This is a genomic window from Bacillus sp. GW821-FHT11D08, from assembly GCF_058808515.1.
Window position 1 is genome coordinate 115,344 of record NZ_JBXARS010000007.1, and the last position, 115,343, is coordinate 230,686.

The 115,343-nt window shown below is 45.3% G+C and carries 98 protein-coding genes, 1 pseudogene and 4 riboswitches (1 of these 103 only partly in view); of the genes and pseudogenes, 61 read left to right on the forward strand and 38 right to left on the reverse strand.

All coding sequences use genetic code 11. The annotated features are described in order from the left end of the window. Positions 1-15: 15 nt before the first annotated feature. A riboswitch (glycine riboswitch) is annotated at positions 16-96 on the forward strand. Positions 97-241: 145 nt separating this feature from the next. Both AC1RRX_RS14845 and AC1RRX_RS14850 read left to right on the forward strand, forming a co-directional pair. After that, positions 242-1,588: an amino acid permease gene (locus tag AC1RRX_RS14845; protein ID WP_007614904.1), complete on the forward strand. Its 1,347-nt coding sequence runs from the start codon at positions 242-244 to the stop codon at positions 1,586-1,588. Positions 1,589-1,728: 140 nt separating this feature from the next. Beyond that, entirely contained in the window at positions 1,729-2,961 is a 1,233-nt protein-coding gene (locus tag AC1RRX_RS14850) for a Fic family protein (RefSeq protein ID WP_038464495.1), read from the forward strand. A 44-nt stretch (positions 2,962-3,005) separates the two neighbouring features. On the opposite strand, the gene ahpF is transcribed toward AC1RRX_RS14850, so the two are convergent. Together ahpF and ahpC are read right to left on the reverse strand one after the other, a co-directional pair. Beyond that, entirely contained in the window at positions 3,006-4,535 is a 1,530-nt protein-coding gene (gene ahpF, locus AC1RRX_RS14855; protein ID WP_007614902.1) for an alkyl hydroperoxide reductase subunit F, read from the reverse strand. A gap of 13 nt (positions 4,536-4,548) precedes the next feature. Then, complete coding sequence (ahpC, locus tag AC1RRX_RS14860) at positions 4,549-5,112, reverse strand: alkyl hydroperoxide reductase subunit C (protein ID WP_004393188.1); 564 nt, start codon at positions 5,110-5,112, stop codon at positions 4,549-4,551. A 298-nt stretch (positions 5,113-5,410) separates the two neighbouring features. Here ahpC and AC1RRX_RS14865 point away from each other — a divergent pair, with 298 nt between their 5' ends. Beyond that, positions 5,411-6,097 (forward strand): VOC family protein, encoded by a 687-nt coding sequence (locus tag AC1RRX_RS14865; RefSeq protein WP_144464722.1) that lies wholly within the window; start codon positions 5,411-5,413, stop codon positions 6,095-6,097. A gap of 36 nt (positions 6,098-6,133) precedes the next feature. Here the strand turns inward: AC1RRX_RS14865 and AC1RRX_RS14870 are convergent, their stop codons facing one another. From AC1RRX_RS14870 to AC1RRX_RS14880, 3 genes are all read right to left on the reverse strand, one after another. Further along, positions 6,134-6,589: an RDD family protein gene (locus tag AC1RRX_RS14870; RefSeq protein ID WP_014419310.1), complete on the reverse strand. Its 456-nt coding sequence runs from the start codon at positions 6,587-6,589 to the stop codon at positions 6,134-6,136. 69 nt (positions 6,590-6,658) lie between these two features. Further along, positions 6,659-7,825: an MFS transporter gene (locus AC1RRX_RS14875; RefSeq protein WP_076424816.1), complete on the reverse strand. Its 1,167-nt coding sequence runs from the start codon at positions 7,823-7,825 to the stop codon at positions 6,659-6,661. 78 nt (positions 7,826-7,903) lie between these two features. Beyond that, positions 7,904-8,215, reverse strand: coding sequence for an ArsR/SmtB family transcription factor (locus AC1RRX_RS14880; RefSeq protein WP_007407855.1), 312 nt, complete (start codon positions 8,213-8,215; stop codon positions 7,904-7,906). A gap of 142 nt (positions 8,216-8,357) precedes the next feature. On the opposite strand from AC1RRX_RS14880, the gene AC1RRX_RS14885 reads away from it, so the two are divergent. Next, complete coding sequence (locus AC1RRX_RS14885; protein WP_038464489.1) at positions 8,358-8,777, forward strand: DUF5391 family protein; 420 nt, start codon at positions 8,358-8,360, stop codon at positions 8,775-8,777. A gap of 130 nt (positions 8,778-8,907) precedes the next feature. Further along, positions 8,908-10,128: a beta-alanine-activating enzyme beta-propeller domain-containing protein gene (locus AC1RRX_RS14890; protein WP_144464793.1), complete on the forward strand. Its 1,221-nt coding sequence runs from the start codon at positions 8,908-8,910 to the stop codon at positions 10,126-10,128. 37 nt (positions 10,129-10,165) lie between these two features. On the opposite strand, the gene AC1RRX_RS14895 is transcribed toward AC1RRX_RS14890, so the two are convergent. Further along, positions 10,166-11,503, reverse strand: coding sequence for an aldehyde dehydrogenase family protein (locus AC1RRX_RS14895; RefSeq protein WP_144464724.1), 1,338 nt, complete (start codon positions 11,501-11,503; stop codon positions 10,166-10,168). 141 nt (positions 11,504-11,644) lie between these two features. On the opposite strand from AC1RRX_RS14895, the gene AC1RRX_RS14900 reads away from it, so the two are divergent. The 4 genes from AC1RRX_RS14900 (at position 11,645) to AC1RRX_RS14915 (ending at position 15,947) form a co-directional block, all read left to right on the forward strand. Next, complete coding sequence (locus AC1RRX_RS14900) at positions 11,645-12,802, forward strand: TetR/AcrR family transcriptional regulator (RefSeq protein ID WP_144464726.1); 1,158 nt, start codon at positions 11,645-11,647, stop codon at positions 12,800-12,802. 244 nt (positions 12,803-13,046) lie between these two features. Then, the gene (gene desA, locus AC1RRX_RS14905; protein ID WP_077392054.1) at positions 13,047-14,096 is read left to right on the forward strand and encodes a Delta(5) desaturase DesA; all 1,050 of its coding nucleotides are present in this window, start codon (positions 13,047-13,049) and stop codon (positions 14,094-14,096) included. 118 nt (positions 14,097-14,214) lie between these two features. Then, positions 14,215-15,351: a sensor histidine kinase gene (locus tag AC1RRX_RS14910; protein WP_025285539.1), complete on the forward strand. Its 1,137-nt coding sequence runs from the start codon at positions 14,215-14,217 to the stop codon at positions 15,349-15,351. Then, the gene (locus AC1RRX_RS14915; protein ID WP_007407848.1) at positions 15,348-15,947 is read left to right on the forward strand and encodes a response regulator transcription factor; all 600 of its coding nucleotides are present in this window, start codon (positions 15,348-15,350) and stop codon (positions 15,945-15,947) included. Before AC1RRX_RS14910 ends, AC1RRX_RS14915 begins: the two co-directional genes overlap by 4 nt. 56 nt (positions 15,948-16,003) lie before the next feature. Here the strand turns inward: AC1RRX_RS14915 and AC1RRX_RS14920 are convergent, their stop codons facing one another. Further along, a complete protein-coding gene (locus AC1RRX_RS14920) occupies positions 16,004-16,825 on the reverse strand; it encodes an SDR family oxidoreductase (RefSeq protein WP_007407847.1) in 822 nt (273 codons plus the stop codon). Positions 16,826-16,952: 127 nt separating this feature from the next. Here AC1RRX_RS14920 and AC1RRX_RS14925 point away from each other — a divergent pair, with 127 nt between their 5' ends. Both AC1RRX_RS14925 and htpG read left to right on the forward strand, forming a co-directional pair. After that, positions 16,953-17,201, forward strand: coding sequence for a hypothetical protein (locus tag AC1RRX_RS14925; protein WP_007614882.1), 249 nt, complete (start codon positions 16,953-16,955; stop codon positions 17,199-17,201). A gap of 171 nt (positions 17,202-17,372) precedes the next feature. Continuing rightward, positions 17,373-19,253, forward strand: a complete 1,881-nt coding sequence (gene htpG / locus AC1RRX_RS14930) for a molecular chaperone HtpG (protein WP_144464728.1) — start codon at positions 17,373-17,375, stop codon at positions 19,251-19,253. A 42-nt stretch (positions 19,254-19,295) separates the two neighbouring features. On the opposite strand, the gene AC1RRX_RS14935 is transcribed toward htpG, so the two are convergent. The 3 genes from AC1RRX_RS14935 to AC1RRX_RS14945 all read right to left on the reverse strand — a co-directional run bounded on the left by AC1RRX_RS14935 (position 19,296) and on the right by AC1RRX_RS14945 (position 22,571). Continuing rightward, on the reverse strand, positions 19,296-20,684 hold the full coding sequence (locus AC1RRX_RS14935; protein ID WP_007407844.1) for a sugar porter family MFS transporter: 1,389 nt from the start codon (positions 20,682-20,684) through the stop codon (positions 19,296-19,298). Between the two features lie 121 nt (positions 20,685-20,805). Next, entirely contained in the window at positions 20,806-21,738 is a 933-nt protein-coding gene (locus tag AC1RRX_RS14940) for an aldo/keto reductase (RefSeq protein ID WP_039253254.1), read from the reverse strand. A gap of 77 nt (positions 21,739-21,815) precedes the next feature. Beyond that, positions 21,816-22,571, reverse strand: a complete 756-nt coding sequence (locus tag AC1RRX_RS14945; RefSeq protein WP_007614879.1) for a DeoR/GlpR family DNA-binding transcription regulator — start codon at positions 22,569-22,571, stop codon at positions 21,816-21,818. A gap of 444 nt (positions 22,572-23,015) precedes the next feature. On the opposite strand from AC1RRX_RS14945, the gene iolA reads away from it, so the two are divergent. From iolA to iolJ, 10 genes are all read left to right on the forward strand, one after another. Then, complete coding sequence (iolA, locus tag AC1RRX_RS14950) at positions 23,016-24,479, forward strand: methylmalonate-semialdehyde dehydrogenase (protein WP_012118848.1); 1,464 nt, start codon at positions 23,016-23,018, stop codon at positions 24,477-24,479. Between the two features lie 73 nt (positions 24,480-24,552). Beyond that, positions 24,553-25,368, forward strand: coding sequence for a 5-deoxy-glucuronate isomerase (gene iolB, locus AC1RRX_RS14955; protein ID WP_144464730.1), 816 nt, complete (start codon positions 24,553-24,555; stop codon positions 25,366-25,368). A 23-nt stretch (positions 25,369-25,391) separates the two neighbouring features. After that, a complete protein-coding gene (iolC, locus tag AC1RRX_RS14960) occupies positions 25,392-26,384 on the forward strand; it encodes a 5-dehydro-2-deoxygluconokinase (RefSeq protein WP_017418539.1) in 993 nt (330 codons plus the stop codon). A 24-nt stretch (positions 26,385-26,408) separates the two neighbouring features. Then, a complete protein-coding gene (gene iolD / locus AC1RRX_RS14965; protein ID WP_144464732.1) occupies positions 26,409-28,322 on the forward strand; it encodes a 3D-(3,5/4)-trihydroxycyclohexane-1,2-dione acylhydrolase (decyclizing) in 1,914 nt (637 codons plus the stop codon). A 15-nt stretch (positions 28,323-28,337) separates the two neighbouring features. Further along, on the forward strand, positions 28,338-29,234 hold the full coding sequence (iolE, locus tag AC1RRX_RS14970; protein ID WP_144464734.1) for a myo-inosose-2 dehydratase: 897 nt from the start codon (positions 28,338-28,340) through the stop codon (positions 29,232-29,234). A gap of 12 nt (positions 29,235-29,246) precedes the next feature. After that, positions 29,247-30,542 carry an MFS transporter gene (locus AC1RRX_RS14975; RefSeq protein ID WP_144464736.1) on the forward strand — a complete coding sequence of 432 codons (1,296 nt, stop codon included), beginning with the start codon at positions 29,247-29,249 and terminating at the stop codon, positions 30,540-30,542. Positions 30,543-30,564: 22 nt separating this feature from the next. Then, a complete protein-coding gene (gene iolG / locus AC1RRX_RS14980; protein ID WP_108725224.1) occupies positions 30,565-31,599 on the forward strand; it encodes a bifunctional inositol 2-dehydrogenase/D-chiro-inositol 1-dehydrogenase in 1,035 nt (344 codons plus the stop codon). Positions 31,600-31,618: 19 nt separating this feature from the next. Then, positions 31,619-32,488: a sugar phosphate isomerase/epimerase family protein gene (locus tag AC1RRX_RS14985; protein ID WP_007407833.1), complete on the forward strand. Its 870-nt coding sequence runs from the start codon at positions 31,619-31,621 to the stop codon at positions 32,486-32,488. Between the two features lie 87 nt (positions 32,489-32,575). Next, positions 32,576-33,418: a 2-keto-myo-inositol isomerase gene (gene iolI / locus AC1RRX_RS14990; RefSeq protein WP_007407832.1), complete on the forward strand. Its 843-nt coding sequence runs from the start codon at positions 32,576-32,578 to the stop codon at positions 33,416-33,418. A 2-nt stretch (positions 33,419-33,420) separates the two neighbouring features. Further along, positions 33,421-34,293, forward strand: a complete 873-nt coding sequence (gene iolJ, locus AC1RRX_RS14995; RefSeq protein WP_039063847.1) for a 6-phospho-5-dehydro-2-deoxy-D-gluconate aldolase — start codon at positions 33,421-33,423, stop codon at positions 34,291-34,293. Positions 34,294-34,584: 291 nt separating this feature from the next. On the opposite strand, the gene AC1RRX_RS15000 is transcribed toward iolJ, so the two are convergent. Together AC1RRX_RS15000 and AC1RRX_RS15005 are read right to left on the reverse strand one after the other, a co-directional pair. Further along, positions 34,585-36,777: a peptidase domain-containing ABC transporter gene (locus AC1RRX_RS15000; RefSeq protein WP_144464738.1), complete on the reverse strand. Its 2,193-nt coding sequence runs from the start codon at positions 36,775-36,777 to the stop codon at positions 34,585-34,587. 51 nt (positions 36,778-36,828) lie between these two features. Next, on the reverse strand, positions 36,829-40,011 hold the full coding sequence (locus AC1RRX_RS15005; protein WP_144464740.1) for a type 2 lanthipeptide synthetase LanM family protein: 3,183 nt from the start codon (positions 40,009-40,011) through the stop codon (positions 36,829-36,831). A gap of 211 nt (positions 40,012-40,222) precedes the next feature. Here AC1RRX_RS15005 and AC1RRX_RS15010 point away from each other — a divergent pair, with 211 nt between their 5' ends. Continuing rightward, positions 40,223-40,807 (forward strand): flavoprotein, encoded by a 585-nt coding sequence (locus AC1RRX_RS15010; RefSeq protein WP_042635634.1) that lies wholly within the window; start codon positions 40,223-40,225, stop codon positions 40,805-40,807. A gap of 48 nt (positions 40,808-40,855) precedes the next feature. Here AC1RRX_RS15010 and AC1RRX_RS15015 read toward each other — a convergent pair whose 3' ends face one another. From AC1RRX_RS15015 to AC1RRX_RS15035, 5 genes are all read right to left on the reverse strand, one after another. Further along, complete coding sequence (locus AC1RRX_RS15015) at positions 40,856-41,497, reverse strand: response regulator transcription factor (RefSeq protein ID WP_007614849.1); 642 nt, start codon at positions 41,495-41,497, stop codon at positions 40,856-40,858. A gap of 99 nt (positions 41,498-41,596) precedes the next feature. Then, a complete protein-coding gene (locus tag AC1RRX_RS15020; RefSeq protein ID WP_029325769.1) occupies positions 41,597-41,803 on the reverse strand; it encodes a plantaricin C family lantibiotic in 207 nt (68 codons plus the stop codon). A gap of 280 nt (positions 41,804-42,083) precedes the next feature. After that, the gene (locus AC1RRX_RS15025) at positions 42,084-42,818 is read right to left on the reverse strand and encodes an ABC transporter permease (RefSeq protein ID WP_012118839.1); all 735 of its coding nucleotides are present in this window, start codon (positions 42,816-42,818) and stop codon (positions 42,084-42,086) included. 17 nt (positions 42,819-42,835) lie between these two features. After that, positions 42,836-43,594 carry an ABC transporter permease gene (locus tag AC1RRX_RS15030; protein ID WP_012118838.1) on the reverse strand — a complete coding sequence of 253 codons (759 nt, stop codon included), beginning with the start codon at positions 43,592-43,594 and terminating at the stop codon, positions 42,836-42,838. After that, positions 43,591-44,502 (reverse strand): ABC transporter ATP-binding protein, encoded by a 912-nt coding sequence (locus AC1RRX_RS15035; protein WP_042635632.1) that lies wholly within the window; start codon positions 44,500-44,502, stop codon positions 43,591-43,593. The genes AC1RRX_RS15030 and AC1RRX_RS15035 overlap by 4 nt, the downstream gene beginning before the upstream one ends. Before the next feature lie 242 nt (positions 44,503-44,744). Between AC1RRX_RS15035 and AC1RRX_RS15040 the strand changes: the two genes are divergently transcribed. From AC1RRX_RS15040 to AC1RRX_RS15070, 7 genes are all read left to right on the forward strand, one after another. Beyond that, entirely contained in the window at positions 44,745-45,467 is a 723-nt protein-coding gene (locus tag AC1RRX_RS15040; RefSeq protein ID WP_031379171.1) for a response regulator transcription factor, read from the forward strand. Then, the gene (locus tag AC1RRX_RS15045; protein WP_012118835.1) at positions 45,464-46,903 is read left to right on the forward strand and encodes a sensor histidine kinase; all 1,440 of its coding nucleotides are present in this window, start codon (positions 45,464-45,466) and stop codon (positions 46,901-46,903) included. The genes AC1RRX_RS15040 and AC1RRX_RS15045 overlap by 4 nt, the downstream gene beginning before the upstream one ends. Before the next feature lie 149 nt (positions 46,904-47,052). Continuing rightward, entirely contained in the window at positions 47,053-47,742 is a 690-nt protein-coding gene (gene yxdJ / locus AC1RRX_RS15050) for a two-component system response regulator YxdJ (RefSeq protein WP_144464742.1), read from the forward strand. Next, positions 47,739-48,716: a two-component system sensor histidine kinase YxdK gene (gene yxdK / locus AC1RRX_RS15055; RefSeq protein ID WP_144464744.1), complete on the forward strand. Its 978-nt coding sequence runs from the start codon at positions 47,739-47,741 to the stop codon at positions 48,714-48,716. Before yxdJ ends, yxdK begins: the two co-directional genes overlap by 4 nt. A gap of 144 nt (positions 48,717-48,860) precedes the next feature. Beyond that, entirely contained in the window at positions 48,861-49,634 is a 774-nt protein-coding gene (gene yxdL, locus AC1RRX_RS15060) for an ABC transporter ATP-binding protein YxdL (RefSeq protein WP_007614823.1), read from the forward strand. Continuing rightward, positions 49,609-51,477: an ABC transporter permease YxdM gene (gene yxdM / locus AC1RRX_RS15065; RefSeq protein ID WP_144464746.1), complete on the forward strand. Its 1,869-nt coding sequence runs from the start codon at positions 49,609-49,611 to the stop codon at positions 51,475-51,477. The genes yxdL and yxdM overlap by 26 nt, the downstream gene beginning before the upstream one ends. A 13-nt stretch (positions 51,478-51,490) precedes the next feature. Then, the gene (locus AC1RRX_RS15070; RefSeq protein ID WP_094032042.1) at positions 51,491-51,838 is read left to right on the forward strand and encodes a YxeA family protein; all 348 of its coding nucleotides are present in this window, start codon (positions 51,491-51,493) and stop codon (positions 51,836-51,838) included. 40 nt (positions 51,839-51,878) lie between these two features. Here AC1RRX_RS15070 and AC1RRX_RS15075 read toward each other — a convergent pair whose 3' ends face one another. After that, positions 51,879-52,841, reverse strand: coding sequence for an iron-hydroxamate ABC transporter substrate-binding protein (locus tag AC1RRX_RS15075; RefSeq protein ID WP_144464748.1), 963 nt, complete (start codon positions 52,839-52,841; stop codon positions 51,879-51,881). A gap of 129 nt (positions 52,842-52,970) precedes the next feature. On the opposite strand from AC1RRX_RS15075, the gene AC1RRX_RS15080 reads away from it, so the two are divergent. After that, positions 52,971-53,363, forward strand: coding sequence for a hypothetical protein (locus AC1RRX_RS15080; RefSeq protein ID WP_007407824.1), 393 nt, complete (start codon positions 52,971-52,973; stop codon positions 53,361-53,363). Between the two features lie 50 nt (positions 53,364-53,413). On the opposite strand, the gene AC1RRX_RS15085 is transcribed toward AC1RRX_RS15080, so the two are convergent. Together AC1RRX_RS15085 and AC1RRX_RS15090 are read right to left on the reverse strand one after the other, a co-directional pair. Then, positions 53,414-53,776, reverse strand: a complete 363-nt coding sequence (locus AC1RRX_RS15085; RefSeq protein WP_237436955.1) for a hypothetical protein — start codon at positions 53,774-53,776, stop codon at positions 53,414-53,416. 160 nt (positions 53,777-53,936) lie between these two features. After that, positions 53,937-54,323: a hypothetical protein gene (locus tag AC1RRX_RS15090; protein ID WP_007407822.1), complete on the reverse strand. Its 387-nt coding sequence runs from the start codon at positions 54,321-54,323 to the stop codon at positions 53,937-53,939. A gap of 110 nt (positions 54,324-54,433) precedes the next feature. Here AC1RRX_RS15090 and AC1RRX_RS15095 point away from each other — a divergent pair, with 110 nt between their 5' ends. The 7 genes from AC1RRX_RS15095 (at position 54,434) to AC1RRX_RS15125 (ending at position 60,622) form a co-directional block, all read left to right on the forward strand. After that, positions 54,434-54,853: a lipocalin family protein gene (locus AC1RRX_RS15095; protein WP_007407821.1), complete on the forward strand. Its 420-nt coding sequence runs from the start codon at positions 54,434-54,436 to the stop codon at positions 54,851-54,853. Further along, positions 54,843-55,367, forward strand: coding sequence for a hypothetical protein (locus AC1RRX_RS15100; RefSeq protein WP_144464752.1), 525 nt, complete (start codon positions 54,843-54,845; stop codon positions 55,365-55,367). Before AC1RRX_RS15095 ends, AC1RRX_RS15100 begins: the two co-directional genes overlap by 11 nt. Before the next feature lie 68 nt (positions 55,368-55,435). Further along, positions 55,436-56,248: a sugar-phosphatase gene (gene yidA / locus AC1RRX_RS15105; protein WP_094032036.1), complete on the forward strand. Its 813-nt coding sequence runs from the start codon at positions 55,436-55,438 to the stop codon at positions 56,246-56,248. Positions 56,249-56,318: 70 nt separating this feature from the next. After that, positions 56,319-57,260 carry a DNA-binding transcriptional repressor DeoR gene (deoR, locus tag AC1RRX_RS15110; RefSeq protein WP_007407818.1) on the forward strand — a complete coding sequence of 314 codons (942 nt, stop codon included), beginning with the start codon at positions 56,319-56,321 and terminating at the stop codon, positions 57,258-57,260. A 90-nt stretch (positions 57,261-57,350) separates the two neighbouring features. Beyond that, positions 57,351-58,019 carry a deoxyribose-phosphate aldolase gene (gene deoC, locus AC1RRX_RS15115; RefSeq protein ID WP_004393277.1) on the forward strand — a complete coding sequence of 223 codons (669 nt, stop codon included), beginning with the start codon at positions 57,351-57,353 and terminating at the stop codon, positions 58,017-58,019. A gap of 92 nt (positions 58,020-58,111) precedes the next feature. Next, positions 58,112-59,293, forward strand: coding sequence for a NupC/NupG family nucleoside CNT transporter (locus AC1RRX_RS15120; RefSeq protein WP_004393280.1), 1,182 nt, complete (start codon positions 58,112-58,114; stop codon positions 59,291-59,293). Between the two features lie 27 nt (positions 59,294-59,320). Next, the gene (locus AC1RRX_RS15125; RefSeq protein ID WP_007407816.1) at positions 59,321-60,622 is read left to right on the forward strand and encodes a pyrimidine-nucleoside phosphorylase; all 1,302 of its coding nucleotides are present in this window, start codon (positions 59,321-59,323) and stop codon (positions 60,620-60,622) included. 39 nt (positions 60,623-60,661) lie between these two features. On the opposite strand, the gene AC1RRX_RS15130 is transcribed toward AC1RRX_RS15125, so the two are convergent. The 6 genes from AC1RRX_RS15130 to hutP form a co-directional block, all read right to left on the reverse strand. Then, complete coding sequence (locus AC1RRX_RS15130) at positions 60,662-62,080, reverse strand: amino acid permease (RefSeq protein ID WP_029972976.1); 1,419 nt, start codon at positions 62,078-62,080, stop codon at positions 60,662-60,664. Between the two features lie 70 nt (positions 62,081-62,150). After that, positions 62,151-63,101, reverse strand: a complete 951-nt coding sequence (hutG, locus tag AC1RRX_RS15135; RefSeq protein ID WP_017418560.1) for a formimidoylglutamase — start codon at positions 63,099-63,101, stop codon at positions 62,151-62,153. Beyond that, positions 63,094-64,359, reverse strand: a complete 1,266-nt coding sequence (hutI, locus tag AC1RRX_RS15140) for an imidazolonepropionase (RefSeq protein ID WP_108725230.1) — start codon at positions 64,357-64,359, stop codon at positions 63,094-63,096. Before hutI ends, hutG begins: the two co-directional genes overlap by 8 nt. 1 nt (position 64,360) lies before the next feature. Beyond that, a complete protein-coding gene (hutU, locus tag AC1RRX_RS15145; protein WP_012118819.1) occupies positions 64,361-66,025 on the reverse strand; it encodes a urocanate hydratase in 1,665 nt (554 codons plus the stop codon). After that, positions 66,022-67,560 (reverse strand): histidine ammonia-lyase, encoded by a 1,539-nt coding sequence (hutH, locus tag AC1RRX_RS15150; protein WP_007407811.1) that lies wholly within the window; start codon positions 67,558-67,560, stop codon positions 66,022-66,024. The genes hutU and hutH overlap by 4 nt, the downstream gene beginning before the upstream one ends. Before the next feature lie 112 nt (positions 67,561-67,672). Beyond that, positions 67,673-68,119 carry a histidine utilization transcription antiterminator HutP gene (gene hutP / locus AC1RRX_RS15155; RefSeq protein WP_007407810.1) on the reverse strand — a complete coding sequence of 149 codons (447 nt, stop codon included), beginning with the start codon at positions 68,117-68,119 and terminating at the stop codon, positions 67,673-67,675. 241 nt (positions 68,120-68,360) lie between these two features. Between hutP and abnB the strand changes: the two genes are divergently transcribed. Beyond that, positions 68,361-69,767 (forward strand): arabinan endo-1,5-alpha-L-arabinosidase AbnB, encoded by a 1,407-nt coding sequence (gene abnB, locus AC1RRX_RS15160; protein WP_144464754.1) that lies wholly within the window; start codon positions 68,361-68,363, stop codon positions 69,765-69,767. A gap of 179 nt (positions 69,768-69,946) precedes the next feature. Beyond that, positions 69,947-70,336, forward strand: coding sequence for a (deoxy)nucleoside triphosphate pyrophosphohydrolase (locus AC1RRX_RS15165; RefSeq protein WP_032869321.1), 390 nt, complete (start codon positions 69,947-69,949; stop codon positions 70,334-70,336). Here AC1RRX_RS15165 and AC1RRX_RS15170 read toward each other — a convergent pair. Then, positions 70,325-73,456, reverse strand: coding sequence for a DUF3427 domain-containing protein (locus AC1RRX_RS15170; RefSeq protein WP_144464756.1), 3,132 nt, complete (start codon positions 73,454-73,456; stop codon positions 70,325-70,327). The two genes, AC1RRX_RS15165 and AC1RRX_RS15170, sit on opposite strands and share 12 nt — an antisense overlap. 649 nt (positions 73,457-74,105) lie before the next feature. Here AC1RRX_RS15170 and AC1RRX_RS15175 point away from each other — a divergent pair. The 10 genes and pseudogenes from AC1RRX_RS15175 to AC1RRX_RS15220 all read left to right on the forward strand — a co-directional run bounded on the left by AC1RRX_RS15175 (position 74,106) and on the right by AC1RRX_RS15220 (position 89,519). Further along, a complete protein-coding gene (locus AC1RRX_RS15175; RefSeq protein ID WP_144464758.1) occupies positions 74,106-75,941 on the forward strand; it encodes a beta-glucoside-specific PTS transporter subunit IIABC in 1,836 nt (611 codons plus the stop codon). An 18-nt stretch (positions 75,942-75,959) separates the two neighbouring features. Beyond that, positions 75,960-77,357 carry an aryl-phospho-beta-d-glucosidase gene (bglH, locus tag AC1RRX_RS15180; protein WP_144464760.1) on the forward strand — a complete coding sequence of 466 codons (1,398 nt, stop codon included), beginning with the start codon at positions 75,960-75,962 and terminating at the stop codon, positions 77,355-77,357. Positions 77,358-77,438: 81 nt separating this feature from the next. Further along, on the forward strand, positions 77,439-77,885 hold the full coding sequence (locus AC1RRX_RS15185) for a universal stress protein (RefSeq protein WP_007407802.1): 447 nt from the start codon (positions 77,439-77,441) through the stop codon (positions 77,883-77,885). Positions 77,886-78,032: 147 nt separating this feature from the next. Beyond that, complete coding sequence (locus tag AC1RRX_RS15190) at positions 78,033-78,944, forward strand: DMT family transporter (RefSeq protein ID WP_144464762.1); 912 nt, start codon at positions 78,033-78,035, stop codon at positions 78,942-78,944. 141 nt (positions 78,945-79,085) lie between these two features. Next, positions 79,086-80,150 carry a polysaccharide lyase family 1 protein gene (locus AC1RRX_RS15195; protein WP_032867891.1) on the forward strand — a complete coding sequence of 355 codons (1,065 nt, stop codon included), beginning with the start codon at positions 79,086-79,088 and terminating at the stop codon, positions 80,148-80,150. 161 nt (positions 80,151-80,311) lie between these two features. Beyond that, on the forward strand, positions 80,312-87,376 hold the full coding sequence (locus AC1RRX_RS15200) for a DNRLRE domain-containing protein (protein WP_237436956.1): 7,065 nt from the start codon (positions 80,312-80,314) through the stop codon (positions 87,374-87,376). Positions 87,377-87,380: 4 nt separating this feature from the next. Beyond that, on the forward strand, positions 87,381-87,758 hold the full coding sequence (locus AC1RRX_RS15205; protein ID WP_136803209.1) for a hypothetical protein: 378 nt from the start codon (positions 87,381-87,383) through the stop codon (positions 87,756-87,758). 366 nt (positions 87,759-88,124) lie between these two features. Continuing rightward, a pseudogene (locus tag AC1RRX_RS15210) lies at positions 88,125-88,452 on the forward strand (DNA-binding protein); the annotation flags it as partial. Positions 88,453-88,524: 72 nt separating this feature from the next. Further along, complete coding sequence (locus tag AC1RRX_RS15215; protein WP_488592135.1) at positions 88,525-88,968, forward strand: YxiH-YxzG fusion protein; 444 nt, start codon at positions 88,525-88,527, stop codon at positions 88,966-88,968. Then, positions 88,965-89,519, forward strand: a complete 555-nt coding sequence (locus AC1RRX_RS15220; RefSeq protein ID WP_065982695.1) for a DUF4240 domain-containing protein — start codon at positions 88,965-88,967, stop codon at positions 89,517-89,519. Before AC1RRX_RS15215 ends, AC1RRX_RS15220 begins: the two co-directional genes overlap by 4 nt. A gap of 551 nt (positions 89,520-90,070) precedes the next feature. Here AC1RRX_RS15220 and AC1RRX_RS15225 read toward each other — a convergent pair. From AC1RRX_RS15225 to AC1RRX_RS15235, 3 genes are read right to left on the reverse strand one after another with little or no spacing between them, the layout of a single operon-like run. After that, positions 90,071-91,675, reverse strand: coding sequence for a DUF2326 domain-containing protein (locus tag AC1RRX_RS15225; protein WP_136803210.1), 1,605 nt, complete (start codon positions 91,673-91,675; stop codon positions 90,071-90,073). Then, complete coding sequence (locus AC1RRX_RS15230) at positions 91,659-91,892, reverse strand: ABC-three component system middle component 7 (RefSeq protein WP_136803211.1); 234 nt, start codon at positions 91,890-91,892, stop codon at positions 91,659-91,661. The genes AC1RRX_RS15225 and AC1RRX_RS15230 overlap by 17 nt, the downstream gene beginning before the upstream one ends. After that, positions 91,889-92,647, reverse strand: coding sequence for an ABC-three component system protein (locus tag AC1RRX_RS15235; protein ID WP_136803212.1), 759 nt, complete (start codon positions 92,645-92,647; stop codon positions 91,889-91,891). The genes AC1RRX_RS15230 and AC1RRX_RS15235 overlap by 4 nt, the downstream gene beginning before the upstream one ends. Before the next feature lie 223 nt (positions 92,648-92,870). On the opposite strand from AC1RRX_RS15235, the gene AC1RRX_RS15240 reads away from it, so the two are divergent. Then, positions 92,871-94,310, forward strand: coding sequence for a DEAD/DEAH box helicase (locus tag AC1RRX_RS15240; protein ID WP_136803213.1), 1,440 nt, complete (start codon positions 92,871-92,873; stop codon positions 94,308-94,310). Positions 94,311-94,341: 31 nt separating this feature from the next. Here the strand turns inward: AC1RRX_RS15240 and AC1RRX_RS15245 are convergent, their stop codons facing one another. Then, entirely contained in the window at positions 94,342-95,592 is a 1,251-nt protein-coding gene (locus AC1RRX_RS15245; RefSeq protein WP_109680561.1) for an MFS transporter, read from the reverse strand. Between the two features lie 155 nt (positions 95,593-95,747). On the opposite strand from AC1RRX_RS15245, the gene licT reads away from it, so the two are divergent. After that, entirely contained in the window at positions 95,748-96,575 is an 828-nt protein-coding gene (gene licT, locus AC1RRX_RS15250) for a BglG family transcription antiterminator LicT (RefSeq protein WP_144464764.1), read from the forward strand. A gap of 235 nt (positions 96,576-96,810) precedes the next feature. Continuing rightward, positions 96,811-97,542: a beta-glucanase gene (gene bglS, locus AC1RRX_RS15255; protein ID WP_007407782.1), complete on the forward strand. Its 732-nt coding sequence runs from the start codon at positions 96,811-96,813 to the stop codon at positions 97,540-97,542. Positions 97,543-97,583: 41 nt separating this feature from the next. Here bglS and citH read toward each other — a convergent pair whose 3' ends face one another. After that, complete coding sequence (gene citH / locus AC1RRX_RS15260) at positions 97,584-98,864, reverse strand: citrate transporter CitH (RefSeq protein ID WP_144464766.1); 1,281 nt, start codon at positions 98,862-98,864, stop codon at positions 97,584-97,586. Positions 98,865-99,064: 200 nt separating this feature from the next. Here citH and AC1RRX_RS15265 point away from each other — a divergent pair, with 200 nt between their 5' ends. The 3 genes from AC1RRX_RS15265 (at position 99,065) to AC1RRX_RS15275 (ending at position 102,500) form a co-directional block, all read left to right on the forward strand. Continuing rightward, a complete protein-coding gene (locus AC1RRX_RS15265; protein ID WP_053104109.1) occupies positions 99,065-101,116 on the forward strand; it encodes a catalase in 2,052 nt (683 codons plus the stop codon). Between the two features lie 260 nt (positions 101,117-101,376). Further along, on the forward strand, positions 101,377-101,685 hold the full coding sequence (yxiS, locus tag AC1RRX_RS15270) for a protein YxiS (protein ID WP_015418528.1): 309 nt from the start codon (positions 101,377-101,379) through the stop codon (positions 101,683-101,685). 140 nt (positions 101,686-101,825) lie between these two features. Continuing rightward, positions 101,826-102,500, forward strand: a complete 675-nt coding sequence (locus AC1RRX_RS15275; protein WP_007407777.1) for a DUF3298 and DUF4163 domain-containing protein — start codon at positions 101,826-101,828, stop codon at positions 102,498-102,500. Positions 102,501-102,545: 45 nt separating this feature from the next. On the opposite strand, the gene AC1RRX_RS15280 is transcribed toward AC1RRX_RS15275, so the two are convergent. Next, positions 102,546-103,739 (reverse strand): NupC/NupG family nucleoside CNT transporter, encoded by a 1,194-nt coding sequence (locus tag AC1RRX_RS15280; RefSeq protein ID WP_007407776.1) that lies wholly within the window; start codon positions 103,737-103,739, stop codon positions 102,546-102,548. 135 nt (positions 103,740-103,874) lie between these two features. Continuing rightward, positions 103,875-103,975, reverse strand: a riboswitch (purine riboswitch). Between the two features lie 362 nt (positions 103,976-104,337). Here AC1RRX_RS15280 and AC1RRX_RS15285 point away from each other — a divergent pair. Beyond that, the gene (locus AC1RRX_RS15285; protein WP_144464768.1) at positions 104,338-105,219 is read left to right on the forward strand and encodes a methyltransferase domain-containing protein; all 882 of its coding nucleotides are present in this window, start codon (positions 104,338-104,340) and stop codon (positions 105,217-105,219) included. A 33-nt stretch (positions 105,220-105,252) separates the two neighbouring features. Here the strand turns inward: AC1RRX_RS15285 and AC1RRX_RS15290 are convergent, their stop codons facing one another. From AC1RRX_RS15290 to pepT, 4 genes are all read right to left on the reverse strand, one after another. Further along, complete coding sequence (locus AC1RRX_RS15290) at positions 105,253-106,389, reverse strand: 5-methyltetrahydropteroyltriglutamate--homocysteine S-methyltransferase (protein ID WP_095352530.1); 1,137 nt, start codon at positions 106,387-106,389, stop codon at positions 105,253-105,255. Positions 106,390-106,467: 78 nt separating this feature from the next. Beyond that, positions 106,468-106,554: riboswitch (SAM riboswitch) on the reverse strand. 84 nt (positions 106,555-106,638) lie between these two features. Continuing rightward, positions 106,639-107,115 (reverse strand): LURP-one-related/scramblase family protein, encoded by a 477-nt coding sequence (locus AC1RRX_RS15295; protein ID WP_042635611.1) that lies wholly within the window; start codon positions 107,113-107,115, stop codon positions 106,639-106,641. Positions 107,116-107,217: 102 nt separating this feature from the next. After that, positions 107,218-107,385 carry a hypothetical protein gene (locus AC1RRX_RS15300; RefSeq protein WP_003150808.1) on the reverse strand — a complete coding sequence of 56 codons (168 nt, stop codon included), beginning with the start codon at positions 107,383-107,385 and terminating at the stop codon, positions 107,218-107,220. Positions 107,386-107,961: 576 nt separating this feature from the next. Next, positions 107,962-109,194, reverse strand: a complete 1,233-nt coding sequence (gene pepT, locus AC1RRX_RS15305; protein ID WP_014419238.1) for a peptidase T — start codon at positions 109,192-109,194, stop codon at positions 107,962-107,964. A gap of 210 nt (positions 109,195-109,404) precedes the next feature. Between pepT and galE the strand changes: the two genes are divergently transcribed. Next, the gene (gene galE, locus AC1RRX_RS15310) at positions 109,405-110,421 is read left to right on the forward strand and encodes a UDP-glucose 4-epimerase GalE (protein WP_144464770.1); all 1,017 of its coding nucleotides are present in this window, start codon (positions 109,405-109,407) and stop codon (positions 110,419-110,421) included. A 46-nt stretch (positions 110,422-110,467) separates the two neighbouring features. Here galE and AC1RRX_RS15315 read toward each other — a convergent pair whose 3' ends face one another. Further along, entirely contained in the window at positions 110,468-111,007 is a 540-nt protein-coding gene (locus AC1RRX_RS15315; protein WP_119834765.1) for a DUF4352 domain-containing protein, read from the reverse strand. A 346-nt stretch (positions 111,008-111,353) separates the two neighbouring features. Continuing rightward, positions 111,354-111,455, forward strand: a riboswitch (guanidine-I (ykkC/yxkD leader). A 65-nt stretch (positions 111,456-111,520) separates the two neighbouring features. Here AC1RRX_RS15315 and AC1RRX_RS15320 point away from each other — a divergent pair. The 4 genes from AC1RRX_RS15320 to AC1RRX_RS15335 all read left to right on the forward strand — a co-directional run. Continuing rightward, positions 111,521-112,357: a YitT family protein gene (locus tag AC1RRX_RS15320; protein WP_003150818.1), complete on the forward strand. Its 837-nt coding sequence runs from the start codon at positions 111,521-111,523 to the stop codon at positions 112,355-112,357. Between the two features lie 166 nt (positions 112,358-112,523). After that, positions 112,524-113,417, forward strand: a complete 894-nt coding sequence (locus AC1RRX_RS15325) for a PucR family transcriptional regulator (RefSeq protein ID WP_144464772.1) — start codon at positions 112,524-112,526, stop codon at positions 113,415-113,417. A gap of 116 nt (positions 113,418-113,533) precedes the next feature. Continuing rightward, entirely contained in the window at positions 113,534-114,634 is a 1,101-nt protein-coding gene (locus AC1RRX_RS15330; protein WP_017418599.1) for an ABC transporter ATP-binding protein, read from the forward strand. A gap of 99 nt (positions 114,635-114,733) precedes the next feature. Next, on the forward strand, positions 114,734-115,343 hold the 5' portion of the coding sequence (locus tag AC1RRX_RS15335; protein ID WP_007407765.1) for a polysaccharide deacetylase family protein. Its footprint extends 233 nt past the window's final position; only the first 610 of its 843 coding nucleotides appear in the window; its start codon is at positions 114,734-114,736; the stop codon falls past the right edge of the window.

Below are 115,343 nucleotides of genomic sequence, written 5' to 3' on the forward strand. Positions count from 1 at the left end.
GGTCGAACTACAGCAGGAGCGGCTTCTGGAGAGACCGCGGGTTTTCCGCGGCGCCGAAGGGTTCACAATCTCAGGCAAAAGGACAGAAGAGTACCGAATATGTATTTGTCATGCTGTTGATTGTCAGCGGCGCAGATATAATTTGATATTCTTATGACCATGAGATTGGAGGGCATCCAATCTCTTTTTTTATTGGCTTTTTTTGCTCGTCGTTCACTAGAGAGGTAAGGAGGAGTCAGATGTGGAGCAGCGAGAGCTAAAGAGGGACTTATCGAATCGGCACGTGCAGCTGATCGCCATTGGCGGCACGATCGGCACCGGATTGTTTTTAGGGTCCGGTAAGGCAATTCAGCTGGCGGGTCCTTCTATCATCTTTGCGTATTTTATTGTAGGTATTGCGCTTTTTTTCGTCATGCGGGCGCTGGGAGAACTGCTGTTATCTAAAGCGGGCTACCAATCATTAACGGATATTGCCGAGGCGTATTTAGGACCGCGTGCAGCGTTTGTCACCGGCTGGACCTACTGGTTTTGCTGGATTATGACGGCTATGGCTGATGTGATCGCCGTCGGTGTGTATGTGAAATATTGGTTTGATATTCCGCAGTGGATTCCGGCACTTATCTGTTTGCTCATTTTATTAGGGCTTAATCTGTTAACGGTTAAGATTTTTGGAGAATTGGAGTTTTGGTTCGCCTTAATTAAGGTAGTCACGATTCTCGCGTTAATTGTCATCGGTGTGGTTCTGCTGGTGATTGGGTTCAAAACGCATACCGGAACGGTTTCAGCGGCGAATCTGTGGGAGCACGGCGGCTTGTTTCCGAACGGATTTTCAGGCTTTTTGCTTTCGTTCCAGATGGTGATCTTCGCCTATGTCGGTGTGGAATTAGTGGGTGTGTCGGCGGCGGAAACGTCAAATCCGAAAAAAAATATTCCGTCCGCTATCAATAAAATTCCATTGCGGATTTTATTTTTCTACGTCGGGGCATTGCTCATTCTTTTATGTATTAATCCGTGGATGCAGCTGAATGCGGCGGAAAGTCCTTTTGTAAAGACCTTCAGCCTGGTCGGCATTCCGTTAGCCGCGGGAATCATTAATTTTGTCGTATTAACCTCTGCCGCTTCTGCTTGTAACAGCGGGATGTTTTCAACAAGCCGGATTTTGTATAACTTAAGCAAAACGAAACAAGCGCCTGCAAGTTTTGCGAAGCTGAATAAAAATCATGTGCCGAGCCGCGCATTATGGATATCGGTTATTGTGCTGTCAGCTGGCGCTCTTTTAAGCAAATTGATACCGGAAGCGGCTTTTGGCATCGTGACCACCATCAGCGCGATTTGTTTCATTTGGGTGTGGGGCGTGATTCTTGTCTGTCATATCAGATACAGGAAAACCCGTCCGGACTTACACGCAAGCTCGTCTTTCAAGGCGCCGTTTGCGCCGTTTATCAATTACGCCGTGCTGGCGCTGTTTGCCGTCATTCTGGTGATTATGCTGTTTGCGGATGCAACGCGCCCGGCTTTGCTGCTGACGCCGCTGTGGTTTATTGGATTATTTCTTATCTATCGGGCGAGAGGGAGAAAGACAGATTGAATTGCTTCAGACGGTGTACTGCCATGCAGTATGCCGTTTTTTGTTTTGATTGGAAAGCGAGAATATTTGTTAGAAATCAGGCTATAATGATTGTATAATTTAAAAAAAGTGTGTAATTTTAAATTAAGCGAGGTGATAATATGAAGTATGAGAAGTTATCTAAGCTTTTTTATAAAATGGATGCTGATTCATATGAGAAAGAATTTAAAAAGAGAACAAGCAGCTATGGCAGTTATTCAACATCATTAAACATACGGGGGTTCCGAAAAGGCCGACCCACGGAAGATTCATTTGAGCTATTTTATGTGAATACACATAAACTCATGAAGCTGAATAATGAAGTGTTGTTAAACAGTTCCAAAATTTCATCCCTTATCAGTCAGCTCCCTGAATTTGCTGTCAAACCTTATTTTGATAAATTAATTATTAATGAAGCACAAAGTAATAATGAAATTGAAGGAATCCGCAGTACAAAAAAAGAATTGAAAGAGGCTCTTAAAGCGTTAGAACAATCCGAGCCCTCACATAAGCGGTTTGTCGGATTGATGAAAACATATCAATTTATAGACCGAATTCCGTCGTTTACAAGCATTCATGACTTTAGGGAATTATACGACGAGCTGGTTGCAGATGAAATCGGAGCGGAAGATGCGCCGGATGGTGAGCTATTCAGAAAAGGCTATGTTGAAGTGAACGATGGGAACATGACCACCCATATCGGCGTCAATTCTGAACAGAAGATAACAGAAGCGCTTGAGGCTTTAATTGCTTATCTTCATGATGAAACACATCCCCAGCTGTATCGTTACATGACAGCTCATTACTACTATGAATACATTCATCCTTTTTATGACGGCAATGGAAGAACAGGACGCCTTATCGTTGGGAGTTATTTGTCCCGATACTTAGAAAAATATTCAGCCATCACTTTTTCTTACGCAGTTAATAAGAATAAAGATAAGTATTATAAGGCATTAGAGGAAATTCCCGCACCTTTAAACCGGGGAGAGCTGACTTTTTATTTAATGGATATGCTGGAATTGCTTCTGTCAGGACAAAAAGGAATTATTGAGGATCTTGAATTTAATTTAATGAAACTGAAACGAATTAGGAACTATATTGATAGCGATCAATGGGCTGATTATAAAGATGAACGTGATATTTTTAATATCATTATCACGATTAATGTATTTGTAAATGATCAGGTTACGCTGTCGGTGCAAGATTTAATGGAGCTCTCAAATAAATCGAGACATAAAATTAACAGAGTAATGGATTATTTAGAACAGCAAGGATTTGTTGAGCTGGTAAGCAGAAGGCCAAAATCTTATAAAATCAGCGAGGATTGTTTAGAGGAAATACTGCCTTCTTAATTAGTATATTTAAAAAAGCCGCCATTCATATGGCGGCTTTCACATTAATTCCGGATCAAATAATCAAATGCGCCTAAAGCGGCAGTTGCACCTGATCCCATGGAGATAATGATTTGGTTGTACGGGCCGTCTGTGCAGTCCCCTGCGGCAAATAGGCCGGGAACGCTTGTCGCGCCGCTCTTATCAACGATGATTTCGCCGATGCGGTTGCGTTCGACCGTTTCGTCTAACCATTCTGTATTAGGCACGAGGCCGATTTGGACGAATACACCTTGGAGTTCAACGTGTTTTTCTTCGCCTGTTTCACGGTCAACGAACGTAATGCCGTTTACGTTTTGGTCGCCTGTGATTTCTTTCGTTTGTGCATTTTTGTGCACAGTGACGTTTGGCAGGCTGTAAAGACGTTTTTGCAGGACTTCGTCTGCTTTCAGTTCAGGCGCGAATTCCAGCACAGTCACGTGATTGACGATACCTGCAAGGTCAATCGCCGCTTCGATTCCGGAGTTTCCGCCGCCGATAACGGCTACGTCTTTGCCTTCAAACAATGGTCCGTCACAGTGCGGGCAGTAAGCGACACCTTTGTTTTTGAACTCTTGCTCACCAGGTACGTTGACATTGCGCCAGCGGGCACCTGTTGAAAGGATCACTGTTTTACTTTTCAGTACAGCGCCGTTTTCAAGTTCAAGTTCGAAGAGGTCTTTTTTCTCAAGGCGTTTCGCGCGCTGAAGGTTCATGACGTCAATATCATAATCTTTCACGTGCTCTTCAAGGCTTGCAGCGAGCTTCGGTCCTTCAGTCGCTTTGACGCTGATGAAGTTTTCGATGCTCATGGTGTCGAGTACCTGGCCGCCGAAGCGTTCAGCGACGACACCGGTGCGGATGCCTTTACGCGCCGTGTAGATCGCCGCGCTTGCGCCGGCAGGTCCGCCGCCGACAACAAGAACGTCAAACGGCTCTTTGTCGGCAAACTCAGACGCATCTGCGCCGCTGCCCATTTTTGCGAGAATCTCTTCGATGGTCATACGGCCGCTTCCGAAAGATTCACCGTTTAAGAATACAGTCGGAACAGCCATAATGTTTTTGCTTTCCACTTCTTCTTTGAATGCCGCGCCGTCAATCATTGTATGAGTGATATTCGGGTTGAGCACGCTCATCATGTTTAATGCTTGGACGACATCAGGGCAGTTGTGGCACGTCAGGCTGATATAAGACTCGAAGCGGTATTCTCCGCTGATGTTCTTAATCTGGTCAATGACCTTTTGATCAGCCTTAGGCGCTCTGCCGCTGACTTGAAGCAATGCCAGCACTAATGATGTAAATTCGTGGCCGAGAGGAACACCGGCGAATGTAACGCCTGTGTCTTCTCCGGTACGATTAACGCTGAAGCTCGGTGTTCTGTTTAATTCAGTTTTTTCAACTGAAATTTTAGATGACATGGAAGCCAGCTCGTCAACGAGAGCCAGCATGTCCTTAGAAGTGTCATCGTCACCGGCGCTTACTTTGAGAACAATGTCGTTCTCAATTAGCTGCATGTATTGATTTAATTGTGCTTTGATATTTGCATCAAGTACCAATGGAATGCACTCCTTAGATTTTACCTACCAAATCAAGGCTAGGTGTAAGTGTTTCGCCGCCTTCTTCCCATTTAGCCGGGCAGACTTCACCTGGGTTTTGACGAACGTATTGAGCTGCTTTTACTTTGTTTACAAGGTTGCTTGCGTCACGGCCGATACCGCCTGCATTGATTTCAACTGTTTGGATAACGCCATCAGGATCGATGATGAATGTTCCGCGGTCAGCAAGACCAGTTTCTTCGTCAAGAACGTCGAAGTTGCGGGAGATCGTTTGAGATGGGTCACCGATCATTGCGTAAGTGATTTTGCCGATTTTTTCAGAGCTGTCATGCCAGCCTTTGTGTACGAAGTGAGTATCTGTAGAAACAGAGTATACTTCAACACCTAATTCTTTCAGTGCAGCGTATTGTCCTTGAAGATCTTCAAGTTCAGTCGGGCAAACGAAAGAGAAATCCGCTGGATAGAAGCAGAAAACGCTCCATTGACCTTTCAAATCTTCGTTTGTTACATCGATGAATTCACCGTTTTTGAAAGCTTTTGCTTCGAATGGCAGTACTTCTTTTCCGATTAAAGACATAATATCTTCCTCCTGAAATGTGATTTGAAATATATTAAAAAGACAAAGCATTCACTTTATCTTTCAATAATAATTCTAATTATATATAGATTATTAAATAACATTTATTTTTTGTCAAGCTATATGGGGTATTAATTTCTGCTTTTTTTGCTTTAGACGTTTAAAAACGCCTGGTATAAGCGGTTTGGCGCTGTTTGTCATGTTTAGCGCCGGGCGAAAGGGGGATTCTCAATTGGTGAATCGAAACAGTAGGAATCAACCCTTCTATATGGCAGTATAAACCAAAGGGGGTATGATCATGCAAATAAATAACATTACTTTGTACAGTTGTGCGTTGGAGGAGACGAAACACTTCTATGAACGGGTGTTAGGTTTTCCTTTAATTGATGAGTCCGGTGATTCGTTTACCATCAAGGCGGGAGAAAGTGAGTTGGAATTCAGGCGCGCCGATTCTCACTCTCATCCTACGTATCATTTCGCGTTTAACATTCCGAATAATCGTTTTGATGAGGCGAAGGCGTGGATAAAGGATAAAGTCGTTTTTCAAACGGAAGATGGCGAGGATGAGGTGTATTTCTCTCATATTCAGGCGCGTTCCTTTTATTTCAAAGATCCGTCCAACAATCTGGCGGAATTCATCGCGAGAGAAACATCGCCGCCAAGCGCGGAACATTTTTCGATTGAGTCCGTTCTGAATATCGGCGAGGTGAATCTGACGGCTGCCGAAGTCGTATCAACCGGGAGGAAGCTGCAGCGTTTCGGCATTCCGGTGAGAAAGCATGCGCCTCTTAGGGAAAATGGGTTTCATTTTATGGGTGATTACAATGATGGGGCGTTTTTGCTTTTAGGGCCGAGCGGCCGCCGCTGGATTTTTTCTGATCAGCATGCGGAGTTCCATCCGCTGTCTGTCATTGTGAACGGGACGATCCGCATTGAGGCTGACGGAAAGGGCGGCATTGACATCAGGCGGGCACAGCCGTCATAAAAAAGCCCGGGCTCAAAAGGCCCGGACTTGAGGTCATTATTTATAGACAACACGGGTGCTGCACATGATGTCGTGCAGCGTTTTTTTCTCTCCGAAGGCGCCCATGATGAATCCGATATAAAGAATGAGCTTAGATATGATATATGCGAAAGCGCGTCCGAAGGCCTGGCCGATGGATATCCGTCCGCCATCCTCATTGACGACCTTAAGGCCGAGCAATGCTTTTCCCAGTGTCCCCTGCATCTTTGAGGCCGTGAGCAGGCTGAAATATAAGATACTGATCACAAAAGAGCTCGCAAGAATCGGGATGACGCCGAACACCAGAAAAGAGATGTTAAACTGATTTTCGGTCATGAAGGGGTCAGCCGCCGCAACGCCTGCCGCAAATAAAAAAGAGACCATAAATTGAATGATAAAAATCGGAATTCCTATGATGATTTGATCAATGACGTAAGCCAGAAACCGAATCCAAAATCCTGCCGGTCTTTCCATGTATCTTTTTCTCTCCCTTGCTTTAATCTGGAATATTATACGTAATCATTCCGGATTTTGCAACGGAGCTTAAGCTTTTGCGAGCAGCCTCTTTCCCCATGCCAAGCGTCCCATGATCAGCCCGAAAGCCAGAAGGGCAAACATGATGCCGCACCACATCAGCTGATGGATTCCCAAATGTGAAATAAACCAGCCGCCCGCCGCCGTTCCGATGGTGATGCCGAGGTTGGAAAAAGAGACAAACAGGCTGTTGCCGAATTCGGGCGCCTCCTTTGCTTCCGCAGTAAGCCATGTCTGGCTGACAATGAGACCGCCGGAATGAACGGCGCCCCATACGAAGACGAGAACGGCCATCGGCGCGAAAGACGTCCCAAACCCGTATATGAGCAAGTAGGCGGCTGTATAAAGAAGCGGAAACAGGATGACGGTCTTTTTCATATTTTTATATAACAAAGCGCCGAAGACGAAATTCCCGGCTATCATAATCACCCCGAAGCTCATCAGCATGAAGCTGACCCATGTGCCGTTCATATGGGACACCCGTCCGAGGTACTCCGCAAAATAGCTGTAGACAGAAAACATGGCCGCAAAGAGACAGGTGACGGCAGCGATATTGAGCCACAAAGCCAGTTTGCGAAGGATGCCGAGCTGACTTCTGAAAGACATTTTTTCTGTGACCGGCATGGATGGCAAAAAGAGAAGAATGCCCGTGAATGCGATGAGACTGATGATAGCGCCGAATAAGAAGGCGGCTTCAAGGGAGAGACGCTCCGCCAGATAAGACGTGAAAGGCACGCCGAACGCAAAGCCGGCGGTGATGCCTGAAAAGACTTTCGTTACGGCTTTTCCGGATTGGCCGGCGGGGACAAGCCGGGCCGCGGCCGCAAGCGCTACAGAAAAGAACACCGGGTGGCATAAAGCCGGAATGATCCGAAACGCCAGCATGACACTGAAATGCGCCGTATACGCGTAGACCGCATTTGAAACGGCGAACATCAGCACCGCCAAAAGCAGAATGACTTTCCGGTTTATGCCTGAAGCAAGCAAGGTCAAAAACGGTCCCGACACAGCGACGATGAACGCGAAAATACTGACAAGCCACCCCGCTTTTGAAGCAGAAATATGAAATCTGTCCGCCACTTGCGGAAGAACGCCGATAATGCCCATTTCGGTCGTGATAATTCCGAAAACCCCTAATGCCAAAAACAGAATGAAGATGGAGCTGCTTTTTTTCATTGTTATGTATGCCTCCTTTTATAACTACATATACAGAAAAATAGATATGTTAGAACAAAAAAAGCCCTCCTTTCATGGTTATAGCTGGTGCTGAACATAGTCAGCAAAGGCTTTAATTTGTTTTTCATTCCTTCTGTAATAGGTCCACTTCCCGATTCGTTCAGATTCCAGCAGGCCGGCTTTTTGCATGGTCAGCAGGTAGCTGGAGATGACGGACTGCGCAAGCCCCGACTTTGCCTGAATATCACCGACGCAAATTCCGGTGCGGAAACTGAGTCCCTGATCAAGATAAGGTCTTTCATCAAAATGGTCTTCCGGGTGTTTAAGCCACGTCATAATATCACTTCGTGTTTTGTTAGATAGCGCTTTATGAATCAATATCGGTTCCATAACGTTTATTATATCTATTTTTCTGGATTTGTAAATTCGTTTTTAACAAAACATTCTCAAAGTAACTAAATATCGTGCTAAAATATAACATATTATCAGATTACCGGTAAAAAAGCCGGGTTATTGTCAGGAGGATATTCACATGAATCAAAAGAAAAAAGGTGCGGTTGCGATGACCTTGCTTTCCGCTCTGCTGTTTTGTTTATTGCCGGTCATCGGCTCGCTTTCTCCGTTTGCAGAAACGGGGCCGAACGCGAATCGTTTTAATTCCGCGGGCATGTGGGCCGCCGTCGGTCAGATCCTTTTTATATATGCGGTCCCGCTCATTATGTATATTCTCGGTGTTCGTGTCATGAAAATCATCATGGCCGTTTTTTGCGGAATCGGGCTTCTCATTTGCGCGGCTGTCTTTTTGGTAACGTTATTGGTCGTAACTTCTTCGGAACAGGAGCTGTCTCTTTATTACGGCCTTCTCGTTTGGTCAGGCGCGGCTTTTATCGTCAATGTGGTGTGGTATATTGCCGCGTTTCGATCATCCCCGAAGCATCAGCAGGCTATGTGACATTTGTTCTATAAATCTGCCGAAAATACAAATATTTCATAGGTTAATTATGGTATGATCGAAGTGATATAGCAGCTTTTAATAGAAACGGGAGGAACTAACATTGAAAAAAAAGACAGCTTCATTGCGAATGAAAACATTGGCGGCCGGCGCTGCGGTTGCTGCGGCTTTATCTGTGGGAGCGGTTTCTGATCTGCCGGGGGCAAAATGGCTGCATCCGGCGGCTGCTCAAGCTGCGGAAACGGTATTTAAACAAAATCATGCGGCATCCGGTTTCTTGGCGGGACGGTATGACGCGCAGGCGATGTCTCCGACGATGTTCAACTGGTCAAGAGAAAGCCGGTTTACAAGCACTGCCGATGGCGCGTTAAAATGGGAAAAGAATGTTCCGGCCAATCCTCAAAACGGTGCGGGAGCCGCGGTTGACAGGGACGGCACCGTATTTATTCAATCAAAAGACGGGAAGCTGACGGCGTATCATCCGGACGGTACTGTGAAATGGGTGACGGAAAACCTCGGGACGACCTATATGCTGACTCCGGTGCTCGGAACAAACGGTGTCATTTATCTTCCTTCTCACGATAAAAAACTATATTTCATCGACAAAGAAACCGGAAACATTTTAACATCGGTTCCGCTGAGCGGAGCGCCTAGTTCCGATGCGGCTATCGGCTCTGACGGCACGCTGTATGTGTCGACGCTGGATAACTATATCTATGCGATTAAACCGACGTCGCCTTCGACATGGACGCAAAAGTGGAAGTTTAAAACAAACGGCGTGGTCGGTTCCGCTCCCGTGTTAGCATCAAACGGAACGCTGTATACGGCAACGTACAATAATATCTTTTACGCGATCAATTCCGGAACGGGCCAAGTGAAATGGTCAAAAACGACGTCCAACGGGTTTAAAGGCTATCCGGTTATTGATAGAGACGGCACCGTTTACGCCGGAAACCAGGACGGCAACTTATACGCCTATACATCAACGGGTGCTGTAAAGTGGACGTTCCCGTTAAACAGTTTCTCCAGCTCTTCATTAGCGATCGACCATAACGGCAATGTGTATATCGGTTCCGGAAGCGGCGAGCTGTTTTCCATCAGCAAAACCGGTAATATGAACTGGTCTTTCTATACGGACGGGCCTGTGAGAACGGCGCCGCTGATTGATGCGGACGGCAATGTGTACTTCGGTTCTGACGATAAAAATGTCTATGCGGTTGACGCTGACGGTAATGAAAAATGGCGCTATCAAACAGACAGCAATGTCATTTCCTCCCCGGTTCTGGCTGAAGACGGCACGCTCTATGTCGGTACTTATACGAAACTGCTCGCATTCGGGGCAAAAAAATAATTAAAAAGAATCCGCGTCATCTGCGCGGATTCTTTTTTTATTTAGAGGCTTGAATAAATACGCCTTTTTCATGAGAAAATTCTTTAAAGCCGTACACACCGTGATATGAACCGATCCCGCTCGTATTGACACCGCCGAACGGAAGGTTGACGTCAGTGAAATGAACGACGACATCATTGACAGAAGCATTGCCGGATGTCGTATGCTGCAGCACATAATCGATCAGCTCCTGATTATGGCTGAATACATACAAGGCAAGCGGCTTGTCCCGTTCAGTGATGTAATCAACGGCTTCACTGATATCTTCGTAATTCATAATCGGCAGAATCGGTGCGAAGATTTCTTCCTGCATGATCTTCATATCAGGCGTGACGTTTGTCAGCACGGTCGGAGAAATCGTGCGGTCATGCGCATCGAATACGCCGCCGAAGGCCATTTTTGCCCCTTTTTCAATAGCATCATCATATAGGGCTTTGACACGGTTAAAGTTGCGGTCATTGACAATCTGCGTGAATTTGTTGCGGTCAACCGTATGATCATCCTCCATAAAACCTGCATTGACAATGGTTTGCAGGAGATCTGTAAAGGTGCTCTGCACTTCTTTCTTCATAAGGAGATAGTCAGGTGCGATACATGTTTGCCCCGCATTGACAAATTTGCCGACGGCGATTTTTTTCGCCGCGTCCATCAAATCATAGTCGCTGTCGATGATCGTCGGACTCTTTCCGCCAAGCTCAAGCGTGACGGACGACAAGTGCTTCGCCGCTGCCGTCATGACGATTTTACCGACATTCGTGCTTCCGGTGAAGAAAATGTGGTCAAACGGCTGGTCGAGCAGTTCTGTGGCGACATCGACCTCACCTTCAAAAATGGCGACTTCTTCTTCGTGAAATGCCTCGCGAATAACTGTCGCGGCGATATGGCTCGTCTCCATTGTAAAATCGGACAGCTTCACAATCGCGCTGTTGCCGGCCGCAATGGCAGCTGCAAGCGGAGCCATCGTCAGCATAAACGGATAATTCCACGGGCCGAGAATTAAGGTAAGGCCTTTTGGCTCGTACATTAATACGCCGTCAGCGTCGGGACTGACGGATGAGCCGACGCGTTTCGGCGCCATCCAGGTGTCGAGATTGTTCATATTATCTTTAATCGCCTTAATCGTTCCCTGCGTTTCCGCTCTTTTTACCTCATGATAAGGCTTGCGGACGTCCCGTCTGATCGCCTCGATGATTTCTTCTTCATGTGCGGTGACGGCATCTAAAAAGCGCTGAAGCTTTTCTCTGCGCTGCCCGGCTGTTGAAGCACGCAGCGTTTTTTGATTTTTTTTCTGAAGCTCAAAGACGCGTTTGATGTCTGCTTTTATATGCTGATCCATCGGTCTTCCTCCTCTGGTTGCTTTTTTGTTTCTTCAGGGCCTATTATAATGTGGTGTGTTTTTGCGGCAAAGACAGCGTAAACACATCTATACGTTACCGTACAAATTGCGGTGATCTGTCTAATGAAAGGAGTGTCTCTTATGCCGGATTCTGTGACAACTGACATCAAACAAGCGCTTTTGGCCATGCTTGGAGAGCGGGATATCCGCCGTGTGACCATGAAGGACATCGCCGAACGGGCGCGTGTGAGCCGGGGGACACTGTACCTTTATTACGAAGATAAATATGCGATTTTAGAGGATATAGAGGAAGAAATGAAAGACGGGCTGAGCGAAGCGCTGTATGATTCACTGAAGAATAAAGATGTGCTTCATTTACATGGCGGATGGCAAAAAGTGCATCCGACCCTGTCTTTTGTTGACCGGCATCGGGAGTTTTTTCAAACGATGATGGACCGTCATAAAATGCCGTATTTTCACTTTCATGCTTTTTTAAAAGATGTGTTCCGGCATGATGTGCTGCTGTCACCGGTCAATGCGGATTTCTCACCGACTGAACAGGATATGTACATTCATTACCGCGCTTTATACACGTATGCCATTGTGTTGTACTGGCTGAATGAGGAGCCCGGGGCATCCCCGGAAGCGATCAGCGGACAGGTGTGGGATTTGATTTCTCAAAAACGGTTTTACTGGCTGTTCGGCCGCCGGGTGCCGGAACAAGAAGAAAAAAAGCCCGCCGACCGCCGGGTGACAAGGACGAGGCAGGCCTTGCAAGAAGCCATGATCGGCTTAATGGCGGAAAAAAAAGAATACGCGGCGATTACGATTTCCGATATTGCCCGTCAAAGCAACCTCCGCCGTGCCACTTTTTATGACCATTACGCCAACAAAGAAGCGTTGCTGAAAACGACCATCCATCAATCATGCCGGGATCTGATCGGATTATTGACGGTAAAAGGGGAGCCTGCCGATTGCTCCATGGAAGAAGCGGAAGCCGCGCTCGTCCGTCTCTTTTCGGCACTGTCGGAAGGCCTGCCGCTCGTTCATTTTCTGAGAGAGGGTTCGGGAGTGCCTGACGTCATCCCGGAAATGTTCAGAGCGCTGCAATCGTTTTATCTTCATCAGCCCCTGCACATTCAGGCGGGCAAAAAACTCTATGCATATTATGTCGCGTCCATGCTCGCCGGTCTGATTCAATATCGTCTTCATGAAGGAAAAGACCACGCGCCGGACATGCTGGCCCGGGAGTTTCTGCAGTTTTTGGATGTAAAGAAGTATCGGGTGATTTTGCTGTGAGGATGATGAAAAAGAACTCAGCCGAAAACAGGCCGGGTTCTTTTTTGCTGTTTTTTTTGAGAAGTGCCGATATGAAGTGTCCGGCTTTATCCCTTATAAAAAAACCTTCTATATGCCGCCTGATCAGCATTCTGCCGCCAAACATGACAAATGTCATATTCGGGGCATGATGGCTGCTACTACAACCGCCGCGAGCGCCTCGGTATACTTGGAATCATAATAAAAAAAAGGGGATATGACATTCATGACCAATCACGCCGCAACTCAAAAACAAGCATCTTTAAAAAAGCAGGTTGCTGCATTTTCCGGTGCCGATACAAAGCATAGTGTCAATCAGCTTTTCAACACATTTGTGCCGTTTTTTGCCCTTTGGTTTCTTGCTTACTTCAGCCTCAATGTCTCCTATCTTCTGACCCTCGCCTTTACTGTTATAGCAGCGGGATTTTTGACAAGAATCTTTATTATTTTCCACGACTGCTGCCATCAATCCTTTTTCAAACAAAAGAAGCTGAACCGGCTGTTCGGGTTTATTTCAGGTGTGCTGACACTGTTTCCGTTCCTTCAATGGCAACGCAGCCACTCCATCCATCATGCGACGAGCAGCAACTTAGATAAACGGGGTACCGGCGATATTTGGATGATGACCGTCAAGGAATACAACGAAGCCTCAGCCTGGACAAAAGTACGCTACAGACTTTATCGCAATCCGTTTATTATGTTTATTCTCGGCCCGATTTACGTATTTCTGATTAAAAACCGTTTCAATGTAAAAGGCGCCCGCCGCAAGGAGCGCTGGAACACCTATTTCACGAACGCGGCGATTGTCTTATTGGCTGCTGCGACGTGCCTGCTTTTCGGCTGGGAAAACTTTTTGCTTGTTCAGGGTCCGATTTTCCTTATTTCGGGGTCAATCGGCGTCTGGCTCTTTTATGTTCAGCACACGTTTGAGGATTCTTATTTTGAAGCCGATGAGCATTGGGACTATGTGCAGGCCGCGGTAGAAGGAAGCTCCTTTTACAAGCTTCCGAAGCTTTTGCAATGGCTGACAGGCAATATCGGCTACCATCATGTCCACCACTTAAGCCCGAAAGTGCCGAACTACAAGCTGGAAGCCGCTCATGAGGGGCACGAGCCTTTAAAAAACGTACCGACCATTACGCTTAAAACAAGTCTTGAATCCATGAAATTCCGTCTGTGGGATGAGGACGAAAAGCAATTTGTCACCTTTCGGGAGGCGCGGAAAAAACCGGCGCCCCATCCGGTGCCGAAAGAACCTTTGAAGAAAAATGCCTGATATGGCGCGCGGCTCTTTCTCTTATCAGAAAGAGCCTTCTCTTCATGCGTGAGGATGCAATGAAGGCGGTGTTTTGATAAAGTGATGGTAGACACAAGCAGCAGAAGGTGGAACGAAGATGAAGAAGTATTTTAAATTTCAAAAACTGAATGGGATTTCTCCTTATATATGGATGATTTTTTTCATCTTGCCTTTTTATTTTATTTTTAAAAGCTCTTCTACCTTTGTCATCGTTGCCGGCATCATTTTCACACTTGTTTTCTTTGGCGCATACCGCTTCGCATTTGTTGCAAAAGGCTGGCCGCTTTACTTATGGGCGCTTCTTCTGATCGGCATTTCGACCGGCTCTGTCATGCTGTTCAGCTATATTTATTTCGCCTTTTTTATCGCCTACTTCATCGGCCATATCCGAGACAAAGTTCCTTTTTACATCTTATATTACATTCATATCATCAGTGCGGCGGTTGCCGTCAACTTCAGCCTTGTTCTGAAAAAAGGGTGGTTTTTGACACAAATTCCGTTTATCGTCATCACTCTGATCAGTGCCATCCTGCTCCCGCTCAGCATTCGAAGCAGAAAGGCACGGGAGCGCCTTGAGGAGAAATTAGAATATGCAAATGAGCGAATCGCCGATCTTGTGAAGCTGGAAGAAAGGCAGCGCATTGCCCGGGACCTTCACGATACACTTGGACAAAAGCTCTCCTTAATCGGACTGAAAAGCGACCTTGCCCGAAAGCTGATTTACAAGGACCCTGAACAGGCCCGCACTGAGCTGAAAAGCGTGCAGCAGACGGCCCGCACCTCCTTAAATGAGGTCAGAAAAATCGTCTCATCGATGAAAGGCATCCGATTGAAGGATGAGCTCGGCAATGTTCGGCAAATTCTTGAAGCGGCAGGAATTGAATTTGTGTATGAAGAAAAAGAAGCGCCAAAACATATCTCTCTGTTGAACGAAAACATCGTCAGCATGTGCATAAAAGAAGCCGTCACCAATGTCGTGAAACACAGCGGCGCCAAAGTATGCCGCATCACCATTCAGCAGCTTTGGAAAGAGGTTGTCATTACGGTGGAAGATGACGGCAGCTTTCAATGCAAAGAAGACCGCTTTTTTTCAAAGGGGCACGGCCTGCTTGGAATGAGGGAACGTCTTGAATTCGCAAACGGCAGTTTAGCCATCGATACAGCCGCCGGAACAAAGCTGACCATGAGAATCCCGAATGATTCAAAATCAAAAGAAAAGGATGGTAGCAGATGATCAACATCTTCATTGCCGAGGATCAGCAAATGCTGCTCGGCGCACTCGGTTCCCTGTTGAATTTAGAAGAGGATATGACGGTTGTCGGCAAAGGCACAAGCGGCCAGGATGCCATCGATTTCGTGGAAAAACATGCGCCCGACATCTGTCTGATGGATATCGAAATGCCCGGGAAATCAGGTCTTGAAGCGGCAGAAGAACTCAAGGACAGCGGTGTGAAAATCATCATTTTGACGACCTTTGCCCGCTCCGGCTATTTTCAGCGGGCGCTAAAAGCAGGCGTCAGCGGGTACATGCTCAAGGACAGCCCGAGCGATGAGCTCGTCAGCGCCATCCGCAGCGTCATGAAAGGAAGACGCGTCTATGCCCCTGAATTAATGGAGGACATCTATAGTGAAGAAAACCCGCTGACCGAACGGGAAAAAGAGGTGCTCGAGCTTGTCGCAGACGGGAAAAACACGAAAGAAATCGCAAACGCCCTCAGCATCAAAAGCGGCACAGTCCGCAATTACGTTTCGATGATCCTGGATAAATTAGAAGTGAAAAATCGAATTGAAGCCATTACCCGATCAAAGGAAAAGGGCTGGTTTAAGTAACCCGCCCTCAGCTTGTTCAGCCAGTGTTTTTGCACTGGCTTGTTTCTTTTTCGCCGTCACTCCGTCTCTTCCTTCCACTTCTTATCAATCAGCATTTTTCCCGGCCAAGTGTATGCCATGATGCCGCCGTCTGCGGTGATGTCTTCTCCCGTGACGTAAGAACTGTCGTCTGAAGCGAGGAAGAGCGCGACGGCTGCCATTTCTTCCGGTTTTCCGAGCCGGCCGAGCGGCGTGATCCATTTGTTGGCTTCACGGAACGCTTCGCCCATTTCGTCTTCTGTCGTGCCTGCCAATTTATCAATGAGCGGCGTTTCAATCGTGCCCGGCGATAAGGAATTGACGCGGATTCCGCTTCTGGCGTAATCAATGGCCATCGCTCTCGTCAGGTTCGTGATTCCGCCTTTTGCGGCGTTATAGCCTGAGCGGTCAAGGTCTGCGGCCCGGCCGGACATGGAGGAGGTGTTGATGATGGAGCCTCCTTTTTCGAGCATGAGCGGAATCAGGTATTTGCTGCAAAGAAATGTGCCGCGCAGATCGACGGCGATGATCCGGTCAAACAGGTCGACCGGGTATTCATGGACTTTTCCGCCCTCTTGGTCAACACCAGCATTGTTAAACAGAATATCAATTGTTCCGTACTTTTGCTGAATGCCATCCGCAAAAGACTTTACGTTTTCTTCGTCTGATACATCAAGGTGAAAGGCTTCTGCTTCTCCGCCGTTTTTTCTGATGGCGCTGACGGTTTCATTCAGTTCGCTTTCATTGATGTCACCGCAGATCACGCGGGCGCCTTCATCGGCGAAAACCCGTGCCGTCGCTTGTCCGATGCCTGTCGCGGCCCCTGTGATGATTGCGGTTTTGTCTGTTAATCTTCCCATATTGCGATTCCTCCTTTTTTATATCTGTTCCCGCTGAATAGGGGGATAAACATACGGAGGTCTGTTTCTAAATACCTATTAAATATGTTAATATTATGTATATACATCATTGGGAGGTTTACATATTTTGAAGATACAGCATAAGAAGGAGATAGCGTTTTATTGTTATGCCATTGTTCCTATGGGATTTGTGATTTACACCGTTATCTCTATTCTATTTCAGGACATCATATTTCCTCTCACTGTAAGAAATGTTCTTCATGAGTCTTTGCGAAACTTGGGATCTCTTATCTTATTTAGTTTGTTTTTCTATCCGTCATACATATGGATGAAGAAGGAATTCGGCCGCCGGAAAGAAGCAGAGAGGAGAGGATGATCAACATTCTCTCTTTTTTATTGATAAAATGGGTGAAATGAATCCATTAACATGTTAAATTTACAATATATGCATCTGCTAATCCTAGTTGACAATTGTCACTGTATATGATAAATAGATGCTGAAAAGATTTTACATAACATCAAAGCATAATTAAAGGAGAGATCTGAAGTGCGGAAAAAAAAGTTTAAAGCAGAATCCAAGCGATTGCTGGACATGATGATTAACTCCATTTACACGCAGAAGGAAATTTTTCTCCGCGAGTTAATTTCCAACGCGAGCGATGCGATTGACAAAATCTATTACAAGGCGTTAACCGATGATTCATTAACGTTTGATCAAGACAATTACTACATAAAAGTGACGGCGGACAAAGAAGCGAGAACGCTCACCGTCACAGACACCGGTATCGGGATGACAAAAGACGAGCTTGAACAGCATCTCGGCACAATTGCGAAAAGCGGTTCACTCGCTTTCAAGCAAGAAAATGACTCGAAAGACGGCCATGACATTATCGGCCAGTTCGGCGTCGGATTTTATGCGGCGTTTATGGTGGCTGATAAAGTCACGGTGAAAAGTAAGGCGCTCGGCAGTGACGAGGCGTATGTATGGGAGTCGGAAGGGGCTGCCGGCTACACGATCGCGCCGTGTGACAAAGAAACCGTCGGTACGGAAATCACCCTACAAATAAAAGAAAACACGGAAGATGAAAGCTATGATGAGTTTTTAGAAAACTACCGCATCAAAGCGATCGTGAAAAAGTACTCTGATTTTATCCGCTACCCGATCAAAATGGAAGAGACGGTCAACAAGCCGAAAGAGGGCAGCGCGAACGAATTTGAAGAAGTTCAGGAAGAACAGACGGTCAACAGCATGGTGCCGATCTGGAGAAAAAACAAAAGCGAGCTGACGGATGAGGATTACGAGGCTTTTTACGCCGAGAAGCATTACGGTTTTGATAAACCGCTGACCCATGTGCATATCAGCGTCGATGGAGCGGTGCGCTACAATTCGATTTTGTTTATTCCGGAAAACATGCCGTTTGACTATTATACGAAGGAATTCGAAAAAGGATTGGAGCTGTATTCCAACGGCGTGCTGATCATGAACAAATGCGCCGACCTGCTTCCGGACCATTTCAGCTTTGTAAAAGGCATGGTGGATTCTGAGGATCTGTCGCTGAACATTTCCAGAGAGATGCTGCAGCACGACCGCCAGCTGAAGCTGATTGCGAAAAACATCAATAAAAAAATCAAAGCCGAACTGAAGAGCCTGCTGAAGAACAAAAGGGAAAAATACGAATCTTTCTATGAATCTTTCGGCAGACAGCTGAAATTCGGCGTCTATAATGATTTCGGCGCGAATAAAGACGTATTAAAAGATCTGCTTCTCTTCTATTCATCTAAGGAGAAAAAGCTCGTCACTCTGGACGAATATGTGTCCAGAATGCCTGAGGATCAAAAATATATCTATTACGCGTCCGGCGATTCATATGAGCGGATTGAAAAGCTGCCGCAAACTGAAATGGTGGCGGACAAAGGCTACGAAATTTTATATTTCACGGAAGATATTGATGAATTCGCGATCAAAATGCTGACAAGCTATGAGGAAAAAGAGTTCAAATCCGTATCCAGCGCTGACTTAGGCATCGACAGTGATGAGGATGAAAAGCAGACTGAAGCCGAAGAAAACGAATATAAAGACCTGTTCGAGAGCATGAAAGAGATTCTTGCGGATAAAGTAAAGAACGTCAGAGCGTCGAAACGTTTAAAATCTCATCCGGTCTGTTTTGCGACAGACGGCGAAGTGACGATCGAAATGGAAAAAGTGTTGAATGCTATGCCTGACAGCCAGCAGGTCAAAGCGGAAAAAGTGCTGGAAATCAACCCGAATCACGAAGTGTTTGAGACGTTAAAGAACGCGCACGGACAAGATCGGGAAAAGCTTGCATTATACACAAATCTTCTCTACAATCAGGCGCTTCTGATTGAAGGGCTGCCGATCCATGATCCGGTCGAGTTTACGAATGACATCTGCAAAGTTATGGTATGACGCCAAAAAGGAATCGCCCAGCGGGGGCGATTCCTTTTTTTATTACAGTGTGCGCTGTTTAAGAATTTGATTTTGTTTGCTGCGCTTCTTTAAGGAGAACCGTTTTTTCAAGTGCGTTTCGATTTCTTCTAAACTTCTGCCCTTCGTTTCAGGAACGATGTAAGCGGCGAAGAAGAAAGATGAGAGGCAAATGACTGAGAATATTCCGAATACCCAGCCGATGCCCATAGCGCTCAGCATAAGCGGGAATACCAGTGAAACGATCAGGTTGGTTGCCGACAGGATCAATGTCGTAAATCCGGTTGCGGCTCCGCGTGCGTTTGACGGGAACAGCTCCGGCATCAGAACCCATACGACGGGACCCCATGTCGCCTGGTAGAAGACGATATAGATGCCGAGAAACAGCACGGTCAGCCATGCTGTTGAAGCTGACAGGCCGGCCAGAAGGAGAATGGCTGATAGTGACGCCAGGCTCAAGGTAATGCCGACACTTCCCCACATCAGCAGTTTTTTCCGGCCGATCCGGTCAATTAAGATCATGGCGGTGATACACATGATGACGTTTAAGACACCGATGCCCATCGTGCCGAGAACGGACGCCGAAGTGCCGAGTCCGGCCTTTGTAAAGATGGTCGGCGCATAGTAAATCACCGTGTTGATACCGACCGCCTGCTGGAAGATGGCAAGGCCGATCCCGATCAGCAGCATAGGACGGATCCATTTGGCTTTCAGCAAGCCGAGCGTAGATTCTTTTTTCTCGGCTTCACCTTGTTTCATTTCCGCTAATTCAACAGCGATATCCTCTTTGTCGTGGGTCATTTCCATGACTTGTCTGGCTTCCTGCTCACGGCCGCGTTTGACGAGCCATCTCGGAGATTCCGGCATAAACGCGATTCCGATTAATAAAAGCGCCGCCGGTACTGCGGCGAGACCGACCATCCAGCGCCAAGCTTCAAACGGGGTGAATATGTAATTCACGATATATGCGAGTAAAATTCCGGTTACAATCATTAAGTTATTCAATGTGCCGAGCGTTCCGCGTATTTTCGTCGGCGCCATCTCAGATAGATAAACGGGAACCAGCGCCGTTGAGCCGCCGACGGCTAACCCGAGAATGACACGGGAGATAATCAGCATAGTGACGGTTTGCGAAGCTGCACAGGCAAGCGCGCCGATAATAAAAATGAGTGAAAGGACGAAAACCACTTTTCTCCGGCCCCATCGGTCAGAGCATGTCCCGCTTAAGGCGGACCCGAAAATCGCACCGAGCAGCAGCATGCTGACGACCAATCCCTCGGTCAGCGTGTTTAAAGGAATATCATTGTTAATAAATAACAAAGCCCCTGAAATCACACCGGTGTCATAGCCGTAAAGCAGCCCGCCTAATGCTCCGAAAAAGTAAATCAGGTATTTTTTGGTGTTTTTCTTCACAGATGATCCTCCTCATCTTTTGGAACGCATAATAGTTTATTTAGATAACTATTTCATTCCCCGAAGAGAAAAATATAAACATAAAAAAAACACGCCCCTTTTAAAAGGCGTGTTTTTTTTCTTAGGAAAACAGCTTGTCGATAAACGCGATTTCTTCAGCAGATAGCGTAATGGAGGCTGCTTTCATGTTGTCTTTTAATTGATCCGCGCGTTTGGCGCCCGGAATCAGGATATCGATTTCAGGTCTCGCCAAGTACCAGGCAAGCACGATATGCGCCGTATCGGCATTGTGCTTTTCGGCAATCGGTTTGAGCTGCTTGACTTTTTTGATGTTTTCTTTAAACTGCTCCCCTTGGAAATGCGCCTGATCATTGCGCAGGTCGCCTTCAGGGAAGGTGGTGTTCTCGTCGTATTTGCCGGCCAGCAGTCCGGATACGAGCGGGAAGTACGGAATGAATGAGATGCCGTGTTCTGTCGTATAAGGGAAGAAAGTCTTTTCCGCCTCACGGTTCAGCAGGTTGTATTCTCCTTGAATCACGTCGACTAAGCCGTCTTTATTGGCTTCTTTCAGCTGTTCCAAAGAGAAATTGGATACGCCGATGGAACGGATTTTTCCTTCTTTTTTCAGCTCATTCAACGCTTGAACGGCTTCGTCCTTCGGCGTGTGCTCATCCGGGAAATGGATGTAGAATAAATCGATGTAATCAGTCTGCAGGCGTTTCAGGCTGTCTTCGACCGATTGTTTCAGAAAAGCCGGTGAGTTGTCGAAAACAAAGTCATCGCCTTCTTTTCTGTGAGCGGCTTTTGTGGCGATGAAGACGTCCTCGCGGTTGCATTCTTTCAGCACCTCGCCGATTAATTCTTCAGAACGGCCCACACCGTAAATATAGGCGGTATCTAACATGGTAACGCCGCTTTTAATCGCTTCCCGAACCAATTCTTTTCCCGTTTCTTCATTCAGATTCGGATAGAGATTGTGTCCGCCGACCGCATTTGTTCCCAAACCGATCGGAAATACCTTTAGGTCAGTTTTGCCGATTGTTACTTTGCTCATGTTTTCGCCCCCTGAAAAAATTGGATATCATAGCGGCTGCCGGAAAAATACGGCAGCGTTCTCTATTAACTATAACGCTATGCCAAGTGAATGTCGATTTGATGCTCTTGGCAATACTTCGTATATTCCTCATCGAGCTGCTGAGAAGTGACAATGCTGTGAAGCCGGTCGAAAGGCGCGTATGTCAAAAGCGTGGATTTGCCGAATTTGGAATGATCCGCGAGCAGATACACTTCGTTCGCCTTTTCGGAAATTCTCTTTTTCACCTCGTATTCCAGTAAGTCGGAATTCGTCAGGCCGTGGGTGATCGTTGTCCCGGTAGCGGACATGAACGCCTTGTTAATGTTGTATTTATTGAGTGTGCTCGGATCATCAATGCCGACAAACGACCTTGTCTTCCGTTTGTAGTTATTGCCGATGATGATCAGGTCGATATTTTTCATGGATGAAGCGGCGTTAATAATATCAAGGCTGTTCGTCAAAACCGTTACATTCTTATCTGGATCAAGCGTCTCCAGCATCGATTTGGTCGTCGTGCCGGAATCAATAAATACAAGATCGTGATCCTCGATAAACCGTGACGCATAGCGGGCGATTTTGATTTTTTCATCCTGATGTTGAATGGTGCGGTTTTCAAAAGGGACGAGCACAGATTTTTCGGCTGACGTCACGCCGCCGTATACCTTTTTGATAACCCCTTTTTCCGCAAGCTTATTAATATCGCGTCTGACCGTGTTTTTAGAGACGTTGAATACCTCGCACAGCTCATCCAGCGAAGTGGCTCCGTGTTTGAGAATGTATTCTTCCATCTCCTGAATCCGCATCAGTTTCATAAAAAAACTCCTTCTAGAATTCTTAAAGTAATTAAAATATATAATAAACACCAGAAGTTAATCAATAGTTACTTAACAAATGATAAAAAAGAGGGATCATCCCCTCCGATTCGACACGGTTCTCCAAGTTCCTGTTTTCCCGATCAAAAAAAGTATGATAAAAATAATGAAAAAGTTTTGATTTTTTAGATTGACTTGAAGATGTGTTGGGCTTACAATGTAACCAAGAAATGACCAAAACATAACCTGTAAAATCAAAAGTGAAAGATGTAACCGTTTGCTATTTCCGGTACATGACCAACTTTTACATGGAAAGATTGGGAGTCACCATCATTTTAGCATTTGTAAGCGTTTAATTCATGTCTTTTATATGTAAAAGATGAATATATTCATCCGTTATTATCCAGCTGAACAGGATGTTTACTATTTAAGGAGGCAATGAGAATGGCAGAGATCAGAAAACTGAAAAACTACATCAATGGTGAATGGGTTGAAAGTAAGACAGATCAATATGAAGACGTTATCAATCCGGCTACAAAAGAAGTGATGTGCCAGGTTCCGATTTCTACGCGGGAGGATGTGGAATACGCCGTCCGCTCAGCGTCAGAGGCGTTTCAAACATGGTCAAAGACGGCAGTGCCGCGCCGTGCGAGAATACTATTTAACTATCAGCAGCTTCTCCAGCAGAACAAAGAAGAGCTTGCCCGTCTGATTACATTGGAAAACGGTAAAAACACGACGGAGGCACTCGGTGAAGTGGGACGCGGAATTGAAAACGTCGAATTCGCAGCGGGCGCGCCGTCACTCATGATGGGCGATTCACTCGCCTCCATCGCGACGGATGTAGAGGCGGCGAATTACCGCTATCCGATCGGGGTGGTCGGCGGTATCGCACCGTTCAACTTCCCGATGATGGTCCCGTGCTGGATGTTCCCGATGGCGATTTCGTTAGGAAACACGTTCATTCTGAAGCCGTCTGAGCGCACGCCGCTGTTAACGGAAAAACTGGCAGAGCTGTTTGAACAGGCCGGTCTGCCGAAGGGCGTCTTCAATGTCGTGCACGGCGCGCATGACGTCGTAAACGGCGTTCTTGAACATCCGGATATTAAAGCGATCTCATTCGTCGGTTCAAAACCTGTCGGCGAGTATGTTTTCAAAAAAGGCAGCGAACATTTGAAACGCGTGCAAGCGTTAACGGGCGCGAAAAACCATACGATCGTGCTGAATGACGCCCACCTTGAAGATACGGTGACAAACATTATCGGCGCGGCATTCGGTTCGGCAGGAGAGCGCTGCATGGCATGCGCGGTTGTGACGGTTGAAGAGGGAATCGCCGATGAGTTTATGGCGAAATTACAGGAAAAAGCAGCGGACATCAAGATCGGAAACGGACTGGATGACGGCGTATTCTTGGGCCCGGTCATCCGCGAGGACAACAAAAAACGCACGCACAGCTATATTGAAAAAGGCATCGAAGAAGGAGCGAGACTTCTTTGTGACGGGCGTGAAAACGCAACGGAAGACGGCTATTTCGTCGGACCGACGATTTTTGACAACGTGACGACGGATATGACGATCTGGAAAGATGAAATCTTTGCGCCCGTTCTGTCGGTCATCCGCGTGAAAAACTTAAAAGAAGCGGTGGACATCGCCAACCAGTCTGAATTTGCGAACGGCGCGTGTCTGTTCACTTCAAATGCGAACGCGATCCGCTACTTCCGTGAGAATATTGACGCGGGAATGCTCGGCATCAACCTTGGCGTCCCGGCGCCGATGGCATTCTTCCCGTTCTCTGGCTGGAAGTCTTCTTTCTTCGGCACATTGCACGCAAACGGAAAAGACAGCGTCGACTTCTATACACGTAAAAAAGTCGTGACGGCACGATACCCGTCTCCTGACTTCAATTGATCTGACAGCCGGCCCGGACGGCTTTGTGATTCCGTCCGGGTTTTCTTTTACCATCCATTAAGGAGGAATAAACATGAGTCATTTGCTGCGCAAACCGCAGGCCGATGAGATTTCTCAAGGCGTGAACATCATACATGACGTCACTTCAGCCAATTCAGACCTCAAATACGTCGGATTTAAAGTCGTTGACCTCACTCCCGGTTCCACATATACAGAGGATTTGAAAAAGACGGAGTGCTGCATCGTTGCGGTAACGGGAAAAATCACCGTCACTGATTATGATCAGACATTTGAAAGCATCGGCACCCGTGAAAGCGTATTTGAAAGAAAACCGACGGACAGCGTTTATGTGTCCAATGACCGCTCTTTTGAAATCACAGCGGTCAGCGGGGCGAGGGTCGCGCTGTGCTATTCTCCGTCCGAACACCAGCTTCCGACAAAGCTGATTAAAGCGGAAGACAACGGTGTGGAACATCGCGGCAAGCTGGCAAACAAACGAACCGTTCATAATATTCTCCCCGATTCAGATCCATCGGCAAACAGCCTTCTCGTTGTTGAAGTTTACACGGGCAGCGGCAACTGGTCGAGCTACCCGCCTCATAAACATGACCAAGACAATCTGCCGGCTGAATCCTTTTTAGAAGAAACCTATTACCATGAAACGGACCCGCCGCAGGGGTTTGTCTTCCAGCGTGTGTACACGGACGACCGCTCGATTGACGAGACGATGACCGCAGAAAATGAAAACGTTGTCATCGTACCGGCGGGCTATCACCCGGTTGGTGTTCCGGACGGGTATACCTCTTACTACCTGAATGTAATGGCGGGACCGACACGAAAATGGAAGTTTCATAATGATCCGGCCCATGAATGGATCCTGGAACGCTAACAAGTGAGGAGTGGCAGATAACGATGAAATATACGTTTAATGAAGAAAAAGAGTTTGATATTGTCGCGATCGGACGCGCGTGTATTGATTTGAACGCGGCGGAATACAACCGGCCGATGGAAGAAACGATGACGTTTTCTAAATATGTCGGCGGCTCCCCGGCAAATATTGCGATCGGCAGCGCCAAGCTCGGATTAAAAGCCGGTTTTATCGGCAAAATCCCGGACGATCAGCACGGCAGATTCATCGTTTCTTATATGCAGGGAAAGGGCGTTGATACGTCACAAATGACCGTTGACAGAGAAGGGCGCAAAGCCGGGCTCGCTTTTACGGAAATTCTCAGTCCCGAAGAGTGCAGCATTCTGATGTACCGGGATGACGTGGCGGATTTGTATCTTGAGCCGTCCGAAGTCAATGAAGGCTACATCGCAAACGCGAAAATGCTGCTCGTATCAGGTACGGCGCTTGCGAAAAGCCCGTCGCGCGAAGCCGTCTTAAAAGCGGTGCATATCGCAAAAAAACATGACGTAAAAGTCGTGTTTGAGCTCGACTACCGTCCGTATACATGGCAATCGGCAGAAGAAACAGCCGTGTACTACACGCTGGTGGCGGAACAATCCGATATCGTCATCGGTACGCGTGACGAATTTGACGTAATGGAAAACCGCAGCGGCGGAGATAACGATGAAACCGTCCGCCATTTGTTTGCGCACTCCGCTGATCTTGTCGTCATTAAGCACGGCGTTGACGGATCATACGCATACAGCAGATCGGGAGAAGTTTTCCGGGCGCATGCCTATAAAACAAAGGTGCTGAAGACCTTCGGAGCGGGTGATTCCTATGCGTCAGCCTTCATCTACGGACTTGTCAGCGGCCGGGATATTGAAACGGCTTTAAAATACGGGAGCGCTTCCGCTTCCATCGTCGTCAGCAAACACAGCTCCTCAGAAGCAATGCCGGCTGCCGGTGAAATCATCGAACTGATTGAAGCGCAGCACAGTCTTAACGGTAAATAGAACGTATAAAAGGTGGGATCGTTTGTGGGTAAGACAATTCGCTTAACGACAGCACAAGCGCTGATTCAATTCTTGAACCGGCAGTACATTCATGTTGACGGAAAAGAAGAGCCGTTCGTTGAGGGCATCTTCACGATTTTCGGTCACGGAAATGTGTTGGGGATCGGGCAGGCGCTTGAGCAGGACGCCGGGCACCTGAAAGTCTATCAAGGCAAAAACGAACAAGGCATGGCGCATGCCGCGATGGCATACAGCAAGCAGATGCTGAGAAGAAAAATTTACGCGGTATCGACATCGGTCGGTCCGGGTGCCGCTAACTTGACGGCTGCCGCGGGTACGGCGCTGGCCAATCATATCCCGGTGCTGCTGCTTCCGGCCGATACCTTTGCGACGAGGCAGCCTGACCCGGTGCTTCAGCAGGTGGAGCAGGAATACAGTGCCGCCGTCACGACAAACGATGCGTTAAAGCCCGTGTCCCGCTATTGGGACCGCATTACCCGACCCGAGCAGCTGATGAGCAGCTTAATCCGGGCATTTGAAGTGATGACAGATCCGGCAAAAGCGGGTCCGGCGACCATCTGCATTTCTCAGGATGTAGAGGGAGAAGCATTTGATTTTGATGAAAGCTTCTTTGAAAAACGCGTTCATTACATTGACCGGATGCAGCCGAGCGAGCGTGAACTGAAAGGCGCCGCGGAAAGAATTAAGGAGAGCAGCCGTCCCGTCATTTTAGTGGGCGGCGGCGCAAAGTACTCCGGCGCGCGTGAGGAATTAATCGCGCTTTCTGAAACATACGGCATTCCGCTTGTCGAAACGCAGGCCGGCAAGTCAACGGTTGAAGCCGATTTTGCCAACAATCTGGGCGGCATGGGCATCACGGGCACCCTCGCCGCAAACAAAGCCGCCCGCCAGGCTGATCTGATCATCGGTGTCGGCACACGGTACACGGACTTTGCGACATCCTCGAAAACGGCGTTTGATTTTGACAAAGCAAAATTTTTGAATATCAACGTCAGCCGCATGCAGGCTTACAAGCTTGACGCGTTTCAGGTCGTAGCCGATGCGAAAGTGACGCTCGGCAGGCTGCACGGCTTATTAGACGGATATAAAAGTGCATTCGGCACGGCGATTAAAGACTGGAAAGATGAATGGCTTGCTGAACGGGACCGGCTCGGCAAGGTCACTTTTACACGTGACGCGTTCAAACCGGAAATAAAAAACCATTTCTCACAGGACGTGTTAAACGAGTATGCCGACGCGCTCGAGACTGAGCTGCCGCAGACAACGGCGCTGTTGACCATCAATGACACGATTCCTGAAGACAGCGTCGTCATCAGTTCGGCGGGATCTCTTCCGGGGGATCTGCAGCGGCTGTGGCATTCCAATGTCCCGAATACGTACCACCTCGAGTACGGCTATTCCTGCATGGGGTATGAAGTATCAGGCACGCTCGGCCTCAAGCTGGCCCATCCCGACAAAGAAGTCTATTCACTCGTCGGCGACGGAAGCTTTCTGATGCTGCACTCAGAGCTGATTACCGCGCTTCAATATAACAAAAAAATCAATGTCCTGCTTTTTGACAACTCCGGATTCGGCTGTATTAACAATCTGCAGATGGATCACGGGAGCGGCAGTTATTTCTGCGAGTTCCGCACAGAGGACAATCAGATTTTAAACGTTGATTACGCGAAGGTGGCAGAGGGCTACGGCGCTAAAACATACAGAGCCAATACGGTTGAAGAACTGAAAGCGGCGCTTGAAGATGCGAAAACGCAAGACGTATCCACTTTAATTGAAATGAAGGTTCTGCCGAAAACGATGACGGACGGCTATGACAGCTGGTGGCATGTCGGCGTGGCGGAAGTGTCGGAGCAGGAAAGCGTTCAGCGGGCATACGAAGCGAAAGAGATGAAGCTGAAGTCTGCGAAGCAGTACTAGAGGGGAGGCATCACGATGGGCAAACAAGATATTCTGTGGGGCATCGCTCCCATTGGGTGGCGCAATGACGATATGCCGGAAATCGGAGCCGGGAATACGCTGCAGCATTTGTTAAGCGATATTGTTGTCGCCGGCTTTCAAGGTACGGAAGTGGGAGGGTTTTTCCCTGAACCCTCCGTCCTCAATAAAGAGCTGGCTCTCCGAAACTTGCGGATTGCGGGGAAATGGTTCAGCAGCTTTATCATACAAGACGGTATTGAAAAAATGGCTGAACAATTTACAGAACACTGTGATTATTTGCAGAAAGTCGGAGCGGATGTCGCCATCGTTTCTGAACAGACGTACAGTGTTCAAGGCTTGGACATTGATGTATTTAAGGAAAAACCGCACTTCTCAGATGAAGAATGGGATACGCTGTGCCAAGGCTTGAACCGTCTCGGGAAAATCGCTGGCGAATACGGGCTGGACCTCACGTTTCATCATCATCTCGGCACAGGCGTCCAGACGGCGGAAGAAGTTGACCGGCTGATGGATGGAACTGACCCGCGGTATGTCCATTTACTATATGATACCGGCCATGCCTATATCTCGGACGGAGACTATATGAGGATTCTCAACAAGCATATGGATCGGATCAGACACGTTCATTTCAAGGACGCGCGGTTTGACATTATGGAGCGGTGCAGACAGGAAGGCAAGTCATTCAGGCAGTCGTTTTTACAAGGCATTTTTACGGTTCCCGGAGACGGATGCATCGATTTTACCGAAGTGTACCGAGCGCTCGTCCGTCATGATTATTCAGGCTGGATCGTCATCGAAGCCGAACAAGACCCGGCAGTCGCCAATCCGCTTGAGTACGCGCTGATTGCAAGAAAGTACATCGACAGTGAACTGCTTGATCCTGCAAATTAGAGGGGGACTTATATGAATAGTGCCAAGGCGGAATCAGCTTTCAGCAAAAGGACCATCGCCGCAGCATTAGCAAATTACATTGATGCGGGTTCCATCGTGGCAGGATCAGCGGGTTTATCTATGTGGGTCAGCTACTTGAAGCTGTCCGACAGCCAGATCGGATTGCTCGGCGCCTTCAGCGCAAACGCGATATCAGCGGCCATCGGAGCGCTGCTCGGCGGGTATTTTGCTGATAAGGTCGGCCGAAAAGCTGTATACACAAACAGTATGCTCGTCTACGCCTTAGGAATTTGTTTGGTTTTGTTTGGATTCAACTTTCCCATGCTGTTATGCGGATACATGATTATCGGGATTTCTGTAGGCGCGGATATTACGGCTTCCTGGACCATTATCGCGGAAAACGCCCCCGAGAAAAACCGGGCGAGGCATTGCGGAGTGGCGCAGGTGGCGTGGGCCGCAGGAGCCGTTGTGGTTCTGCTGTTATCCGTTTTGGTCGGTGACCTCGGGCTTTTAGGAAATAAAATTGTCTTTGCGCATCTATTGGTGATCGCCCTGATCACATATGTGATAAGAAAGCGTTTACCTGAGTCGGATGCCTGGAAAAACAGTGAAGAGCGGCCTGCCGCCGTGAAAAAAACATCTTATTTTGACCTGCTTCAGCCGAAATTTTTCAAGAACATTTTGTTTTTAATGGGTGTGTTTCTCGTATGGAATCTCGCCGCGGGCGTCATGGGATTCTTCATGCCGTACATCTACCAGCAGGTCGGCGGCGTATCCGCAAATACGGCCAACATTCTGCAGATGGCCCTGTTTATCTTCACCGGGCTCGGCGTCGCCTGTATCTTCATGCCTTTTGCAGATAAATATCGGAAAACGGTGTTCGGAATCTGCGCATGTATGGCCGTTGTCGGCTGGTCGCTGTTTTTACTGCCGTTTCAGGGGCTCCCGATGCTGCTTTTGTTTGTCTTAGCGATCGGCATCAATAACGGAGCCGGCCAGCAGGCGAACTACCAGCTGTGGGCAAGCGAGCTGTTCCCGACAGAACACAGAGCGTCAGCACAAGGGCTCATGTTCTTTCTCGTCCGTATTTCAATCGGAATTTGGAGTTTATTTGTGCCGGTCATCATGTCACAATTCGGCATCGGTTTTATGGCCGGTATTCTGCTCATATGTGTGACGGCCAGTATGATCATCGGACTTGTCTTCGCGCCGAATACGTCCGGCAAGTCGCTTGAACAAATACAGGAGGAACTGTACGGTGCTCCTCAGGACGGCAGCGAGAAAAGAAAGACGAGAACCATTATTTGATTATCAGAAGGAGTGGCGATCAATGAATTTACGTATAGGTGTTATCGGAACCGGTGCTATCGGAAAAGAGCACATCAACCGCATCACAAATAAGCTGTCCGGAGCGGAAATTACCGCTGTCACAGATGTGAATCAGGAGGCCGCGCAGCAGACCGTTCAGGATTTCAATTTGAACGCCTCCGTTTATCCTGATGACGACAGCCTCCTCGCTGCTGAAAACGTGGATGCCGTCTTAGTGACAAGCTGGGGCCCGGCTCACGAGTCCAGCGTTTTGAAAGCGATTCAGCACGGCAAGCACGTGTTTTGTGAAAAGCCGCTTGCGACAACGGCAGAAGGCTGTATGCGCATTGTCGAGGAAGAAATGAAGACGGGAAAACGATTGGTGCAGGTAGGTTTCATGCGCAGGTATGACAGCGGTTACGTTCAGCTGAAAGAAGCGATTGACAACCGCGTGGTCGGCGAGCCGCTGATGATTCACTGTGCGCACCGCAACCCGACAGTCGCATCCAATTATTCAACGGACATGGCAGTCGTCGATACGCTCGTTCATGAAATTGATGTCCTCCACTGGCTCGTCAATGACGACTATGAATCCGTACAGGTGATCTATCCGAAGAAATCAAAAAATTCGCTGCCGCATCTGAAAGATCCGCAGATGGTCATCATCGAAACAAAAGGCGGCATCGTCATCAATGCCGAAATCTACGTGAACTGTAAATACGGCTACGACATTCAATGTGAAATCGTCGGGGAAGACGGCATTATCAAGCTTCCGGAACCGTCAAGCATCAGCTTGAGAAAAGAAGGGAAATTCAGCACCGATATTCTGATGGACTGGCAGCGCCGATTTGTGGCTGCGTATGATGTGGAAATTCAAGACTTCATTGATTCGATCCGGAATAAAGGCGAAGTCAGCGGTCCGACGGCATGGGACGGTTATATTGCCGCGGTAACAACTGACGCGTGCGTAAAAGCTCAGGAATCCGGACAGAAAGAGCCTGTGGCGCTGCAAGAGAAACCGGCATTCTACCAATCATTTACGACTGTGAACAAATAATAGATCGGGAGTGAAAGAAATGAAACTGGCCTTAGATCCATCCATGTACCGCGATGATTTAACGTTAGAAGAAATGGTCTATAAAACGGCGGAACTCGGATACGAATATATCGAACTGTCTCCGCGCGAGGATTTTTGTCCTTTCTATAAATATCCGAAAGTCGATTCAGCAAAAATCAAACAATTGAAGCGCCTTTTAAAAGATACAGGTGTGAAGCTGTCCTCTCTTCTTCCGCTTTACCACTGGGCGGGTCCTGATGAAGACCGTCGTCAGGCCGCCGTGCGCAACTGGAAACGGGCGATCGAAATTGCGGTTGAACTTGAAGTGGATTTGATGAACAGTGAATTCAGCGGTTCAAAATATGATCCGTTGACAAGTGAAGAAAAATTTATCAAATCCATGGATGAACTGCTGCCCGTCTTTGAAAAAGAAGGCGTTAAACTCAATCTGCAGGCTCACCCGTACGATTTTATCGAAACGCACAAAGGGGCGATGGATATGATCCGCGCGCTTGACAAGGATTGGATCAATCTTGTCTACTCGACTGCGCATACGTTCTTCTATGATGACGGAAAAGGCGATATTGCGACCATGTTTGATGAAGCCGGCGACCGCCTCACACATGTTTTATTTGCAGATACTTTTAATCATAAAGCGGCGCATGGCCTGCGCTACATCGTCAACCCGCCTGACGCGAAAGTAACGGTTCACCAGCATTTGGACATCGGGCAAGGCGAGGTTGATTTTGAAACGATTTTCAGAAAGATGAGAGAGATGAAATTCGACGGAATTGCGACGAACGCCGTTTTTGCTTGGGTCGGCGAAAGAGCGGATGAATCAAGCCGGACCACGCTTAAGAAATTAAAGGAAGAATTAGGTATGGCATAAGCTGAGTACGGAGTTCGGCGGAGCGGGGCAAACAAGCCCTCCAGCCGGACTCCCTTCATATCGAAAACGCGGATGGGAGAGGCTGACATGAAACTTTGCTTTAATGAAGCGACTACGCTGGAGAATTCAAACCTGAAACAGGATTTAGAACTGTGCGAAAAGCACGGCTATGATTATATTGAAATCCGCACAATGGATAAGCTGCCGGAATACTTAAAAGACCATTCACTGGCCGATCTGGCGGAATATTTTCGAACCCATCACATTAAACCGCTTGCCCTGAACGCACTGGTTTTCTTCAACAACCGTGATGAGAAGGGCTATAGGGAGATCATTTCGGAATTCAAAAGCATGATGGAAACCTGCAGGACGCTCGGCGTGAAATATGTGGTGGCCGTGCCGCTTGTGACAGAGCGGAAAATCTTGAAAGAAGAGATCAAAAAGAGCAGCATAGAGGTGCTGACTGAGCTTTCGGACATCGCGGAGCCGTACGGCGTAAACATTGCCCTTGAATTTGTCGGCCACCCGCAATGTACGGTCAATACATTTGAACAGGCGTATGACATCGTGAACGCTGTCGGCCGCGATAATGTCGGACTGGTGTTTGACAGCTTCCATTTCCACGCGATGGGCTCCAATATTGAGAGCTTGAAGCAGGCGGACGGAAAGAAAATTTTCATCTATCATATCGACGATACAGAAGACTTTCCGATCGGCTTTTTAACAGATGAAGACCGCGTCTGGCCTGGACAGGGTGCGATTGACTTAGACGCCCATCTGTCAGCGTTAAAAGAAATCGGATTCAATGATGTTGTCTCCGTAGAGCTGTTCAGACCTGAATATTATAAGCTGACTGCGGAGGAAACGATCAAAACGGCAAAGGAAACAACGGAAGCCGTCGTATCAAAATACTTCATGAAGGAGGCGTGAACATGGCTTTTGTCACCATGAAACATCTTCTTGCAGAAGCGAAACGGGAGCATTATGCAGTCGGCCAATTTAATATCAACGGCCTCCAATGGACAAAGGCGATTCTGCAAGCGGCACAAAAGGAGCAATCGCCGGTCATCGCCGCGGCTTCCGATCGTCTGGTCGACTATTTAGGCGGCTTTAAAACGATTTCCGCCATGGTCGGCGCGTTAATGGAAGAAATGGCGATTACCGTTCCCGTCGTGCTCCATCTTGATCACGGAAGCAGTGCGGAACGCTGCAGACAGGCCATTGACGCCGGATTCAGCTCAGTGATGATTGACGGCTCCCATCATCCGATTGATGAGAACATCGCGATGACAAAAGAAGTCGCCGATTATGCGGCTAAGCACGGCGCCTCAGTAGAAGCAGAAGTCGGCACGGTCGGCGGTATGGAAGACGGGCTGGTCGGCGGGGTCCGCTATGCCGATGTCGCCGAATGTGAGCGGATCGTCAAAGAAACCAATATCGACGCGCTGGCCGCCGCCCTCGGCTCCGTCCACGGCAAATATCAAGGTGAACCGAATCTCGGATTTAAAGAAATGGAGGCTATCTCCCGCATGACTGATATTCCCCTCGTTCTCCACGGAGCATCCGGGATTCCGCAGGATCAGATCAAAAAAGCCATCACGCTCGGCCACGCGAAAATCAATATCAACACGGAATGTATGGTCGCCTGGACAGACGAAACACGCCGCATGTTTCAGGAAAACGGAGATCTGTACGAACCGCGCGGCTACATGACACCCGGCATTGAGGCCGTGGAAGAGACGGTGCGAAGCAAAATGAGAGAGTTCGGATCAGCCGGTAAAGCCGTAAAACAGCAGGTCGGCTGATGAAAAGCACTCACAACATCGTGAGTGCTTTCGTCTTTCCGTTTATGTCCTTCTCGCGTTTCACCAAAGTATCACAATCAAATCAACCTGTTGCTGACTGAGAGCGGATTTGTAAAGATAGATGGTGTCAAAGTCATTGATAAACACATGATTATGTTCGACAGCGGCAAGATTTTTTCTAAATGGGGGATTGCTCTGGCTTGTTTTGTTTCAGTCTTTCAAATTATAATCTGCGGACATGGAGATAAAGGGTATAGCACGCGTTATTGAAATAAAATAAAGTCAGCGGCCTCAAGTTTTGCCAGTTGGCTCATTGAGGAAAAAGGGCTTTTGCAGCGTAGCTTTCTGTCTATCCCCTACTTGTTTTATCCATAAGTCATAATAATATCCCTTTTTCTCTAATAACTCTTGATGTTTTCCTTTTTCGACTATTTTTCCTTGATCTAATACCACTATTAAATCAGAGTCTTGGCTGCTTAAAAGACGATGAGTTATTACAATACGGGTAATATTTGATTTTGCAAAGTATTCGTCAATTTTATGCTCTGTCAATGTATCCAAGTTACTTGTTATTTCATCTAAAATGACTATAGAAGGGTTATCGACGATAGCTCTTGCTATTGCTATGCGCTGACGCTGCCCTCCTGATAACATACTGCCATTTTCCCCGATAATTGTGTTATATCCCATTGGCATTCTTATTATATCTTCATGTAACTGCACTCTCTTTGCTGCTTGTTCAATTTTATCTTGAGATAAGCTTTTAAATCCAGCTATATTGTTTGCAATAGTATCATTGAAAAGAAAGCTTTCTTGTAATACGACACCCATTTGTTTTCGGAGCTCGTAAAGGTTTAAATTCTTCAAGTCGTGTTCACCATAAAATACTTTTCCCTTAGTGGGTTTGTATAACCCCAGTATAATTCTTGATAAAGTTGTCTTTCCACTACCTGTACGGCCTACGAGAGCTAATTTAGTACCTGACTTAATGTTTAATGAAACTTCTTTAAGAATATGTAAGCTATGATGTGTAAATGTGACATTTTCAAGTTTTATATCTTGTTTTGATAGTTCAGTTTCAATTATTGAAGTTTGGTTGATTTGTTCGGGCTCAGTTTCCATAACATCTTGCATTCGTTCAAAAGTGTCACCGACCAATTGAAATTGTTGCATGCTTGTTATTAAAGAAGCAATCGGCAACAAGAAAGATGTTCCTAAGCTGCTAAACCCTAATAAGCTTCCGAGTGTTAAATTTCCGGTGATAACTTCTTTTGATCCAAACCATAATAAGAGAAGGGGTGCACAATATCGGATGCTTACACTTATGCTATCCATTATAGCGTCTAAGTGGTATCGCTTTGAAAATGCTTCGATTTGTTTATCATAGTAATTTGACCACTTTGTTAGGATAGAATGATCTAAACCATTTGATTTAATAAAAGTGATAGCTCTTAGAGCTTCCACCAAAAAACTTTGTGTAGTTGTTTGAATTGATAAGTCATTATGGATTAAAATTTTTATTCTTGGAATCAAAATCATCATTAGTAAGAATTGAATAATTGCCAATCCAATAGCAAAAAATGCAAGTTTAAATGATTGAGTTAACATAGCAATAAAAAATGAAATCAAAGTAATAATATCTAGTACTATTGTTGCTCCATTCTTAGCTATAATCTCCCTTATCATGGAAATGTTACTTACTCTCATTGCAATATCACCGGTTGTTCGATTTTCATAAAAATTGAGAGGTAATTTTAATAAATGTTCCACAAAATCGTTTGAGATGCTTTTACTTATAATAGCTTGAAGTTTAATTGTGAAATAATTGCGGATAAACATAACAAGTCCCAATATAAAAACTGCTATGATGACTACAATTCCTAAAAATAGAAAAGAATTTGTTGATTTACTTATTAAAGAATGATCCACTAAATATTTAATTAAAAAAGGAACGGCTAAGAAGACTACTTGTGTGATCAGTGAAAAGAGAGTGATAAGTGAAACAATAGTACGGCTTTTAACTATATAACGTAAATAATACTTTGCTGCGGGTGATGGCATCGTCTCTTTAAATTTATCTGACTTCTTAAAAGTCAAGATTACCTTGCTATAATGTCTTTTAAATTCTGCTTCGGATAATTTCAATTTTCCTCTGTTGGGGTCAATTATATGAAAAAGACCCTTTTTAATCTGTTCTAAAACCACAAAGTGCCGTTCATCCCAAAATATGATGCAGGGAAGATATGAATTGATATGTTTTTTTAAATCTTTAAATGAAACTTGGTATACTTTGCAGTTAAGCCCATAATATTCTGATACTGATTTTAAAATGGATACAGATACGCCATTTCTTTGGGCATCACATTGTTCACTTATTTTATTTAGAGATATAGTACTCCCATAATAACTTAAAATCATGGTGAGGCAGGCGGGCCCACACTCATATTGTCCCATTTGTCTTACTAGAGGAACTCTTCTTCTCATTGGATCACTCCTAAGAAATAGAGCCTTAACAAAGTAAGGCTCATTTTAATTTTACAATTTTAGCTCTAAAGGTGATTGGAGTCTCAAAACTGATGGTACTTCAGTCGGTGCAAAAATCTTAAGCAATCCAAGTCCTATACCTGCATACCCCATCATTAAGGATGGGGATTCGTTATTTTTTTCAAATCCACTTAACCATCCTCTGAGCTTTATATCATTTAAAATTTTATGGCTTAGTTCTGTTACATTTACGCTTAACTTAAAGTTTTCCGCTGCGTACATAAGGATGTCCAGATTACCTAAATCACCATGGCATAAAGAATGATCATGTTCAAAACCATATTTTAGGGTTGTATTAATTGCGACATGTGCTTCATCTTTTATCAATTCATTTTGATTGTGTGGCAGGATCAATATCCTACTTAATCCTATGCCTGCTGCGCCATTACACCAAGCAACAAAATTATCATTTCGAAACTGTCCGTTTTCAAGTTTAATATCTGCCCAATTGTTTTTTTCTGGGATAAACAAAGTTCTTTCAAATTCTAACGCTTTTTCCGCTACCTCTTTAAATACAGTTTGCTCAGTAATTGCGTAAATCTCATAAAGAGCCCATATAATTCCTGAGGCACCATGAGCAAATCCGGAGGCTGGCGTTGGGTTTGCCGGGACTTTCCATCCAACCCCCTTTTCCATAACGTTTATATTTTGAATAAGACGATTTCCGCATTTTGTAATCAAGTTTAAGATTTGTTCTTCTTTATACCGTTTAAACAAATTTATTAAAATAACTGCTGTCCCAGCCACCCCTGTTAAAATATCGTTGTTTTCATCCCTTTCGATCAGAGAATCTAATTTGTTGAGGGCAGAATGAAGTTCGTTTTTCAATAGTTGTTCATCATTCCATAACTTTGATAAATGATCCAACAAATAAAGGTAAGAAGCAATTCCCCCAAAGGCACCTAAATCACTAGATGCAGACATATTTTTGTGTACTGCCACTAAAGCTTTTTTAGATAGTTTGGTGTATTTTTCATTGTTAGAGAGGCGACCTAAATAAGCAAGGAAGAGAGAAATACCTCCTACACCCTCGTATAATGAACTATTTGCAGCCGAAATCTTGAATTGATCCTCTCGTTGATTGTCAACAAACGATCCGATCCAAGATACATCCTCTTGTCCATCTAACTGTTCACCTTCAATCGCCCTACTAGCAAGAAAGTCTCCGATTTTAATAGCTTCTTGAAAAAAATCTTTTGGGTTAAAAACGTGTAATCGAGGATTTATATCAAATACTTTATGTTTACGATAAGAATCCTTAATTACTAAAATAGCTGTTTTTATAAAGCTTACTTGTTCATGACAGTCACTTTCATTCATTTCATTTATTTTTTCCTTTGTCTCATTTAAGGCAGATGTTTTAAAAAAATTGTTGATTTTTCGACCGTTGGAATCCCACATATTTGTAGATTCAGGCTTGCTTGTGAAATATGGGATATCCCCAAGGAATAAGTCTTCCTTTTCACTATTTACAACTTGGTTCAATCGTGGATTCAATTTTGTATCTAGCCACAATTTATCTAAAATCATTTCACGATCTAAGCCGTCTCTCATGAAATCTGGATGTAAACTTATTTTCAGAAGGTTTGCATAGCGAGATGTACCACGCAATATTTGTCTTACAGTAACCCCTTTAAAAGAATCTATTTGTTCGAGCATGTCTTGTTTATATTTCATGAAAAGGAAGTAGGTTTCTTCAAATCCTTTTATAATATCTCCTTCGTAAGCAACAGTATTAATGATTTGTCCATGCAGCATAGGTCTATGCTGACTAACTGGAATTGGAAAGTTTTTTTCTTCTATCCTGACTGTATCTTTATCTCGATCAACTATTGTACTGGTTTTATGCGGAGATACTTGTCCTTCTTGTGCACCTAATGCACTAAGGTCAATTCCTTCAAATCCAGCTTTACTATTTATTTTTCTCGGTAATAACCCAATTCGCAAAACTGACCGTTCAATATGTTCTTGTGCGCGACTAAAAGCACTGGTATCTGTATACGTAGAATTATTATGAAATAAAGATTCTAAATCAACTAAAATAGGATATTCTCCATCAGCAATTAAATTTTGCATATGAAAATCTACCGCATTCATTGCATATAAGATAGCCAAATAACTTCCAATACGCCAATAAAACTTTCCAATTTGCAGCTCTTCCTGACATTCTTTATAAGAGATAAACTGCGTCCATCCATAAGATTTTTTGTTAAGTGTGTGTACAGTTTTCAAGTCAAAACTTAAATTTTTACCATTTAGATAATTTACAAACTTATTAAATTTTACGTCTATTTCTAATGAACGAGGCTTATACACAATTTTAATTCCAGTTTCAAAGTTTAAAATGGCGACTGTTTTTCCTTTGTTATGAGTGTCTGAGACGCCACTTCCTGTATCGATGGAAATAATTTTCCCTAATTTTTGACCATTACTAAACTCAGACTCTAATATCCCTTTATCCTGATGAAATCTTACAAGGAGATCAGAAGTATTTTGAATCCAATACATTGTTTTTGTTGCTAACAGCCTTGTTAAAACTATGTATTCTTCTCGAATTGATCGAACATATGTCGGGTCATTTAAAAGGGCTTGATTGAAATAAGAGGCTCGTTCTTCAGAAGTTTCACCCCTCAGCTTTCCTGATACCCTTGCTACATTTAACTCCAATATTAATATCCGACTACTTATAGCTGATAAAGTTTCACCAAGATTATTAAGTAAATCATCAATTACCGACGGACTAAGTTCTTCCTTTATCAGAGATTTATTAGAGTGAGAATATAATACTTCCTCTAATTTGCCTCTTGCTATTTTCAAAAATGGTTTTATAAAACTAAAGAAGAGAATATCTTTTCTAACTTCTATATTTACATCTTTATAGGATTGTTCATCAACTAGCTGAATAATTTCAAGCCATCCTTGATGATCACCTTCATTAATAAATTCCACTTCTTTTGCATTGATAGTATGCCTTAGAGTTTCTTCGTCAATATTTTGAGTGGCTAATACATCCTCAATTCGAATCCCCTCATCACTTTCAACAAGGCTTTTCCATCTTTCGAAGCGTCTGTTTGTTAGTTCATCCCAATTAGTATTAAGTGAACGCCTTACTTTTCTTTCACTTAACGAAGAAGACCTATTCCATACCGAATTCCGTTTGAATTTTGTATGCATATTGAACACCTCATTTTTAATAAATTTGAACAATTAATATTCCTTAATTATCCATAAATATAGCAGGACCATTTAAAAGTTAAAAGAATTTTAAAAGAAGTTTAGGTTTATTTTATATGTGTTTATTAAGAATTTTTAATATTTGGAATAAACACCACAAAAAGAATAATTATGTAGTATGATTGTTTAAAATTTACAGGGGGATAAAAAAATGAGTATTTCAATATTAAAAGATAAAAAGTTATTGATCGGGATTTGCGGATCAATCTCATCTGTCGGCATCTCCTCGTATCTCTTATATTTTAAAAGCTTCTTTAAGGAAATAAGGGTTGTTATGACAAAAACAGCGGAAGACCTTATTCCAGCTCATACTGTTTCTTATTTTTGTGACCATGTATACTCAGAACATGGGGAAAACGGAAAAAGACATAGCCACGTAGAAATTGGCCGCTGGGCGGACATATATTGCATTATTCCAGCTACGGCGAACATCTTAGGACAAACTGCTAATGGTGTAGCAATGAATTTAGTTGCAACTACTGTATTAGCTCATCCACATAACACTATTTTCTTTCCTAATATGAACGATTTAATGTGGAATAAAACAGTTGTTTCCAGGAATATTGAACAATTAAGAAAAGATGGGCATATTGTTATTGACCCAGTTGAAATTATGGCGTTTGAGATTGCGACGGGTACAAGAAAACCTAATCGTGGTCTAATTACACCCGACAAAGCTTTATTAGCATTAGAAAAAGGGTTTAAAGAAAGAACAAAACACCCCTCACTAACATAAATGGGATGACTCAAAAGTCATTTTAAAATGATTTTTGGGTCATCCTTTTTACACGACATTTTTTGAGTCTGCTTTTTTTTCAAGACAAATATATGTACTGTCTGATAAGAGGTACCCTTTTCCAAACTTTGTTTGAAGAATCTTTGGATCTCCAGGGTTATCCTCTACTTTTTCTCTAAGAGAACTAATGTGTACATAAAGACTTGACCTACCAGTAAGGTCAGCATATTCAATAAGTTCTTCAGAACATACTATTTTATTTGAATTTAAATAAAGCAAATATAAAATTTTAAATTCTTGTATTGCTAGAGGGATATATTCATTCTTTTTCCAAATACAATGCTTTCCAACGTCGAAAAAAGTTGTGAAAGACAATTGAAAAACATTATGTTTTAGGGTTGAAACATTATTTATTTGATTTAATATTGGACCAGGGTTATAATCGGAAACGTTAGTTTCTAAGGAGTTAAGTATTATGACTGGGCAAGATATCGATTTTATCAGTTGCAACACTAGATCATTAGGGTGGCAAGTATCGATGATTACAGAGGAAAAATTTTCTTTGGATATTATTTGTTTTAATTCATCCAATGTGTTAACATTTATTATTTCATTACTATCTGGCGTTAATAAATGATTCATATATGCTTGGAAATAGCTATTTTCTGAACAAACGAGAGTTTTCCCCAATGATTTACCCTCCTGTTTTTTTAAGAATTTTCTAATAGTTCATATTATAATAAAATATAGGCTGTTCCTTCTGAAGGGAAACAGCCTATATAAATCAAATTAGCAAATACATTCAGAAGTTAGAGTACAAACACCGCCGCCACCAGGCAATGTAAAAGTACATGCTGCTTCCATGTCTCCCGCACCTACTAACTTATCCATTTGTGCTTCTTTCAGCTCACTGAATGGGTTACCAGCTGGATTTTGTGTAGAATTTTCACGGGAAAAAGGATCTTTCCATGAACGAATGATAGCTTCTTGACTCATTGTATTCACCCCCTTACTAAGTATAGTATTATATTAACTCATAATCAAAAAAATGGAAGAGATATTATTAAATGTAAAAGATGTTTAAATAAAGAGTCTTAAGATATCTTTATATTTCTTATGTCTTATGCTTTGAAACATCACCTTTCCCATTAGTCGTTTAGTTTCAAAGAATACAACCAAAAAGATTTAGTCTTACCTTCATATAAATTTCTGTTTTACATAGCGCTAGTCAAATTAGTTTACCTTGTCTCGAATTCTCATAAGTACCGCATATACCCTACGTAAGGTCTCGTTTAGTAAAATTTCTTATTCCGTAAACCAGGAGACCGAGACATGTTATTACCATAATTGAGTAAAATAGGAAGTTTGATTGAATCGGTGATTCATCTTCGGGTGACATTGCTAACATAGGCTGTGTCCATGGATATACTTGACCTAATGGTGTACTGGCAATAATAATGGCCGGTAATGTAAAAACAATGCTAACAGCGAGTGGTATGCCAAATGTTTTAGACCTGATTGAAACAATAAGCTGCAATAAAATTAATGGTAAACAAGCTAAGATCCCTCTAATTCCATAACCTAGAATTGTAAGTAAAGGAAGACTCCCGCTTATGCCTAACATATAACCAAATCCAATAAATAAGAGGATTAAAATGAACATACTAATGAATATCATGCGGACCACTGTCAGAAACTTTCCCAGAAAGATATCTGAGTGTTTGACTGGTAAGGCTAGAAGCTGTTTCCAACCGCCTCCTACATGTTCCCCCCTGCAAACGAGGGCGGCGAAAATTCCCACTACGATAGGCAATACAAAAGGGCCCATAAATAAGGCAACTTGTGTCCAAGCCTCTACCCAGGGATTGTCTCCAGGATTCATAAAAAGGTTATAGTTTTTAATAAAGTTCGTGTATGCCAGGGATACACCTAACAAAGGCCCTAATAAATAGATGATCCATAACTTTGATCGCTTAAGCTTTAAACGTTCTACAAATAAAATGTTTTTCAAGTATTTCGCCTCCTTTTTTACAAAGCATCCCGTTTAGCAAAATGAATAGAGCCTAGAAATAATATAATTATCCCTAAGAAAAGGCTAATGCAAAGGTAAGATGAAAGATCTGGGTTATATCCTATACCTTCATACTGCAGAATGACTGTCGAAGATTGACTAGGATAAGCCAGCGGAAACCATCTCGTTGATTGAGCAGCTGCCAAAAACAAACCCATTATAGATGATATTGATCCTACAAGAATCGAGAATGCTTGGTTGCTAAACACCATAGATAACCATATCTGGAATGCCATTATAGGCAGTACTGTAACTAACATGCTGTAACTATCTCCAAACAAAAGTCCCCAAGGTACACTACCTTCGAATCCTACCAGTTTGCCCAGCAGTACCATGCCGAGCAAGAAGATTGTTGACGAAATAAATAAACTGACTACTAAGCAAATAAATTTACTTACATAAATTCGCATTCTAGATACGGGAAAAGAAAGGGTTTGCTTCCATCCGTTTGCTTGATGTTCTATATTTGCTATTATTGACGCAGAAAGTGTTGCGGCTAATGGAAAACCCAGACCAAATAACAAACTGTTATCATACAGTAAATACATCCACATTGATCCAGCATGGAACATTTCAGCTTGTTTTTCCACGTATTCAGATCGATAAGTAAGATTTACCAACTCATATGCTATAATGAGTAAGGGAACCAATAAGACTACAATCAATAACGACGAACGTTTCAGTTTTAATTGATCTGCCCACAATAACTTTTTCATAGACTTCCCTCTGTACCAGTTAATTCTAAAAAAATATCCTCAAGCGATCGTGTCTTTTCTTCAAGTCGAAATACAGACAGCCCTGAATGAAGAAGTATGGAATTGATTTCTGAAACAAATTCCGGTTCTGTTTGAGACAGCCACAAATAATTTTTTTGTAAATCAACCTTTAATCCTTTCCTGTTTAGTATTGTTTTTGCTTCGATTACGTCACTAACACCGACTTTTAATAGTGGTTTTCGTTTTTGATGTAAACTTGCAATCGAGTCCTGAAAAATCATCCTTCCATTGTTGATAATTCCCACTTGAGTAGCCATTTGGTCTATTTCACTCAATAAGTGGCTGGATACAATAACACTCATTCCCGATTTAGGCAATTCTTTAATTAGCTCTCTTATTTCTTGGATACCGGATGGATCTAAACCGTTTGTCGGTTCATCCAGAATTAATAAATCAGGACTGCTTAACAGGGCAACTGCAATTCCCAAACGTTGTTTCATTCCAAGGGAATACTCCTTAGTCAGTCGATTTGCTACTTTAGATAACCTTACAGTTTCCAATACTTCATTGACCCGTTGTTCCGGAAGTCCTCGTAACCTCCTAACAGCTTCTAAGTTTTCGTAACCTGTTAAATTACCATAATAAGTTGGAGATTCTACCAGTGACCCGATTCTTTGCAATATCTGCAAACGATTCTTGTTTAGGTTTTGGCCAAAGATTTCGATGTTTCCTTTTGTTGGTTTAATTAAACCTAATAACATTCGGATGGTTGTTGTTTTACCAGCACCATTCGGTCCAAGAAAACCATAAATTTCGCCGCGCCTAATCCTTAAGTTTAATCCATCAACTGAAGTATGCTTTTTATACTTTTTAGTTAGATCGTGTGTTACCACTATTTGATCATTCATTTGTCTCTCACCTCACTTTTATCATAAGCGATGTTCTTTAAACACAAACGAAACTCTTCCTAAACATTCACTTAACGACATCCCTGGTTTATTTTCTGTATGTAGTTATATTGATACCTGAATATCAAGGTCGAAAATTTAAAGGAATATTCTGAACCCTTAACGAAAGTTAAATTTTTTCCTTTTCTGACCTTTATGTCATTGATCTCATATAAAATAAGAAATAAAAAGGAGGGTAACTTATGACGTTAGAAGAGAACAAAATCCTCATGGTGGATGATGACGAACATATCTTAAACTTATTAATAACTTGCTTTGAAAAGGAAGGTTTCAGCAATATTTCCACAGCTATGACAGGGAGCGAAACCCTTCTGAAAATCGATCAGGAACTTCCAAATATTATTTTATTAGATGTCATGCTTCCGGACACGGATGGCTTCACCTTATGCAGCAAAATACGCTCCCATACAAATGTGCCGATACTCTTCTTAACAGCAAAAACAACAGATTTAGATAAATTGCAAGGGTTTAGTTTTGGAGGAGATGACTATATTACTAAACCATTTAATCCACTAGAAATTGTAGCTCGTGTAAAAGCCCAATTAAAGAGAATGACTCAACTCTCTACTTCTTACCCTCTAAAACAGGTATACGATTATGAATATTTTAAAATAGATCCCAATACCGGCAGACTTGTTGTTAACGGGACAAGAATCGATTGCCCTGCTCAGGAAATGAAACTTCTGATTTATTTCTGTGAACATCCCAATCAAATTTTAAGTAAACACCAAATTTATAAAGATGTGTGGGGGGAGTTTTACGGCGGAGATAGTACTGTAATGGTACATGTAAGACGATTACGTGAAAAATTAGAGGAAGACCCGAGCAGACCAAGATGGATTAAAACGGTTCGAGGACAGGGCTATATATTTGAAGCAGAGCCTATAGATGAGGATTTATTGTGAAGCTGAGAAATAGGATAGCATTTTACTTCGTATCGAGACTTTTTTTACTCATGTTTATTTGGGGTCTGCTCATTGTGGGCAGTATCATATTTTTCAGCCTCGTCTTAGGTCAGAATAAAATGGAAACGCCGCACTTATCCTTAAAAAAAATTGTTGACCAAACAGTTGTTGCAGATAAACAATTTTCAATAAATACGAAAGCAAAAGAAGATTTATTAGAGAACCGAATGTGGATTCAAATTTTAGATGAACAAGGAGATGAGGTTTTTTCTTTTAATAAACCTAAAAATATACCTAAGCATTATATTCTTGGAGAGTTAATATCAGATTACATGTATCCTGCCAAAAAAGGTTATCAATTATCTACGTGGTACGAAACGAAAAACAATCAGGATTTAACATGGGTATGGGGAAAACCGATGGAAAAAAATAACCCTTTTTTCTATTGGGTGAATAACTTGTGGATAGTTTCTATTATTATGGCAGGGATTGTAATTGCAATATTTTACGGAAAAAAACTAGGTGCTCCCCTGCTGTTTATTGTATCTTGGATTGAGAATTTGTCTAAAGAAAAATATGAAGAACCTTATGATTGGAAGTTTCATTCAAGCAAATATAGACATAATAAATCTGGATATAAGACCTATCAAGAATTAATGCAAGCTCTGTCTGAACTTACCTCAACGCTTCAAAGGAATAAGGCTGAGAGAGAGTTGTTGGAAAAAACAAGAGAAGAGTGGATGGCCGGTGTCTCACATGATTTAAAAACCCCTCTTTCGGTTATTAAGGGATATACGGTTCTTTTATCTTCAAATGAATATGAGTGGGAAAATCAGCAAGTGCGTGATTTTTCCTTAATAATGGAAGAACGTGTCGAATATATGGAAAAGCTGATTGAAGATTTCAACTTAACTTTTCAATTGAAAAATGAGTCGCTTCCAATCCATCTTGAAGAAAAAAACGTAGTGAAAGTAATTCATGACACTTTAGAAAAAATGAAGTTGCTACCGGAGTCAGAAAATAAGAGATTCGCTATAGAATCCAGTCACAATAAGATACTTTTTAATATGGATGAAAGGTACCTAAAGCGCGCAGTTGAAAACTTGATTGCTAATTGTATTAAACATAATCCTCCGGGCACTAAAATAAAGGTCATATTATATCATGACGTGTTACATGACAATGAAATACAAATTATAATAGAAGACGATGGAATAGGAATGGACGAAGAGACGGTTGAATGTTTATTTGATCGGTATTTCAGAGGGACAAGCGCTTCGTCAAATAACTCAGGGACTGGATTAGGAATGGCTATTGCTCAACAAATTATCAAGGCACATGGGGGAAATATTGATATATATAGTCAGCCGGGAATTGGCACAAGATTTAAAATTACCTTTCCGAGTCCGCCATCTAAGTATAACAATGTCAATTAGAAATAATCGATCTTACATTGAGAAAGGGAGAAGCGGGTCTTTTATAAAGGCCCGCTTTCTCATGTTGCAGAGAACCGATGAAAGCATTATGATGGGGGCATCAAATAATGAGGGCTCCGAAAAGCCGTATCCTTTTGGAGGATGGTTGCATGAATAAAATCATGATTGTGGAAGACAGTGAAGACATTCGCGGACTATTGCAGAATTACCTTGAAAAATACGGATATCAAACAGTGGCCGCTGCGGATTTCACGGCTGTTCTTGATGTTTTTTTGCGGGAAAAGCCTGATGTGGTGCTGCTTGATATCAATCTGCCGTCTTATGACGGCTATTATTGGTGCCGCCAGATCCGCCAGCATTCTACAAGCCCGATCATTTTCATCTCTGCCAGAAGCGGGGAAATGGATCAAGTGATGGCGATTGAAAACGGCGGAGATGATTATATCGAAAAACCGTTTTCCTACGATATTGTGCTGGCGAAAATCAAAAGCCAGATCCGCAGGGCATACGGAGAGTACGCCGCCAAGCAGGGAGAGAAAGTGGTTGAATATGCCGGTGTGCAGCTCTTTGTGGAACGGTTTGAACTGCGCTTTCAGGACGAAAAAAGCGAGCTTTCTAAAAAAGAAAGCAAGCTTTTGGAAGTGCTGCTGGAGCGGGGAGAAAAGGTGACGGGAAGAGACCGGCTCATGGAAAAAACGTGGGACACCGACATTTTCGTCGATGATAATACACTTAACGTGTATATCACGCGGCTCAGAAAAAAACTGCGGGAGCTGGATGCGCCTGTTTCCATTGAATCGGTGCGGGGCGAAGGCTACCAGCTGAGGGCTCAGTCATGAAGCTGTTTCTCCGGTCTCATGCCGTGCTGATTCTGCTTTTTCTCCTTCAAGGACTGTTTGTCTTCTTTTATTACTGGTTTGCGGGTCTTCATTCTTTTTCCCACCTGTTTTACATATTGGGCGTGCAGCTTCTTATTTTGGCGGGATATCTTGCCTATCGCTGGTACAAAGACCGCGGCGTGTATCATTGGCTCAGCTCGGAGCAGGAAGGGACGGACATCCCGTATCTCGGTTCTTCAGTGTTTTGTTCAGAGCTGTATGAAAAGCAGATGGAGCTGACCCGGATGCAGCACCAGAAGCTCCATGAGACCGAAGCCAAGCTTGACGCGCGGGTGACGTATATGAACCAATGGGTGCACCAAGTAAAAACGCCGCTGTCGGTCATTAATTTAATCATTCAAGAAGAGGATGAGCCCGTCTTTGAACAAATCAAAAAAGAGGTCCGGCAGATTGAATTCGGGCTGGAGACGCTTCTTTATTCTTCAAGGCTTGACCTGTTTGAGCGGGATTTTAAAATTGAAGCGGTTTCCTTATCAGAGCTTCTCCAATCGGTCATTCAAAGCTATAAACGATTCTTTATTCAATACCGCGTCTATCCGAAAATGGACATTCGCGATGATCATCAGATTTACACCGATGCAAAATGGCTCAAATTTGCGATCGGCCAAGTGGTCACAAATGCGGTCAAGTATTCAGCGGGCAAGAGTGACAGACTTGAGCTGAATGTCTTCCGCGATGAAGACAGGACGGTGCTTGAAGTCAAAGATTACGGTGTCGGGATTCCCTCGCAAGATATCAAGCGGGTGTTTGACCCTTATTACACCGGCGAAAACGGGCGGCGTTTCCAAGAATCTACGGGAATCGGCCTCCATCTCGTCAAAGAAATTACGGGCAAGCTCAATCATACGGTGGACATCAGCTCGTCCCCGGGTGAAGGGACATCGGTCCGATTTTCATTTCTTACAAAAATGTAAGACTGCGTTAAGAAAACAACATAGCTCATTCTGTTTCCCCTTGATAACATGGATTTATGTCAAGGGGATTTTTTATGCTGAACGCCCCGGCACTACATGAAAGCAGTCCAGATCAACAAGAATAAAACCATAAGGAGGATTTTCATGGCGAATATGCTTGAAGTCAAACATATAAATAAAACCTATAAAGGACAAGTGTCCTATCAAGCTTTGAAGCAAATTTCATTTTCAATAGAAGAAGGCGGGTTTACGGCGGTGATGGGGCCGTCCGGGTCCGGAAAAACAACGCTTTTGAATATCATTTCAACGATCGACCGTCCGGATTCAGGCGATATCCTGATTCACGGAGAAAACCCGCATCGCCTGAAGCGGACAAAGCTCGCTCATTTCCGCCGCAAGCAGCTCGGATTTGTGTTTCAGGATTTCAACCTTCTGGACACACTGACAATCGGTGAAAATATCATGCTGCCGTTAACGCTTGAAAAAGAAGCGCCGTCTGTCATGGAAGAAAAACTGCACGGCATCGCGGCAAAGCTCGGAATCGAAGACCTGCTCAACAAACGGACGTTTGAAGTATCCGGCGGACAGCGCCAGCGGGCCGCCATCGCAAGAGCGGTCATTCATAAGCCGTCACTCATTCTGGCCGATGAACCGACGGGCAACCTTGATTCCAAAGCGTCAAAAGACGTCATGGAAACGATGCAGAGCCTGAACCAGGATGATCATATCACGGCTTTGATGGTGACCCACGATCCGGTTGCGGCAAGCTACTGCCGCCGCGTCATCTTTATAAAAGACGGCGAACTGTTTAATGAGATTTACCGCGGGGAAAACCGCCAAGTCTTTTATGAGCAGATTCTCGATGTGCTGTCTATGCTGGGGGGAAACGCAAATGACCTTTCTTCAGTTCGCTTATAAAAACGTCACGAGAAACAAAAGGGCCTATCTTGCCTTCTTTTTAAGCAGCGCTTTTTCCGTTTTGATTTTCTTTACCTTTGCGATGTTCCTGTTTCATCCGGCTTTAAAGGAAGGCTACCTGAATAACATCGCCAGAAAAGGCTTAACCGCCGCGGAATGGATGATCTTTGTTTTTTCTTTCTTATTTGTTCTGTATTCGGTTAATGCATTTTTGAAATCGAGAAATAAAGAATTCGGCATCCTGCTGATGCAGGGAATTACGCCGGGGCAGCTGAGAAAGCTCATTACGGCGGAAAACATGATCATCGGCGTTATGTCGATCGCAGCCGGGATTATCGGAGGCTTCATTTTTTCGAAAACGTTCTTTACGGTCGGCGCTTATATTTTAGAAATGGACGCGCTGCCTCTGTACATGCCTTGGAAAGCGCTCGGCATTACGGCCGGCGGATTCCTGCTCTTATTTTTCCTTTTATCGCAGTTCACGATCCTTTTTGTCAGATCAAATACGGTGATCAAATTAATAAAGGGCACTGACAAGATCAAGCCGGAGCCGAAGCCGTCCGTGCTTCTGTCTATATTCGGCATCGCCTGCCTGTGCGGCGGGTACGGCATGGTTTTAAAAGGCAATGTCCACGGGACTCAACCGTTTATCATTTTACTGCTTACCGTCATCGGCACGTATTTCTTTTTCAGCCAAAGCAGCATCTGGATTCTGCGCGCGCTGAAGAAGTGGAAAACCTTTTATCTGCGCGGGAAAAATGTCATTTGGGTTTCTGATCTTGTTTATCGTTTAAAAGACAACGCCCGCCTGTTCTTTATCGTCAGCATTATTTCTGCGGTTGCGTTTACTGCGACAGGCGTGCTCGCAATGTACAAATCGACTGTCGGGGCGGAAGAGTCCGCCTATGAGATGGAGTATGTATCTTACAGCAATAATCCAAAAGAAAAGACTCATTTGAAAGATATTGACCATGAACTGAAAACACACGGCTTTACGTATAAGAAAGACAAAATAAATGTTTCCTATGTCCGCTATCAGGAAGGAGATACTGTTCCGCCTGTTTACATGATCAGCGAATCGGATGTGTCAACATACTTCCATGTTAAGCTGAGCGGCCTGAAACATGATGAGGCTGTCTATTTCCCGGGCACGTATGACCGCAATTTCAAAAACGAAGCGCCGGATCAGCTGAAGCTGCTGAACCAAAAAGGCAAGCCGTCTGAACAAAAACTGACGGTAAAAGAAGTCGAAAAACCGCTGATTTCATTAAATGCCGTCATCGCGGTGAACGATCAAACCTTTGATCAGCTTAAATCACTCGGTGAAAAAGCGTCATTATACGGCTACAGCTATGATCATTGGAAAGACAGTCTTGGGATCAGCCAATCCTTGAAAAATGAGATTTACGGCAACTATATCGACGTGCATTCTGATTTTATGGCAAAAGCCGGGACGTACTATGATACGGTGCAGCTGCCGAGCCTGAGTTTATTTATCGGCCTGTTTATCGCAATTGTATTCTTTGTCGCGGCAGCAAGTTTCTTATATTTCAGGCTGTTCACTGATTTAGATGAGGACCGGGAGCGCTATCGTTCACTGGCTAAAATCGGCCTGAGTGAGCGTGAAATGGCACAAAGCGTGACGATACAATTGGCGATTCTCTTTTTCTTTCCTTTCGTCATTGCCGTCATGCATACGCTGTTTGCCTTGAGAACATTGGCCGTGGAAGGCTATTCCGATGTAGCGGGGCCGCTCAGTCTGACCATCGGAGGGTTTTTCATCTTTCAGCTTCTGTTCTTCCTCACAGTGCGGTCAAGCTATTTGAAAAAAATGAACAAGTAAGGGGAGTGCACAGATGAAAAAAGCATTGGCAATCCTGGCCGTCTTGGCGGCCGCTGCCGTCATATACGGACTTCTCTTTTTTCATAATGATGTTACAGACAGATTTAATCCGTTTATTCACCAGCAAGATGTTTATGTACAGATTGATCGAGATGGCAAACATCTTAGCCCGGGCGGTACTGAGTATACATTAGACGGATATAATGCATCCGGGAAAAAAGAAGAAGTGACCTTTTTCGCCGGGAAAGATCTTCGGAAGAACGCGTATTTGAAAGTGAAGGCGAAAGGAAAATATGTCGAGACCTGGGAAGAAATCAGATTTGAAGATATGCCGGGCTCCGTACAGTCAAAATTAAAGTGAACAGGAAAAACGGCACAGTGTCATGACTGTGCCGCTTTTTTTATTTTTTATTTTCTTCAGCCCGTTTGATCAGCATGTCGGTGATGATATCCATCTGTTTGCTGACGGCAATCGGGTCATAAGGATAGAAAGTGTTGAAATCGTTGATAAAGACACGATTGTTTTTTACGGCATCGAGATTTTTCCAAACGGATGAATCTTTCAGACGCTCAAATGTTTTGCTTTCTCCATTCGGATTGTAATCGGTAATGAACATATAATCAGCCGCATATTGAGGGATGACCTCTTGGGAAACCTGTTTCATGGCGCCCGTTTTCATGATGTCTTTTTCAATTTTGGCCGGCGCTTTCAATCCGAGCGCGTTATAAACGGCTTGGCCGCCGCGGCCGGAATTGTCATTGAAAATCCAGATTTCGCCTTTATCCGTCGTTTCATAAAGGCCGACTGTCTCGTCTTTGCCGATCACGTTTTTGAGGCGCTTTTGATTGGCTTCGGCTTTTTTGTTGAAGTCTGCCATAAAGCTTTTGGCTTTATCCTTCGCCCCGGCAATGTCGCCGAATAGGCTGACCGTATCTTTCGTATTCTTTGCGGTGTTAAAAGGAATGACAATCGTCGGCGCGATTTTTGATAGTTTCTCGTATTGGTCATCCTTCATCAGCACGATTAAATCAGGCTTCAGCTGCATCACTTTCTCCACATTGACGGGATTGCCGATGTCAGTAATGTTTTTCAGCTGTTTTTTGATAAACGGATTTTTGAAAGTCCATGAGCCCGCCCCCACGACATTTGCGTCAACGGACAGCAGCTCACCTGCATAAAAGTCAGTGACGATCCGCTTCGGATGTGCGGGTATGTCAATATTCCCTTTTGTTGATTCATATGTACGCATGTCTGTCTTTCCTTTGCCTGATGCCGATCCGTTGTTTTCCTTCGCGCCGCTGCAAGCGCTTAATGCGAAAACAAGCAGAAGTGCCAGGCCGATCAGCCATGATTGTTTCTTCATAATGATCCCCCTATTTCAGTGATAATGATTATCATTATTAATATAGCAGGAAGACGTCATTCCGTCTATGTTTTTTATAGAAAACCTTCCTTGATTATCCATGTTATAGTAGTAAAGGAGGAGGAATGAATGTTGATTACGAAAAGAGGAACTTGGTGGGAAGTGCTGCACAGCTGGTGGCTGCTGCTGACTTTCGCGCCGTTTGCGCTGACCGCTTTCTTGGCCTTTTTCTATATCGGCTACCGGGCTAAGAACAAAAAATGGCTGAAATACGGACTTATCTATTTTATTATTTTAGCAATTGCTTTTGTGCTGCCGAGCACGCCGGGCGTGTATATCGTGCTGCCTTTATGGGTCATCTCCATCATCCACGGGCTGAAAGTGCGGGCGGCTTATTTGATACAGCTTGATGTGTTTAAACAAAACGTCGAAGCAAGAGCGTTTGAAGCGGTAAGGCATGAGGCTGAAGCAAAATTCGGCGGAAAACCCGCTCATCGCATTGATCTGACAAAACAGAGATAAAAACAAATGACAAAGCCGGTATCTCGCGCTTTGTCATTTGCATGACCGGCCTATTGCTGGTATGAATGCTGCTGAAACGGTGTGTGATGCTGTGTTTGCGGGAATGAAGAAACATTAGCGTTTGCCATCGGTGTAGGCATGTGTCCGCTTACTTCCTGCTGAAGCTGATTGCACACATTCACGATTTGCTGGCATTTCTGAATGGCCGCTTCATGCCCCTGCAGCGCTTGCTGAATGGTATGAACGGCATGCTGTTCATGGTTAAGCATCTGCTGAAGCATTTGAATGTTTTGCTGTTCCTGCTGAAGCATTTGCTTGTACTGCTGACTGCTTTGCTGTGTCTGCTGAATAAGCTGCTGTGCTGTTTGGCGGCATTGCTGCAGCTGATTTCCGCTGTATTGGTTTTGATACATCATGAAGACCTCCTGGAGTGATTGATTTTACACATTTATCATGTGAAAGAATAGGAGAGGCATTCATGGAAGAAGAGGATTCAAATATTTACCTGTTATGTACAGAGCGGAATACAAGGCTCGGGATGGCCTGTTGAGCTTTGTATTCCGGCCCTTTTTCTCAGAAGCCGCCTTCTGTAGCGTGAAAAGGAATATTGAGTCTGTTTTCGACTGCGCGCAGGCGCTGATTCAAACGGTTTAAGCGGCGGGTATGGATTTCAATGGACTGGCTCAGCCGTCTGATCTGCTCATTCATACGCGTGATTTCCCGGTTTTGGCGCTGGTCTTCTTGTGAGAGGCGGGTGAGCTCTCTCGTTTGCTCGGCGTTTTGTCTTTCAAGCTGGGCGACTCTCCGTTCTAAACCTGTCGGCTGCCGCTCTTCGGACTGAGGGGGCGCATAATAATAGCTTTCCTGCTGCTGATACGGCTCATACTCAACGCGGTTCACTTCGTATTCCTGCTGCTGAGGGAAATAGGCAGGCGGGGTGTAGTACTGATATGGGTTCATTCATCATTCTCCTTATCTAGTGAAGTCTTTATACACTATGTAGTCAATTGCACAGTGCCACGGCATCCGCCTAAGTTACAGGCGTAAAAAAGCTTCAAAGGAAGGTGATCATGTTGCGGAACATACGGATTTTCATCATGACGGTTCTTGTTTTCGGATGCGTCATGATAACAGGCTGCTCGCAAAAGAAAGCAGACGATACCCCTTTTTATTACGGGACATGGGATGCAGGGCTGAAACCGGGCCCGATGGACGGGGTCAGATCTGAAACCGTCACGTTTACGAAAGACAGCGTGCTGACAAAGCAGGTCATTCAAGGCCGCGGCGAGGTTGCCATGCCCTCAGATGTGTACAAGGTGATCTCTCAGAACACGGACGGGACGATCGAGATTGAATACCTCGGCCATCCGCACCCCGTCAAAAGCACGTTGAAAAGAGGAAAAAACGGTACGCTCATTTGGAAGATATACGGAGAAACAAAAACAATGACAAGAATAAAAACCGGCGGGGAGGATGCACATGAGAAATAAGGCTGCCGACAGACTCGTTTTGACGGGTGTCATCGTACATATCATTCAATGGTTTTCACTGTTATGGTTATTTTTTATGCTTTTTGATCAGTTCGGGCGTTTTACCATTTACAATCCCAATGTCGTCAACGGAAGCATGCAGTCTTTTTCATTCTTTGATATGATGCGCGCTCTTCTGTTTTCCGGCACGCTGCGGAATACGCTCCTGCTGTTTCTGTTTGCGGCAATGCTCATTTACTTGTGGGTGAACGCTCTGTTTATCCTGCTGGAAATCGTTTCTTATATCATGATCAGGTGGAACAGCCGTTCATTATGGGCATACTTTCCCGCAGCGATGGGAATAAAGCTTGCCCTTCTGGACATAGCGGCCGTCCCTTTCTTTGCGGCGGGGCTGATGCTCTTGAAGCAGAAAACAGATGACGGCGGCGAACAAGCTGACAAGGGGAAAAGACGGCCCCGCATCCGGAGGCAGGTCCGGTATACGAAGAGAAGGCGGAGAAACTTGTCCGTTTGATTTTTCATTGAAACGAAAAAACGATATGATGAAAGCATAAGAAGAAAAGGATACAAAGGAGATGCAGGATGTACAAGTTAATCGCAATAGATATGGACGGAACACTACTAAACGATCATCATGAAGTGACGGCTGAAGTCCGCGGGGCGCTTGATGCCGCCAAAGCGGAAGGGGTCAATATCGTCCTGTGCACGGGCCGGCCGATCGGCGGCGTGCGTCGGTATTTGGAAGAGCTGAACTTACAGGAAGAAGGCGACTTTGTGATTGCCTATAACGGCGCACTCGTCCAAAATACGTATACAAACGGTGTCGTGGCCGAGCAGTCATTAGGCTTTGAAGATTTGAAGTCGCTTTACGAGCTGAGCTTACAGCTGGATACTCCGATGCATTACTTTGACACAGCCAATCTGTACACGCCGAACCGGGATATCAGTGAATACACGGTATACGAATCATACATTACGAAAGTGCCGCTTCATTTCCGCACGATCGATGAAGTGCCGAAGGATATTCTGATTCCGAAAGTCATGTTCATTGACGATCCGGACAAGCTGGAGAAAGCGGTCGCTTCCATTCCGGAATCATTCAGGGAAACATACACAATGGTCAAAAGCGCGCCATTCTTCCATGAGATTCTTCACCCGAAAGTCAGTAAAGGAAACGCGGTCAAGCTGCTGGCCGAAAAACTCGGCATTGAACAGAAAGACGTCATGGCAATCGGCGATAACGGCAACGACATGTCCATGATTCAGTGGGCCGGCTGCGGTGTGGCAATGGCCAATGCCATCCCGGAAGTAAGGGAGATTGCTGATTTTGAAACGAAATCAAATAACGAACACGGCGTGGCGCATGCGATTCAGGAGCTTGTGCTGAAAAAATAGGCACCCCATCAGAGGGTGCTTTTTTACCGCGTGTTTTGGTGATATGATAAGCGGAGAGGGGAGGCGCGACATGGATCGTGAAAAACAGCAGCTCAGCATAGAAGCGGCAAAACTATATTATCAATCAGATTACAGCCAGCAGCAGATCGCCGAACGGCTTGATCTGTCACGCCCCACCGTTTCAAGGCTGCTGCAGTACGCAAAGGAAAAAGGGTATGTTCAAATTCGCGTCATGGACCCGTTTGAGGATCTGGACGAACTCGGCGCGAAGCTGGAAGAAAAATACGGGCTGCTTGAGGCGCACGTCGTCTTTTCTCCAAGCGACGATTACCAGGCCATTACACATTACTTAAGCCGCTATGGCGCAGACTATATGCATAAAACCGTAAAGGACGGCGATATACTCGGCGTAAGCTGGGGGACGACGATGTACCAGATCGCAAGCCGCATGGAGCCGAAGCAGGTAAAGAGCGTTGAAGTCGTGCAGCTGAAAGGCGGCATCAGTCATTCCAATGTTAATACGTACTCGTCAGAAACGATTCAGCTGTTCGCCGAAGCATTTCAGACCATGCCGAGGTATTTGCCGCTGCCGGTTATATTTGACAGCGCCGATGTGAAACAGATGGTCGAACGGGACAGACATATTAAGCGGATCATTGAAATGGGCAGACAAGCCAATATCGCCCTGTTTACGGTCGGAACCGTCCGGGATGAGGCGCTGCTTTTCAGACTCGGCTATTTCCGGGAAGAAGAGAAACAATTGCTGAAAGCACGCGGAGTCGGCGATATTTGTTCGCGCTTTTTTGACGAGGAAGGCAGGATTTGCAGCAGCAGCATTAACGGCAGGACGATCGGAGTCGAGCTCAGCGACTTGAAAATGAAAGAGCGTTCGATTCTGGTGGCGGGCGGCAGCAGAAAATGCAAGGCCATTCACGGTGCCCTGAAAGGAAAGTACGCCAACGTTTTGATTACCGATCAGCATACGGCCAAAAAACTCATTCAAGAATTGTGACAATTCATGAACATAATTTCAATTACCAATTTACATATGTTCAAAATTCGGTTATTCTAAACGTATCCTAGGAAAAAGGAAGTGCATACAATGTCAATTGCAAGTCAAATAGACCATACTGCTTTGAAACCGCATACACAAAAAGCGGATATTTTACAACTGATAAAAGAAGCAAAAGAATATAAATTCGCTTCCGTTTGTGTAAACCCGACTTGGGTCAAACTCGCAGCGGAGGAACTGAAAGGCACTGGAGTTGACGTTTGCACCGTTATCGGATTTCCTCTCGGCGCAACGACATCGGAAACAAAAGCATTTGAAACGAAGGATGCCATCTCAAAAGGAGCCACTGAGGTTGACATGGTCATCAATATCGGCGCATTAAAAGACGGCGATGATGAAGCGGTTGAAGCTGATATCCGCGCGGTAGTTGAAGCAGCTGATAAAAAAGCGCTCGTCAAAGTGATCATCGAAACATGCCTTTTGACAGATGAAGAAAAAGAGCGCGCGTGCCGCTTGGCGGTATCCGCAGGCGCAGATTTCGTCAAAACGTCTACCGGTTTTTCTACAGGCGGGGCAACGGCTGAAGATATCGCTCTCATGAGAAAAACAGTCGGACCGGACATCGGGGTCAAAGCATCAGGCGGCATCAGAACAAAAGCTGATGTTGACAGCATGATCGCTGCGGGCGCGAGCCGGATCGGCGCAAGTGCGGGCGTCTCTATCGTGAGCGGCGGAGACAGCGGCAGCAGCGACTATTAATCAGCAGTGCGGAAGCTGAAAGCTTCCGCCATCCTCTTTCTTTGTTGATGCATAAAAAATTGTAAGCGAATACAAATAAAAGGAGAACACATATGAAGTATCTCATCGGAATTATCGGAATCATTGTGTTTTTAGGTCTTGCCTGGCTTGCCAGCAACGGCAAAAAAAGAATCAGAATCCGGCCGATCGCCGTCATGCTCGTGCTGCAGCTGATTCTCGGTTATATTCTCCTCAACACCGGTATCGGGAATTTTCTTGTCGGCGGTTTTGCAAAAGGATTTAACTACTTGCTGGAATATGCATCAGAAGGGATTAACTTTGTATTCGGCGGGCTTGTGAATGCGAAACAGACGACGTTCTTCATGAGCGTGCTTCTGCCGATCGTCTTTATATCCGCTTTAATCGGAATTCTGCAGCATTGGAAGGTCCTCCCCTTCATCACGAAGTATATCGGTCTTGCGTTAAGCAAGGTGAACGGAATGGGGAAAATCGAATCTTACAACGCTGTCGCATCCGCGATTTTAGGGCAATCAGAAGTCTTTATCAGTTTGAAAAAACAGCTCGGTTATCTTACTGAACAGCGCTTATATACGCTTTGCGCATCCGCAATGTCGACGGTCTCAATGTCGATCGTCGGTTCTTACATGATGATGCTGAAGCCCGAATACGTCGTGACGGCGCTTGTGCTGAACTTATTCGGCGGATTTATCATCGCTTCTATCATCAACCCGTACACCGTCAGCAAAGAAGAGGATTTGATCGTCGTTCCTGAAGAAGAAAAGCAATCCTTTTTTGAAGTGCTCGGTGAGTATATAATGGATGGATTCAGAGTCGCCGTCGTTGTAGCGGCGATGCTGATCGGATTTGTCGCACTCATTGCTCTGGTCAACGGCGTTTTTAATGCGGTCTTCGGCATTACATTCCAGGCGCTGCTCGGATATGTATTCGCGCCGTTTGCGTTTTTAACCGGTATTCCGTGGAATGAAGCGGTGAGCGCCGGAAGCATTATGGCGACGAAAATGGTATCGAATGAATTTGTGGCGATGCAGACACTCTCATCCGGCGATTTCCATTTCAGTGCGCATACACAGGCAGTGGTATCTGTATTCCTTGTCTCATTCGCGAATTTCTCCTCTATCGGAATTATTACCGGTGCGGTGAAAGGGCTGCATGAAAAACAAGGAAACGTCGTCGCGCGGTTCGGGCTGAAGCTGCTGTACGGCGCAACGCTCGTCAGCTTCCTGACAGCGGCGATCGTCGGATTGATTCACTGAACATAAATAAAGGACAGGTGATAGATCATGAGAATGGTAGATCTTATTGTAAAAAAACAAAATGGAAAAGAACTGACAACAGAAGAAATTCAATTTTTCGTAAAAGGATATACGGACGGAAGTATCCCTGATTATCAGGCAAGCGCGCTGGCTATGGCGATTTACTTTCAGGATATGACAGATCAGGAGCGCGCCGATCTGACAATGGCGATGGTGAATTCAGGGGAAACGATTGATCTTTCCGCCATTGAAGGCATTAAGGTCGACAAGCACTCTACGGGCGGGGTCGGCGACACGACAACTCTCGTACTCGCACCGCTCGTCGCGGCGCTCGGCGTTCCCGTCGCTAAAATGTCCGGCCGCGGTCTTGGCCATACGGGGGGAACCATTGATAAGCTGGAAGCGATCGAAGGCTTCCACGTGGAATTGTCAAAAGATGAATTCATCAAGCTTGTGAACCGCGACAAGGTAGCCGTCATCGGACAAAGCGGCAACTTGACGCCTGCCGATAAAAAGCTTTATGCGCTGCGTGATGTAACGGGTACGGTGAACTCCATCCCGCTGATCGCAAGCTCAATTATGAGTAAAAAAATCGCCGCCGGAGCAGATGCCATCGTGCTTGACGTCAAAACGGGAGCCGGCGCGTTTATGAAAACGGATGAAGACGCCGTGAACCTCGCCAAAGCAATGGTCCGCATCGGAAACAACGTCGGCCGCCAGACGATGGCCGTGATTTCTGACATGTCGCAGCCGCTCGGTTTTGCGATCGGGAATGCTCTGGAAGTACAAGAAGCCATTGATACATTAAGAGGGGAAGGGCCTGAAGACTTAAACGAACTCGTCCTCACGCTCGGCAGCCAAATGGTCGTATTGGCGAAAAAAGCTGAGACATTGGAAGAAGCGAGAACAAAGCTTCAGGAAGTCATGAAAAACGGCAAAGCGCTTGAAAAGTTCAAAGAGTTCCTGAGCAATCAGGGAGGAGACGCTTCTGTCGTTGACGATCCGTCCAAACTTCCGCAGGCGGCGTACAAAATTGACGTTCCGGCAAAAGAAGCGGGTGTCGTTTCAGAAATCGTCGCTGACGAAATCGGCGTCGCAGCGATGCTGTTGGGCGCGGGACGTGCGACAAAAGAGGACGAAATCGATCTTGCCGTCGGCATTATGCTCCGCAAAAAAGTCGGTGACAACGTCGAAAAAGGCGAACCGCTCGTCACCCTTTACGCCAACCGCGAAAACGTTGAAGACGTGACCGCCAAAGTCTATGACAACATCCGCATCTCAGAAAAAGCGGAAGCGCCGAAACTGATTCATACGCTGATTACGGAATAAGAGAAGAAAGGCACATACCTCATCAGTATGTGCCTTTTTTTATGGCATGGTTTTATCCAAATGAATGACACGGACGGATTGTTTCGGCTGTTTCTTTCTCAAAAAACGAATGAGATAGCACAGGATCATACAAGGAATTCCGCAGAAGAGGGCGATTCTTTGATTAGGATCAAATGCAAGGCCTACGCATGAAGCGAAACATAAGATCACAGCGGCGATCGGAACGAGAGGGTATAACGGTGTGCGGAAGGTCAGATCCGAGACGCGTCCGCCGTTTTTCACATAATGTTTTCGAAATAACAGCTGAGACAGGGCGATGCTCATCCACACCACGACGCCGGCAAATCCGGCTATTGCCACGAGCACCACGTAGACCGTGCCCGGGGCGGCGATGCTTGAGATCAAGGATATGCAGGAAACGGCCATGCTGGCGAGCAGAGCATTCAGCGGAATGCCTTTTGGTGTGACTTTTTTGAACCGGGCGCTGATCATGTTTTCATTCGCAAGAGACCACAGCATCCGGGTGGAAGCATACAGTCCGGAGTTGGCGACCGAAAGCAAAGCCGTTAAAATCACGAAGTTCATGATATCTGCGGCGTATGGGATACCGATTTGGGAAAAGACCGCGACAAACGGGCTTTCAATCACACCAGCTTCCTTCCAGGAGATCAGTCCGGACAGCACAAAAATGGCGCCGATAAAAAAGATGACCGTTCTCCAGGCGACATTTCGGATCGAACGCGGAATATCTTTTGCCGGATTGGCGGTTTCACCCGCTGTAATTCCGATCAGCTCCGTCCCTGAAAAGGCAAAGCTTACGGAAATCATTGCAATGAAAACCGCAAGAAAGCCGTTCGGAAACAGTCCGCCGTGCGAGGTGAAATTCGACAGCATCGGAGCTTCACCCGAACCGTGCAATGAAATCAAACCGAACATCGCGGCGCCGCCTAAGATGATAAATAAAAGGATGGTAACGATTTTGACGCTGGAAAACCAAAACTCTGTTTCTGCAAACAATTTAACGGAGAATGCATTGGCGGCAAAAAGGAGAGCCGCGAAAATCGCGCTCCACATCCAGACGCTACTGTGGGGAAACCAGCGCTGCATGAGGATACCGGAAGCTGTAAACTCCGATCCTACCGTCACCACCCAATTCACCCAATACATGATACCGACCATAAAGCCCGTGGACGGCCCGATAAACGTTGTCGCATACGTTTGAAATGAACCGGTCACAGGCATGGCTACTGACAATTCTCCGAGACACTGCATGACAAGATACATCATCAAGCCGCCGATCAGGTAAGCGGCGATCGTCCCGCCCGGCCCGGCCTGGCTCAATGTATACCCTGTGCTCAAAAACAGCCCCGTGCCGATGACCCCTCCCAATGAAATCATAAATAAGTGCCTGCTTTTCATCGTGCGCTTTAGTTGATTGCCGCCTTGATCAACATCCATCGTGATCTCCCCCTTTTTGCGTGGCGTGAGAATCTTCCGGCAGCCGAGAGCACGCGTGCCGGATTTGACTTTAACGTGACAATTTAAATCCCTTTAATGCATGTAAAATGACGTGTGCGGCTGCCCGGCTTGTCATATCGCGAAAATCAAGTGTCGGATCAACCTCAACGATCTCAATACCCGAGATGTCAGCCTCCTGGGCTAAAAACCTGACCGCCTGAAGCAGTTCCTCGGTATACAGACCTCCGGGGCCGATCGCGGGGCAGCCGGGCGCATGAGCTTGATCCAGCACATCCATATCAACCGAAATAAAAATGGCGTCAGCTCTTTTTTGAACGGCCGGCAAGACCTCTTGTATCGTTCGGAGGAGCCCTTTCTCACGGATCATCTCCATTGTATGCACGTCTGCCTGACGTTCTTTTACATATTGTTCATATGCCAAGCTGTTGCTGAACTCCCTGATTCCAAGCTGAATCAGATTTTGTCCGCTTATGATATTTTCATCTAACAGCCGGCGGAATGGCGTGCCGTTTGTCGGTCCTCCGTCTTCTGTGTTGCGGACGTCGTGGTGGGCGTCGAATTGAAAGACGGCCGTTGTTCCTTTCGTTTCCGCAATGGCTTTAATGGTGGAATAACTGATGGAGTTGTCGCCGCCGAGAATGACGGGCACCCAGTCAGGCTGGTCCGTCAGAATGTCATGAATGGTCCGATAAATGTGTTCGTGAGATGTGACGACATCCGTGACGTGAATTTGAATATCACCGATATCGTAAAGATGGTCAATGACATGCTCCCGCAGCTCCGCGGAATAAGCGGAAATCCCGCCAAGCGCCCGGCGGATCGCACCGGGTGCAAAGCAGGCGCCGGAATGGCTGATTGACGACTTAGAAAGCGGAACGCCGATCAAAGCCGGCCCCTTGATCGTTTGTCCCGCCCACGCTTCCGTCACATCGCCGATCCTTGTCACATGGCGGTCGTTGAAGAGGGAGCCGGCTTTTTGCAGAAACGGATACTTATCCAAGAGCGGCTCCCTCCCTTGAGACAACCGTCTTTCCATTCTTGATGACACGGCGGACATGATTGACGCCGTAATGATACGGGATATACATGTAATTCGGCGCTTCCCAAATGACAATGTCAGCCGCCCGTCCGGCTTTAATTTGTCCGGCCTCTTCGCCTTTTCCGATCGCATACGCGGCATTAACGGTGACAGCGTGCCAGATTTCTTCCGCGGTCATTTTTAAATGAAGCGCGGCAATCGACATAATGAGCTGGAGATTTTCCGTCGGTGAGCTGCCCGGGTTGAAGTCAGTCGCCAAACTGACCCGTACGCCCGCATCAATCATCTCCCGGGCTCTCGCATAAGTGTGTTTGCCGAGATAGAAAGTCGTGCCCGGCAGCAGGACGGCGATCGTTCCGGACGCCGCTAGCTTTTCGATGCCTTCGTCAGACGCCCCCACCAAATGATCGGCAGAAACAGCATGCAGCTCTGCCGCCAATTCCGCGCCGCCGAGCGGGTCAATCTCATCAGCATGGATTTTCAGGCCGAAACCAGCTTCAGACGCCTTTTTCAGGTAGTCCCGTGACTGGCTGACGGTAAAGACGCCTGTTTCTGTGAATATATCGGCAAATTGCGCGAGGCCTTTTTCTTTTATTTCAGGCAAAAGCTGCAGCATGCGATTCAGAAATTCGTCAGGGCTGTTCCGGTACTCAGGCGGAATGGCGTGTGCCCCCATAAAAGTTGTGACAAGGTCGACCGGCTGGCGTTCGCCCAGTTTCTTCGCCGCGGTCAGCTGTTTCAGTTCCGTGTCTTTGTCGAGTCCGTACCCGCTTTTTACTTCTGCCGTCGTGATGCCGTATAACAGCATGCGTCCGAGGTGAAAAAGCCCTTTTTCAATCAGTTCTTCTTCGGAAGCGGCTTTCGTGTCTTTGACCGTTGACAAAATACCGCCGCCTTGCGCCAAAATATCCAAATAGGACATGCCCTGAATTTTTAAATTCAGTTCTTTTTCCCGGGACCCTCCGAATACAAGATGGGTATGGGGATCGACGAGGCCGGGGGTGACGAGCCGTCCCCCGCAGTCGATGATGTCTCTTGCCTCGTATCCTTCCTCCGCTCCTTGATGTCCGGCAAAAACAATGCGCCCGTCGTGAATGCCGATGACGGCATCTTCCGTGACATGAAGATCCTGCATGCTTCCGCCTGATCGGGGGCCGCCGGATTCCATCGTCAGCAGCTGGCCGATGTTGGTGAGTATGGTATCTATTTGTTTCGGCATGTTACCGCTCCTTTTTCATCGGTATCATAATGTCTTGTTCCTCGGCGACTTGAGCCGCTTTTTCATAACCTGCGTCCGCATGGCGGATGATGCCCATTCCCGGATCGCTTGTCAGAACGCGGGAAAGCCGCTGTTCCGCAAGGATGCTGCCGTCAGCGACCGCGACCATTCCCGCGTGAAGGGAATACCCCATGCCGACGCCCCCGCCGTGGTGAAAAGAAACCCAGCTTGCGCCTGAGGCCGTGTTGATCAGCGCGTTCAGCACCGCCCAATCGCCGACCGCGTCGCTTCCGTCTTTCATCGCTTCTGTTTCCCGATTCGGAGAGGCGACAGATCCGCAGTCTAAATGGTCTCTTCCGATGACGATCGGGGCTTTCAGCTCGCCGTTTCTGACCAATTCATTGATGGCGAGCCCCATCTTTTCCCGTTCACCGTAGCCGAGCCAGCAAATACGGGACGGCAGGCCTTGGAATGTGACTTTTTTCTGTGCCATGTCAATCCAGCGGTGAAGGGCTTGATTTTCTGGAAACAGCTCTTTTAATAAAGCGTCCGTGCGGTATATATCTTCAGGGTCTCCCGACAGCGCGGCCCAGCGGAACGGCCCTTTTCCTTCACAAAATAAAGGCCGGATGTAGGCGGGAACGAATCCCGGAAAATCAAAAGCATCGGCGAGACCCTCATCTTTGGCAGCCTGGCGGATATTGTTGCCGTAATCAAAGACGACGGCACCTTTTTTCTTGAAGGCGAGCATGGCTTCCACATGCTTTTTCATACTCTGCTTGGAAAGCCTTACGTATAATTCAGGCTGATCCCGGCGCAGGCGGTCGGCCTCTTCAAGTGAGTATCCTGCCGGAATATAGCCGATCAGCGGGTCGTGAGCGGAAGTCTGATCGGTCACGATGTCAATATGGACCCCGCGGTTCAAAAGCTCATGATGCACCTCAGCCGCATTGCCGAGAAGGCCGATCGATAAAGGCTCTCCGGCTTGTCTGGCTGCTTCGGCCCAGCGCAGCGCTTCGTCAATTGATGCTGTTTTACGGTCGCAATAGTTTGTTTCAATGCGTTTATCAATCCGTGTTTCATCCGCTTCAACGGCGATGACGACGCCATCATTCATTGTGACGGACAGCGGCTGGGCGCCTCCCATTCCGCCAAGTCCGGCCGTCAGCGTAAGGGTTCCTTTCAGACTGCCGCCGAAATGCTGTCTCGCAAGCTCCGCAAAGGTTTCATAGGTGCCTTGCAAAATACCTTGTGAGCCGATATAAATCCAGCTGCCAGCCGTCATCTGCCCGTACATCATCAGCCCTTTTTTCTCAAGGTCATGGAAATGCTCCCAATCCGCCCATTTCGGCACGAGAACCGAATTAGCCAGCAGGACGCGGGGCGCGCGGCTGTGCGTGCGGAACAATCCGACAGGTTTTCCGGATTGGATCAGCAGTGTTTCATCATCTTTTAACATTTTGAGGGAACGCTCAATCGCGTGAAAAGCATCCCAGTTTCGTGCGGCCTTGCCTATGCCGCCGTATACGATCAAATCCTCCGGCTTTTCGGCAACCTCCGGGTCAAGGTTGTTTCGGAGCATGCGGAGCACGGCTTCCTGCTCCCATCCTAAGCATTCAAGTTCGGTGCCGCGGCCGGCGCGGATTGATTTCTTTACATCAGTCATCTTGTAAGTCCCCCTTCATTGGTCATCAGTTTTTGGTGATGCTCATTCGGCAGAAAAGACTCCTTCTTCAGCCAGTCACTCAGATGCTCGATGTCATAAGAAAACACGCGGTCTTCTTGTATGGACGGCACGATGTTTCTCATTTCGTGATAGAGCTGTTTTGTGTACGAGGCGCAATGTTCCGCACCCCGGTACTCCACGGCCTGCAGCGCGCAAATGGCTTCAACGGCAAGCACCCGTCTCGTATTCGCAATGATCTGGTAGGCGTGCCTTGAGGCGATGGTTCCCATGCTGACGTGATCCTCCTGGTTTGCCGATGAAGGAATGGAATCGACACTGGCGGGATGGGCCAGGGTTTTATTTTCTGACACGAGGGAGGCCGCCGCATATTGCATGATCATCGCTCCGGATTGTAAGCCGGGCTGCGGGCTCAGAAAGGGCGGCAGGTCATTCAGCTGCGGATTCACAAGCCGTTCGATCCGGCGTTCAGAAATATTCGCAAGCTCGGCCGCCGCCACTTTGAGAAAATCCATGGCAAAGGCGATCGGCTGTCCGTGAAAGTTTCCGCCTGAGATGATTTTGGCGCCGTCTTCGAAAATGAGCGGGTTATCTGTCGCGGCATTCATCTCAATTTCTAATTTTTCTTTTACATAGGCTAATGTCTGCCATGATGCGCCGTGGACTTGAGGAATACAGCGGATCGAATAGGCGTCCTGGACACGCAGCTCCCCTTGGACGGTCGTCAGCTTGCTGTCTGACAAGTAATAGCGGATTCGCTCTGCGACATCCATCTGTTCCTGATAACCGCGGGCGGCATGAATGTCCTCGTCAAACGCATCGATAATGCCCTGAAGGCCTTCGATCGTTAAGCTCGCAATCCGTTCCGACTGATAGGCCAGCTTTTCGGCTTCGAGGTAAGCGATCAGCCCCATCGCGGTCATGGCCTGCGTTCCGTTGATCAGCGCGAGTCCTTCCTTAGAGGTCAGGACGGCCGGCTGAAGGGTTGTCTGTTCTAAAGCATGAGCTGTCGGCATCCGGGCCCCTTCGTAAAAGACTTCGCCTTGACCGATAAGCGCCAGTGCGAGATGAGAAAGCGGCGCCAAATCCCCGCTCGCCCCCAGTGACCCTTGCTGCGGGATGACCGGGTGAATGCGATGATTGAGATACGCGAGCAGTTGATCAATCAGCTCAGTCCGCACGCCGGAAAAGCCTTTCAGCAGGGCATTGGCGCGCAAAAGCAGCATGGCCCGCGATACAGATTCCGGAAACGGATCACCGACGCCGCACGCGTGAGAAAGAATCAGATTCAGCTGCAGATCCGCGGCGTCTTCTTTTTGAATCAGCACATCGCTGAACTTGCCGAATCCCGTCGTAATCCCGTAAATGGTCTTCTCCTCTTGAACGATCCGTTCAACCGCCGCCCTGCTTTTTTTCACACGTTCCATGCTTTCGGCAGATGCTTGAACCTCTTCAAAATCAAACAGCACACGCTGGGCATCTGCGGTTGTCAGTGAGGAACCGTCTAACGTCACCATCATTTCAACCCCTTTTCCTTTACTTTGATAAAGCGCCCATACAAAAAGGAGCTATGCCATGAAAATGATATTTCACGCATAGCCCCCTATCATCTGAAATCTATGGGCTGATTCATATGTGATTAATTCCGACTCCGAATGTTTCGTGCTCAAGCCCCTTAATCGGAGCTCCGATCGTGCCGTAAAGTGAAACGGCGATCCAATCGCCTTCCGCCTCGCTTTCATACGGATTTCCCCGCAAGACGGCAAACTTCAGGCCCACGGTACGAAGCAGCGAGCCAAGCAGCATTTCGCCCCTCGTCACTCCGTGCAAAGCTTCCATTGTAGCGTGATACAGCGCATGTGATTCGCGATAACCCTCAGATTGAATGACGCCGCTCTTTTTGGAAGCGGTTTCAATTGCAGCTACCACCTTATGCGCATCCATTGAACCCACCCTGCCGAGACAGACTTTCCAGCCGTCCCGTTCCAGCCGTCTGATCTGCTGGTTTTCTTCAGTCTCATGAAGCAGAAGAAGGACGGATAAGCGCCCGATGCGGCGGTCTTTGTGTAAGGTCATATATGCTTCACTCAATTCTTAAATATTCTGATAACTAGTAACTGTTTTTTATATTAAGTGTTTGCGAATCAGAAGTCAAAACTTTTTTTCCAGTCTTTCACAAATCAGATTGTTATCGAAGTAAAGCGGTACATCGCGAAGCCGGCGCTGTTGATCACATATTTCCGCCATCCGCATCATAAAATGGAGCGTTGTCTTGAAAGCGTTTTAAGAAAAGAAGAGAGCGAGGAGATTTCAGAAAATGAAAACCAGTTTCTTTCGTGTGTGCCTGGTCTCAGCAGCGGTCATCGGATTCACTCTGCCGCAGGCAAAAGCCCAGCATCCGGTTTTTTCAGAGGTCAGCGTGCATGATCCGTCCGTCATTAAAACAGGCGATACATATTATGTATTCGGCTCACATTTGGCTTCCGCCAAGTCGAAAAACCTGATGCAGTGGCAGCAGATGTCTTCAAGCGTCAATCCCAATAATCCCCTGATCCCGAACGTCTACACCGAATTAAAAGAGACATTCGACTGGGCCCAGTCTGATACGCTGTGGGCGCCGGACGTCGCCCAGCTGTCTGACGGGAAATATTACATGTACTATAACGCCTGTAAAGGAGACTCGCCGCGATCCGCTCTCGGTGTCGCCGTGAGTGACAAAATCGAAGGACCCTACAAAAACAAAGGTATCTTTTTGAAATCGGGCATGGAAGGAAAAAGCGAAGACGGCACGACGTATAATGCAAACGTTCACCCGAACGTCGTAGACCCGCAAACGTTTTTTGACCATAAAGGCAAGCTCTGGATGGTGTACGGCTCTTACTCCGGCGGGATTTTCATACTGGAAATGAATCCGAAAACCGGTTTCCCGCTCCCGAACCAAGGCTACGGAAAAAAACTGCTCGGCGGAAATCACAGCAGAATCGAAGGCCCGTACATCAGCTACAATCCGGAAACGAAATATTACTATCTGTATCTGTCATTCGGCGGACTTGACGCAGCCGGCGGTTATCATATGCGTGTGGCGCGCTCTAAAAATCCGGACGGTCCGTACTATGACGCCGCAGGCCATAACATGCTTGATGCCAAAGGAAAAGACGGCAGTTTCTTCGACGACAAAGCAATTGAACCGTACGGGGTCAAACTCATGGGCGGCTACAGCTTCGCCTCACAATCTGAAAAAGGCACGGGCTACGTATCGCCGGGACACAACTCCGTGTTTTACGACGGGAAAACGAAACGATCATACCTCATTTTCCACACCCGTTTCCCGAACAGAGGCGAAGAGCACGAAGTCAGAGTACATCGGCTGTACATGAACAAAGACGGATGGCCCGTTGCAGCGCCATACCGCTACGCGGGAGAACCGGATACACACATATCGGCATCCGCCGCATCCGGAACCTACAAACTCATCCAGCACGGAAAAGACATCACAGCTACGATCAAAAACCCAAAAAACATCCAGCTTAACAACGACGGCACCATTTCCGGGGAAATGACCGGAACCTGGACAAAAACGGACAGCAGCAAAGCCCGAATCAACCTGAACGGCACAAATTATGACGGCGTCTTCCTGAAAGAATGGGACTCAGCGAGAGAGAAAGAAGTTGTGACGTTTAGTGTGCTGAGCGGTGATGGGGAGGCTGTTTGGGGAGTGAAGTAAATTAGCACCTACTCCATTTTGGAGGGTGCTTTTTTCTTGCTAATTAGGAGAATGACCTTCTATTGCTTTTAATAAACCATTTGAATTATGATGGATTCAACCTCTATCGTTTACAGTGAACAGTATAAAATTGAAAAATTTGAATACATACCTAAGAAAAAACGAAAGGAAGTTTAATTTTGAAAGAAACAATAAAAGTAGCCGCCGCAGTCATACAAAATGAAAACAATGAAATTCTATGTGCTCTACGTTCTCCAACAATGTCTCTGCCTAATCTGTGGGAGTTTCCTGGTGGAAAGCTTGAAGAAGGGGAGAATGCACGAGAAGCACTTGTAAGAGAAATTGAAGAGGAACTTGACTGTAAAATTGTTGCGGGCGATGTAATAGCCGATATTCATCATGAATATGAGAAGGTCATCGTCAATTTAATTTCAATAAAAGCGAAGATTGTATCAGGGGAGCCGGTAGCAAAAGAGCATGCGGAATTCAGATGGGTGCCTATACGTGAGCTAGAATCACTAGAGTGGGCACCCGCTGATCTTCCGACCGTATCTGCCTTAATTCGTTAAATCCACATACAAGTTTTCTGGGACAGGCTGATGGAGCTTCCATTTGACATTCATTGGCTTGTCTCCGTGGCTTGATACGTAATCCGCTTCTCCTACATAAATAAATGGTAAAGTGATGTTGTGCATTTCAGTGAATTTCCTCACAAATAAATGAATATGGTATCCTTTTTCCTTATGGTGAATAAAGTTTTGCCCTACGCTTGATGTATGTGAGGTTTGGTTTTGACTTTGCCAGTGAAAATGGCTAGGATCAATAAAATAATCTTTATATAGCAAATGATCTTCTACTTTTTCTGACTTATTCAAATTGATAAAGATTAAATAGTGATTTTTAACTCTACGTACACCCTCTCGCCAAGTCCCTTCCTGATCAGTTGACTGAAAAAGATAAATGAGTTCATTTCTTGTATAGGTTTGATACATTGTAAGCTTAATCTCTTTTGAAGCAAGAGCTTCTATATTGTTCATACGTCTAAATTCAATCAGTCCATAGTGGACGCGTTCTTTAATATACGGTCCGAATAATGGATCGTTTAATATCTCGCTCACTTCTGGATCTAACTTGAATGTATCACCTTGTAATGTACCAAAGCGCCAATTCTGTTTTTGATCTGATTTCGTTAAACGCTCCATTGCTCGCTGAATGAGGTCATCATGTGTATCTGTTGTGATTTGAATATGAAACTGTTTTTCTAACGATTCTTTTACATCTTCTATTGTGATGATATTTTTGTGAAAACCGCTCTGTAAAATTAACCATTCATAAGGCCATTTAATAGGTAATTGCTGTTCTAATTTTGCTACTATCCCTACAACCAAGGGGTTATTGAGAATTCCTTCATCTGTAACATTCAAATCGTCCATTTTCTTTTTGGTCTGTACCCACGATTTGTATTTCTTTATAAAAAAGGTAAGCCCAGGTGCCTGTTCAGAGTATAGAAAATCAATTAATTCTGGAGAGCGTCCTAGCTCTTGTTTAAATTGCTTGTATAACGTTTTCAGCATGGCATCTGAATTTAGTTTAATATGATCGATCTTATTTAAAATTTCTTTCTTCGTTACGGCTGAAAGGTCAACATAAGATCCCCCAGGTAAATCTGAAAACTCATGCGTCACGGCCACTCGGAGGGAATCTTTATCAAACGATTTTTGGCTTGTTTGTCCAGATAGTGCGAGTGGAATAACGAATGACTTTTGGTAGTTTCCGATAAAATCCAGTATCGTTACAAACTCTTTGTCGTCAGTTTTTCTAAGTCCCCGTCCTAATTGCTGAATGAAAATCGTTGGTGATTCTGTTGGTCTAAGGAACAATAGTAGATTGAGTTTTGGAATATCTATTCCTTCGTTGAAAATATCTACTGTAAATATAAGTTCTAAACTGTGGTGCGGGTCCTCCAAATGACGAATGATCTCTTGTCTTTTTGCAGGAGAATCATTTCCTGTTAAGTAAGTTGTATAAAATCCCAATTTATTAAATTCATCACTCATGTATATTGCGTGTTCGACGTTTGTACAGAAACCTAAGCCAACCATTTTCTCGCCGTGGAATCCATACATGTTGATCATCTTAATGATATATTCTACTCGTTTATGAGTTTTTAAATGATCTACTAGCGATTTCTCTTCGTACAGTCCATTTTTCACTTTTACTTTTTCGTAATCTACAGTATGATCTGAAATTCCAAAATAGTGAAATGGTGCAAGTAGCTCTGCCTTTAGAGCATCGCGGAGTCTAATTTCATAAACAACATTATGATCACAAATCTGAAGCACATCTTTACCGTCAAGACGCTCTGGTGTTGCAGTTAAACCTAATAAAAACTTTGGTGTAAAGTAGTTTAATACAGCTTGATAGGTAGATGCTTCTGCATGGTGGAATTCATCAATCACAATGTAGTCAAATTCATCTGTTGAAAAGGATTCCAATGTTTCTTTTTTATGTAGCGTTTGTACAGTGCTAAATAAAAAACGCTTATCTCTTTCTTTTTTCGTTCCAGTCAATAAACCAAAATCTTCATGATTATTGGTGACTTTCTGGAATGTTTCGATTGCTTTTGTAAGTAACTCTTCCCGGTGGGCAAGAAAAAGATATTTATTTGGTTTAAATTGCTCAAAATCAAATGCTGCTAAAAATGTTTTTCCGGTTCCAGTGGCGGCGATGATGACTGCTTTTGTCTCCCCTTCGTTTCTTGTTTTTTTAAGGTTTCGTAACGCTTCCTTTTGCATGGCATTCGGGGACATTTTCGTTTTGTAAAGAGAGTTTTGAGCAGCAAAGGAAGCACTTACCTTTTGGCTTCCTGCTTGGAATTCCTCATAGGCTTGTAAAAATTGTTCGTCAACAGGCTGTGTCTTTTCATTCCAAACAGTGTCAAACAAATCTTTTGTTTGTTGATAAACGGGGAGATATCTGGTTTCAGGTAGTCTAACATTTAACTCATACCCGGTCGTAAGTGCAGCTTGTGATAGATTTGAAGATCCTACAATGACACTATGCTGTCCAGAACAGCGTTCAAATAAGTATGCTTTCGTATGGAAAGATTTTTTATATTCATTTACAATTTTCAACTCAACATTTTCAAATTGAAGAAGATGTCTTAACGCTTTCGGTTCTGTAATACCCATATAGGTAGATGTAATGATGCGTACAGGGACATGTCTTTTAGCAAGCTCCTGAAGCGGAGGGATCAAAAGCTGAACACCAGACCATCTTGTAAAACTAACCATAAAGTCTACCCGATCCGCCGTTAACATCTCGTGTTTTAATGCTTTGAAAAAGTTATCATGAGTTTGATGATTTCCTAGCAGTTTCAGACGATGTAGAGAAAATTCCTCTGAAATAGGAAGTTCCATTTCGTTTAAACTATAAAGCACTGTGGAAAGTGGTAATGAAAAATTCGTATGTTGTCCAAGCTGAGAGGCAACTTTCTCGCTCAGTTGAATCGCTTGTTCATATTGATCTTGATCCACAAGTGTTTGAAATGTCTCGCTCAGTTGTTTTGCCGTATGTAAAGTCAAAACCTCTGCATATTCTTTAGGGCTAACCGGTTGAATGCGATGTGATGTTGGATAAAGTTTTTGTTGTTGCTGAATTTCCTCATGGAAGCCTCTATGATTTCTCATCATAATCTCCTTTTTTATATCAATAATTCCATTTTATCACTACTCTTACCAATAGGTAATACTAAAAAAGAAGAGAATAAAGTCCTATTTATTAAGCGTTTAAAAAATAACGCTGAGGTAGTTTGGTGGAGTATGGAGTATTCTTACATTGAAAATGGGGTTACTGTTGAGGTAATGGGCTTGAATTGACTGCATGATCTAGTATTTGCTCTTATCAACTGGAAGCAGGTACTACTTTAACCGTTGTGGACAAACTAGAGAAGTGTGAAATTAAAGTAGAGAAGAGGAATTAGGGCGCAATTTAACTTAAAACTACTTTATCAGAGGTACTTAACATGAGGGTTCTTTTAGTTAATATAGTAGTTTATATATTTAATTAGTACATCTTTTGAAATGTAAGCGTTGACACCCAATAAATCCAGTGCTAAAGTATACATATCAACCCAATATCATTCACCTAGGATTGTTACTGCAAACCGCAGGCAAAACCTAAATTGCGTCAGACAGGGGAAGACCCCCGTGTGCTGTGCAGTTTAGGTTTTTTTTATACCCTTTTTTCGGAGGTGATGCTGATTTCATAACAAAAAAAGCCGGAGAAAGGCGGGCACCTTTCGTCCGGCGGTTCCCCCATTTTTAAGGAGGTATACTCATGGACTATCATAAAATATCAAAAGAGATTTTACAACTTGTCGGCGGGGAGGAGAATGTTCAGAGTGTCATTCATTGCATGACGCGGCTTCGTTTTAATCTGTATGACAATGCGAAAGCAGATCGGAGCGGGCTGGAACAGACGGAAGGCGTGATGGGGACAAATATCAGTGGCGGGCAATTTCAGATCATTATCGGCAATCATGTGCCGAAGGTGTATCAGGCTTTAATGGAGAACAGCGGGCTCAACGATGAAAGCGCAAACAAAACTTCAAAGCAGAAGAAAAATGTGCTGAGCGCCGTGTTTGATGTGATTTCCGGCGTGTTTACACCGATTCTGCCGGCCATTGCCGGAGCCGGCATGATAAAAGGGCTTGTCGCGCTAGCGGTGACATTCGGCTGGATGTCGGAGAAGAGCGAGACTCACAGCATTCTCACGGCTGTCGGTGACGGTGCGTTTTATTTTCTGCCGCTTTTGCTTGCGGTAAGCGCGGCGAGAAAATTCAGATGTAATCCGTACGTGGCGGCCGCTGTGGCGGGTGCGATTCTGCATCCGGATTTAACGGCCCTGCTTGGAGCAGGGAAAAGCATCTCCTTTATCGGTCTTCCTGTAACCGCTGCCACGTATTCATCGACAGTTATCCCAATTTTGCTGGCGATATGGCTGATGTCCTATGTAGAGAAAGGAATTGACCGAATCACGCCTTCATCTTTGAAATTGATTGCCGTTCCGATGCTTACGCTTGTGATCGTCGTGCCTGTCACCTTGATCACAGTCGGCCCGCTCGGCGCGATTCTCGGGAATTACCTGTCTGTCGGCGTTAATGATTTGTTCAATCATGCGGGCATTGCCGCGATGATTCTGCTTGCAGGCACATTTTCGCTCATCATTATGACGGGGATGCATTATGCGCTTGTGCCGATCATGATCAATAACATCGCCCAAAACGGACATGATTACATTCTGCCTGCGATGTTTTTGGCGAATATGGGGCAGGCCGGCGCGTCATTTGCGGTTTTCTTAAAATCCAAAAACAAAACCTTCAAATCGCTGGCGTTTACGACGGGCATTACGGCATTGATGGGCATTACCGAACCCGCGATGTACGGCGTTAACATGAGATTGAAAAAACCGTTCGCGGCAGCATTAATCGGCGGCGCGGCAGGCGGAGCTTTTTACGGTGTAACGGGCGTCGCTTCTTACATTGTCGGCGGAAACGCCGGTCTGCCGAGCATTCCGGTCTTTATCGGGCCGACATTTCTTTACGCGCTGATCGGGCTTTTTATCTCATTTGCGGCGGGTATGGCGGCGGCACTGCTGATCGGGTTTGAGGATGTACAGTCCGAACGGGACAAAGCGTCTGAAGCGCCGGGGGTGACGGCAGGCGGAGAAATCATTCACAGCCCGATTAAAGGCGAAGTGAAAGCATTAAGCGAAGTGAACGACAGCGTCTTTTCCGGCGGAATGATGGGAAAAGGTTTTGCGATTCTGCCTGAAGAGGGCGCGGCGGTTTCTCCCGTAGAAGGGAGGGTGACAGCCGTATTTAAAACCAAGCACGCCATCGGCATTACGAGCACCCGGGGAGCCGAGGTTCTCATTCATATCGGGATTGATACCGTCCGGCTGGATGGCAGGCATTTTGAGATGCACGTCAAAGAAGGCGATGCCGTCGCACCGGGAGATCTGCTGATTACTTTTGATATCGACGAGATAAAGGCTGCCGGTTTTGACGTGATCACGCCGGTCATCATTACGAATACGGATCAATATTCATTTACAGACGTGAAAAAAAGCGGAATGGTCAAACCGAACGAAGCGCTTCTGGCGTTATCCTGAAAAAGAGGTGGAGAAAACATGAAGAGATTTCCGGAAGGTTTTTTATGGGGCGGCGCAACGGCTGCCAATCAGATTGAAGGAGCTTATAAAGAAGGCGGCAAAGGACTTTCTACGGCGGATGTCTCCCCGGACGGCATTATGTCTCCGTTTCATGAGACGGACGATGCGCTGAATTTGTATCACGACGCGATTGATTTTTATCACCGCTATCAAGAGGATATCGCCCTGTTTGCGGAGATGGGCTTTAAAGCGTTCCGCACCTCCATTGCGTGGACGAGAATCTTTCCGAACGGCGATGAAACAGGACCGAATGAAGAAGGGCTGCAATTTTACGATCGTTTGTTTGACGAATTGAGAAAACATCAGATCGAACCGGTCGTCACGATTTCTCACTATGAGATGCCGCTCGGTCTTGTGAAAAACTACGGCGGCTGGAGAAACCGCCGTACGGTCGATTTCTATGAGCGGTACGCCCGCACGGTTTTCACCCGTTATAAAGACAAGGTGAAATATTGGATGACCTTCAATGAGATCAACGTCGTTCTTCACGCTCCGTTTACAGGCGGCGGTCTTATATTCCGGGAAGGCGAAAATAAACAAAACACGATGTACCAAGCGGCCCACCATCAATTTGTGGCGAGCGCGCTGGCGGTAAAAGCCGGTCATGAGATCATTCCGGATTCACAGATCGGCTGCATGATCGCCGCGACGACGACGTATCCGATGACGCCGAAGCCGGAGGATGTATATGCGGCTTTGCAAAAAGAGCGGAGCACGCTGTTCTTTTCTGATGTGCAGGCAAGGGGCAGCTACCCGGGCTACATGAAGCGCTTCTTTAAAGAAAACGGAATTACGATCGAGATGAATGAAGGGGACGAGGCGCTCCTGAAAGAACATACGGTGGATTACATCGGCTTCAGCTACTACATGTCGATGACGGCCAGCACGGCGCCTGAGGATCTGGCGCAATCTAAGGGAAATCTTCTCGGCGGCGTGAAAAACCCGTACCTGAAATCTTCCGAATGGGGCTGGCAGATTGATCCGAAGGGCTTGCGCATCACCTTAAACACGCTGTACGACCGTTATCAGAAACCGCTCTTCATCGTCGAAAACGGACTCGGCGCGGTTGATCAGCCGGAGGAGGACGGAACCATTCAGGATGACTACCGCATCAATTATCTGCGTGATCATTTAATAGAGGCAAGAGAGGCGATTGAAGACGGCGTCGACCTGATCGGCTACACGTCGTGGGGGCCGATTGACCTCGTCAGCGCCTCAACGGCAGAAATGAAAAAACGCTACGGCTATATCTATGTCGACCGCGGCAATGACGGAAAAGGCACGTTTGAAAGAAAGAAAAAGAAAAGTTTTTATTGGTATAAAGACGTCATCGCCACAAACGGAGAAAGTCTGTAAGCGCAATGTTCCGGAGAAAGCCGGCAAAATTGACATTCAGCAAAGAGAGGAGGACAATAAAAGCAGAAAGGCGGGATTCATATGTTTAAAAAAATTCTTGCAGCAGTAGACGGTTCAGACATGAGCAATAAAGCCCTGGACGCAGCGATCCATCTGGCGAAAGAACAGCAGGCTGAACTCACCATTCTCTATGCGGGACGTGAAGCCGTTGTCTCCACATCAGCTTTAACCGGGATTGTCTATGTTCCGGAAAACTTCATTGAAGACATCAAACATGAAGTCGAGCAAAAAGGAGCAGCCATTCTGGAAGATGCCAAGCAGAAAGCGGCAGAAAGCGGAGTAAACGCGGAAAGCCTGTACGTCCAAGGCGAACCTGCGCATCAAATTTTAAACATAGCGAAAGAACAGCATTTCAATCTGATTGTCGTCGGAAGCCGCGGAATCAGCGGATTTAAAGAAATGATGCTCGGAAGCGTGAGCCATAAGGTCTCACAATTGTCTCCTTGTCCTGTACTGATCGTTCATTAAACAGAAGGCCCTGCTGATGCAGGGCTTTTTTCATGAGAAAAGACCGCCGGCTTTTAAAAAACAGGGTGAAATCTTCCTCTGAATCAAGTAAAATGGCTGTTAGTATTTGTCTGAATAAACAGTCAATGATATGGGGGAAGCAAATCAATGCAAGCTGAACAAACATCAAATGCCGTCATCAAAATGGTCATTTCCATGGTCATTTTCGGATCAATCGGCTTTTTCTCAGAACATACGAATGTGCCTTCAATTGAACTGGTCTTTGTGAGATGTCTGTGCGCCTCATTGTTTCTGGGCGTTTGCTGGTTTGGTTCCGGACGGTACCGCACCGAACAATGGAACCGGCGGGAGGTGCTGCAGACAATGGCCTGCGGATTTTTTCTCGTGCTGAACTGGGTGTTTTTATTTAAATCGTTTGAGGAGACATCAGTGACGATAGCGATTTCCGTTTATCATCTGGCTCCGGTTCTCGTCCTTCTTCTGGGGAGCCTTATATACCGGGAGAAACTGCATATTGTGTCGGTCAGTTCCATCGTGATTTGTTTTCTGGGCACCGCCCTGATTTCCGGCATCAACGGAAATACATCATTTTCTCAGCTGATGGGATCGGGTATTATTTGGGCCGTGCTGGCCGCCCTTTTTTATGCTTTTACGACACTGGCCGGGAAAGGCATCAACAGCCTCAGCCCATACGCCGTCACCTGTTTGCAGACCGGATTGGGCGTTATCATTCTTCTTCCGTTCGTCCGTTTCGGCGCTTTTTCTGATTTGTCGCATGTGAACTGGATCATGATTGTGTCGACCGGTATCATTCATACGGGAATTGTGTATTTGCTTTTTTTTGACAGCTTGCGGTTTTTATCCACCCGGTTTATTTCAATCATCGTATTTCTTGATCCGGCGGTGGCGATTGTGCTTGACACCGTATTTACGGGATTTCGCCCTGACCTTTATCAATCTTTGGGGATTGTATTGATTTTTGCGGGAATGGGGCTGTCCCTGATTCGAAAGCAAAAAGCCGTGCCTTCGGAAGCTCAGGCAGACAGCACCCGTATATAGGCGGCCGTATCGGCTGCTTTTTTTGTTTTGGGGCTTTTCAGCCATAACGAAAAAGCAGACAAACAGATCATGGAAAAAGAGGATAGTAATTGTATAATACTTCTTGTGTTTACAATTTAAGAAATTAAAGGAGTGAAGGGCATGATAAAAAAGACGCGTCATCTCGCTTTCTTGGCTGCATTCGGATTTGCGCTTTGTCTGGCCATCGTATGTTCCGCATCAAAGCAGGCAGAAGCGGCAGCGGCTTATCCGGATGTGATGCAGGGACTTACCGGATTCGCGGGCAATGCGAAGGATCATAACGGTAAAGCAAAATCCGCCGTATCGGGAGGCCAGGGCGGCCCCGTCGTCTACGTCAGCAATCTCAATGATTTGAAAAACAATGCGGGCGGAACGGATCGCAAAACCATCGTCATCACAAGTGATATTTCTTCCCCGGGTAAAGCCGTCGTGACAGTCGGCGCCAATAAAACCATCGTCGGCTCTTATACCAGCCACAGGCTGACCAACATCTATCTGACCACCGGCTCCGGCTCAAACAATGTGATTTTCAAAAATCTCATTATCAGCCATAGTGCCGCCATTACAGGCAACAACGACATTCCGATGTACATAGCGAACGGACAGAATTACTGGATTGACCACGTGTGGTTTGAAGGACACAGCTACAATCCGAACAGCCACAGTGATTTGGGAAAGCTTCTGTATGTCGGCGCCAAAGCGGATTTTGTGACGCTGTCTAACTCTAAATTCACAGACCATCTGTACGGCCTGATTCTCGGTTATCCGAATGATGATAACGAAGGACGCAATTATATCGGCTATCCGCATATGACGATCACCAACAACTATTTTAATAACGTCTATGTGCGTTCACCGGGCCTGATGAGATACGGCTATTTTCACGCGAAAAACAACTATGTGACCAATTTCAATTTAGGATTCACCATTCATACAAACGCGACTGTTTTCTCAGAAGCCAACTACTTCGGTAACGGAAATGAAAAAGGCGGAATGATAGACGACTACGGGACGGCCCAATTCACCGACACCGGTTCATTCCCGTCGCTCAAAGCCCCGAAATCACCGCGCACCGGCTGGAATCCGAGATCAAATTACAGCTATGGCACCCTTTCAGCCCAGGACGCCAAAAACTTCGCCCAATCCTACGCGGGAGCGCAAAATACAAATCTCCGCTATCCATAATACGAAAAACCGCCGGCAGCCGGCGGTTTTTTTATATGAATAAAAGGTTCAAAATCCCTATAATCCTTAAAATAACCTTAAATACCTAGGAAAATATTGATAAACAATTTCAATAATATTACTATTGTTAAGCCTATATTACAAAAGAAGGAGGAGAACCTATGAAAATAGGAAAAAAGAACAAGTGGAAAAAATGGCTGGCCGGCACTCTTGCGGCAACGCTTATGATTTCCATTGCGCCTGCCGATGTATTTGCGGCAGAAACGCGTGAAAAACAAGATCAAGCGAAAACCGCCGCCATTCCGGCCGCAGACCCGGAAAAAGATCTTCCGGCGGAAAAAGCACCCGAGCAGATGCCGTTTAATCAAAAAGATATCAATCAAGACGGTGAGATCACGTCTGAAAGAACTGAGAATTCAAAGCTTTATTATGAAGGCGAGGGTGTGTACAAACAGGAAATCTACACAGACCCCATTCATACGAAAGAAACCGCCAATGCGGACTGGGAAGACGTTTCCCCTGAATTGAAAACCGGATCAAAGGAAGTCGGAACGGAGAATACAGTGCTGAACTCCGATTTTCTGAAGCAAATAAAAAACGGATTATACGCTACATTTGAACACGATGATCATAAGCTCACATACTCATTAACCGGCGCAAAAGGCCCCGATCAGGCTGCAATCACTCCGACAGATGCCTCAGCAAAAGTCAAGGGAGACAGCAACGAGCTTACGTATCAGCAAGTGTTTCCTGCTATTGATTTACAAACCTACACATTTAACGAAAACATAAAAGAAGACCTTGTGCTTCACAAATATGAAGGCTACAATTCCTTCACCTTTCAAATCAAAACCGACCTTCAGGCTAAAGAACAGGAAGACGGCTCGATCGCGTTTTCTGATGATAAAGACAATGTCGTCTACACCGTGCCGAAGCCCTTTATGACCGACTCAGATCTCGACGAAAAGTCAGGTGAAGTCAACAGGTCAGAAGATGTCAGCTTCAAGCTTGAAAAAAACAGCGAAGGCTACTTGCTCCATGTAACGGCCGATGAAAAATGGCTGAAAGATCCCAAGCGGGTTTATCCGGTATCTATTGACCCTTCAACATCAGTATCTGTGTCATCCGATACCTTTGTCATGAGCGCGTACCCGACGACAAACTACTCTGCCGCATCGCAGAAATGGGATGCCGGATTGAAAGCGTACGTGCTGAAAACTGGATATTATGACGGCACAACCGGAACGAACTACGCTTTTATGAAGTTTGATAATCTAAAGCCGATCAAAAACATGACGGTGACGAAAGCGACGCTCAAAGCGTACACAGCCCACTCCTATTACGGATCAAAAGCGACGGGGCTTTGGCTCGACACCGTTAACAGCAATTACGATAATGCCAAGATTACGTGGAAGAACAAGCCGGGCTCCAAAAACATCGGCAAAGCCGAGGTCTATAAAGGCCAATGGGCAAGCTTCGATGTCACCTCCGCAGTCAAGTCGTGGAACAGCGGCGGCGCCAATTACGGCTTTAAGCTTCACGCAAACGGCAACGGAAAAGAATATTGGAAGAAGCTGATGTCATCAGCAAACTCTGCTAAAAAACCATACATTGAAGTGACATACACGATTCCGAAGGCGGACACGCCGTCTGTCAAAGCGTATCATAACGGAGATTCGACAGGATTTTTCAATATCAGCTGGAAAAAAGCTGAAGGCGCCAAAAGCTATAAAGTCTGGCTCTATAACGGGAAAGAATACCAGGCCATTCCGGTCGGCAATGCAACCTCTTGGAGCACAAAAGGAAAAAACATCTGGCCGACAAAAGCGGAAATCGACTCCGGCAAATATAAGCTGCATACAGACGGAAAAGGCGGAAGTGAATTAGCGCTTAATCCTTCGCCGGTCTATAAAAACGCCGGCGGCAGCTATCCGGCAAGTAAAAATTACTGGGTCGCGGTCAGCGCGGTGTTTGACCAGGGAGAAGGCGCCATGTCTGCGGCCGCCAAGCCCGTCATTCCGAATATTGGAAGAGTTCAGAAACCGAGCACGAAAGGCTTTAATAACAACAACGCCACAGGCTGGTTTGATCTTTCCTGGAAAGCCGTATCAGGCGCAGCCGGGTATAAAATGCAAGTCTTTAACGGCAAAGGCTTTGAAACGCTTGACCTCGGAAATAAAACATCCTGGTCCACAAAAGATCAAAACATCTGGCCGACAAAGGCGGAAATCAGCGCCGGAAAATATGCGCTTCACCTGAAAGACAAAAAAGGCGCGGAATTGCCGATTAACCCGGGCCCCGTTTATAAAAACGCCGGCGGAGATGCAAATCGGAAAACTTACGGATTTAAAGTTATCGCCTATAACAAAGACGGAGAAGCGATCGCCTCACCGGAAGCGAGTCCGGCGCTGCCTGATATCGCAAAGCCGAAAAACCTGACAGGCTATGTCTATACGAACACGAAATCGAGCCAAACGGGTTATGTCAATCTCATATGGGATAAGGTCAAAAACGCCAAAGGCTACAAAATCAACATTTACAACGGAAAAGACTATCAATCATTCGATGTCGGGGATACCGATCATTGGACGACCCAAAACAAACGCATCTGGCCGTCAGCCGAAGAAGTGAAAGCGGGAAGATTCCAGCTTCACACGGACGGAAAGGGCGGCGAACTGGCGCTTGACCCTTCACCTGTTTACGAAAACGCAAACGGCAATTACAAAGGGAAGAAGAACTATTCCTTCACGCTGACCGCCTATGACGCAAACGGTGACAGCATACCGACGGCACCTTTTAACCCTGTTTTCCATGAAGGGGCGGAATTCCTCGGAACGGAAGAATTCTGGTCTATTATCGACATTCCGGACGGACAGCTGAACGGCGCGACGGGAAATGTCATCGTCAATGAGGAAGATATGTCAATCGACGGACGCGGGCCGGGGCTCGGGCTCTCCCGGACCTTTAACAGCCTTGACAGCTCTGACCATATGTTCGGCCAAGGCTGGTATGCCGATGCGGAAACGTCGATCCTTTCTGAAGACGGCAGAGCCGTTTATATTGATGAGGACGCGACAACACATGTCTTCACGAAAAAATCTGACGGCACGTATCAGCCGCCGACGGGCGTTTATCTCGAACTGACGGAAACAAGCGATCAATTTGTATTAAAAACAAAAGATCAGACGAACGCTTATTTCAGCAAAAAAGGCGGAAAGCTCCAAAAAATCGTTGACGGACACAACAATACAACCGTATACGAATATAACGACAGCAATCAGCTGACCGCCATAACAGACGCATCAGGGCGCAAGCTGACATTTACCTATGATGAAAACGGCCATGTCACATCTCTTACAGGGCCGAAAAACAAAAAGATTTCATATTCATATGACAAAGACCTTCTCAAAAAGGTGACGGATACTGACGGCAGCGTCACAAGCTACGACTATGATGCCGAAGGGCGCCTCGTCAAGCAGTATTCCGCAAACAGCACGGATGACAAACCGCTGTTCACTGAATACCAATACAGCGGCCACCGTCTGGCCAAAGCCGTCAATGCGAAAAAAGAAACGTACGACTACAGCTATGACGCGGACAAAAAAACGCTGCTCATGACGCAGCCGAACGGCCGCAAAGTGCAGTACGGCTATAACGAAGCGGGCAACCCGATTCAGATGATCGATGATGCCGAAGGGCTGAAAATCACGACCAACACCGTATACGAAGGCAACAACGTCATTCAGGACACCGATCCGAACGACGCGGATGCGGGCAAAGCGACAGAAAGCTATCAATATGATAAAGACGGCAACGTCACAGCCGTAAAAGACAACTACGGCACCGAAACGTATCAGTACAACAAAAACAATGACGTAACGAAAATGAAGGATACCGAGGGGAACGTCACTGATATTGCGTACGACGGACTTGATGCCGTTTCTGAAACGGATCAAAGCGGAAAATCCTCATCCGCCGCCGTGTACGACAAATACGGTAATCTCATTCAATCAAGCAAAGAGCTGGCAGCTTCGGCAAGCCTGCTGAAAGACGGCAGCTTTGAAGGAACAAAGCTTGGCTGGAATCTCACTGCTACGAGAGACAGCGGAAGCATCGCATCTGTAAAAGCAAGAAGCGGCGCGCTGTCCGGACAAAAAGCATTGGAGATCTCGTCACAATCCGCTTCAGCCGGAACAGAGCACGGCCATGCGTCCGCAACGCAGGAAGTGCAGCTAGAGCCGAATACGACGTATACACTCAGCGGCCAGATCAAAACGGATCTGACGAAGGCAAGAGCGTATTTCAACATTGATCTGCGTGACAAAGACCAAAAACGCATTCAATGGATTCACAATGAATCAGGCGCATTAGCCGGAAAGAATGACTGGACGAAACGGCAGATCACCTTTACAACACCGGCCAATGCAGGAAAAGCCATCGTCTATATGGAAGTGGATCATAACGACAAGGACGGCAAAGGAAAAGCGTGGTTTGATCAGGTTCAGCTGGAAAAAGGCGAAGTCTCTTCAAGCTATAACCCGGTGCAAAACAGCAGTTTCACGGCCAAAACAGATGGCTGGAGCACAAGCGGATCCGCCGCTGACCTTGATGAAGGCTTCGATGATGACAGCTCATTAAAAGCGTCCCGCACAAATGCATCACAAGCCAATGCGGCCGCAAAACAAACCGTTACGCTAGGCCAAAGCGCGGACGATAAGCCGGTATATATCACGCTGACAGGGATGTCCAAGGCTGACGGCGTAAAATTAACGAACGACAATGATTACGCTCTTCAGGCTGACGTCACTTATGCGGACGGCACGACGGGCGTATACACCGCCAAATTCCCGCAGGGGACACAGGAATGGAACCGGGCGGCGGCAGTCATTCCGAAAACAAAGCCGATCAATAGAATCGAAATCAGCATTCTGTTCCAAAAAAGCGCAACAGGAACGGCGTGGTTTGACGACATCCGTTTAATCGAAGGAAGCATCCTGACGAAAAACACCTATGACGAAAAAGGAAACTACGTCACAAAAGAAGAAGACGAACTAGGTTATGCAAGCACTGCTTCATATGACGAGACTGGAAAGAAAATGTCTGAAACCGACGCGAAAGGCGAAACAACCGCCTACGAATACGATCAGGCCGACCAGCTGACAAAGCTGACCTTGTCAAACGGCACATCCATCCTTCACAGCTATGACAAGGAAGGAAATGAGCTGACAAAAACGATTCGGGCCGGCGCAGACCAGACCTATCAATATGAATATGACGTCATGGGCAAGCTCGTCAAAACAACCGACCCGCTCGGCAATGTGCTGAAGAGTGAATATGACGCCAACAGCAACTTGACGAAAACCGTTTCCGCCAACGGCAATGAAGTGTCGCTGACCTATGACGGCACCGACCGGGTTAAGTCAAAAGCGTATAACGGCACTGAAAAATACAACTTTACCTATGACAAAAACGGCAATGAAACGTCGGTCACAAACAAAGAACAAAATACAACGAAAAAACGCACCTTTGACAACAAAAACCGCCTGACCGAATTAACCGACCGCGGCGGCAGCCAAAGCTGGACGTATCCGGCTGATTCGGATAAGCTGAAAACTTTCTCATGGAGCCACGGCGGCCAAAAAGGAACAAACAGCTTTACGTACAACAAACTTGATCAAATGATTGAAATGAAAGACGGCACTTCAGCCTATACATTTGATTATGATGAGAACGGCAATGTCCAGACATTCATCAGCGGAAATGAAGTCGGCACGAGCTTCTCATATGATGAGCGGAATCTCGTCAGCTCTCTTCATATCGGAGCGAAAAACGGCGGCAGCATCTTCCGGGAAAGCTATGAATACGACGCCAACGGCAACCGCACGGTCATCGACAGCTCAGCGGGCGGAAAGGTGCAGTACGAATACGGCAAGCTCAACCAGCTCGTCAAAGAAACTCATGAAGACGGCACCGTCATTCAATATACGTACGACGGCTTCGGCAACCGGACAAACGTCACCACCACAAAGGACGGCGCAAGCAAATCAGTCAACGCATCCTTCAACATCATGAATCAGCTGACGAAGGTGAATGACGAAGACCTGTCCTATGATAAAAACGGCAACCGCACATCCGACGGCAAATTCACATATACGTGGGACGCGGAAGACAACCTGACCGCCGTAACGAAAAAAGGCGAAGACAAGCCGTTCGCAACATACAAATATGATGAAAAAGGAAACAGAATCCAAAAAACCGTCAACGGAAACGTCACAAACTACTTCTACGACGGAGACAGCTTGAATGTCCTGTATGAAACAGACGCAGACAACAACGTCACAAAATCATACACGTACGGTGACAGCGGCCAGCTGTTATCCTATACAAAGAACGGCAAGAAATATTTCTATCACTACAACGCACACGGCGACGTCATCGCCATCACAGACAGCACCGGAAAAACCGTTGCCAAATATCAATACGATGCATGGGGAAATCCGACAAAAACCGAAGCGAGCGACGAAGTAAAAGACAACCGCTACCGCTACGCAGGCTACCAATACGACGAAGAAACCGGCCTGTACTATCTCATGGCCCGCTACTACGAGCCAAGAAACGGCGTATTCTTATCACTAGACCCAGACCCGGGCAGCGACGGCGATTCTTTAGATCAGAATGGATATGCATACGGAAACAACAACCCAGTCATGAACGTCGATCCTGACGGGCATTGGGTGTGGCTTGTGGTAAATGCCGGATTTGCAGCCTATGATGGATATAAGGCATATAAATCAGGTAAAGGATGGAGAGGTGCAGCCTGGGCAGCCGCTTCGAACTTTGGTCCTGGGAAGTTATTTAAGGGTGCTAGTCGGGTTTATAAAGCGGTTAAAAGTTACAAATTTGTTCGAAAAGCAAAAGGTGGTACGTATAAGGGAAGGCTTAAAAGTAAATATTCAAAGAAGCGTTTTGTACCCGATAGTTATTGGAGTAGAAAAGCTTCCCATTTTGGTACACCGAATAGCCGTATTACCCATTATAGATTATATAAAGGCAGGAAGGAGAGATCGACTGTAATATATGATAAATATGGGCGTCAAAAGTATCGCATAGATCACTCGAATCATGGTATGCCTAGAGCGCATTCTAAACCACACCTTCACGAATATCATTTTGGAAGAGGTTATGGGCCAAAAGGAAAAAATAAAACTCATAATTTTTGGAGATGAAAAAATGGATTGGTATTTAGATGAAAAAATAGAAAAGAAAATAAAGGATTTTCAAATAACTAACTTAAAACAAGTTACTAATTTTAATTATTATAGAGAATATAATGACTTTTATGACGTAATTAGTTCAATAGAGTTAACTCTATTGTACGAATATTTAAAGGAAGAATATCAAATAAAGTTAAAATTTGAGAATGTATCATCTGTAGAGTTAACTAACTTGGATTATGGTCATCAAGATTCTTATTTAAGTATTAACATAGAAAGAATTAACAATAGTTGGGAAAAAATAAAATATATAGTAGAAGATTATGAAGAACAATCTTTTAGATTTTATTGTGAGAATTATAAAGTAATTGGTGTTGAAAATACGAATAATTAATAATATAAAAGTCTTGTCAAATTTGGCTGGGCAAGACTTTTTATTTTAAAAATGATAATAATAACAAAGGTAGCCTATTTACTTTATACTTACTTGTTATTTAGGTTGTAAAAATAAAGAAATACATAAAATGTTTCACTTTAATTAAGCTCTATACGTATTCATTTCAAACTCTAGCTTTGGGCACTACCAACTGAGATATGTTAGAGATTTTAGAGTTCAGTTAAATTCTAATTTCTCATTGGCATAAACAGAAACAGAAGATTAATAGCTGTAGAGGCTGAGACTGTTTCTTTTGATTCAAAACAATTTTATGTGTATAAGGTTAACGAGTAAGAGAATCTCTAACCCTTGGGAGCATAACCAATGAAAAAAATAAAAATGAATAAAATCATAAACATGGACACCCAAGATTGTTTTTTTCATGCTGATCCACAGGGATGTGCCTACATTGGAAAAGAGTGAGAAAGGTGATATCACTGTTTCAATCTATGATCCTTCCGATGATGTTTTGAATTTTAAAGTGAAAGAGCAGATTTCATGCAGCGATATTCTGCTCTTTCAACAATGTGCAGATGGCTATGTCTTCGTTTATTACGAATCGTATGAGCCGAAGGTAAAGGTTTTTTCAGAAGAGGGAAGTGTGGAAAGTGCTTTTCACTTGCCTTCAGGGACTTCATGCAGTCTTCTGGATGAGAAACAAAACCTATGGATCGGTTTAAGTGATGAAGGCATTTATGATGATGAAAACTCAAATGGTCAAAGTGTGCTGTGCTTCACTTTAGACGGGCAATTAAAGGAAACGCATATTGATCAACAGCTTTCAGAAATATATGCGCCCGTTGTAGATGACTGCTATGCGCTTGCAGAAAAAAACGGACTGATCTACATGCTGTATTACTCATATAAAGTCATTGCTGCGTTTGATGAAACCGACGTGAAACGAGTGTGGATTATTTCTGATCAAGCATGTTCAGGGATATATGACCAGCTTGCGATTTCAGATGACGGGTTTTGGATATGCAAAGATGATCATTCACTGTCCCTCATTCCGGCTGATGTCAGTCTGCCGGTGCAAGAGGTAACGTGCTGTGATCCGGATGGCCGTGAGCTTTCGATACAACAGCTGAAACTAACAAGTAATGCTATTTATGCACTATCAGACTCGGGGATCTATAAGAGGGATATCAGAGGGGGAAAAACCAAATGAATGAAACATCTTTTTGGCAGCTTATTGACCAAGCTGGCAGTCATGAAGAACCTAATGAGTGGCTGCGTGATGCATTATTGAAAGAAGAAATCAATGAGATCGTTGATTTTGAATTTATGCTTCAGACATTCATGCAAAAAAGCTATCTTTCCTCGCTATGGGCCGCAGCATACATCCTAATGGACGGCTGCTCGGACGATACATTTGATTATTTCCGCGGATGGCTGATTGCCCAGGGCAAAGAGACATTCGAAAAAGTGCTGGATGATCACGAGTATTTGGCAGCGTACATCACGGAGGAAACGCTTGACGAGGAAGGCTATCCGCAAAATGAAGACTTGCTGTCAGTGTCAATCGAGGCGTTGACATATATGAAGACTGGTGACGATGAATGGGATGATAAAGTACACGACGAGCTTTTAGATGCGCTTGAACAAAAGGGACTTGCCGAAACGGACGGTATTGAATTGGATTGGGAAGAAGAAGATTTGCCTGAAAGGTTTCCAAAACTGTGGGAGCGTTTCGGGGATAATCCGCTGGGTGATTTTTAAATAGTAGAATATGAAGCTTGTATCAATAAGCGATACAAGCTTTTTTTAGAACAAATCTGAATGATAAATGACAAAAAAACAAGAGAATGGTTAATCAATTTAAAAGAACTTAAAAAAATGCCGGCGGAGGGAATGCGGTCGGTCTGTGCAAAAAAGATTAATTAGGTTTAACCTGTATTTTATCTACAATATCAGCTTTGTATTCTTATTAGTTATTCTTAATAATGCTGTTTTCATATTCCGATTCATCTTTAAATAGTTCTTCTTTAAATTAAAACTCTATGTAGCTTTTAAAATGTTTTAAGGCTGGGCTATATATCCCTTTTTTCTTTGTTATTCGTCTTTGGAACTCATGATTATTTTAGAATAGTATCAAGTGCTTTAGAGTATCTTCCAATGGAGATGATTTTAAATTAGCATGAGTTTCTAACCATTTAGCAAAGGTGTCAATATTTACCAATACCTACTTTAGTCACCCTCTTTTTCAGCCTATTATTTTTCATCTAGCAATAAGGGAGCTAGAATACAGCCCCCTTTCTTGAAATATTACACTACTTTCTACCTCTCCAGTCTTTTTTAGTCAACAGCTTATCTGCAGTCAACTGAATAACTTTTTTATCCTGTAAGATATCCTGAGTTTCTTGGTTAAACATATCAATCATATCAATAGCAATAAATATTTGTTTAGACATTGAATTGTAATGTTCTATAAGCTGCTCAACTGCCTCCTTTTCAATATTTTTGAATAGGAAAGAGTCATGCATAATAAAAGGGATTTCTGTTAGTGATAAGATAGCAAGGTCGAAGATTATCAGGTTAGTGTATGCTTTCCCTGTCCCAGTATTATCAAAAACTTTGTAATCATACTTACTATAAGTTAAAGATATTTCAGGGGCTGTCCTTTTATCTTCATGTATAAAGTCATTTATTTCTTTGAGTTTTGCATTCAAAGAATTGTTAAGCTCTTTAACAATTATTTCCTTTACTTCATCAAGTTCTTTTTGCTTTGATTTAGCTTCTTCCCTTGCAATTAAAAGCTTTTTATAATACTCATTCTCTAGTTTGAGGTTTTTTATCTTAGATGAATATTCAATTAGTGTATCAATAAATACAGTATACTCTTCATCCGGGCTTAATAAGTGGTCTTGCTTTTTAGTTACAACATTAATCTCTTTCTCTAATTCATCTATTCTCAATGATAATTCTTGTTGTGCAGTTTTTAACTCATCACTTAATATGGAGCTGATACCTTTATGGAAAGTTTCTATATTTTGCAATTTTTCAAGATTGACATTTGGAAAGAAATCTAAAAGATTTTCAAATGCTGCATCTGCTGATTTTTTTATAGTTCTAGTTGTCCTATTTAGCCTAGAAACATAATATTCTCTTTCCTCTATGAGTTGTTTTTTTCTTTCCCTTAGTTCAATCATTTCATCAGATATTAGTTCTTGAATATCTCCTGATGGAGTGTATGCATTTTTACCTAACCTCTTAATTTCTTTATCAAGTGATTGTATCTCTTTTATATTTTTCTCAAAATCTTTTTTGTTTATCTTTGGAATTAATTTGTATCTGCCAGCTTTATTTAATACTTGTTTTTTATCTTCTTTTTCTTTTAGCTCTTTATCCTGTAATTCAATAGCATTATACTTGTTAAACAATTTAATTAAGATTGTTATTGCTTGACTAAAAGTTTGTTTATGGTAGCTGTGTAAAGGTTTCTTAACATCATTATTTTCTTTACCCCATACCCTTGAGTAGTTACTAACAATACTTCTAAAGGATAATTTATCTGCATTTAATTCATATAATCTCTTTAAATTCTCTGTATAATCATTCACATCTATGCTGTGTAGCTTTTCATATTTTTCATTACTTTCATATACTATTTTTGGATTTTCAGTACCTCTAACAAAATGGTATTCACTTTTATTAAATATAAAGGTGTATCCAAAATCATGATGTCCTAAGTTTGCTATCATATCACTATTGTGAGAAATATATGTATTACCACCAAAAATAAAATCCAAAATCATAAGTAAAGTTGATTTACCAATAGAATTAGAACCTTTATTATCACCTAATATAACATTTAAGCCCTCATGGAAATAAATACACTCTTCATTAAAAATTGCACTTTTAATCCTTACTAACATATGTAACTACTCCTTTATCAAAATCTACTTTAATTGCATCAAGTATGTATAAAACATCAAGTGAATATACAAACTCATCAATTTCATTAAAGTGATTTTGTGTAGTAAAGAATAATTCTTTTATTGTCATTTCTTTTTCAGATATTTTTTCAAGGATAATTGGCATTTTACCAATTACTGAGTCACTAAACCTAATTACTTTGTTAGGCACTATCATGAGAACACCTCGCAATTCTGAACAAAAAAAGAAACAATAATAGCACAAGCACCTAAATTGCTAGTCCCAGTCTTTTTTGAGAGCCACTCAGTAAGTTGCCCATATATTACTTCTTGAGATGGCTCAATTCTGCTTAGACTGTTATAAAATGCACTTACTTGTGAGGCAATTGCATTAAATGACCTAGGGTATTGGCTATCTAGTTGAGCAAATTGATCTTTAATATAATAATAGTATTCAGTTATTTCATTTCTTATCCTCATTTTTGTTATTCTTGCCAATGTCTCATTTGCTTTTTCATCCAACTTTAAAGCATTCATTTCTAAAGGTTTAAGCTCAGCCTCATTAAATTCTTCTACTAGCATAGAAATTACTTCTTTTATTTCTGATTCAATCTGATAATCAATATATTTTGCTCTTGTCTCACTCTTAGACAATATGTTTTTCTTGATGCTTAATAACAATCTATACTCCATAACAGTTCTAGGATTATCAAATTTTGTATGGCAATCAGTACATAGTGCAATGTAATTTGCTAGGTTGTTTACATCTTCATGTATTTTTTCCTCATTTTTCAATAACTCTATTTCTGCTTTTGAGGGATTGAGTGGATAAATATGTGCACCTTCAAACAATTTATGTTTTTTTCCGCCTTTTTCATACATTAGAGGCTTTGTGCATAATGGACACATATTTTCAACTTCCGCAAGTAGTATTGCATTCTCATTAGGAGTAAGCTTTTTTCTATCAGGCATTTGTTACACCACCTTTATATCTACAGTACAACTTACTTACTATTCTACAAATAAAGATAAATCCCTCCTTTTTTCTACAAGATAAAAAAAACCTAAGGGTATCGGCGCACTGGCGCGGCTAGTTGGTCGAGAGAGATCTTACTACGTCATTTTTCGACAAAACACATATGCCTTCACCAATTAGAGTATAATGAGAATACTTGCAAGAGACAGGAGTTTATACATGAGTCATTTTAAAAACTATCAAATCAGTCATGACATTTTACGAGCACTGGAAGGACTGGGATATACAGAACCGACCGAGGTGCAGCAGAGCGTAATCCCCTCTGCCCTTGAACGAAAAGACCTCGTCGTCAAATCACAGACGGGCAGCGGCAAAACCGCGGCTTTCGGCATTCCGATCTGCGAGCTTGCGGAATGGGAGGAAAACAAACCGCAGGCGCTGATTTTAACGCCGACCCGCGAGCTTGCGGCGCAGATTAAAGAAGATATCACGAATATCGGCCGTTTCAAACGGATAAAAGCCACGGCGGTTTTCGGAAAAGCTTCTTTTGATAAACAGAAAACCGAACTGAAGCAAAAAAGCCACGTCGTTGCCGGAACGCCGGGGCGTGTGCTTGATCATATAGAGAAAGGGACGCTGCCGCTTGAACGGCTGGCGTATGTAGTGATTGACGAAGCGGATGAAATGCTGAATATGGGATTTATTGAACAGGTGGAAGCCATCATTCAGCATCTGCCGAAAAACAGAGTCACCATGCTGTTTTCAGCGACGCTGCCGGATGACGTCGAGAAGCTGAGCCGCACATATATGAAAGACCCTGAATTGATTGAAGTAAAAGCGGAAGGCCTGACGACAAAAGACATTGAGCATTTTGTCACCAGAACAGAAGAAGAGGACAAAACATCTTTGCTGCGTGATGTCCTGATCACCGAAAACCCGGACAGCTGCATCATATTCTGCCGGACAAAAGAAAGAGTCATCCAGTTAACCGATGAGCTGGACAGGCTGGGCTACCCTTGCGATAAAATTCACGGCGGCATGGTGCAGGAAGACCGCTTTGACGTCATGAATGAATTCAAGCGCGGCGAGTTCCGCTATCTCATTGCGACCGATGTTGCCGCCAGAGGAATTGATATTGAAAACATCAGCCTCGTCATCAATTATGATATTCCGCTTGAAAAAGAAAGCTATGTGCACCGCACCGGCAGAACGGGCCGCGCCGGACACCGCGGACGGGCCGTTACGTTTGTGACGCCGTCTGAATCGCGGTTTCTGAATGACATTGAGACATATATCGGTTTCCGCATCCAGAAGCGGGAGGCGCCGTCTGAGAAAGAAACAGCGGAACGGAAAGCGGCTTTTGCGGAAAAATTGAACGCCCGCCCCGATGTCAAAACAGACAAAAGCGAACAGTTAAACAAAGACATCATGAAGCTATACTTTAACGGCGGGAAAAAGAAAAAACTCAGAGCGGTCGATTTTGTCGGAACGATTGCGAAAATCGACGGCGTTTCAGCCGATGATATCGGGATTATCACGATTTTGGACAACGCATCGTACGTCGAGATTCTGAACGGCAAAGGCCCGCACGTTCTTGACATCATGAAAAATACAACGGTCAAAGGCAAAAAACTGAAAGTCCATAAAGCCAAGAAATAAAAAAAGAAAGCCTGCCGCGCGCAGGCTTTTGTTACGCCGTCTCCTCGGGGACGAACGCAAGAATGCCAATCCCGATTACAAACAAAATGATCAGGCTGAACACGGCGGCTGACGAATTTCCGGTCAGCTGGGCGGTCACGGCAATCAAAAGCGGGCCGATAATCGAAGCGAACTTGCCGAAGATATTATAAAAGCCGAAAAACTCATTGGCGTTCTGTTTGGGGACAAGCTTTGCAAAGTAAGAGCGGCTCAGCGCCTGAATACCTCCTTGGGAAGTGGCGACAAGCATAGCCAAAATCCAGAAGTCAAAAGCGGAATCCATAAAATAAGCATACGTGCAGACAATCATATACACGCCGATTCCGGCATAAAGCATCGTTTTTCCCTTAAACCGTTCGGCCAGCCGTCCGTACAAAATCGAAAAAGGCGCGGCGACGACCTGAGTGACAAATAAAACAATCAGCAGATTTGCCGCGCTGATGCCGAGGTCAGCCCCGTATGACGTGGACATTGTAATGATGGTGCCGACCCCGTCGATATAGAAGAAATAGGCGAGCAGAAAAAAAAACAGCGCCCGGTGCTTCCTGATCTGCTTCAGCGTGCCGGCCAGCCGTTTAAAACTGCTGAGTACAAGCCGCGGCTCCCTCTCGATATAATAGCGCTGGCGGACGCGGAGAAGGAGCGGGATCGAAAACAGCCCCCACCATGCCGCCGTAATCAAAAAGGCAATGCGGCCGGCAGCCTGGGCGGACAGCGGAATCACCTCCGCTTGTGCTGAAAGAATCACGGCAATGCTGAGGAGAAAAGGGATCGTACTGCCGATATAGCCCAGCCCAAACCCTCTGGCGGACACCATATTCATCCGCTCCTTTGCGGCCACATCAACGAGAAACGCATCATAAAACACATTAGACCCGGCAAAGCCGATCGTGGAAATCGTATAACAAATTAATAACAGCATCCAAGATTCGCCGGGAATCAAAGCCAGCGCGGCGGTGCCCGCCACACCGATCAGAAAAAAGAAGGCAAAAAACCGTTTCTTGCATCCTTTGTAGTCGGCAATCGTTCCTAAGACGGGGCCGAGGATCGCCAAAATAAAAGTCGCGGCGGCAATCGTATAGCCCAAATAAGCGGTAGAATCAGCCGCGCTGACACCGTTTTCCGCCGCCGCGGCTTTAAAAAACAAGGGGAAAACAGCCGTCATAATAATGACCGAATAAGCTGAATTGGCCCAATCATACAGCATCCAGCTGCTTTCTTCTTTCGAAAACCGTTTCATCACACACGCTCCTTCCCAAAAACCGGTTCTCTGCATTATATGCGCCTCATCCGCATCGTTGGACAAAGATTTCTGAACGGCGTTTTCTGATTGACCTGGAGATATTGAACTAGTTCAAAGGTGTAGCAGGTAAATGGTCAGGCGGGAGGGAGACAGAATTGAAGATTGCGAAAGTCATTAATAATAATGTCGTCAGTGTGCTCAAAGAAGGCAATCAGGAATTGGTCATCATGGGCCAGGGCATTGCTTTTCAAAAGAAAACGGGAGACCCGGTAGATGAAGCCCGCATTGAGAAAGTGTTCACGCTCGATAACAAAGATGTATCCGAAAAGTTCAAAACCCTTTTGTATGATATCCCGATCGAATGTATGGAAGTATCCGAAGAGATTATCAGCTATGCGAAATTACAGCTCGGCAAAAAGCTCAATGACAGCATCTATGTGTCGCTGACCGACCATATTAACTTTGCGATCCAGCGCAATAAGAAAGGGCTGGATATCAAAAACGCCTTACTGTGGGAAACGAAACGGCTGTACAAAGACGAATTTGCAATCGGCAAACAAGCGTTGGCCATGGTAAAAAACAAGACTGGCGTGTCTCTGCCGGAGGATGAAGCAGGCTTTATTGCGCTGCATATTGTCAATGCCGAGCTGAATGAAGAGATGCCCAATATCATCAACATTACAAAAGTCATGCAAGAGATTTTGAGTATCGTAAAATACCATTTTAAGATTGACTTCAACGAGGAATCACTTCACTATTATCGGTTTGTCACCCACTTAAAGTTTTTCGCACAGCGTCTTTTTAACGGCACACATATGGAAAGCCAGGACGATTTTTTGCTGGAGACTGTGAAAGAAAAGTACCATCGGGCGTATGAATGCACGAAGAAAATCCAAACATGCATTGAGAGGGCGTATAAGCACAAGCTCACCAGTGACGAGCTGCTGTATTTAACGATTCACATAGAAAGGGTAGTCAAATAAGCATAATGAAAGCGTTGGCATTTTTTTCTTCATTCACATATGATCTTGTTAGGATTGTTACTGATAAGCAGGCAAAACCTAAATTACAATGAGCGCTGATCATTTCTGTTTGTGCTGATGGTAATTTAGGTTTTTTTAAGATTCATTATTATCATTATTCTGACCGATGTCCCCTTTTAACAGAATCATGTATGATCGATAAAGAAATCGTTTTCAAAGAAAGGGGAATGCCGACATGTTTTATCGTATGAAACGAGTGCTGCTGCTTCTTGTCACTGGATTGTTTTTGAGTTTGTGTGCGATCACTTCTACTGCATCAGCTCAAACAGGCGGATCGTTTTTTGAACCTTTTAACAGCTATAACTCCGGATTATGGCAAAAAGCAAATGGTTATTCCAATGGAGATATGTTCAACTGCACGTGGCGTGCAAATAATGTATCAATGACGTCATCAGGTGAAATGCGTTTGGCGCTGACAAGCCCGTCTTATAACAAGTTTGACTGCGGGGAGAACCGCTCCGTTCAAACCTATGGCTATGGACTTTATGAAGTCAGAATGAAACCGGCTAAAAACACAGGGATCGTTTCATCGTTCTTCACTTATACAGGTCCAACGGATGGCACTCCTTGGGATGAGATTGATATCGAATTTTTAGGAAAAGACACGACAAAGGTTCAATTTAACTATTATACAAATGGCGCGGGAAACCATGAGAAGGTTGCGGATCTCGGATTTGACGCGGCCAATGCCTATCATACGTATGCGTTCGATTGGCAGCCAAACTCTATTAAATGGTATGTCGATGGGCAATTAAAACATACTGCGACAAGCCAAATCCCGACAAACCCGGGAAAGATCATGATGAACTTGTGGAATGGGATAGGTGTCGATGACTGGCTCGGTTCCTACAATGGTGTAAATCCGCTATACGCTCATTATGACTGGGTGCGCTATACAAAAAAATAATGTACAGAAAAGGATTTCCGCTGGCGGAAATCCTTTTTTAATTAAAACGAAATAATCCCAATCAAAAGCGCCGCAATCGTCATCACAATCGTTGTTCCCACGGCCCATTTGATGGTGAATTTTTGATGATCGCCAAAGCTGACGCCCGCCATTCCGACCAATAGATAGGTGGATGGCACAAGCGGGCTGAGCAGATGCACCGGCTGGCCCAGCAAGGAGGCTCTTCCGATTTCAGCGGCGTCTATTCCGTAAGCGGAAGCGGCTTCGGCGATGATGGGAAGCACACCGAAGTAAAAGGCGTCATTTGACATGAAAAAAGTGAAAGGCATGCTGGCAATCGCAGTGATCAACGGCAGATGCGGGCCCATGGCATCAGGGATGAGGGAAACGAGAGAATGCGCCATCGCATCCACCATTTTTGTGCCGGAGAGAATGCCTGTGAATATGCCTGCCGCAAACACCATTGAGACAACGTTTAACGCATTACCCGCATGCGCTGAAATCCGTTTCTGCTGCTCTTTGACATTTGGATAGTTGATCATCAAGGCGATGGCGAACGCGATCATAAAAAGAACAGGGATGGGAAGCAGGCTGGTGATCAGCGCGGCCATCAGGGCGACAGTGAGCATCAGGTTGAACCATTGGAGAGCGGGACGCTTCAGCGGCGCCGCCTCCGGATCAGAAGACGGCGCGTGTTCAATTGAAATGACACCGAGCCGCTTCCGTTCTTTTTTTCCGAGGAGATAAGCAACGGCGATCACCCAGAGAACGCCGGCAATCATAGCGGGAATCAGCGGCGTAAAGACTTCCGGCGTGTCCAATTTCAAGGAAGCTAAAACCCTCGCCGTCGGCCCGCCCCACGGAATAATATTCATGACCCCTGAGCCGAGCATCGCAATTCCCGCCAGCACCAAACGGTTCATGCCGAGCCGTTTGTAAAGGGGCAGCATTGCCGCAATCGTAATCATATACGTTGTTGTCCCATCTCCGTCCAGCGAAATGGTCATCGTCAGAACCGCTGTGCCGATGGCGATTTTTAACGGATCCCCTTTGACAAGCGATAGAATTTTGGCAATGAGGGGATCAAACAGACCTGAGTCAATCATAATGCCGAAATACAGGATGGCGAATAACAGCATAATCCCGGTAGGAGCGAGGTCTGTAACGCCTTGAATCATCATCTCGCCGAGATCTTTGCCAAATCCGCTGATCAGGGCAAACACAACAGGAACGACAATCAAAGCAATAAGAGCGGAAAGCCGATTAGACATAATAAGGTACATAAAGACAATCATCATCACAAAACCGAGTATGGCAAGCACGATATGACCTCCCCTGTTCAACAGCTGTATTGGTAAGCGCTTTCACAATTTATTTCTGTGAAAATGGCTTATTTCAAAATGTGTATGACCGCATATGTAAATACAGACCTAAAATCCTAATGAGCGGATCAGCAGTTTATATGAAGAACGCCGCGGGTAAATGTGCTGTAGAATGTTTCGTTTTAAAAGGGGGAACTGACATGAGTGATGATCAAAACAAACGAGTAAATGAACACTCAAAGGACGAACAGCTGGAGCAGTACCGGTCTGATAACAGCGGCAAAAAAATGACGACCAATCAGGGGCTTCGCGTGTCTGAGGATGAACATTCTTTAAAAGCGGGCGTCCGCGGCCCCACGCTGATGGAGGATTTTCATTTTCGTGAAAAAATGACGCACTTTGACCACGAGCGGATTCCGGAACGGGTCGTTCATGCGCGCGGGTACGGCGTTCATGGGCATTTTCAGGTGTACGAACCGATGACGGAATATACACGGGCGAAATTTTTGCAAGACCCGTCCGTCAAAACGCCTGTTTTCGTCCGTTTCTCAACAGTGGCGGGTTCCAAGGGGTCAGCCGACACCGTCCGTGACGCCAGGGGATTTGCGACGAAGTTTTATACTGAAGAAGGGAACTATGACCTCGTCGGAAACAATATTCCGGTGTTCTTCATTCAGGACGCGATCAAATTCCCGGATCTCGTTCACGCCATAAAACCGGAACCGCACAATGAAATGCCGCAGGCTGCGACGGCTCATGATACGTTCTGGGATTTTGTCGCTAATAACCCTGAGTCGGCTCACATGGTCATGTGGACGATGTCTGACCGCGGCATCCCGCGAAGCTATCGGATGATGGAGGGCTTCGGCGTGCATACGTTCCGTTTCATCAACGAGAAAGGAAAAGCGCGCTTTGTAAAATTCCACTGGAAACCCGTGCTCGGCGTTCATTCCCTCGTATGGGATGAAGCGCAGAAAATTGCCGGGAAAGATGCCGATTTCAACCGCCGCGACCTGTGGGAAACGATTGAAAACGGCGGCAAAGTCGAGTATGAGCTCGGTGTTCAGATGATTGACGAAGAAGATGAATTTAAGTTTGATTTCGATATCCTTGATCCGACGAAGCTGTGGCCGGAGGAGTTGGTTCCCGTCAAGCTGATCGGAAAAATGACCCTTGACCGCAATCAGGACAATGTCTTTGCGGAAACGGAACAGGTCGCCTTTCACCCGGGAAATGTCGTGCCGGGCATTGATTTCACCAATGATCCGCTTCTGCAGGGCCGGCTTTTCTCTTATACGGATACACAGCTCATCCGTCTTGGCGGGCCGAATTTTCACGAGATTCCGATCAACCGGCCGGTCTGCCCGTTCCATAACAACCAATACGACGGCTACCACCGGATGACGATTAATAAGGGTCCCGTCGCCTATCATAAAAATTCCCTGCAGAACAATGATCCGTCGCCGGCTTCAGAAGAAGAAGGCGGATACGTTCATTACCAGGAAAAAGTAGAAGGCAGAAAAATCCGCCAGCGCAGCGAGAGCTTCAATGACTATTTTTCTCAGGCCAAGATGTTCTGGAACAGCATGTCTCCCGCCGAGAAAGAACATATCATCTCCGCTTTCTGTTTTGAAGTCGGAAAAGTGAACAGCAAGGACGTGCAGCAGCAGGTGGTTGATGTCTTCAGTCACGTCGACGCCGGGCTTGCCGAGCGTGTTGCGAAAGGAATCGGCGTGAACCCGCCGCCGAAGGACCGTGAATCTGATGAAACGTTCACTTCCCCGGCCTTAAGCCAGGAAAACACGGTGAAGACGGCAGCGACAAGGCAGGTCGCGGTTTTAACCGACCACGGGTTTTCTGATGAGAAAGTCAAACAAGTGCTTGACGCATGCAAACAGGCGGGAGTCAGAGCCGATATCATCAGCCCCGCGCTGGGAACCGTCAAGGGGGAAAACGGCACGGAGCTCGAAGCGTCAGCCACTTTCCTGACAGCGGATTCCGTCCTGTACGACGCTGTTTTCATTCCGGGCGGAAAACAAAGCACAGACAGCCTCAAAGCCCAAAAATCGGCCAGAGACTTCGTCAGCGAAGCTTTCAGCCATTACAAAGCGATCGGCGCCTCCGGTGAAGGAAAAGAACTTCTCGCCCTCGCCGCCGGAACCGAAAGCGGCCCCGGCCTTGTTCCGGACGGAAACCATGAACAATTTCTGAACGCCGTGGCTGAGCATCGGCATTGGGACAGAAACATATAAGAATGAAAAAGCGCCTTTTATGAGAGGGGCGCTTTTTCCTTGTGAAAGTGAAATATCTGAACGAAGCATTAATATTGGGAGAAAACGAAAATGGCTTCCGTGCAAATCCGTATCTTCCGCTGTCCGGGACATTCAGACAACAGTTTTAGAGAGTCAGGGCATTGCATTATTTAAAGGGTTCTGACTGATGGTGAAATGATCTTTGGTTTACTTCCGCTCTGTGTTTGTGTATCTTAGGGGTAGATTTTCTGGAGGAGCGAATGATAGTGAAGCCGTTTACCGAAAAACAACTTGAAGAATATTACCGGCGTGACGAAAACATGATGATTTTGGTGTTTGCCCAGTGGTGCGTCAATCATGACCTTGATCCGATGGCCATTTACAGCAAGGCTTATCCCGGACAGCCTTTAAACGAAGAGCTGCGAAAAACGGCTGAAGAGCTTGTCGTGCCGAAGGAGGAATCAGAACCGATTCCTGATCAAACCGTTATCGGCGTTTTGGAGATGTTCGGCAACTCCGATTTGGCGGAAGCCGTTTATGAAGCCATTGCGCAAAGACCTTCACGGTAAAAGAGGCGTGGATTTTCCATGTCTCTTTTTTTCATGGAGAAAATGTGAAAGAAGGCCCAGAAACAATTTGCTGATCCGCGCTGTCTATAGAGTGTAACCCGTTTTCAAAAAGGGAACGGTAATGAAAAGGAGGAGTTGTGATGAAAAAGGCATTCAAAATGATGGCGGCTGTGCTCTTAACCGTGCTGACAGCCGCGCCGTTCGGAGGTTTCGCGCCTTCAGCCGAGGCCGCGCAAACTGCAAAGCCCGTTGTCAAAAGCCATACGTATAAGCATGTAAAACAGCTGACATACCCCGAGGTCACAAATACGGGAAACGCATCTTTTGAAAAGAAAGTCAATCAGGACTTCAAGCGCTATATTGAACAATCGTACAAAGAATATGTGAAAAACAAAAAAGACGGTGAAAAACAAGGCTACAAAGCGGAATACCAAACAGATTTTAAGGTGAAGTATAATCAAGACGGCAAGCTCAGCATTCAGACGGAAGACTACAGTTACACAGGCGGCGCACACGGGCTGACATCCGTTCAGACCTTTAATTACGACCTGGCCGCGAAAAAACGGGTCACACTCGATAATGTGCTGAATACAAAAACGAAAGCTAACAAAACGAGAGACTATCTTTACGGCTACATCAAGAAACATGACGATCTGTTCGATCAGGACGTCAAAAAACAAGAGATCATCCTGAATAATGAAAGACCTTTTTTCTTTACGAAAAACGGCATTGCCGTTGTGTTCGGACAATATGATCTCGGGCCGTACGCGGCAGGAATCCGGGACGTTTTCGTACCTGCATCCGTCTATCAATAAAAAAAAGCGATATCACTCCAAAACGGAGCGGTATCGCTTTTTCTATTACCAGACAAACAATCCGACAATCGCCGCGCTCAATAAGGAAACGGCAATTCCGCTGACAAGCAGCTTCCAGACGTTTTTTCCGATGATGGCTGATTTTTCACCATCAAGCAGAGATTGATAAGATCCGTAGATCATACCGATGGTGCTGAAGTTTGCGAATGATGTCAGGAATGTCGTAGCCACGGCAATCGTGTGCGGCGGAAGTGAATTCAGCTGCCCTTTCAGATCGGCCATTGCCACAAATTCATTCGTCGCGAGCTTGATGCCCATCAGCTGTGCGACATACATCGCGTCATGTACGCCTAATCCGAGAAGGAAGGCAAACGGACTGAAGATGTATGAGAAAATCTTTTGAATGGTCAACCCGTGCATGAACAGCCCGAGTACGCCGTTTAACGCGGCCGTTAACGCCACATAGCCGATTACCATCGCTAAAATGACAATGACCATGTTCATGCCGACAAGCATACTGTTAGAAATCGTGGAGAAGAAGTCTTTTTTCTCCGCTTTTGAAGGAACGTAAATAATATCATCCTCTTTAGAAACGTCCACGGGATTCAGCATATTGGCGATTAAAAGCGCGTTTAAGCAATTCAGCGGGATGGCTGTAAACACATAAGTGGACGGAACCATCGTCAAGTATGATCCGATGATCGAGCCGCTGATGCTGCTCATGCTCATCAGCCCGAATGTCAAAAGCCGATTGTTGCTGACGGCGGCAAGCTGCTGGCGGATGACGGCTAAAGCTTCCGTATTTCCTAAAAACATCATCTGGATGGAGAAAAAGCTCTCCAGCTTCGGCAGACGGGATATTTTGGAAATCAGCCAGCCGATTTTATCAATGAGCCACGGCAGAATACCGAAATACGACAGCATATCAAAGAAGGTCACGACGAAGATAATCGGCAGCAATGCGCTGAAGAAAAAATCAACCGTCGGGTTCGCCATGACAGACGGAAAAGCGAACGCAATCCCTTGACTGGCGCAGGAAATCAGCCATGTAAAGAACGCGCCGATCTTCCCGATGACAAAGCCGCCGACTTTTGTCCCTAACATAAACCAAGTAATCAGAAACTCAAAGACGAGGAGCATGACAATCGGACGCCATTTAATCTTCTTCTTGTTGGGAGAGCATAAGAAAACAACAGCCATGACAACAATGAGACCGACAATGTTCAATAAAAAGTACATGTGAGCAACTCCTATAAGGGTATTATGGAAATAAAAAAAGCTCTTATTCGTCACAAATTCCTGAAAGCCAGAAAGTGTGATAAATAAGAGCCAAAAGAAAAGAATAGACAGCGTCATATGCTTTTCACTCGTTCAAATTTATGCAAACTTTCTTGTAGTCTAGTCTTTTACGGCACTAGGTAGAAACAATCAGACCATATTACTGATCATATACAAGAATAACGATATTACATGAGATAGCAGTATTTTATCGTTTCAATTTTTGAAAATCAACCTTTTTAGATATTTTCAAAATAATAAATTTATATTATAAATAAAGAAAATAAAGGATGTGCATAAGTAATTGGATAATAAAGGTATAAAAAACCCCTGAAAACCGTTCCGATTCATTGTAAAGACGGGATGCAGCTGATAAAATGGATCTGAGGGCACAGCCTTCAAAAGACGGCAGAAAAGGGGTCATTTTCGTGATCATCCAGTTCATTCGTTACAGATAATGAGAGGTATAGATGAATAGGTTAAACCTTCCAATTTGGCGAGGTTTATTTGTCTATGCCTTTTTCATTTCATCGGAATAACGAATGAATGAGGTGTTTTTTTGACGTCTATAAAAAGAAAACGCGCGGAATTACTGCAATCATGCCAGTCCGTGTTCAGGTGTCCGCTATGCCGGTCGGCCATGGCGGTCTCACAATACCGAAGCTTGATTTGCGGACAGGGGCATACATTTGATATATCAAAACAAGGATATGTGAATTTCCTCAATAAATCGGTCAAAACCCGCTATGACAGGCAGCTGTTCGAAGCGAGACGCGAGCTTTTTGACAGCCGGGAATTTTTTGCGCCGGTTCAAAAGGAGATTGCCGCCATCATCACCCATATTCAATCTCCGCAAACATCAGCGGCGATATTGGATGCGGGGTGCGGAGAAGGGTCTCATTTAGCCGCCGTATGCAAATGGCTTCAGCCTGCTTTTTCCGTGACGGGAATCGGCATTGATCTCTCGAAAGAAGGTGTGATGCATGCCGCAAAGGCCTTCGGGAATCATATGGTTTTTGCCGTCGCTGATGTGGCGGATGCGCCGTTTGCCGACAGCTGTTTTGATGTCGTGATGTCTGTTTTATCACCTTGGAATTACAAGGAATGCAGCAGGCTTTTACGAAAGGGCGGCACAGTCATTAAAGCGGTGCCGCGGCGTGATTATTTGAAGGAAGTAAGGGAATTCTTCTTCGGAGACAGTCCTCGGCTGAATGACACCGCCGATTCTGCGGCCGGACGATTCCAAGCGGGCTTTCAAACCTTTGAGCGCAAACGGCTGTGTTACACAAAGACTTTAGCGCAGCCTGACCTCGAGCGGCTTGTGAAAATGACGCCCTTAACATGGAAATGTACTGATGACAGCATCCGGCGGTTTATCAGCCGGAAAGAGGCTGCTGTCACGATAGATATCGATATTTTAATCGGAACCGATCCGCTGTAAAACGGAAAAGACACGCTGATCGCGTGTCTTTTTTTATTTCCAGACTTCACCGGCAATGTTGACGACATGGCGCAGTTTTGCCCATTGCTGTTCTTCTGTGATCAGGTTTCCTTCCTCAGTGGAGGCGAATCCGCATTGCGGGCTGAGGCAAAGCTGATCCAGGCTGACATATTGTGAAGCTTCTTCAATCCGGCGTTTAATCGCGTCCTTGTCTTCAAGTTCGCCATGTTTCGACGTAATCAATCCAAGCACAAGCTGAAGATCAGAGCGTTTGACATAACGGAGCGGTTTGAAGCCGCCGGAGCGGGAATCATCATATTCCAGGAACAATCCGTCAAGGTCAAGCCCGTCAAAAATCGTTTCAGCCGCTGCATCATAGCCGCCTTCAGCCGTCCATGTGGATTGGAAGTTGCCGCGGCAGATATGCATCGTAACCTTCAGATCGTCAGGGCGGTCCTTGATGGCGTCATTAATGGAAGCGGCAAACAGCTTGCGCAGCTCATCCGGCGTCGTGCCGAAAGCTTCAATCTGACGAAGCCCCGCTTCTGATAAGAAAACGGCCCATGCGGTGTCATCGAGCTGAAGGTAGCGGCACCCGGCGTCATAGAAAGCTTGAATCGCTTTTTTATACGCTTTTGACACATCGTGCTGAAATTGTTTGTAATCATTCTGGTAGGACGCTTTTTCCAATTTTCCGCGGAAAAACAGCATATTCGGACTTGGGATGGTCATTTTCGGAACAGCATCGCCGGCAATGCTGTGCAGGAATTTATAATCTTCGAGCATCGGATGCTGAGAAAAATCAATGTCTCCCGTTACTTTAATGCCGCGCGCTTTCGTCTGTACGTTGTGAAACTGAATGCCGCTTTCAGGCGTAAACGCTTCGACGCCGTCTAAATTTTCGAGAAAATCAAAATGCCACCAGGCACGGCGGAATTCGCCGTCAGTCACGACATTGAGGCCGGTTTCTTTCTGCTTTTTCACACTGCGGATGATTTCTTTGTTTTCGATTTCGCGCAGCTGTTCTGCCGAAATCTCACCCGCCGCTCTTTGCAGGCGGGCTTGCTTCACAGCCGCCGGCCGCAGCAGGCTTCCGACTTGATCCGCGCGAAACGGCGGGTTTTTTCTTAGAAGCGTATGCAATGGTTGTTCTGTGTTTTGCTGTGACATGAACGATTCCTTCTTTCCTGATGAAATATAAAAAAACTCTTCCCTCGGATAGGGAAGAGCTTGCGTCCGCAAATCTCAACCTTATCTTCAGGATTTAGCACCATTCTGCTGAACAGCGGTTGCCGGGTATCATAGGGCCAGTCCCTCCACCTCTCTTGATAAGGAAATATGCTATTTTTCAGAATAAACTGTAATACTATTAATCTTAGTATGTTTTCTCATATTGTCAATATATTTCGATAAATATTTTTATTTGTCACCCTCAAATAGAATCATATCTATCACAATGGCGATCGCGAGACAAAGAACGATATCCTCTTCCTTTTCAATCTGCAAATGATAGGAATCGCCCCAGCTCATCCATGATTTGGTGACAGTCATCCGGTTTGATTTTCCGTCTGTCACTTGAAAATTCCGGCCCCACACATCGCCGGTAAGATCCCAGCCGAGTCCGGAAATTTCAAATTTCGGTTTGAAAAGCGTGACTTTCTTGATGACTTGGCAGACGGGTTTGCCGCTGACGGAAATCTCGTAACGGGGAACGAACGACATCAGTTTCTGATTGACGCTGGCGAGCGTGCGGCCGTCCAAATCAGTCAGCTTCAGTTCATCACCGAATGAAAACAGCTTTCCTTCAACATTGTAGACTTCTTTTCCGCTTTCAAGAAACACTTGAAAACGATTCTTAAACGTCAACATTCGCTCTTTGATGTAAAAATGGTACATAAAAAAACTCCTTTTTTATGTTGTACGAAAAAAGGAGGCGGTTGGTTTCATATCGGCCGGGTGCATAAAAAAAGGCTGCCGATTTTGCGGCAGCTGTCGTTTTTATGATAGCGGCATCCGGCGTTTTTGACGGATCGCATTTAAATCAATGATGTTATTCGTGTCGGCAGCTGTCACCAGCGGGCTTGTCTTTGGCGTTTTCCGGCGGTTGTCCTTACTGAAAGAGAAAACAAGATACCCTGTCAAAGCAGCAAAAATAAGTAGCATCATTTTACATACCTCCCAAAAAAAGTTTTGGTATTATTATTGTACGAAAAAACAAACGAAAAGTATTCAAACAATTGTCACTTTTTTAAAAAATAACGTCATTTTCCGTAAAAATGACTATGGGTTGAAGAAGTTTTGCTCTTGTTGTGGTTCTATAGATTGTATCGGCTGATGAATGATGATCGTTTATATAACTTTTTTACTATTTTTTGTAAGCATCAAATTAACTACTTCAGTGTTTTCGTTTGCCTTGTGTTATTCAGTACCCTAAAAAATCTTATAATATGCAAAATAACTGCTTCTAACAGATGACTGCAGGATGACAGCGCTTTCTTTATTTTTTTAAAGAAAACGAGATGTTATCTTAAAAAAATCGTTTGAACATTTTCCGCAGTTTTTTAAAAGGGTTTGATTTCGTCTCCAGAATACGCGGGTCTTTTAAGGTTTTTTTCAATTCTTTCGCTACAGTCCCTCTTGCCATAGTCTTCACTCCTTCTTTCCATTTCATACCTTATATACGGAAAGAAAGAAGGAAAGGTTTCATGTGAAAGAAAAAAACCAAAGCAGGGGGCTTTGGTTTTAAGCGCGCTCTTCAAAGAGCCTGGCGATTTCAACAATGACGTTTACCGCCTTTTCCATATGATCGACGGAAATGTATTCATATTTTCCGTGGAAGTTTTGGCCGCCCGTAAAAATGTTCGGTGTCGGCAGCCCCATGTAAGAGAGCTGTGATCCGTCGGTTCCGCCCCGGATCGGTTCGATAATCGGTTCGATGTCGAGGTTTTTCATGGCTTGATAGGCGACATCGACTATCTCTTTGACCGGTTCGATTTTTTCTCTCATGTTGTAATATTGATCACGCAGTTCAAGCTTGATGCTTTCCTTGCCGTATTTGGCCGCCAGCGCATCGGCGGTTTTCTGCATATATTCTTTTCGTTCTGCAAAGCGGTCTCTGTCAAAGTCTCTGATGATGTACGACAGGGCGGCTTCAGAAACGTCTCCGTTCATGGAAAGTAAATGATAGAAGCCTTCATACCCTTCCGTATATTCCGGCGCTTCTTCTTTCGGCAGCGCGTGATGAAATTCCATCGCGATTTTTGAAGCGTTGACCATTTTGTTTTTCGCCGTTCCCGGGTGGACGCTTTTTCCGTAACAAGTAAGCTTTGCGGCTGCTGCGTTAAAGCTTTCATATTGCAGTTCGCCGAGTGGGCCTCCGTCTATCGTGTAGGCGAATGCGGCGTTGAAGCGGCCGACATCGAATTTGTGAGGGCCTCTGCCGATTTCTTCATCGGGCGTGAACGCGACCCGGATCGTTCCGTGTTTGATGTCCGGATGTTTGATCAAGTACGCCATTGCCGTCATGATTTCGGCAATTCCCGCTTTGTTGTCGGCTCCGAGCAGCGTCGTGCCGTCTGTTGTGATCAGCGTCTGGCCTTTATAGCGGGAGAGCTCCGGGAATTGCTCAGGCGACAGGACGACATTGAGTTTGTCATTTAAAACGATATCATGTCCGTCGTAGCTCTCAATAATCTGAGGATTCACATTTTTTCCGGTAAAATCGGTCGCGGTGTCCACGTGAGCCAGAAAACCGACAGTCGGCACGTCTTTATCCGTATTCGCCGGCAGAGTCGCCATGACGTACCCATTGTCATCGACTGTGATTTCTGTCATGCCGATCGACTTTAATTCATCTGCCAGCATGTTGGCCAATGTCAGCTGGCCGGGGGTTGAAGGGCAGTTTTCATTGTTTTCGTCAGACTGTGTATCGACTTTTACATAAGAGGTAAAGCGTTCAATGATTTCATTTTTCATACCGTCATCTCCTTTGTCTTATCTTACCATGCGCGGGGGAGGGATTTCTATTTCACAACCCGTTTGAATCGAGGGCTCTGTGTTTTACACGAATGAAAATAAATTATGAAGAAACGATGACTAAACGATTAAACTTTTTGGAAATGGATGATTGAGGAAGAAAAAACCGATATAATATGGTCAATTCATTCAATAGAGGAGGCTTTCTTCATGGCGATTTTAGTGACAGGCGGAGCGGGTTATATCGGAAGCCACACATGTGTCGAGCTGTTAAACGGCGGCTATGACATCGTGGTTCTGGATAATCTGTCAAATAGTTCACCGGAAGCATTGGAGCGTGTGAAAGACATTACCGGAAAAGGGCTTGTGTTTTATGAGGCGGATCTCCTTGACCGTGATGCCGTTCACCGGGTGTTTGCTGAAAATGAGATTGAAGCCGTCATTCATTTTGCGGGATTAAAAGCCGTCGGTGAGTCTGTGGCTGTTCCGCTCCGTTATTATCATAATAATCTGACGGGAACGTTTATTTTATGTGAAGCCATGCAGGCACACGGTGTGAAAAAAATCGTCTTCAGTTCTTCAGCGACGGTTTACGGCGTTCCGGAAACAACGCCGATCACTGAGGATTTTCCATTAAGCGCGACCAATCCTTACGGGCAGACAAAGCTGATGCTGGAACAGATTTTACGCGATCTGCATAAAGCGGACTCTGAATGGAGCATTGCGCTGCTCCGCTACTTTAATCCGTTCGGCGCGCACCCGAGCGGGCGGATCGGAGAAGACCCGAACGGCATCCCGAATAATTTAATGCCGTACGTCGCACAAGTCGCTGTCGGCAAGCTTGAGCAATTGCAGGTGTTCGGCAATGATTATCCGACAAAGGACGGCACCGGCGTGCGGGATTACATCCATGTCGTTGACCTTGCCGAGGGCCACGTCAGAGCGCTTGAGAAGGTGCTGAACACAACAGGCGCGGATGCCTATAATCTCGGCACGGGAAAAGGCTACAGCGTTCTTGAGATGGTCAAGGCGTTTGAAAAAGTATCAGGAAAAGAAGTGCCGTACCGTTTTGCCGACCGGCGCCCGGGAGACATCGCCGCATGCTTCGCAGACCCGGCAAAAGCGAAGGCTGAATTAGGCTGGGAAGCAAAGCGCGGGCTTGAAGACATGTGCGCCGACTCTTGGAAGTGGCAGTCCTCCAATGTGAACGGGTACCAAAAGGTATAAAAAGAAAGAGACCTTCAAATGGTGAAGGTCTCTTTTATTACGGTCATTATTTAATTTTCACTTCAACATCGTTGCTGAACTTTAATTTCCAAGTGCCTTTAGAGTATGCGTTTTTATCAACTTCAAAAGCTTTTACGTCCGTAACTTTAATGTTCGGGTTCAAGTCACTTAAAATTTTACTGTTGTCTACTTTTGTTTCTGTTGCATAGCTTGAAGAAGCATCAATATCTGAATCATAGGATGTTCCTTTAGAATCTACTAATTTCGCTCTTGGAATGGAGAAAGAGCTTAACGGCTTGTTTGAAACATTTTTAACTGTGTATTGAACAGCTACGATAACGCCGCCGTCAGATGCTTTTTTCTCGACAAATTGAGAGCCTACTGAATCTCTTTTTTCCACTTTGGTAACAGTAACTTCTGTTTTTTCAGTCTTAACAGTGTCACCGATGTTATACAGTTTTTCCTTGGATTCCGCAGCTTTTGAAGACGCGGTTTTAGATGATGAAGATCCGCCTCCGCCGCCGATGTTTACGAGAATGATAATAACCACTACTGCCAGAAGCAATGTGATAATTTTATGTCTCATAAAAAAGTTTCTCTGATCTTTACCGCAGTTTGGGCATTTTTTAACGCCTTTAGCGATTTCTTTGCCGCATGCCTTACAAGACACCAGGTTGCCTGCCATAATATTTCCTCCTATGTAAACTATTTCTTGAAAACTACATACTATAATGCCTGTAAAATAACCTATAGTCAATAATATTTTGAGAAAAAAAGTATTTTAATGATTTTTTAGTCATGTATTTTAAGGGCCTTTTTTAGTATCGGCAGATCGCTCATATTTTTTATACGTTTATTGAAAAAAGAGTGGTTGAACATGTTCGTGATTTCCCGTATAATCTTGAAAGATATACAAAAACTGAACATAAAAAACAGTGGTTTTCTAGGGTTCCGCAATGCTGAATTGGTCTGGACCGAGAGAAAACACACAGCAGGTTCCTGCTGTGACACGTTGGGATAAAAGCCCGGGAGTTTCTGCTCTTTTAATGAAGAGTGCTCTCCCGGGCTTTTTTGATTTTATATAAAGGGAGTGTCTGGGATGAAAAAGAGATTGCTGGATGTGCTGATGCTGATTATTGGGGCTTTTATCTTTGCTTTGGCCGTTAATTTATTCGCCATTCCGAATGATCTTGGAGAGGGCGGGGTAACGGGAATCACCCTGATCTTGTACTATGTGTTTGAATGGTCGCCCGGGGTGACGAATATCATTTTGAACGGGATCTTATTGATTATCGGATATAAATTTTTAGACGGAAAAACAACGCTTTATACGATCATTACCGTTGTCGCCAACTCACTGTTTCTGCATCTGACGCATGATTGGCACTCGCCTTCACATGAACTCATTATTAATACTATTTTTGCGGGTGTGTTTGCCGGTGTCGGAATCGGGATCATTATTCGAGTCGGAGGCACGACTGCGGGTTCTGCCATTTTGGCGAGGATTGCGAACAAATATCTCGATTGGAATATCAGCTATGCGCTTTTGTTCTTTGATCTGATTGTCGTCTTCAGTTCTTATTTCATCATCGGTGCAGAAAAAATGATGTTTACCATTGTCATGCTGTACATCGGAACGAAGGTGATGGACTTTATCATTGAAGGCCTGAATACGAAAAAAGCGGTGACGATTATATCTGAGCATAAGCACGAAATCGCTGAACAGGTCAACACGCTTATGGACAGAGGGGTCACGCTGCTGTCGGGTAAAGGAAATTACACGGGGCAGTCGAAGGAAATTTTATATATCGTCATCCAGAAACAAGAGCTTTCCATGCTCAAAAAAATTATTAAAAGCTGTGATACAAAAGCGTTTGTCATTGTTCATGATGTGCGTGACGTCTTTGGTGAAGGCTTCGTCGATATCTCTAAATAAAAAGGATCCCTCTGCCTGCGCGGAGGGTTTTTTTCTTATGCCGGCAGAAGCTGTTATGATCCGTTTCCCGGGAAATAGCCTGAAAGCTGTTTCTTAAAACGAAGTGGATACAATCGGCCGGACGTTTTATACTGAAAATATGATAGAGCGATAGAGAGGAGCGCATATGAATCCGTTATTGGCAATTTATCCGAGGGCTGTGGTGTCTGATACGTGCTGTACGGCGGAAGATGTCTTTTGTTTTTATGATGAGAAAAGGCGGGTCTATGTCGCCATTCCGAAGGAGGATATTACCCCGAAGGAGAAACTGCTTCTGGAATCACTTTTGACGCCCGCTGAAGAAAAAGGCGATTTTTTTCCGGAGACGGCGGCAGCAAAGAGGTGGCGGCGTTTTCTGCTGGAAGAAGGCCCGGTGCCTGATGTCAAGGAGCCGCGTGTCCGTTTTATCCATTATGACTTATTGGGAGAACGGGACTGGGGGGCATTTACGGAAGCGCTGCGCCATTTCTGGCCGGTTTCATATACAGTTGTCCGGACGGGAAGGGATCAGGGCGTGATTGTGGAGGAAGAAAAGCTGGAAGCGCCAGATTCGGATGACATCGCATCTTTTGTGAAGATTCTCGAAGGCGATTTTTATTTCAGTGTCCGTTTTTTCATCGGAAGGTATTACGGCGCGGGAGAACGTCTGCGCCTTCATTATCGGAGAGAACAGCAATATTGTCAGATTGGCCGGCGTTATCTCCCGCAGCTGAGCACGCTGACCGCGGAAACGGTATTTCCGGCCATGCTCACGGAAGAAAGCAGAGAAAAGCTCTCAGCCTTGCTTCACGAAGAAGCGGTGCTGCTGTTTCAGAAAGAACCGGAGCTGAAGCATACGATTCAGACTTTTATTGAACATAACTCGAACATGTCGCTCACATCGAAAAGACTGCATTTGCACCGCAACAGTCTTCAATATCGGATTGATAAATTTGCGGAACGCTCGGGTATTGATATTAAGACATATCGGGGCGCCCTGCTGGCTTATTTCATTTGTCTGCAGTATGAAAAATCACATTAAATGGGAAATGTGCACGAAGGCAGCGGACTTTTTTTATGAACATTGCCTATATCCGCCGCCGTCTGACGCTGTTACAATCCTATTAAAGAAAGCGTTTACAAAAAGGGGGAGATGACATGGCGGAACTTCGGCTGGAGCATATTTATAAGTATTACGATCAAAAAGAAGCGGCTGTCGATGATTTTAACCTTCATATTAAAGATAAAGAGTTTATCGTGTTTGTCGGTCCGTCGGGGTGCGGCAAGTCGACAACTTTGCGGATGGTTGCCGGGCTGGAAGACATTACGAAGGGCGATTTCTATATCGGTGACACGAGAGTGAATGACATCGCTCCTAAAGACAGGGATATCGCCATGGTGTTTCAAAACTATGCGTTATATCCGCACATGACGGTCTATGATAATATCGCTTTCGGTCTGAAGCTGAGGAAGATGCCGAAACCTGAGATAAAAAAACGGGTCGAAGAAGCGGCGAAAATGCTGGGGCTCACAGAGTATCTGCACCGCAAACCGAAGGCGCTCTCCGGCGGGCAGCGGCAGCGGGTTGCATTAGGCCGGGCGATTGTCAGGGACGCCAAAGTGTTTTTAATGGATGAGCCGCTGTCAAATCTGGACGCAAAGCTTCGGGTGCAGATGCGGGCAGAAATTATTAAGCTGCATCAAAGGCTGCAAACAACCACAATCTATGTGACGCACGACCAAACAGAAGCACTGACGATGGCGACACGCATCGTAGTCATGAAGGACGGAAAAATTCAGCAGATCGGCACACCGAAAGACGTGTATGAACATCCCGAAAACGTATTTGTCGGCGGGTTTATCGGCTCCCCAGCGATGAACTTTTTCAAAGGAAAGCTGACGGACGGCGCCATTCAGATCGGTTCAGCCGCTCTCAGCGTGCCGGAAGGGAAAATGAAAATGCTCCGGGAAAAAGGGTATGCCGGCAAAGATGTTATCTTCGGCATCCGTCCGGAAGACATACATGATGAGCTGATTGTGGTAGAATCCTATAAGAATTCATCCATCACAGCTAAAATCAATGTCGCGGAATTGCTCGGGTCAGAAATTATGGTTTATTCCCGGATCGGGGATCAGGATTTTATCGCCCGGATTGACGCCCGCCATGACATTCATGCCGGTGAAGAATTGACCGTCGCTTTCGACATGAATAAAGCTCACTTTTTTGACAGTGAAACAGAAATCAGAATCCGCTCATAACGCAAAGCCGGACAGCTGGATGTCCGGCTTTTTTTATGTAACAATTTATGACGCATAACCGATATAAAAAGTAAATAGAAGACAGAAAGCAGGAAAACGATGAAACGCATGATCATGTGCATGTGCCTTTTGGCTGCCGTGTTTACGCTTGCCGCCTGCTCGGGCCATGAGGCAAGCGCCGAACAAAGCATTCCGAAGGCAGAAGCGCACCACGATAAAAAGTCTGTAAAGCGCCAAATCAAAAAAGAGCCGGATACGTCCGCCTGGGTTCAAACGAAAGGAACGGCAAGACTGCCGATTCTGATGTACCACAGCATTTCTGAGGGAAACAGCCTGCGTGTGCCGAAGGAAGAGTTCCGGCAGCATATGAAGTGGCTTCATGATCACGGCTATTATACGATGACTCCTGAAGAGGCCTATCTGATGCTGACGGAGGATAAGGAGCCGCGTGAAAAATGTGTTCTGATCACATTTGATGACGGCTATACCGACAATGTGAAAGCGGCCTATCCCATTTTAAAGAAATACAAGATGAAAGCGACAATCTTTATGATCGGAAACTTTATCGGGCATAAGAATCATCTGACTGAGAAGCAGATGAAGGAGATGGCCGCCCACGGCATTTCCATTCAGAGCCATACGATGAACCATCTCGAATTGAACGGGCTCACACCGCAGCAGCAGCGACGTGAAATGAAGGACTCTAAGC

What these genes read in the sequence shown, in the direction of transcription:
- AC1RRX_RS14850 (WP_038464495.1), top strand. Translation starts at nt 1,729, where the DNA reads ATGAAGTATGAGAAGTTATCTAAGCTTTTTTATAAAATGGATGCTGAT.
- ahpC (WP_004393188.1), bottom strand. Translation starts at nt 5,112, where the DNA reads ATGTCTTTAATCGGAAAAGAAGTACTGCCATTCGAAGCAAAAGCTTTC.
- AC1RRX_RS14865 (WP_144464722.1), top strand. Translation starts at nt 5,411, where the DNA reads ATGCAAATAAATAACATTACTTTGTACAGTTGTGCGTTGGAGGAGACG.
- AC1RRX_RS14870 (WP_014419310.1), bottom strand. Translation starts at nt 6,589, where the DNA reads ATGGAAAGACCGGCAGGATTTTGGATTCGGTTTCTGGCTTACGTCATT.
- AC1RRX_RS14875 (WP_076424816.1), bottom strand. Translation starts at nt 7,825, where the DNA reads ATGAAAAAAAGCAGCTCCATCTTCATTCTGTTTTTGGCATTAGGGGTT.
- AC1RRX_RS14880 (WP_007407855.1), bottom strand. Translation starts at nt 8,215, where the DNA reads ATGGAACCGATATTGATTCATAAAGCGCTATCTAACAAAACACGAAGT.
- AC1RRX_RS14885 (WP_038464489.1), top strand. Translation starts at nt 8,358, where the DNA reads ATGAATCAAAAGAAAAAAGGTGCGGTTGCGATGACCTTGCTTTCCGCT.
- AC1RRX_RS14890 (WP_144464793.1), top strand. Translation starts at nt 8,908, where the DNA reads ATGAAAACATTGGCGGCCGGCGCTGCGGTTGCTGCGGCTTTATCTGTG.
- AC1RRX_RS14895 (WP_144464724.1), bottom strand. Translation starts at nt 11,503, where the DNA reads ATGGATCAGCATATAAAAGCAGACATCAAACGCGTCTTTGAGCTTCAG.
- AC1RRX_RS14900 (WP_144464726.1), top strand. Translation starts at nt 11,645, where the DNA reads ATGCCGGATTCTGTGACAACTGACATCAAACAAGCGCTTTTGGCCATG.
- desA (WP_077392054.1), top strand. Translation starts at nt 13,047, where the DNA reads ATGACCAATCACGCCGCAACTCAAAAACAAGCATCTTTAAAAAAGCAG.
- AC1RRX_RS14910 (WP_025285539.1), top strand. Translation starts at nt 14,215, where the DNA reads ATGAAGAAGTATTTTAAATTTCAAAAACTGAATGGGATTTCTCCTTAT.
- AC1RRX_RS14915 (WP_007407848.1), top strand. Translation starts at nt 15,348, where the DNA reads ATGATCAACATCTTCATTGCCGAGGATCAGCAAATGCTGCTCGGCGCA.
- AC1RRX_RS14920 (WP_007407847.1), bottom strand. Translation starts at nt 16,825, where the DNA reads ATGGGAAGATTAACAGACAAAACCGCAATCATCACAGGGGCCGCGACA.
- AC1RRX_RS14940 (WP_039253254.1), bottom strand. Translation starts at nt 21,738, where the DNA reads ATGAGCAAAGTAACAATCGGCAAAACTGACCTAAAGGTATTTCCGATC.
- AC1RRX_RS14945 (WP_007614879.1), bottom strand. Translation starts at nt 22,571, where the DNA reads ATGAAACTGATGCGGATTCAGGAGATGGAAGAATACATTCTCAAACAC.
- iolA (WP_012118848.1), top strand. Translation starts at nt 23,016, where the DNA reads ATGGCAGAGATCAGAAAACTGAAAAACTACATCAATGGTGAATGGGTT.
- iolB (WP_144464730.1), top strand. Translation starts at nt 24,553, where the DNA reads ATGAGTCATTTGCTGCGCAAACCGCAGGCCGATGAGATTTCTCAAGGC.
- iolC (WP_017418539.1), top strand. Translation starts at nt 25,392, where the DNA reads ATGAAATATACGTTTAATGAAGAAAAAGAGTTTGATATTGTCGCGATC.
- iolE (WP_144464734.1), top strand. Translation starts at nt 28,338, where the DNA reads ATGGGCAAACAAGATATTCTGTGGGGCATCGCTCCCATTGGGTGGCGC.
- AC1RRX_RS14975 (WP_144464736.1), top strand. Translation starts at nt 29,247, where the DNA reads ATGAATAGTGCCAAGGCGGAATCAGCTTTCAGCAAAAGGACCATCGCC.
- iolG (WP_108725224.1), top strand. Translation starts at nt 30,565, where the DNA reads ATGAATTTACGTATAGGTGTTATCGGAACCGGTGCTATCGGAAAAGAG.
- AC1RRX_RS14985 (WP_007407833.1), top strand. Translation starts at nt 31,619, where the DNA reads ATGAAACTGGCCTTAGATCCATCCATGTACCGCGATGATTTAACGTTA.
- iolI (WP_007407832.1), top strand. Translation starts at nt 32,576, where the DNA reads ATGAAACTTTGCTTTAATGAAGCGACTACGCTGGAGAATTCAAACCTG.
- iolJ (WP_039063847.1), top strand. Translation starts at nt 33,421, where the DNA reads ATGGCTTTTGTCACCATGAAACATCTTCTTGCAGAAGCGAAACGGGAG.
- AC1RRX_RS15000 (WP_144464738.1), bottom strand. Translation starts at nt 36,777, where the DNA reads ATGAGAAGAAGAGTTCCTCTAGTAAGACAAATGGGACAATATGAGTGT.
- AC1RRX_RS15005 (WP_144464740.1), bottom strand. Translation starts at nt 40,011, where the DNA reads ATGCATACAAAATTCAAACGGAATTCGGTATGGAATAGGTCTTCTTCG.
- AC1RRX_RS15010 (WP_042635634.1), top strand. Translation starts at nt 40,223, where the DNA reads ATGAGTATTTCAATATTAAAAGATAAAAAGTTATTGATCGGGATTTGC.
- AC1RRX_RS15020 (WP_029325769.1), bottom strand. Translation starts at nt 41,803, where the DNA reads ATGAGTCAAGAAGCTATCATTCGTTCATGGAAAGATCCTTTTTCCCGT.
- AC1RRX_RS15030 (WP_012118838.1), bottom strand. Translation starts at nt 43,594, where the DNA reads ATGAAAAAGTTATTGTGGGCAGATCAATTAAAACTGAAACGTTCGTCG.
- AC1RRX_RS15035 (WP_042635632.1), bottom strand. Translation starts at nt 44,502, where the DNA reads ATGAATGATCAAATAGTGGTAACACACGATCTAACTAAAAAGTATAAA.
- AC1RRX_RS15040 (WP_031379171.1), top strand. Translation starts at nt 44,745, where the DNA reads ATGACGTTAGAAGAGAACAAAATCCTCATGGTGGATGATGACGAACAT.
- yxdJ (WP_144464742.1), top strand. Translation starts at nt 47,053, where the DNA reads ATGAATAAAATCATGATTGTGGAAGACAGTGAAGACATTCGCGGACTA.
- yxdK (WP_144464744.1), top strand. Translation starts at nt 47,739, where the DNA reads ATGAAGCTGTTTCTCCGGTCTCATGCCGTGCTGATTCTGCTTTTTCTC.
- yxdL (WP_007614823.1), top strand. Translation starts at nt 48,861, where the DNA reads ATGGCGAATATGCTTGAAGTCAAACATATAAATAAAACCTATAAAGGA.
- yxdM (WP_144464746.1), top strand. Translation starts at nt 49,609, where the DNA reads ATGACCTTTCTTCAGTTCGCTTATAAAAACGTCACGAGAAACAAAAGG.
- AC1RRX_RS15070 (WP_094032042.1), top strand. Translation starts at nt 51,491, where the DNA reads ATGAAAAAAGCATTGGCAATCCTGGCCGTCTTGGCGGCCGCTGCCGTC.
- AC1RRX_RS15075 (WP_144464748.1), bottom strand. Translation starts at nt 52,841, where the DNA reads ATGAAGAAACAATCATGGCTGATCGGCCTGGCACTTCTGCTTGTTTTC.
- AC1RRX_RS15080 (WP_007407824.1), top strand. Translation starts at nt 52,971, where the DNA reads ATGTTGATTACGAAAAGAGGAACTTGGTGGGAAGTGCTGCACAGCTGG.
- AC1RRX_RS15085 (WP_237436955.1), bottom strand. Translation starts at nt 53,776, where the DNA reads ATGTATCAAAACCAATACAGCGGAAATCAGCTGCAGCAATGCCGCCAA.
- AC1RRX_RS15090 (WP_007407822.1), bottom strand. Translation starts at nt 54,323, where the DNA reads ATGAACCCATATCAGTACTACACCCCGCCTGCCTATTTCCCTCAGCAG.
- AC1RRX_RS15095 (WP_007407821.1), top strand. Translation starts at nt 54,434, where the DNA reads ATGTTGCGGAACATACGGATTTTCATCATGACGGTTCTTGTTTTCGGA.
- AC1RRX_RS15100 (WP_144464752.1), top strand. Translation starts at nt 54,843, where the DNA reads ATGAGAAATAAGGCTGCCGACAGACTCGTTTTGACGGGTGTCATCGTA.
- yidA (WP_094032036.1), top strand. Translation starts at nt 55,436, where the DNA reads ATGTACAAGTTAATCGCAATAGATATGGACGGAACACTACTAAACGAT.
- deoR (WP_007407818.1), top strand. Translation starts at nt 56,319, where the DNA reads ATGGATCGTGAAAAACAGCAGCTCAGCATAGAAGCGGCAAAACTATAT.
- deoC (WP_004393277.1), top strand. Translation starts at nt 57,351, where the DNA reads ATGTCAATTGCAAGTCAAATAGACCATACTGCTTTGAAACCGCATACA.
- AC1RRX_RS15120 (WP_004393280.1), top strand. Translation starts at nt 58,112, where the DNA reads ATGAAGTATCTCATCGGAATTATCGGAATCATTGTGTTTTTAGGTCTT.
- AC1RRX_RS15125 (WP_007407816.1), top strand. Translation starts at nt 59,321, where the DNA reads ATGAGAATGGTAGATCTTATTGTAAAAAAACAAAATGGAAAAGAACTG.
- AC1RRX_RS15130 (WP_029972976.1), bottom strand. Translation starts at nt 62,080, where the DNA reads ATGGATGTTGATCAAGGCGGCAATCAACTAAAGCGCACGATGAAAAGC.
- hutI (WP_108725230.1), bottom strand. Translation starts at nt 64,359, where the DNA reads ATGCCGAAACAAATAGATACCATACTCACCAACATCGGCCAGCTGCTG.
- hutU (WP_012118819.1), bottom strand. Translation starts at nt 66,025, where the DNA reads ATGACTGATGTAAAGAAATCAATCCGCGCCGGCCGCGGCACCGAACTT.
- hutH (WP_007407811.1), bottom strand. Translation starts at nt 67,560, where the DNA reads ATGGTGACGTTAGACGGTTCCTCACTGACAACCGCAGATGCCCAGCGT.
- hutP (WP_007407810.1), bottom strand. Translation starts at nt 68,119, where the DNA reads ATGACCTTACACAAAGACCGCCGCATCGGGCGCTTATCCGTCCTTCTT.
- abnB (WP_144464754.1), top strand. Translation starts at nt 68,361, where the DNA reads ATGAAAACCAGTTTCTTTCGTGTGTGCCTGGTCTCAGCAGCGGTCATC.
- AC1RRX_RS15170 (WP_144464756.1), bottom strand. Translation starts at nt 73,456, where the DNA reads ATGAGAAATCATAGAGGCTTCCATGAGGAAATTCAGCAACAACAAAAA.
- AC1RRX_RS15175 (WP_144464758.1), top strand. Translation starts at nt 74,106, where the DNA reads ATGGACTATCATAAAATATCAAAAGAGATTTTACAACTTGTCGGCGGG.
- bglH (WP_144464760.1), top strand. Translation starts at nt 75,960, where the DNA reads ATGAAGAGATTTCCGGAAGGTTTTTTATGGGGCGGCGCAACGGCTGCC.
- AC1RRX_RS15185 (WP_007407802.1), top strand. Translation starts at nt 77,439, where the DNA reads ATGTTTAAAAAAATTCTTGCAGCAGTAGACGGTTCAGACATGAGCAAT.
- AC1RRX_RS15190 (WP_144464762.1), top strand. Translation starts at nt 78,033, where the DNA reads ATGCAAGCTGAACAAACATCAAATGCCGTCATCAAAATGGTCATTTCC.
- AC1RRX_RS15195 (WP_032867891.1), top strand. Translation starts at nt 79,086, where the DNA reads ATGATAAAAAAGACGCGTCATCTCGCTTTCTTGGCTGCATTCGGATTT.
- AC1RRX_RS15200 (WP_237436956.1), top strand. Translation starts at nt 80,312, where the DNA reads ATGAAAATAGGAAAAAAGAACAAGTGGAAAAAATGGCTGGCCGGCACT.
- AC1RRX_RS15205 (WP_136803209.1), top strand. Translation starts at nt 87,381, where the DNA reads ATGGATTGGTATTTAGATGAAAAAATAGAAAAGAAAATAAAGGATTTT.
- AC1RRX_RS15220 (WP_065982695.1), top strand. Translation starts at nt 88,965, where the DNA reads ATGAATGAAACATCTTTTTGGCAGCTTATTGACCAAGCTGGCAGTCAT.
- AC1RRX_RS15225 (WP_136803210.1), bottom strand. Translation starts at nt 91,675, where the DNA reads ATGTTAGTAAGGATTAAAAGTGCAATTTTTAATGAAGAGTGTATTTAT.
- AC1RRX_RS15230 (WP_136803211.1), bottom strand. Translation starts at nt 91,892, where the DNA reads ATGATAGTGCCTAACAAAGTAATTAGGTTTAGTGACTCAGTAATTGGT.
- AC1RRX_RS15235 (WP_136803212.1), bottom strand. Translation starts at nt 92,647, where the DNA reads ATGCCTGATAGAAAAAAGCTTACTCCTAATGAGAATGCAATACTACTT.
- AC1RRX_RS15240 (WP_136803213.1), top strand. Translation starts at nt 92,871, where the DNA reads ATGAGTCATTTTAAAAACTATCAAATCAGTCATGACATTTTACGAGCA.
- bglS (WP_007407782.1), top strand. Translation starts at nt 96,811, where the DNA reads ATGTTTTATCGTATGAAACGAGTGCTGCTGCTTCTTGTCACTGGATTG.
- AC1RRX_RS15265 (WP_053104109.1), top strand. Translation starts at nt 99,065, where the DNA reads ATGAGTGATGATCAAAACAAACGAGTAAATGAACACTCAAAGGACGAA.
- yxiS (WP_015418528.1), top strand. Translation starts at nt 101,377, where the DNA reads ATGATAGTGAAGCCGTTTACCGAAAAACAACTTGAAGAATATTACCGG.
- AC1RRX_RS15275 (WP_007407777.1), top strand. Translation starts at nt 101,826, where the DNA reads ATGAAAAAGGCATTCAAAATGATGGCGGCTGTGCTCTTAACCGTGCTG.
- AC1RRX_RS15280 (WP_007407776.1), bottom strand. Translation starts at nt 103,739, where the DNA reads ATGTACTTTTTATTGAACATTGTCGGTCTCATTGTTGTCATGGCTGTT.
- AC1RRX_RS15290 (WP_095352530.1), bottom strand. Translation starts at nt 106,389, where the DNA reads ATGTCACAGCAAAACACAGAACAACCATTGCATACGCTTCTAAGAAAA.
- AC1RRX_RS15295 (WP_042635611.1), bottom strand. Translation starts at nt 107,115, where the DNA reads ATGTACCATTTTTACATCAAAGAGCGAATGTTGACGTTTAAGAATCGT.
- AC1RRX_RS15300 (WP_003150808.1), bottom strand. Translation starts at nt 107,385, where the DNA reads ATGATGCTACTTATTTTTGCTGCTTTGACAGGGTATCTTGTTTTCTCT.
- pepT (WP_014419238.1), bottom strand. Translation starts at nt 109,194, where the DNA reads ATGAAAAATGAAATCATTGAACGCTTTACCTCTTATGTAAAAGTCGAT.
- galE (WP_144464770.1), top strand. Translation starts at nt 109,405, where the DNA reads ATGGCGATTTTAGTGACAGGCGGAGCGGGTTATATCGGAAGCCACACA.
- AC1RRX_RS15315 (WP_119834765.1), bottom strand. Translation starts at nt 111,007, where the DNA reads ATGAGACATAAAATTATCACATTGCTTCTGGCAGTAGTGGTTATTATC.
- AC1RRX_RS15320 (WP_003150818.1), top strand. Translation starts at nt 111,521, where the DNA reads ATGAAAAAGAGATTGCTGGATGTGCTGATGCTGATTATTGGGGCTTTT.
- AC1RRX_RS15325 (WP_144464772.1), top strand. Translation starts at nt 112,524, where the DNA reads ATGAATCCGTTATTGGCAATTTATCCGAGGGCTGTGGTGTCTGATACG.
- AC1RRX_RS15330 (WP_017418599.1), top strand. Translation starts at nt 113,534, where the DNA reads ATGGCGGAACTTCGGCTGGAGCATATTTATAAGTATTACGATCAAAAA.